Below are 113,855 nucleotides of genomic sequence, written 5' to 3'. Positions count from 1 at the left end.
CGGCCCGTCCCCTCGTGCCCGTCGACACCGTGGACGCCGTCATCGAGGCGGTGCGCGACGGCGCTCCCGCCGTCGTACCGGCCCTGCCGCTCGCCGACACCGTCAAGGAGGTCGAGCCCACGGCCGTCCCCGGGGCGCCCGAGCCGGTCGTGGCCACGCCCGTGCGGGCGCGGCTGCGCGCCGTGCAGACGCCGCAGGGCTTCGACCGCGACACGCTCGTGCGGGCCCACGAGACCGTGACGGACGACGTGACCGACGACGCCAGCATGGTCGAGCAGCTGGGGCTCCAGGTCGTGGTCGTGCCCGGACACGAGGAGGCGTTCAAGGTGACGCGCCCCCTGGACCTCGTCCTCGCCGAGGCGGTTCTCGCGCGACGGAGGCTCAACGATGGGTTCTGAGGCACCCGTGATCCCGCTCGTCGGGATCGGCACCGACATCCACGCCTTCGAGGAGGGCCGCGAGCTGTGGTGCGCGGGCCTGAAGTGGGACGGGGAGGGCCCCGGGCTCGCCGGCCACTCCGACGCCGACGTCGTCGCGCACGCCGCGTGCAACGCGCTGTTCTCGGCGGCCGGGCTCGGTGACCTCGGCGCCCACTTCGGGACCGGGCGGCCCGAGTGGTCCGGCGCCTCGGGCGTCACGCTGCTGACCGAGGCGGCCCGGATCGTCCGCGAGGCGGGCTTCACCGTCGGCAACGTCGCCGTGCAGGTCGTCGGTCCCCGGCCGAAGATCGGCAAGCGCCGCGAGGAGGCGCAGAAGCTGCTGTCGGAGGCCGTCGGGGCGCCCGTGTCGGTCTCCGGTGCCACGACGGACGGTCTCGGCTTCCCCGGCCGCGACGAGGGACTGATGGCGGTCGCCACGGCACTGGTGGTGCGCACCGGCTGAGGCCGGAGGGCGGGGACCCCGGACCAGGGCCGACCTGCCGGGGTGTCACCCTTCGGAGACCCGGGACGGGCCCGACCTGCCCGGGTGTCACCCCTCCATGTCACGAATACGTGCCCCTTGAGCCGGAAGGGTCGCGGGGCACTACCCGGGGGCCACTACCCTGGAGTGGTGACTATTCGCCTGTACGACACCAGCGCCCGGCAGATCCGTGACTTCACCCCGCTCGTGCCGGGTTGCGTCTCGATCTACCTGTGTGGTGCCACCGTGCAGGCAGCGCCGCACATCGGGCACATCCGCTCGGGCCTCAACTTCGACATCATGCGCCGCTGGTTCGAGTACCGGGGCTACGACGTGACGTTCATCAGGAACGTCACGGACATCGACGACAAGATCATCACCAAGTCGGCCGAGCAGGGCCGCCCGTGGTGGTCCATCGGCTACGAGAACGAGCGCGCCTTCAACGACGGCTACGACGCCCTCGGCTGCCTCCCGCCCACCTACGAACCGCGTGCCACCGGCCACATCACCGAGATGGTCGAGATGATGCGCGGTCTCATCGAACGCGGCCACGCCTACGAGGCCGACGGCAACGTCTACTTCGACGTGCGCTCGTTCGAGGGGTATCTGTCGCTGTCCAACCAGGAGCTGGACAACCTGCTCCAGCCGTCCGGCGAGGGCGAGACCGGCAAGCGCGACCCGCGCGACTTCGCCATGTGGAAGGCGGCGAAGCCGGGGGAGCCGAGCTGGGAGACGCCGTGGGGCCGCGGACGCCCCGGCTGGCACCTGGAGTGCTCCGCCATGGCCCACAAGTACCTGGGCTCCGCGTTCGACATCCACGGCGGCGGGATCGACCTGATCTTCCCCCACCACGAGAACGAGATCGCGCAGGCCAAGGCCTTCGGCGACGAGTTCGCCAAGTACTGGGTGCACAACGCCTGGGTCACCATGAGCGGCGAGAAGATGTCGAAGTCGCTCGGCAACTCGGTGCTCGTGAGCGAGATGACCAAGCAGTGGCGGCCCATCGTGCTGCGGTACTACCTGGGCACCCCGCACTACCGCTCGATGATCGAGTACAGCGAAGAGGCCCTGCGCGAGGCCGAGTCGGCGTTCGCGCGCATCGAGGGCTTCGTGCAGCGCGTGATGGAGAAGGCGGGCGGGGTCGTGGCCCCGGCCGACGAGGTGCCGCCCGCGTTCGCCGAGGCCATGGACGACGACCTGGGCGTCCCGCAGGCGCTCGCCGTGGTGCACACCACGGTGCGTCAGGGGAACTCCGCCCTGGCCGCCGACGACAAGGAGGCCGCCGTCGCGCGCCTCGCCGAGGTCAGGGCCATGCTCGGCGTCCTCGGACTCGACCCGCTGGACGCGCAGTGGGCCGGCGAGGGCGACCGGGGCGAGGACCTGCACGGCGTCGTCGACACCCTCGTACGCCTCGTGCTCCAGCAGCGTGAGGCGGCCCGCGGCCGCAAGGACTGGACGACCGCCGACGCGATCCGCGACCAGCTCAACCAGTCGGGTCTCGTCATCGAGGACAGCCCCCAGGGGCCGCGCTGGACGCTCGGACCGCGCTAGCGGCCCGCTCCGTCGACCTTGATCGATTGTGCCGCCCGGGCCTCCGGGCGGCACACTTCATATACGTACATACGCACGCTTCACACAGACAGGTAGGTCATGGCCGCTAACAACCGCCGCATGTCCGGCAAGAAGGGCGCGCAGATCGGCAGTGGCGGTCAGCGGCGCCGTGGCCTGGAGGGCAAGGGCCCGACCCCGCCCGCCGAGATGCGCAAGGGACACAAGAAGAACCGCCTCGCCACCGCCAAGACCAAGCAGGCGCAGCGCCGTCCCGCGCCGCGCGGCCGGGGCGGCAAGGGCACCTCCGAGATGGTCGTCGGCCGCAACCCCGTCGTGGAGGCGCTGCGCGAGGGCGTGCCCGCCACCACGCTGTACGTCCAGCAGTTCATCGACAACGACGAGCGGGTGCGCGAGGCGCTCCAGCTCGCCGGCGAGCGCGGCGGCATCCACCTGATGGAGGCCCCGCGCCCCGAGCTCGACCGCATGACCAACGGGCTCAACCACCAGGGTCTCGTCCTCCAGGTCCCGCCGTACGAGTACGCGCACCCCGAGGACCTCGCCGCCGCCGCGTACGACGAGGGCGCCGACCCGCTGATCGTCGCCCTCGACGGGGTGACCGACCCGCGCAACCTGGGTGCCGTGGTGCGGTCCGTCTCCGCCTTCGGCGGCCACGGTGTCGTGGTGCCCGAGCGGCGCGCGGCCGGCATGACCGCCGGTGCCTGGAAGACGTCCGCGGGCACCGCGGCCCGTACCCCGGTCGCCCGCGCCTCCAACCTGACCCGCGCCCTGGAGGCGTACAAGAAGGCGGGTCTCATGGTCGTCGGCCTGGCCGCGGACGGTGAGGTCGAGCTCGGCGAACTCGAAGCGCTCGGCGGCCCCGTGGTCATCGTCGTCGGCAGCGAGGGCAAGGGACTCTCCCGACTCGTCGGCGAGACCTGCGACTTCCGTGTGCGGATCCCGATGCCGGGTGGCGCCGAGTCGCTGAACGCCGGTGTCGCGGCGGGAGTTGTGCTGTACGAGGCGGCACGGCGGCGCGCCTGAACAAGCGTGCGCGTCGTCACCCCCGCGGGTGGATCCGGACGTTCCGGACGACCTTGACGCGGTCCGGACAGATGGGTGCGGTCAAAGCAGTGTCCTAAACACACATCACTCGGTTAGATGAGTGTGGACACCAGAACACCCCGCACACCCACGGGGGACCGCTCGTCGGGATTCGACGACGCTCCCGCGCTGAGCATGGTGAAGGTGCCGAGCGATCCGGCGCAGGTCATCGTCAATCATGCGAGCTTCCGCGTGCAGCTAGGCGCCCCGGCGCGGAAACAATCCCCGCGCATCGCACGGCACTTGAGCTCCACCGGCGACGCCGCGCGCATCCCTGCCGTCGGCACGGCGGGCAGAGCGGGGTCGGCGGCCGGGGGCCGCCGCCGCGCACCCGTCGTCTGGAGCGGGCGGTCCGCCCCGGACGACACCGGCGCCCACCGGCTGCTCCAGGCCGTACGCGGCTCCAGCGTGGGTCCGGCCGACGCCGGGGCGACCCAGGTCATCCCGCGCGTCGGCGAACACCCCGGCTACGGAGCCGACATGGGCGTCGACACCGTCGAGACGCCCGTCGTCGGCAGCCAGCGCACCCCGGAAGCCGGTGAGACCCGGCTGCTGCCGCGCATGCGCACCGTGGGCAGTGCATACGACGAACCCCCTTACACCGACGACCAGTTCGACGAGTACGAGTACGGGTACGAGTACGAGGACGAACTCGACGAGGCGGACGACGAGGACCAGGACGAGCGGCGCGGCTCCAGGGCGGCGTCGGGAGCCTCCTCGGGGAGCGTCCGGCACGCCTACTTCCCCGGCCGCCGCATGAACCTCGGGGTCGTGCTGCTCCCGCTGCGCGTCTTCCTCGGATTCATCTCCATCTACGCCGGCATGGGCAAGCTCTGCGACCCCGTCTACTTCGACGGCGGCAAACGCGGCTCCATGGTGAAGTGGCTCAACACCCTGCACCCCTGGGAAGTCGCCGAGCCGCTGCGTCAGTTCGCGCTCCAGCACCCGGTCGGTGCCGGTCTCGTCATCGCCTTCTTCCAGGTCATCGTCGGCGTCCTCACGGTGCTCGGGCTGTGGCAGCGGGTCGCCGCCGTCGTCGGCGCGACGCTGTCCGCCGCCCTCATCGTCACCGTGAGCTGGAAGACGGTCCCCGCCTACGACGCGCCGGACATCATCTACCTCGCCGCCTGGTCCCCGCTGATCATCGCCGGGGCCCCCGTCTACTCCGTCGACGGACGTCTGTCCGGCGAGGCCTGGCGCACGCTCGGACCGCGCGCGGAGCTCGGGGAGCTGCGACGGCGCGTGCTGCGCCGCGGCGCGCTCGTGTCGACCGTCGTCGTCGGCCTCACCCTGCTCATCGGCTCCCTCCTCGGCGGTGCCGTCCGCGACGCCGGCCGCGTCGTGGTGCCCGGCCCCGGCGAGGCGCCGCGCAACGAACTGCCCGGCTCCCCGCTCCCCGAGACGCCGGGCGAGCGCCACCACAAGGCGTCCCCGTCGGCCTCCTCCGAGGCGCCCACGCAGGGCAGCTCCTCGTCCCCGTCGGGCGCGGCGGCCACCACGCCGGGCGCGACCCGCGGCAGCGGCACGGTCACCAGCGGGCCCAGCCAGACCCAGGGCACCGGCCAGGCCCCGCCCCAGCAGTCCTCCCCGGTGGACCAGGCCCCGAGCACCAGCGCGGGACCGACGTCCGGTGGCGGCACCGCGAGCGGCGGCACCACCGGAGGTTCGACGGGCGGCGGCTCCGGCAGCGGCGGCGGCAGCTCCTCCGGCGGCCAGCCGGGCCTGGTGGGCGGCCTGCTGGGCTGACCCCACCGGCCGCCGGTCCGACGCCCTGTCACCGGGGTGGACGCCGTCCGGCCAGGACGACGAGGGGCCCCGCACGGAACATCGTGCGGGGCCCCTCGTCGTCGTACGGGGTGTGGCCGGGCGAGGGTCGCTCAGCGCCCCAGAGCCGCGAGCTCCTTGGCCGCCTCGGTCAGGTCCTTCGCCGTGTCGATGGCACGCCAGTAGGCGCCCTGGGGGATCGGGAAGCCGGCCAGGCGGCGTTCGCGGGCCAGGTGCGGGAACGTGGTGCGCTCGTGGTCGCCGCGCTCGGGGAGCAGGTCGGCGAACTCCGGCGAGAAGACGTAGACGCCCGCGTTGATCTCGAACGTGGAGGGCGGGGCCTCGATGAAGTCCGTGATGTGGCCGAACCCGTCGGTCTGCACGGCGCCCCACGGGATGCGCGGCCGGGCCAGCGCGAGGGTCGCGACGGCGTCGCGCTCGGCGTGGAAGTCCGCCATCTCGCGCAGCGAGAAACGGGTCCAGATGTCGCCGTTCGTCGCGTACCAGGGCCTGTCGGGGTGAGGGAGGTGCGCGGCGGCGTACTTGAGGCCGCCGCCGCGGCCGAGCGGCTCGGTCTCGACGACCGTCTTGACGGTGACCGGGAGGTCCGCGGAGTCCAGCCACTTCTGCAGGACGTCGGCGAGATGGCCGCAGGAGATGACGACGTCGGTGACGCCCTCCTCGGCGAGCCAGGTCAGCTGGTGCCCGATGATCGGGGTCCCGGTGCCGGGGATCTCGACCATCGGCTTGGGCCGGTCGTCGGTGTACGGGCGCAGCCGGGATCCCTGGCCGCCGGCCAGGACGACGGCTTGAACGGGGCGCGACGCGGCGTTCGGATCGGTCATGCCCGAACTGTACGTGGCGCCCCGCTCGTGGATTCCGGCGGCAACCGTTCCTCGATCAGCCGTTCCGCGGCGGCCCTGGACGGGCCGTTCCGCGACAGCCGCCGCCCGTCGAGCGGGGGAGCGCCGCGGCTCAGAGACGGGTGGTCGCGACCCCGGAGGCGAACGAGGTGTCGCACACCGGGCGGGCGAAGGACTGGGCGCGCGTCGGGCCGTAGGCGCGGACGGCGGCCCGGCCCAGCGCGCGGGCGATGGAGACGCAGTGCTTCGCCAGCGACGGCCGTCCGTTCACCGCTTCCTGGAGATGGGTGAGGGCGACGCCCGGATCCTTCTCCTGGAGCTCCAGGAGCAGCTTGTCGCGCAGGACGTCCTGGGGGGTGCGGGAGGCGGCCCGGGTGGAGACATCCGCCGACGAGGCTTCGGCCGCGGTGAGCACCGAGTCCGCGGGGTTCCCCGACCAGTTGACTCGGGTGACCGCGAGGGTCCCGGAGAGCACCAGGACGACAGGCAGAACGAGGGCGAGGGTGCGGCCGATCCGGCGGGCGGGGCCACGGCCACGCCGGGTCCGTTGGTTAGTGGTGGAGTGCTTCACGCGAGTGAGGGTAGCGCGGGGTGATGATTTGGCGACATTTAGTCACCGGTTCGGGGGATGGGGAATCGGCATTCTTTGGGTAGTGGGTTGACGCACACGTATCGAAATGCCCGGTCTGCCGGGGTATTTGTCGACAACGAAGAGGGCCCCGCAGCAGGCTGCGGGGCCCTCTTCGTCAACTTGGGTGAATTCCACCCTTGCGGGTGTGGAATCCGCCTCGGCGGTGTCAGTCGGAGAGACGCTCGCCCGTCGAGGTGGAGAACACGTGGGTCTCGCCCGGACGCGGCACGACGTGCAGCGTGGCGCCCTTCTCCGGGACCGCGCGGCCGCTGACGCGGACGACGAGGTCCTTGTGCTCGTCGCCGACCTTGGCGCTGCCGTAGACGTAGCCGTCGGCGCCGAGCTCCTCGACCACGTTCACCGACACGGCGAGGCCGGCCGGGGCGTCCTCGGACTCCTTGGAGAGGGTCTTCGCGGCGCCGCCGTTCTGCTCGACGATGTCGAAGTGCTCGGGGCGGACGCCGACGGTGACCGTGCGGTCGCCCTTGTCGGCGGCGGCCTTGAGGGCCTCGCGGTTGACCGGGACGACGCTGTTGCCGAACTTCACGCCGCCGTCGGTGATCGGGACCTCGACCAGGTTCATGGCCGGAGAGCCGATGAAGCCGGCGACGAAGAGGTTGGCCGGGCGGTCGTACATGTTGCGCGGCGAGTCGACCTGCTGGAGCAGACCGTCCTTGAGCACCGCCACGCGGTCGCCCATCGTCATGGCCTCGACCTGGTCGTGGGTGACGTAGACGGTGGTGATGCCGAGGCGGCGCTGGAGCGACGCGATCTGCGTACGGGTCGAGACGCGGAGCTTGGCGTCGAGGTTCGACAGCGGCTCGTCCATGAGGAAGACCTGGGGCTCACGCACGATGGCGCGGCCCATGGCGACACGCTGGCGCTGACCGCCGGAGAGGGCCTTCGGCTTGCGGCCGAGGTACTCGGTGAGGTCGAGGATCTTCGCCGCGTCCTCGACCTTCTGGCGGATCTCCGCCTTCGGCACGCCGGCGATCTTGAGCGCGAAGCCCATGTTGTCGGCGACCGTCATGTGCGGGTAGAGCGCGTAGTTCTGGAACACCATCGCGATGTCCCGGTCCTTGGGCGGCAGGTGCGTGACGTCGCGGTCGCCGATGCGGATGGCTCCGCCGTTGACGTCCTCGAGCCCCGCGAGCATGCGGAGCGAGGTGGACTTGCCGCAGCCGGACGGACCGACGAGGACGAGGAACTCGCCGTCGGCGATCTCGATGTCCAGGCCGTCGACGGCGGGCTTCTCGGAACCCGGGTAGATCCGGGTCGCCTTGTCGAACGAGACAGTGGCCATGGTGAATGGGCCCCCTTCACCGGCAGGAACGTGCCGGACGATCCGTTGTAAAGGTGGTGGTGTAGTCCACAAGGGTGAACTGGGTCAGGACGCTACCTGGCGTTCACGTGGTCTGTCAGCACCCGGAGCCCTGTGAACTTCGCGGAAATTTTCGACGGGGCCCCGCGGGGAGGTGGGTACACTGCACGGGCACGCCCGCGGTGAGCGCGCGTGCAGGCCTCCTTAGCTCAGCTGGTCAGAGCGCCGCTCTTGTAAAGCGAAGGTCGTCGGTTCGAATCCGACAGGGGGCTCCGTAGTCAGACAGCGCAAACGCCCCGGCCGATGATCGGTCCGGGGCGTTCGACATCCACAGGTGACATCAACCGGGGCGGTCACCCACGGTCGAGGCGGCGCCTGAGCAGGCGGTCCATGTGGCTGATGGCCTCGCGCTGCGTGTCCGATGTCACGTGCGTGTAGACGTCCATTGTGATGCTGATCTGGCTGTGGCCCAAGATCTCCATGACCACGCGGGGCGCGACGCCGGCCGCCGTGAGCAGCGTGGCGCAGCCGTGCCGGGCGTCGTGCAGACGGATACGCCGAAGGCCCGCTGCGGCGGTGATGCGGAAGAACGACCGGTTGATGTTCTGCGGGTCGATCGGGCGGCCGGTGCGGGTGGTGAAGACGTGCACTCGGCCCAGGTCCTGCCATAGGCGAACTTGCGGGCGCGGGCGCCGTCCGGCTGGAGGACGTGGACGGCGCACTGATAGCGGCCGTCCTTGCGCTTGGTGATGGTGTCTGCCCCGTTGGGGTTGCGCTTGCGTTGGCCGGCCATCAGGCAACTCACCGCCCCCTACGGCGACGACCACTGCAACCGGGGCGGGAGCGGCGCGACCGGGCCGACCGGGCCCCAGGGCGACCCCGGTGCAACCGGCCCGCAGGGCATCCCCCGCGCCACCGGACCGTGCCGCGTCGGTCCCCACAGTTGCAGCAGCCCCCCTGGCTCCGCAGCTCCAGGCGGAGTTGATCGAGCCGTAGACAGCTCTACCGGCGGAGCCGGCCGAGAGAAGTCCCCTCGGCCGGCCCGCTCCGGCAGGTCAACCGACAGGCGTCCCCGACTGGTTCACGGTCTACGCCGTAGATGACACCCCTCCGCGGACAGCCCTTAGCTGGGACGAGACCTCCGGAGGAGTCGGTCGAGGTGGTGGCAATGGTCCAAGTCGCAATAAACCCGGAGTTATCGTTGGGTTTTTCCTGGTCGTGTCGAGCCCTGGATTTCAACAGTGTCAGGCTCGACTTCAAGGGCCCCGGCTGGACCGTGTCCAGGACCGCAAGCCCCGCACCGGCGGGGCTCTTCACTTGGGTGGGAGTCCACCGTGGAGCGTCAACAGGCTGTACGGGTCCCGCTCTTGTGCCCTGCCGATCACTGACCGAGGCTCTCCCGAGAAGAGTCCGTGCCCCCTACTCGGCTTCAAGCCGAGTAGGGGGCACGGACGGCGCGGGCGAACACCGCCGCCAACAGACGGGTCGTGCTACTGCGGCGGAGGGTGTTCCGAGGACCATGGCACAGCGGTGTGGCGTGTCTGCGTGTCCCTGACCTGTACGGCTGTAAGGGTTCGGCGAACGATCGTCCATGACGACGGGGTGACTCCGACCGATGAGCGCGATGCCGACTGATGTCTGTGCCGAGCCCGCACAACACGACAGCACACCTCCGGCCGCGCCGGTCGACCTGCACGAGCAGTCGCGCAGGCTGGTACGGCGCTATGGGCCGGCGGTCGGGTGCTACGCGGTACTGAAGCTGGTCGGCTTCGGGGTCTTCATGTGGCTGGTCGACTACTCCGGCTACCACCTCACGAAGCAAGCGCGCCTGGGCGGCGGTGCCCACCCGTGGGACGTGCTCGGTTCCTTTGACGGCTGGTGGTACCAACAGGTCGCGGAGTTCGGGTACAACCCCCAACTGGTGCCGATCATCGGTTCCCCCTGGTACACGTTCCAGGCGAATTCGGCCGCGTTCTTCCCGCTCTACCCGGGCCTGATGCGCATGGTCTCGGAGTTCACCGGTCTCGGCCTGTACGGCGCCGGGATGCTGGTGTCGGTGGTCGCTTCGCTGTGCGCCGCGGCCGGTATCTTCGCCGTCGCGGAGCGGCTCGGCGGGGTCCGGACCGGTGTGATCGCGGCGGGCCTCTGGGCGGTCGTCCCGGGATCCGGCGCGGAGTGGGCGGTCTACTCGGACTCCACCTTCATCGCGCTCGCCGCGTGGTCCTGCTACGCCGTGATGACCCGACGGTGGATCGCTGCCGGACTGCTCGCCCTGGTGGCCGGACTCAACCGGCCGACCTCGGCGACGCTGATCGCAGCGGTGTGCCTGGCGGCGCTCGCCGCACTTCTGCGGCGCACGGACGGAACCAGGCGCCCTCTGGCCGCGATGGCGCTGGCTCCGCTCGGGCTGTTCGGGTATCTGGGCTGGGTGAACTGGCGTATGGGTGACTGGGGCGGCTACTTCAAGCTCCAGAGGGGAGCCTGGCTGCACTACTTCGACTGGGGCCAGCACAATGTCACCGTGATGCGGGGCATCCTGCTCGGCCACGACGATGATCTCTTCGCCGCGCTCATCCCCGATCTGCTGGCGGCGCTGATCATCATGGCGTTGCCGATCCTGATCGTCCTGTTGGTGCGGCTGCGCCCGCCCGCCGTTCTGATGGTCCACACGCTGCTCACCATGGCCACTGTGCTCGGCAGCCACCAGATGTTCTGCAATGTCGCGCGCTTTCTGTTGCCCGCCTTCCCGTTGCTCATCCCGCTGGCGATTGCCCTGAGCAGGCTTCGCGGACCTGCTCTGGCAACTGTCCTCGGCACCTGCGCTCTCGCCTCCGGCTGGTTCGCCGGATTCGCGATGTTCGAATTCGGTGGCGCCCCATAGCAGCGGCCTGCCGCATGCCGCCCGGCGTGCGCGGTGACCTGCTCTCCTGGCTCGGGCGCACGGCGGAGGCGCGCGAGGAGTTCGTCCGGGCCGCGGGCCCCGCGCGCGACGAGCGGAAGGCAGCTGCTGTCCGGCCGCGCGGCCGCATGCGTAACGTGATCACTTTCCCCCGAAACTCTGTTCCCATGCGTCTCGGTGGGTCCTACAGTTGCTCAGCCCCTGTGTGGGGCCTGTGTTCGTGATCCATGGGGGGTCGACAACTTGAGACTGTTCACGCGCCGCCGTGCCGCGGCGCTCGCGACCGCGGCGGCGCTCGCCGCGGTGGGCACCCTGGCGAGCGCTCCGGGCGCCGCCGCGGACGACGCCGGGCCCTGGCCGGGCACCGAGGGCAAGATCCTCACCGACGGCCCGACGCTGGTCGATCCGGCCACCGGAACCGCCACCCAGGTGGGCACCCGCACGGGGAGCTACCCGGCCTGGGCCCCGGACGGCAGCCGGATCGTCTCCGAAGCGGGCCAGCTCGCCAGCGAACGGCCCGACGGCAGCTCGCGCTTCAGCCTGCCCTGGGCGGCGGGGGTGCGCTCCAGCGCCGAGCAGAAGGACATCACCTTCTGGTGGGGTGGCCGGTACGTCGTCTACTCCACCGGCGGCCAGCTCGTCTACGGCCCCTCCGACGCCTCGTGGGCCCCCAAGCCCCTGCTGTCGGCCGCCCAGGAGCCGTCCACCGTGTGCGACGAGGACCCGACGGTCAGCCCGAAGGGCCTGGTGGCCTTCTCCCGCCGCATCAACTACGGCTGCTACGACAACGACGGCGTCTGGGTCTACGACTCGTCCGCGAACACGGTCAAGCGCGTCCTCACCGACGCCGCGCAGCCCGCGTTCTCCCCGGACGGCACCAAGATCGCCTTCGTCCGCAACGTCGACGGCGGGCTCAGCCGGCTCTTCACCGCGAACGCCGACGGCACCGGCGTCAAGCAGATCACCACCGACGGCCGCGGCTACGCGAACCCGTCCTGGTCGCCGACCGGTACCCGGATCATCGCCGACGTCCACACCTCCGGCGACAGCGCCGACGTGCACACCACGGAGTACGTCGACGTGGCCACCGGCGCGACGACCGCGGTCCGCGGCACGCCGAGAGGCAGCAACCCGAGCTGGCAGCCGCTGCGCAAGAACTCCGCCGGCCGCGTCTGGGGCTCCGACGTCTACGGCAGCAACATCGCCTCCTCGCGCTGGACGTGGAACACCTACGGCGGCACCAAGGTCCCGGGCCTGATGGACGCCAAGGCCGCCGTCCTGATCAACCGGGACGACTCGGCGTACTCGCTCACCGCGCCCGCCCTGGCCGGCAAGAAGCACGGCCCGGTCCTCGGCACCACCAAGAGCGGCCTGACGACCGCGGTGAAGAACGAGCTGAAGCGCACCCTGAAGCCGGGCTCGAACGTCTACCTCATCGGTGGCACGTCCATCCTGACCAGCACGGTCTCCTCGCAGGTCACCTCGCTCGGCTTCACCCCGAAGCGGCTGTCCGGCACCGACCGCTACGCCACCTCGGTCGCCGTCGCCAAGTCGGTGACGAGCAGCCCGAAGTACGTCTTCCTGGCCACCGGTACCGACTACCACTCGGCGCTAGCGGCCGCCTCCGCTGCCGGCGCCGACGGCACGAGCAGCGCGGGCGGCGTCGTGCTCAACAACGGCAACTCGCTGACCTCGTCGGTGAAGTCGTACCTGAACAGCCTGAACCCGAAGAACACCATGATCATCACGGTGGGTACCTCGGCGAAGTACGCGCTGACGCACACGTACTTCTCCAACTGGCCGTCGACGTACACGTACTACCCGATCACGGGCTCGACGAACGAGGCCACCTCGGTCGCCGTCGCCAAGTTCTGGTGGACCGCGCCGAGCACGGCGGCGCTCGCCTACACCAACTCCTGGCGCGGCGGGGTCTCCGCGGGCGCGGCCATGAACGTCTTCGGCCCCGTCCTGTGGACCGCCAAGGACAGCCTCTCCAGCGAGGTCAAGAGCTACCTGCTGCGCGAGTCGGCGAGCACGAACTCGGTGTTCGCGTTCGGCGGCACCGGTTCGGTCGCCAAGGCCGCGCTGGACACCGCGGGCGCCGCGATCAGCGCGAGCGCGAGCCAGTTCGTGTACCACCCGTACTACGACGGCGTCGTCACGGCGGCCTCTCAGCAGAGCACCTACGCGGCCCGCACCAACGGCGGCCAGCCCGCCACGGTCGCCCGCACCGGCCCGACCGGCGCGGACCCCCACCTGGACTCGCTCAAGACGGTCCAGCACCAGTAGTGCGGCTGGGCGGGGGCGCCGATCAGCACGGTCGGCGCCCCCGCCACTCGGGCCGGAGGATCAGCGCGTGACGTAGACCGTCGCCTGGGCCTCGGACGCGTCGTGCAGGTCGTCGCCCGGCCAGCTGACCGTGTAGGTCACCTCGCGCCGGGCGCGCGGAATGTCGTCGATGGTGAACGTGCCGTCCGCGGCGACGGGCACCGACGACAGCGTGCCCGTACCGAGCTTGTCGGTCCGTGCGACCTTCAGCACCGCCCGGTCCGGCAGCGCCTTGCCCTGCGCGCTGAAGGTGCCGGGGCGCGGGTGAGGGCGATCCATGTGGTCATGGACACCGGTCGGTGGTGACGGCGGTTGCGCCCACCGACGTGGTCGGCAGGCGCAAGCACTCCGGAGGCGTGCCCGCTGCGTGCCCGCTCCGGCTGCCCTCGCTCCCCTGCGGGAGAGCGAGGGCACCTTCATGTGATCGCGGTGCGAGCGTGAGCTGTCGGGAGTGACGTCCGGGTTATCGGACGTCCACGAAGTCGCCGGTCGCCTTGGCGGCCGGGGTGGTGGAGGTGCCTGCGAAGTTCCAGCGCCAGTAGCCGTCCTCGGACGCGGGGACCGTGGTCGTCAGGTTGCCGATGCTGGAGGTGTACACGGTCTTGACGGTCGTGTAGGTCGTCGTGCCGGCCTTGCGGAACTGGAGCTTGACCGGCTGGTTGGTGTAGCCCAGGTAATCGAGGTTGTCCCAGTCGGCCCGGGTGAGCCTGCCGGTGACGGTGAGGGTCTTTCCCTTGGCAATCGGTTCGGGGCCCGCGTTCACGGTGAGTTTGGAGTCCCGCTGCAGACGGGTCGTGGTGTAGCTCGCCGATTGGGTCCAGCTGTCGTCATTGGCCACCCCCTGGCGTCCACGCCGCCTCGGCGTTCATGGCCGGCGTCGCCGTGACCGCGAATCCCGGCCGCCGCGGCGACAGAAACGTCGGCAAGAACACGACGCCGCACCGCACGCCGGTGACGTGCTGCACGCGGAGCCACCCTCATCCCCTGTTCATTCCCGTGACGTGGGCACAGCCGTCACACAGGCGGCCCCTAGTACCCAGCGCACCTGCATGCTCGAACGTCACATGCGGTACGGGCAGGCGTCGGAGTGGTCGGGTCCGCGTCCCGGCGTCACCGGCGCAGCAGACGCCCGATCTCCAGCTGCACGGCGTCCAGCGGGCGCCCGTCCTCGATCTCCCACAGGCAGTTCTGCAGTACCCGGGCCAGCGTCCAGGCGCGGGCGCGCTCGCGGTCGAGGCCGAGGACGCCGGTCAGCGCGTCGAAGCGCCAGCGCACCTCGCCCGGGTCGTAGCGGTTGTCGAGGGCCGGCAGCAGGTCGAAGCCCGGATCGCCCGCCAGCGGTTTGGGGTCGATGGCCAGCCAGTCGGCGCGGTCGGAGGCGAGGACGTTGTCGAAGTGCAGGTCCCAGTGCAGGAGCCGGTCGCCGGGCTCGGGCAGCACCTCGCGCACCGCGGCGGCGCAGTCCCGGACCAGCCGGCGGTCGGCCGGGCCGGGGACGTGTGCCAGCGCCCACGGGACCTGTTCCAGCATGGCGTGGGCGACGTCCCCCAGTCGGCGCAGTCCGGCGGGAGCGGGTACGGCGGTGAGGCGGGCCAGCAGTCCGGCGATGACGAGGACGGCCTCGCGGGCGTCCGGGAGGCCGGTCAGCAGGCGTGTCTCGTCGAGCCGTTCGAGCAGGAGCGTGCAGGTGGACGCGTCGTGTTCCAGGAGCCGCACCGATCCGTCGCCGTCCCACAGGCGCAGGGCGACGGGCTCGCCGGCGCTCTCCTCGTCGAGGAGCTGCAGCTTGAGCGCGGCCCGTGCCGGACCGCCGCGCTCCTGGCCCGGACGGGACCCGTGGCGTACCACCGGAAGGACCAGTGCGCTCACCCCGTGCATGGCGGGCCCGTCGAGGCTCAGATCCCACAGATCGAGGAAGTGGGCCGCCCGCCGGGGCAGGCCGGCGACGAACGCGCGGCCCGCGGCGCCGTTGAACTTCTCCTGCGCGGCCGCCAGCTCGTCAGGCACGTCGATCACCTTGCCGACCATACTTGCTGGTGTGAACCGGGTCGCGCGCACGAGGAGCCGGGGCCGTGGCGCGGAACGGGGCGGCCCGGTGGGAGCGCGCGTCCACGTCCGCGGTGGCCTGGGAAGAGTGCGCGCCCACGTCCGCACCGGCCTGGCGAGAGCGCGCGTCTACGTCCGCAGCGCCCCGGGGACGTACATCTGGCTGCTGGTCCTGTTCGTCACCACGGTCGCCCTGCACCGCATGTCGCCGGATTTCGAGGAGGACTTCCTGCGGCAGCGCTCGACGAACATCCACGAGCTGTCGAACGATCCGCTGCGGGTGCTGATCTCCAGCGCGATGTGGATCGACAGCGGGCACTGGCTGCCGTACGCCGCCCTCTACACGGTCTTCCACGCACAGGCCGAACGCTGGCTCGGCACCGCGCGCTGGCTCGTCGTGTGCGTCGCCGCGCACGTCCTGGCGACGCTCGCCAGCGAGGGCGCCCTGCTGCGGGCGGTCAACGAGGGGATCGCCCCGTACGCGTCGCTCAACACGCTCGACATCGGGGTGAGTTACGCGCTGGCGGGGGTGATCGCCGTCCTGACGTACCGGATCGCCCCGCCGTGGCGGTACGCGTACGCGGGCGTCGTCCTGCTCGGCTACGCCGCTCCGCTCACGGTCAGCCCCACCTTCACCGATTTCGGGCATTTCATCGCGGTGCTGATCGGTCTGGCGTGCCGTCCGCTGACCCTGGGCCGCGGAAAAGCATGGAATCCGAAGGAGACACTGGCCACGCTCAGGCGTTAACGTCCCGGCCATGAGCAGCGCAGTCAGCGGTGTCGTCAACGGCGGCATCTCCTTCTGGTACGCGGACGACGGCCTCCCCGTGACGCGGGAGCCCCTCCCCGGCGACGCGACCGCCGACGTCGTCATCGTCGGCGGCGGATACACGGGCCTGTGGACCGCGTACTACCTGAAGAAGGCGGCGCCCTTCCTCCGCGTCACCGTGCTGGAGCAGAAGTTCTGCGGGTACGGGGCCTCGGGGCGCAACGGCGGCTGGCTCTACAACGGCATCGCGGGCCGCGACCGGTACGCGAAGCTGCACGGACACGAGGCGGCCGTGCGCCTCCAGCGGGCGATGAACGACACCGTCGCCGAAGTGGTGCGCGTCGCCTCGCAGGAGGGCATCGACGCCGACGTCCACCAGGGCGGCGTCCTCGAAGTGGCCTACACGCCCGCCCAGCTGGCCCGGCTGAAGGCCTTCCACGAGCACGAGCTGTCGTACGGCGAGAAGGACCGCGAACTGTACGGCGCCCGGGAGACCGCCACGCGGGTGCGGGTCGCGGACGCGGTCGGCTCGACATGGACCCCGCACGGGGCCCGGCTGCACCCGGTGAAGCTGGTGAAGGGGCTCGCGGCGGCCGTCGAGGAGCTCGGGGTCACCATCCACGAGCAGACACCCGTGACGGAGATCCGGCCCCAGCACGCGGTGACGCCGTACGGGACCGTCCGCGCCCCGTACGTGCTGCGCTGCACGGAGGGCTTCACCGCGAGCCTCAGGGGCCAGAAGCGCACCTGGCTGCCCATGAACTCCTCGATGATCGCGACGGAGCGCCTGGCGCCGGAGCAGTGGGAGGCCATCGGCTGGGAGGGCCGCGAGACGCTCGGCGACATGGCGCACGCGTACATGTACGCGCAGCGCACCGCCGACGACCGCATCGCGCTGGGCGGGCGCGGGGTCCCGTACCGCTTCGGCTCGCGCACCGACAACGACGGGCGCACCCAGCCGGCGACCGTCGAGGCCCTGCGCGAGATCCTCGTGCGCTTCTTCCCGTCGCTGGCGGGCGTACGGGTGGAGCACGCCTGGTCGGGGGTGCTCGGCGTGCCCCGCGACTGGTGCGCCACCGTGACCCTGGACCGCTCCACGGGCCTCGGCTGGGCCGGCGGCTACGTCGGTTCCGGGGTCGCCACCACCAACCTCGCCGCGCGCACCCTGCGCGACCTGGTGCAGCAGGACTCGGGCCAGTCGGGCGCGACGGATCTGACCGGGCTGCCGTGGGTCGGCCACAAGGTCCGCAAGTGGGAGCCGGAGCCGCTGCGCTGGATCGGTGTGCACGGGATGTACGCGACGTACCGCACGGCGGACCGCCGCGAGCGGACCACGCACAGCGCGCGGTCGTCGCGTCTGGCGCAGGTGGCGGACCGGGTGGCCGGGCGGCACTGACCGGCCGGAGCCGGGCCGCGGCCGCCCCGCCGGGGTGCCGTCACCCCACCGATTCCGGCACCGGCGCGTTCGAGGGCAGGCGTGCCGGGGGCTTCGCGGTGACCATGAGGCCCGCGACCAGCCCGGCCAGGAGCATGATGCCGACGGCCCACCAGATGGCGACGGTGTAGCCGTGCACGATGCCCTCCCGCAGGACCAGTTCCCGGTGTGCGGCATCGCCGAGGTGGGCGGCGACGAACGCCGTGCCGCTGGTGGTGGCGACGGTGTTCAGCAGCGCCGTGCCGATCGAACCGCCGACCTGCTGAGACGTGTTGACCGTCGCGGAGGTCACGCCGGAGTCCCGCGGGGCCACCCCGGCGGTCGCGGTGGCGAAGACCGGCATGAAGATCAGGCCCATGCCGAGGCCCATCAGGACCAGTCCGGGCAGCAGCCGGCTCGCGTACGCGGAGTCGACCGTGATCCGGGTGAAGACGAACATGCCGCCGGCCGCGAGGACCGTGCCGGGGACCATCAGCACGCGGGGCGCCACCCGGGGCAGCAGCCGGGCCGATATCTGCGTCGAGCCGATGATGATCGCGATCGTCAGGGGCAGGAAGGCCAGGCCCGTCCGCACGGGCGAGTAGCCCAGGACGACCTGGAGGTAGTAGGTCAGGAACAGGAACATGCCGAACATGCCGATGACGGCGAGGGTCATCGTCAGGAAGCAGCCGGCGCGGTTGCGGTCCTTGACGACGTGCAGCGGCAGCAGCGGGCTCGGGGCCCTCGTCTGCCAGCGGACGAAGGCGGCCAGCAGAACGACGGCGAGCGCGAACAGCGACAGCACCAGCGGATCCGTCCAGCCGCGCGGTTCCGCCTCGCTGAATCCGTAGACGAGGGAGACCAGTCCGGCGCAGCCCAGCACCGCGCCGAGGACGTCGAGCCGGGCGCCCTTCTGTGCCGGGCTGTCGCGCAGCAGCGTGTACGCGCCGAGGACCGCGGCGACGGCGATCGGGATGTTGACGTACAGGCACCAGCGCCAGTTCAGGTACTCGGTCAGCAGGCCGCCCGCGATGAAGCCGATCGCCGAGCCCGAACCCGCCAGCGCGCCGTAGATGCCGAAGGCCTTCCCGCGTTCCCTCGGGTCGGTGAACGTGGTGGTCAGCAGGCTCAGCGCCGAGGGGGCCAGCACGGCGGCGAAGGCGCCCTGGAGGGCGCGGGCGCCGAAGAGCATGCCGGGGCCGGTGGCGGCGCCGCCCAGCGCGGACGCGCCCGCGAAGCCGATGAGCCCGATGACGAAGGTGCGTTTGCGGCCGGCCAGGTCCGCGATCCGGCCGCCGAGCAGCAGCAGACCGCCGAAGGCCAGGGTGTACGCCGTGATGACCCACTGCCTGTTGCCGTCGGACATGCCCAGGTCGTGCTGAGCGGAGGGGAGCGCGATGTTCACGATGGTGGCGTCCAGCACCACCATCAGCTGTGCGAGGGCGATGATCACCAGGCCCCACCAGCGGTGGGGGTCGGTGCCCGGGGCACCTGCGGGAGCGGCGGATTCACCTGTTCGGGTGCGGCTCACTTGCCCAGAAGACCATGGATCGGTAGGGGTCGCATCTCCGGTCCGGTGCTTGATCACGGCTCCAGCACCACCTTCCCGATCGTGCCCCGGGACTCCAGGGCGCGGTGCGCGGCGGCCGCCTCGGCGAGCGGGAAGCGGGTGACGGCCGGGGCGAGGCGGCCCGCGGCGGCTTCGGCGAGGGCGCGCAGTTCCAGGGTGCGTACGGGGCTGGGACCACCCGCCTTCCGCAGCATCGCCGGGCCGAGGACCTGCTCGGAGACACCGTCGACGAGATAGGCGGAGCCGTCCTTGATGCCTTCGCCGGACCAGCCGAAGACGATGTGCCGGCCGCCGGGGCCGAGGAGGGCGACGGCGGCGCGGGCGACGTCGCCGCCGACCCCGTCGAAGACGACCGTCGCCGTGCGGGTGCCGAGGAAGTCGCGCACCTGCCCGGGCCAGGCGGCGTCCGTGTAGTCGAGGGCCAGGTCGGCGCCGTTCGCACGGACCCGGGCCACCTTCTCGGGCCCGCCGGCGAGGCCGATCACGGTGGCTCCCGCATGCCGCGCGTACTGCACGAGGAGCGTGCCGATGCCGCCCGCCGCCGCGGGCACGACGGCCACGGAACCGGGGCCGAGGTCGGCGAACTGCACGATCCCCATGGCCGTGCGGCCCGTTCCGATCATGGCGACGGCCTGGGCGAAGTCCAGGTTCTGCGGGATCTCGTGGAGGCGGTCGGCGTCCGTGACGGCGAGCTCCGCGTAGCCGCCGGGTGCGAAGCCGAGGTGGGCGACGACGCGCCTGCCCAGCCAGAGCGCGGCGACGCCCTCGCCGATGGACTCGACGGTGCCCGCGACCTCGCGGCCCGGGATCGTCGGCAGCGGGGTGGGCTCGGGGGCAGGGCCCCGCACGCCCTCGCGCAGGGCCGCGTCGAGGAGGTGGACGCCCGCCGCGGCGACGGCGATACGGACCTGGCCGGGGCCCGGCTCGGGGTCCTCGGCCTTCTCGTACGTGAGGTTCTCGGCCGGACCGAAGGCGTGCAGGCGGACGGCGTGCATGGTGGGCTCCTCCCGGGCGCCTCGTCGTCGGGCGCCCCGCGTCGGTTCTGTACGCGCCAGCCTTCAACCTCAAGCATGCTTGAGGTCAAGGCGCTGCCTGATCCGCAGGGCGAGAGCCACGGCTTCGAGGGCACTGTTGAAGGACACCTCCGAGAGCACCCCGGGGGCCGCGACCTGGTCGCCCGCCAGGTACACACCCTCGCCGCGGTCGATGCGCGGCCGGTCGCGCCAGCTGGTCCCGGGCAGGTCCACCGCGCCGGTCCGGCCGTTCGCCACGGCCTCGCGCCGCCACACGAGCCGCTCGCGCCAGCCGTCGAAGGCGAGGTCGAGCAGGTGCTCGGCACGGGCCACGCCGTCGGCCCTCGACTCGTGCGGTGCGATGGGGATCTGCCCCTGGAGCAGCTGCTCCCCGGCCGGGGCGAGAGTGCGGTCCTGCGCGGTGAACCGCTCGATCCAGCCGGGCGCGTCCAGGTCGGAGACCGCGAACGCGTCGCCCCGGCGGGTGCGCAGGGCCAGGTCGACGAGCGCGGTACGACCGCCGGTCCAGGTCAGCGACGGGTCGCCGAGGAGACGCCGCGCCGAGTCGAGGGAGGTGGCGACGACGACCGGACCACGGTTCACGGGGACCTCGTCCACGCGGGACAGCGTCTCCATGCGCACACCGAGGTTCCACGCCCGCGCCGCCATCCGGTCGATGACGCTCGCCCAGCCGCCGCGCGGATAGTGCGCCTCCGGGGGCAGTTTCATGGCGCGGCGCAGCCGTTCCTGCACGAACGCGGCGGACAGCGCTCCGGGGTCGTGGTGGAAGAGGGCCACGGCGGAGTAGTTCGCGGCGGCCCGCGCGCCCTCCTCGCCCGCCTCCGCCGTGGCCCAGGTCATGAAGTCGACGTCCACGGGCGCCTGCCGGGAGGCACGGCGCAGCAGCTTGAGCATCGCGAAGGGCGGGGTGCGCCGCAGGGCGCCCTTGTGGTGCAGCCGCAGCCGCGCGGCCTCCAGGGGCGGGATCGGCGCGAGCGGCCCGATCAGGTCGCGCTGCTTGAGCCAGGTCCAGTGCGGGCCGCCGCTGTAGAGGGCGTGCGGGCCCTCGTTGGTCCGGTACGGGCCCTCGGCGGTGCGTGCCCGGCCGCCGAGCGTGTGATGCGCCTCGTACACGGTGACCCCGGCGCCCGCCTCGGCGGCGGTGATGGCCGCGGTGAGTCCGGCGAAACCGCCGCCGATGACGGTGATGTGCTGCATGACTGGGGTCTCCCTCGCGTCGTCGTCCGCTGCCGGCTGTCCGGTGCTCCACTTCTGCGCATACGACCGATCGAGCACCCCGGAATGTGACATGGGCGGCGTCTTCGCAGGTCAGGGCGATTGTCAGTGGCGCCGTGCAGGATGGGGCCATGGCGAGGAGAGCGACGGGCGGCAAGGGCGGGACCCGGGGGGCCGGAGGGGGTGCCGGGACCGGTGTGAAGGCGGCGCGGCGGCCGGAGGTCCGGCTGCCCCCGCTGGAACCGTTCGGCGGCGCGGAGTTGGAGCCCGACGGGGACTACGACGGGCTGGAGTTCCTCCAGGCGGACTTCGCCGGCCAGGACGGCGGGGGCGCACGTTTCATGGACTGCGCGCTGACGGGCTGCGCGCTGGACGAGACGCGGCTGCACCACGCGCGCGTGCTGGACTCGGTCCTGACGGGCGCCCGGGGCGTGGGCACGGATCTCGCCGAGTCGACGCTGCGCGACGTCGAGTTGGTGGACGCCCGCCTGGGCGGGGTGCAGCTGCACGGCGCCGTCCTGGAGCGGGTCCTGGTGCGCGGCGGCAAGATCGACTATCTGAATCTGCGCACGGCGCGCCTCAAGGACGTCGTCTTCCAGGGCTGCGTGCTGGTCGAACCGGACTTCGGGGGCGCCCGCCTGGAGCGGGTGGAGTTCGTGGACTGCGTCCTGAAGGGGGCGGACCTCACGGGGGCGACCCTCGTGGACGTGGACCTGCGCGCGGCGGCCGAGCTGGACATCGCGCGGGGCGTGGACCGGCTGTCGGGCGCGGTGATCAGCCCGACCCAACTGCTCGATCTGGCACCGGTGCTGGCGGCCGAGAGGGGAATCCGCGTGGACGGAGGGGCGGTGGAGGACTGAGGGCCCGGAGCGGCGGGAGCCGGGGGAGCGGCGCGACGGTGAGCCACGCCTGCGCCTGGTCGGCGCAGGGCGCTGGCTCCCGGGGGCTTCGGGGCTACGAGACGCGGGGGAAGCGGGCCTGGAGCGTCCAGATCGCCGGGTTCTCGGCGAGGTCGTCGTGCAGGTCGGTGAGGTCGGCGATCAGATCGTGCAGGAAGTCACGGGCCTCGCGGCGGAGTTCGGAGTGCGAGAAGGTCAGCGGCTCCTCGTCGCCGGGCATCCAGTCGGCCTCGATGTCCACCCAGCCGAAGCGGCGCTCGAAGAGCATGCGGTCGCTCGACTCGGTGAAGTCCAGTTCGGCCTGCTGGGGGCGGGAGGCCCGGCTGCCGAGCGGGTCCCGGTCGAGCTGCTCCACGATGTCGCACAGCGCCCAGGCGAAGTCCAGGACCGGCACCCAGCCCCAGGCCGTCGACAGCTCCCGGTCGGCCTTGGTGTCGGCGAGGTAGACGTCTCCGCAGAAGAGGTCGTGGCGCAGCGCGTGCACGTCCGCGCCGCGGTAGTCGGTCTGCGGGGGGTCGGGGAAGCGGTTGGAGAGGGCGTAGCCGATGTCGAGCACGTAGCCGATGGTGTCACGCCGCCGACCCGGCCGACGCGCCGCGGTCGCGCACCGCGGGGCCGTCGCGCGGCCACGGTGAGGGCCCGCCCCGCCGACGGCTCGGACCGCGGTGGGCGGGGCCGGCACCGCGCGGGGCCCGCGGCGGGCGGTGGCGCATCGAGCGCGGCGTGTCGCCGGAACCGGGGTCGGCCGGGGGCGCCGGGTGCGGGCAGAGAGTGCGGTGGGGTTCGGGCGATCGCGTCCGGGTGATGTCGTCGGCTCGTAGGATCGTGGATGTGTCCCGATCTTCCGTCGCCGTCCCCTTTGCCCTCGCGTTCGCCCTCGTCCTGGCCGGATGCGGCGGGGGCGGAGTGCACGGGAAGCCCGGAGCTGCCGGTGTCCGCGACCCGTACTTCCCGAAGCTGGGCAACGGCGGATACGACGTCACGCACTACGGCCTGACCCTCGACTACGAGCCCTCCGGCCGGCAGCTGCGGGGGACGGCGGTGATCACGGCCCGGGCCACCTCGGACCTCAGCGCCTTCGACCTCGACCTGAAGGGGCTGGAGGTGCACGGCGTCACCGTCGAGGGCCGGCAGGCCCGCTGGAACCGCGCGGGCCAGGAGCTGACCGTGCACCCGCGGGACGGCCTCGACGCGGGGGAGACCTTCCGCGTGACGGTCCGCTACTCGGGCACCCCCGAGACGATCACCGACGTGGACGGCTCGCGGGAGGGCTGGCTGCGCACCGCGGACGGCTCGCTCGCGCTGGGCGAGCCGACCGGCTCGATGACATGGTTCCCCGGCAACAACCACCCTTCCGACAAGGCGTCGTACGACATCACGGTCACCGTGCCGAAGGGCCTGCACGCGGTCTCCAACGGGGAGTTGACCAGCGAGACGACCAAGGACGGCCGTACGACGTTCGCGTGGCACACCGCCGAGCCGATGGCCAGCTATGTGGCGACGGTCGCGATCGGCAGGTACGACATCTCGCGCTCGGCCACCGGCAAGGGCCTGCCGGTGTACGTCGCCGTCGACCCCACCCAGGCGGAGGCGGGCAGGAAGGTGCCGGACAGGATCGCGGAGATCCTCGACTGGGCGGAGTACAACTTCGGCCCGTACCCCTTCTCCTCCACCGGCGCGATCGTCGACCGCCCCGGCGACGCGGGCTATGCGCTGGAGACCCAGAACCGCCCCTTCTTCCCCGGCACCACCGACACCCGGATCCTCGTCCACGAACTGGCCCACCAGTGGTTCGGCGACTCCGTGACCCCGAAGTCCTGGCGGGACATGTGGCTCAACGAGGGCTTCGCGACCTATGCGGAATGGCTGTGGCAGGAGGACCACGGCGGGGACAGCACCCAGGACGTCTTCGACGCCCTCTACGCGGGCGACTACTACAAGAGCGGCGCGGGCAACGAGGCCCTCTGGGCGTTCCCGCCGGGCGATCCCCCGAGTGCCGCGCGGATCTCCGACCCGCCCGTCTACGACCGCGGCGCCATGGTCCTGCACAAGATCCGGCAGAAGGTCGGCGACGACACCTTCTACGACATCGTCCAGGGCTGGGCCGCCGCCCACCGTCACGGCAACGCGGACACCGACGAGTTCACCGCCTTCGTCGAGAAGAAGGCGCCGGACGAGGACTTCGGCGTCATCTGGAAGGACTGGCTGTACGGCGAGGGCAAGCCCGCGAAGCCGTGACGGGGGTGCCGGACCGCGAAGCCGTGACGGGTGGGGCAGGCCCGCGAAGCCGTGACGGGGAGGGCGGGAGGCCGGTCCGTCAGCGCGGGAGCCGCAGGGACAGCCCGTCGAGGACGACGTCGAGACCGTAGGCGAACTTGTCGTCCCGGATCCGTACGGGGTCGATGTCCTCGGTGCCGGCGGTATAGGCGTCGGCCAGGTGGTCGTGGTCGGCCGCGGCCTGCCGGGCCGCGGGCATGAGCCGGGCGATGAAGCCGGCCTCGGTCTCGCCGGAGCGCGCGACCGTGGTGAGCCAGGCGGCCTCCGTGGTGCTCATGCCGATGACGTACGACAGCACGGTGTCGATCGCGCCGCTCGGCTCGGGGAAGCCGGCGGCCGTGAACAGGGCGGCCAGGCGCTCGGAGAACGACATGAGGTTGGGGCCGAGGTAGGCGAGGCCCGCCTGCCCGAGGACCGAGGACAGCCAGGGGTGCCGCAGGGCCGTGGCACGGAACGAGCCGGCGGCCTCGGTGACGGCCGCCCGCCAGTCCGGGCTGTCGGCGGGCGGGACCACGATCTCCGCCGCGACCGCGTCGACCGCGAGCTCCATCAGCTCGTCCTTGGTCGCCACGTGCCGGTAGAGCGAGGTCGCGCCGGCGTTCAGCCGGGCGCCGAGCTTGCGCATGCTGAGCGCCTCGATGCCCTCGGCGTCCAGCATGGCGACGGCCTCGCCGACGATCGCGGCCTGGCTCAGCGCGGGCTGGGCGGGCTCGCGCTGCTGCCGGGCCCACACGGACGGGATCGGGTTCGACTTCGCCTTGGCGGCCATGGCGCTCCTTGATGCTGCGTCAGTGCGTCCTGCGTACATCGTTCTCATCGAGCGTACAGGAAAGGGGATTGCGCACACTGTTCCGCTGTGCGTACAGTGTTCGCAACGAAGAAACAGTGTGCGCAGCCGAAAGGAAACTCCCATGGAAAGCCGCAATCCACGCCGCTGGTGGATCCTGATCGTGCTGTGCCTCAGCTCGCTGGTCCTGGTGGTCGACAGCATGGCGCTGACCGTCGCGGTGCCCCGGATGACCGAGGACATCGGAGCGAACGCCCAGGACACCCAGTGGATCCTGGACTCCTACATCCTGGTCTTCGCCGGGCTCCTGCTCACCTCCGGCAGCCTCGGCGACCGGTTCGGACGCCGGAAGGTCATGATCATCGGCCTGCTGTTCTTCGGGCTCGCGTCACTGGCCGCGACCGTGTGCACCGACCCCGGCGAGGTCATCGCCGTACGCGTCGCGATGGGGGTCGGCGGAGCGCTGGTCATGCCCTCGACGCTGTCCATCCTCATCACCGTCTTCGACGAGGAGGAGCGCGGCCGGGCGATGGCGGCGTGGAGTTCGGTCTCGATGCTCGGGCTGGTCGGCAGCCCCGTGCTCGGCGGTGTGCTGATCGACCACTTCTCCTGGCACTCGATCTTCCTCATCAATGTGCCGGTCGTCGCGCTGGCGATCGTCGCGGGTCTCACCCTCATGCCGGAGTCCAAGGGGCCCTGGCAGAAGCCCGATCCGCTCGGTGCGGTGCTGTCCGCCGTCGGTATGACCGCCCTGGTCTGGTGGATCATCGAGCTTCCGCAGCACGGCGCCTTCGGCGGGCGCTCCACGGTCACCCTGGCCGTCGCGGTCGTCGCCCTGACCGGGTTCGTGATCTGGGAGAACGTCACCCCCGCACCGATGGTCCCGCTGGTGCTGTTCAAGCACCGCGACTTCAGCGGCGGTTCGCTCTCGCTGTCCCTCGTGCAGATCGGCAACGGCGGCCTGCTGCTGGTCCTCACCCAGTACCTGCAGTTCGTGCTCGGCTATTCGCCGGTCAAGGCGGGCCTCGCCTTCGTGCCCCTCGCCGTCACCGCGCTGATCGGCAACTTCGCCGGAGCGGCGCTCACCGCGAAGCTCGGACACCGTGTCCTGGTCCTCGCCGGAATGCTCGTGATGGTCGCCTGCTTCGCCCTGCTGACCACCGTCTCCGCCGACTCGGGCTTCACGGTCCCCGCGGTCGCGCTCGGTCTGCTCGGTCTCGGCGCCGGTCTCGCGATGCCGGCCGCGGTCGGCGCGCTGATGGGGACCATCCCGCCGGAGAAGGCGGGCGTCGGCTCCGCCCTGAACGACACCATCCAGCAGGCCGGAACCGCACTCGGCATCGCGATCCTCGGCTCGCTCCTGTCGAGCGGCTTCGCCCGGGAGATGCCCGCCGGCGCCCCCGAGGAGGCCAGGCACTCGATCGCCGGAGCGCTGGCCGTCGCCCACGGGGACAGCTCTCTGGTGCGCGCCGCCCGCGAGGCCTTCACCGCCTCGATGGCGACCACCTTCACCGTCAGCGCGATCGGTGTCCTCGCCGCGGCGCTGCTGGCCACCCTGGTCATGCGCGGCGGGCGGGCACAGGCCGCCGCGGCACCGGCCGCCGAGGCCGCGGCCGAGGACGCGGAAGTCGCCGCCTGAGCCGGGCGAGGAGCCGCCCGGACGTGACGAGGAGGAACAGTTGACGGAGCCCCCGGCCCGAATGGGCCGGGGGCTCCGTCAGGTGGTGCGGGAGACGGCGGATCAGACGTTGACGCCGAAGTCCTGGGCGATGCCGACGAGGCCCGAGGCGTACCCCTGGCCCACGGCGCGGAACTTCCACTCGGCGCCGTTGCGGTAGAGCTCGCCGAAGACCATCGCGGTCTCGGTCGCGGCGTCCTCGGAGAGGTCGTAGCGCGCGATCTCGGCGCCGCCGGCCTGGTTGATGATGCGGATGTACGCGTTGCGGACCTGGCCGAAGTTCTGCGTGCGGGTCTCGGCGTCGTAGATCGAGACCGGGAAGACGATCTTGTCGATGTCGGCGGGGAGAGCCGCCAGGTTGACGTTGATCGCCTCGTCGTCGCCCGCGCCCTCGCCCGTGCGGTTGTCGCCGGTGTGGACGATGGTGTTGTCCGGCGTCTGCTTGTTGTTGAAGAAGACGAAGTGGGCGTCCGAGTAGACCTTGCCCTGCGTGTTGACCGCGATGGCCGAGGCGTCGAGGTCGAAGTCGGTACCCGTGGTGGTGCGGACGTCCCAGCCGAGGCCCACGGTGACGGCGGTCAGGCCCGGAGCCTCCTTGGTGAGCGAGACGTTGCCACCCTTGGACAGGCTTACAGCCATTGTTGGGAGTCCCTTCCCTCGTTGCGTACGCGGTGCTTGTGCCTCGTACGTTTGGGCTTCGAACGGCTTCGTACGGTCACGAAGCTACAGCTACCCCTATGAACGCCGAGAGGGGTACGGAAGGTTCCAGCTCTCTTTACTTTCTTTACCTTCGATTCGCTCCGACGGCGCAGGCGAGCGGAAAAACGGGTGACGCGGACCGGACATCCGCGCGACCATGAACCTCATGTCCGGTCCCTATGTCGTGCGCGGCTCCGTCTCCCTTCCCGAGGCCGAGCTCATGTGGCGTTTCTCGCGCTCCGGCGGGCCCGGAGGACAGCACGTGAACACCACCGACTCGCAGGTCGAACTGCGCTTCGACCTGGCCAGGACCGAGGCGCTGCCGCCCGTGTGGAAGGAGCGCGCCCTCGCCAGGCTGGCCGGGCGGCTCGTCGACGGGGTCGTCAGCGTCCGGGCCTCCGAGCACCGGTCCCAGTGGCGCAACCGCGAGGCCGCCGCCGTGCGGCTCGCGTCCCTGCTCGCCGAGGCCACCGCTCCACCGCCCCGGCCCCGCCGCGCCACCCGCATCCCCCGCGGCATCAACGAGCGGCGGCTGCGCGAGAAGAAGCAGCGCTCGGACACCAAGCGCGGACGCTCCGGGCGCGACTGGTCCTGACCCCCGCCGGGTCCCGGACGCGCGGCCGGACGGCCCGCGTCACATTCGCGTCCCGCGATCCGTCATGGCTGTGACGGACCGCGACGAGGAGATGGGACCCATGAGCGAGATGAGCGAAGCCGGCGAGCCGGCCGGGCCGGCCGCCGGAGAAGAAGAGTTCCTCGCCGAGCGGTTCGAGGCGCACCGCGGTCATCTGCGCGCGGTCGCCTACCGCATGCTCGGCTCGCTCACCGAGGCCGACGACGCCGTGCAGGAGGCCTGGCTGAAGCTCAGCCGGGCCGACGCGAGCCACGTCGACAACCTCGGCGGCTGGCTGACGACCGTCGTCGGACGGGTCTGCCTGGACATGCTGCGCTCCCGCCGGGCCCGTGGCGAGGAGCCCCTGGAGGACCGGCCCGGAGTGCGCATGCCGGAGCCGGTGCTCAGTCCCGTCAGCGGCGTCGACCCGGAACAGCAGGCGCTGATCGCCGACTCGGTGGGCATCGCCCTGCTGGTGGTGCTGGAGACGCTGACGCCGGCCGAGCGGCTCGCCTTCGTGCTGCACGACCTCTTCGCGGTGCCGTTCGAGGAGATCGCGCTCCTCGTGGGCCGTACGCCGGCGGCGTCCCGGCAGCTCGCCAGCCGGGCCCGGCGACGGGTGCAGGGCGGGGCACCCGCGCCCGACGCCGATCTCGCGCAGCAGCGGGAGGCCGTCGACGCGTTCCTGGCGGCGGCGCGCGGGGGCGACTTCGACGCGCTCGTCGCGGCGCTCGACCCGGACGTCGTGGCGCGGTCGGAGGGCGGAGTGACAACCGGTGCGGTCGCCGTGGCCTCGGGCGCCATCGGGTTCGCCCACCTCGCGCACTCCGCGCGGCCCGCCCTCGTCAACGGCGCCGCGGGTGTCGTGGGCATCACCGACGGGCACCTGACCAGTGTTCTCGCCTTCACAGTCGTACACGGTCGGATCGTCGTGATCGACATCCTCAACGACCCGGAGCGGCTGGCCGCGCTCGACGTCACCGTCCTGGAGCGCTGACCGTCGCGCGCGTGCGGGGGCGGCGCCGCCCCCGCACGCCGTGCGGGCGCTAACCCAGCTGCCGGTAGCGGCCCTTGAAGTACGTCAGCGGTCCTCCGTCGGCGCTCGGCACCTCGGCCGTGAGGACGCGGCCGATGACGAGGGTGTGGTCCCCGGCGGCCACCCGCTGCTCGGTGCGGCACTCCAGCGTCGCCAGGGCGCCGCCCACCAGCGGCGCTCCGGCCTCCTTGCCGCGCACGTACGGGATGTCCTCGAAGAGCAGCCGGTCGCTGATGCGGCCCTTCATGGCGAAGCGGCCGGCGATGTGGCGCTGGCTCTCGGAGAGCACGGAGACCGCCCACAGGGGCTGTTCGGCGAGCAGGTCGTCCATGCGGGAGCCCTCGCGCAGGCTGACCAGGACCAGGGGCGGGTCCAGCGAGACGGACATGAACGCCGTCGCGGTCATGCCGACGTCCTCGCCGCCCGGCCCGTCCGGGTCCAGTGCGGGCTCGTGGGCGGTCACCAGGACCACGCCCGCCGCCAGCCGGGTCATGGCGGCGCGGAACTCGTCGTTGCTCACCCCCTCAGCATGCCCGGATGCGGAGGGTGGAGCGGCAGGGGAAGTCTTCAGCACGCCGAAACGCTAGTCTCCGCTTCCCGGGCGGCGCATCGGCCCCCGGCCCGAGACAGGTCCTAGGACCGGAGACGGAGATCGCGACCGCACACGTTCGCGTGGCGTTCGGCCACAATCGCTCACAGTGTCCGCACAGCTCCCCACCATGCGTTCAGTAATCGCACGCTGAAAATGCAGAAACCCCACTCAATTGTTCATCTTCAGCTGTGACTTGAGTCACAGGGGCCATATTTTGTTGACCCTGTGTACCGAGTGGGGAGCGCGCTGTGATTCAGTGGCGGGGAAGCTGAGCACGAAGCTACCAAGCAGTACGTGGGAAAGCACCCGGCAGTCCACCGAGCGGTACACCCAGTCGTAAGCGCGAAGGCACGAAGAACACCTGGTACGCCGAGAGAACCCTGGAGTTGCTGCGAGGTCTCGACGAGGGGGGAGGGCGAATGGAGACCGAGTCGGAGCCCTACGTCCGTCTGGCGACCCTGCGGCAGCTGCATCAGGTGATGGCGGACATGAACACCGCCCGCAGCCTGGCCGACACGCTGCAGACCGTCGCGGACGGCGTGGTCACCGGTCTCGGCTTCGAGCTCGCGTGCGTCAACCTCGTGCGCCAGGACGGCGACCTGGTGGTCGCCGCGCTCGCCGGGAACTCCGCCGCCGAGGCCCTGATCACCGGCCGTGTCGGATCCCGCACCTCCTGGGACCGCCGCCTGACCATGGGCGAGGCCTGGGGCGACCTCCGGTTCATACCGCACACCGAGGGCTGGGTCCTGGACGAGGACGACGTCCCGCAGTGGTACACCGACGGACCCGCACCCCGCTTCGAGGACGAGTGGCACCCCTCCGACCGACTCTTCGCGCCGATGTACTCGCCCGGCGCCTCCGGCTCCACCGGCGGCGGCGAACTGATCGGCGTGCTGTCCGTGGACCGGCCGCGCAACGGCCGGCGCCCCGGCGCCTGGGGGCGCGAGGCGCTCCAGATGTACGCCTTCCAGGCCGCCATCGCGATCAGCAACGCCCGGCTGCGGGCGAACATGCAGCGCGCCCTGGTCCGCCTGGAGCGTGAGCAGCAGGCCCTGCGCGCCAGCGAGGAGTCCTTCCGCCAGGCCTTCGAGTACGCGCCCAGCGGCATGGCGATCGCCGAGATGGGCGGCGACCAGCACGGCCGCATCCTGCGCACCAACGACGCGCTGTGCCGTCTGCTGGGCCGCCCGGCCTCCGCGATGCGCCGCTACTCCTTCTCCGACCTCGTGCACCCCGAGGACATCGGCACCCTGCTCAGGACGTCCGCCGAGGGCGGCCGGGCCGAGCTGCGCCTCGGCCGCCGCGACGGCACGTACGTCTGGGTCCACCTGCGCAACTCCGTCGTCGCGGACGCCGCCGACGGCCCCCGCTTCCTGCTCACCCACGTCGAGGACATCGAGGACCGCAAGCGCCGCGAGCTCCAGCTCGCCCACCGCGCCTCGCACGACGCGCTCACCGGCCTGCCCAACTCCGCGGAGCTGCGTTCCCGGCTCGGCGCCCGCCTGTGCCAGCGCCCGCAGTCCCTGCCGCCCGGCGCCGTCGCCTCCCTGGACGCGGCGTACGGGCACGGCCAGTACACGGAGCTGCCGGCCGTCGCGAACGGCGGCTACGACGGCAGCGCCGCCTTCGACGGGCACGCCCACCCCGCCTACGAGGGCAACGGCCACGGTTTCGACTTCCGCTCCGGCCCCGAGGCCTACGACGCCTTCGACCACCATGTGCACACGGTGGCGCCCGAGGGCGAGACCGACGACGGCACCAAGGGGCTCGCGGTGCTCTTCTGCGACCTCGACGGCTTCAAGTCGATCAACGACCGGTTCGGGCACAACGCGGGCGACGCGGTGCTCATCGAGGTGGCGCGGCGGCTCACCAGCGGCGTCCGCGACGGTGACACGGTCGCCCGGCTCGGCGGTGACGAGTTCGTGGTGCTCGCCGACGGGCTCGGCCGGGCGGACGCGCAGGACCTCGCCGTACGGCTGCGGAACGCGATCATCCCGCCGATCCGGATCGACGGGCGGGCCGTCCGTGTGGGCGCCAGTTTCGGCATCGGATGGGCACACTGCGGGATGACGGCGGACGAGGTGTTGAAATCCGCTGACGAACGGATGTACGTCGAGAAACGGTCTCGTCCCAAACAACATCGGCGTGCCGGATAAAACCCAGGTCAGTGGGTTGATGCGGTGAAGACCCCCCGTTTGGTCCAGCGAGAGCGGGTAGGCTCGCCATTCACCGTGTACCGCATCTGCTGAGGAGACCAAGGGATGACGCCCGGCGACAACGGCGCGAGCTCGCCCGAGGACGACGACCCGTTCGGCTACCTGTACGCCGACGGCCAGGCCAACGGAGCCACCCCGCCCACCGGGGGCGGCGGCTACGGCTACCCGGGCTCGGTCAACCGGACGCGATCGGTGGGTCAGCGCCAGTACGGGCAGCAGGCACAGACCGCGCAGTACGGCCAGCAGGCCGCGACCGCGCAGTACGGCCAGGTTCCGCAGCAGCAGGGCTACGGTCAGCCGAACCCGCACTACGCGGCCCCCGAGACCGTCCCCGGCGGCGCGCCCACCACCCGGACGCCGCTGCCCGGCGACGGCGGCGGGCGGGGCCGCGGCCCCAACACCAAGGGCCTGCTCATCGGCGCGATCGCCGTGGTCGCGGCCGTCGTCATCGGCATCGGCATCGCCATGATGGGCGGCGACTCGAACGACGACGCCAAGGACGACGGCGGCGGCGCCCCGGCGGGGTCGTCCTCGCAGGACGCGTCCCCGACGCCGTCGAGCACCAGCTCCGTGCCCGGCACCGGTGAGCTGCCGAAGATCGACGCCAAGGCGCTGCGGCTGGACGGCGGGGCCACGGTCGCCTCGGACTTCAAGGGCGCCAAGTCCGACGGCGGGGTCTACGTCGCCGGATTCAACCAGGTCGGCGCGAAGGTGACCTGGACCGTCAACGGCATCCAGAAGAGCGGCTCCTGCCGCCTGAACGTGCGCTACGGCATCCCGGGTGTGGACGCCAACGCGACGCTCGTCGTGAACGGCAAGGCGAACACCAACCCGCTGAAGATGGCGAACTTCATCGGCGCGCAGGCCCCGAAGGGCGACTGGGAGAAGGGCTGGCAGACGACCTGGGCCCCGGTCAGCCTCAACAAGGGCACCAACGTCATCGAGATCGCCTGCAACCAGGGCAACCAGTGCGATGCCGTCCTGGATCAGCTGTCGCTCGACAAGCTCGACAAGTGACGCCCGTCCTCGGCGCGTGACATGAGGCGGCGGCCGCACCCCGCGGGAGCGGGGCACAGCCGCCGTCCGCCGACGTGGTCAGGTCACTCCACGCGGCCCCACTCAAGGCAACGGCTCGCGGCCCAGGCCTTCTTGCCGTTCCACCGGACCTCGTGCCAGTCCTTCTCGGTCGGCGAGCTGCTGGTGCACTTGTAGGCGCCGCCGTTGTGCGTGCCGCTGCACCCGGCGACCCAGCACTTCACGATCTTGCCCTTCTTGAGCGTGCCCACCTTGCGGGCCGTGGTGCTGGGCTTCTCCCGGATGGTGGTGTCCCGGGTGTTGTTCCAGCCACCGCCCCATTCCTGGGCGGCCGCGGCGCGCGTGGCGCCGTCGCCCGTGTCCGCGGTCGCCGCGGAGCTCATCGAGACGGCGAGGCCCACCGAGGCGGCACCGATGGCCGCGAGGCGGACGAACTTCCTTGCGCTGTGCATGAATTACCCCCATGTGGAAGCGGATCACTGGTCAGGTGATCCGTGGTCGCCGACGATCTTAACGAACACGTGATCGTCTGTGGCGTATGGGGTGATTACGCCGCGCTGACCTCCGGGGTCACCGTGACCCGGCCGAGCAGGTCCTCGAAGACCGCGCGGTCGAAATCGCCCGCCGTGGGCGCCGTCACGGTCGCCGTGGACAGGGCGACGGCCCTGCTCAGCCGGGCCGGCCAGGGCAGGCCCTCGACGAGGCCCGACAGGAGACCGGCGACGGCCGAGTCGCCCGCACCGGTCGGGTTGCCGCGGGCGCGGACGGGCGGGGCCGCCCGCCAGTGGCCGTCCGGGGTGTGGGCGAGCAGTCCGTCCGGGCCGAGGGAGGCGACCACCGCGTGGGCGCCGCGGCGCCGGGCGTCCCGGGTCGCGCGCAACGGCTCGTGGGAGCCGGTGAGTTCGGCGAGCTCGTCCGCGTTGGGCTTGACTATGTCGGGCCGGGCCGCGACCCCGCGCCGCAGCGGTTCGCCACCGGTGTCCAGCAGCACCGGGACCGCCAGCGCGCGTGCGGTGCGGACGAGTTGGGCGTACGCGCCGACGGGCACTCCGGGCGGCAGACTGCCGCACAGGGCCACCGCGGAGGCGGAGCACAGCAGTTGCTCGTACGCCGTCTGGAAGGCCGACCACTCGGCGGGGGTGATCGCCGGGCCGGGTTCGTTGAGCTGGGTCGTGTCGCCGGTGGCGGCATCGACCACGGCTATCGTGCGGCGGGTCGAGCCGGTCACCGGCAGGAGCGCGTCCACCACACCCGCCGTCCGCGAGAGCAGTTCGCGCACCGTGCGGCCGGTGGCGCCGCCGGCGAAGCCCGTCACCGTCACCTCGTGGCCGAGGGCGGCGAGCACCCGCGCGACGTTCAGGCCCTTGCCGCCGGGCCGTTCGGTCACCTCGGTCACCCGGTGCGAGGAGTGCGGTCGCAGGGAGGGCACGCGATAGGTGATGTCGAGAGCGGTGTTCAGCGTGACCGTGAGGATCACCTGGGACGACCTCCCCCGAAGAAATTCATGGAATGGACGCCGACTGAGCGCCTGCCGGTTGTTCCGGCGGTTCGATCATGCCAAAGACCACGGCGGTCGGCCCAGACCCCCGGGCCAACCGCCGTGCGGCAACGAGGTCGTGAATCATCCCAGTTGGGGATCGACCACCCATTCACCCCCGCGCATGACGCCCTTGAGGGCGAAGTCGGAGTCGAGGACGACCAGGTCGGCGTCCTTGCCCGGCTCCAGCGAGCCCACCTTGTCGTACATGCCGAGCAGGCGGGCGGGGTTGGCGGACAGGGCCGCCACGACACCCTCGACGGGCAGCCTGTCGACCGTGACGGCGCGCTGGAAGGCGCGGTCGAGGGTGAGGGTCGAGCCCGCGATCGAGCCGCCCTCCACGAGACGGGCGACACCGTCGGCGACCTCGACCTCCAGCGGGCCGAGCATGTAGCGGCCGTCGCCGAAGCCCGCCGCGTCCATCGCGTCGGTGATGAAGGCGACCCGGTCGGCGCCCGCGTGATGGAACGCCAGCTCCAGGGAGGCGGGGTGCAGGTGCACGCCGTCGTTGATGAGCTCGACCGTGATCCGCTCGTCCTCCAGGAGCGCCGCGATCGGGCCGGGCGAGCGGTGGCCGAGTGCGGGCATCGCGTTGAACAGGTGCGTCGCCACGGTCGCGCCCGCGTCGATGGCGTCCCGCGTCTGCTCGTACGTCGCGTCCGTGTGCCCGATCGCCGCGATCACCCCGTGCTCGGCCAGCAGTCGTACGGAGTCGATGCCGCCCGGGAGTTCGGTGGCGAGGGTGACCATCTTCGCCCGGCCGCGCGCCGCGTCGATCAGCTTGCGGACCTCCGCGGGGTCCGGGTCGCGCAGCAGTTCCTCGGAGTGCGCGCCCTTGCGGCACGGGGAGATGAACGGGCCCTCGAAGTGGATACCGGCGATGTCGCCCTGCTCCGCCAGTTCGGAGAGCATCCCGGCGCGCTGGGCGAGGCCGTGCATGTCACCGGTGACGGTCGAGGCGACGACCGTCGTGGTGCCGTGCAGGCGGTGCGTGTGCACGCCCCGGAGGACCTCCTCGACCGTCCCCGAGGTGAAGGACGCGCCGCCACCGCCGTGGTTGTGGATGTCGACGAAGCCGGGGACCAGCCAGTGACCGGACAGGTCCAGGTGCTCGTGCTGCGGGGGAGCGCTCCCGGCGATCCGCGTGCCGTCCACGATCACGCGGCCGCCGTCCACGATCCCGGTGGGCAGTACCACCCGGGCGCCGGCGAGAACCTTGCTAGGGGCCATCAGGTGGTTACCTCCGAGCGGTCGATGGTGTCGGTCGTGCCGGTGGCGAGGAGATCCCAGGCCAGCAGGCCCGCGCCCAGGCAGCCGGCGGTGTCGCCGAGGGCCGCCGGGACGATGGACGGCAGTTTCTGGAAGGTGACGCGCTGTTCGACGGCGGCACGCAGCGGTGTGAACAAGGTTTCCCCCGCCTCCGCGAGCCCGCCACCGATGATCAGTGTGCGCGGGTCCAGCAGGGTGAGCGCGGTGACGAGGCCGTCGGCGAGCGCGTCGACCGCCTCCTGCCACACGGCGACCGCCCTGGCGTCACCCGCCTCCACGGCCTTCGCGCAGCCGGCCGCGTCCGCGGACGGGTCGTCCGACGCCTCGGCCCAGGCCTGGCTGACGGCCGCCGCGGAGGCGAACCGCTCCAGACAGCCGCGCTGCCCGCAGGGACACGGGGTCCCTCCGGGGCGTACGACGACGTGGCCGATCTCGCCCGCGAAGCCGTGCGCGCCCTCCTCGACGCCGCCGTCGATGCCGATGGCCCCGGCGATGCCGGTGCCCAGCGGGACGAAGAGGAAACGGTCGGCGCCCTGTCCCGCGCCGATGCGTCCCTCCGCGAGTCCGCCGGTGCGCACGTCGTGTCCGAGGGCGACGGGCACGCCGCCGAGGCGGTCGCCGAGCAGACGGCGCAGCGGCACGTCGCGCCAGCCGAGGTTCGCGGAGTAGGCGGCGATGCCGTTGCGGACGTCGACGATGCCGGGGACGGCGACTCCGGCGGCCACCGCGGGTTCGCCGAAGTGCTCCTCGCCGTGGGCGCGCAGTTCGGCGGCGAAGCCGAGGATCGACTCGACGACCGCCTCCGGACCGCGTTCCCGGCCGGTCGCGCGGCGGGCCTGGTGGAGCAGCTCGCCGTCCGCGCCGACGAGGGCGGCCTTCATCCCGGTGCCGCCCACATCGAGGGCGATGACGTGTCTCACGGGGGACAGTGTCGCCCCTTACCCCAGGAGAGGTCTAGTCCACTCACGTGGTGTAGACCTTGTATCCGCATTCCGAGACGGATGCAACGGACGCAGAAGCAAAGCGACGGCCGGAGACGGTTCCGGGGTTGGGGAGAGCAACGCAGTGCAGCGGCGTAGGACAGGACTGATCGCGGTGGCGTCCGCCCTCGGCATGACGGCGACCCTCGCGGGCTGCGGCGGCCCGGGCGGCTCCTCGGACGTCACGCTCAGACTGGTGGCCGCCGACTACGGCGACTCCAAGGCCAACAGTTCCCAGAAGTACTGGAACAAGCTGGTCGACGCGTACGAGGCCGGCCACCCCGGCATCCAGGTGGAGGTCAGCGTCTACCCCTGGACCGACGTCGACCGCAAGGTCAAGGAGATGGTCGCGGCGGGCCACGCACCCGACATGGCGCAGATCGGCGCGTACGCCGACTATGCCGCCAAGGGGCAGCTCTACAAGGTCGACGACGTGCTCTCCATACCCGTCCAGGCCAACTTCGAGTCGCAGCTCACCGACGCGGGCGAGATGGACCGGACCCAGTACGGGATGCCCTTCGCGGCCTCCACGCGTCTGCTCTTCTACAACAAGACGCTGTTCTCGCAGGCCGGCCTCACGCCCCCGGAGACCTGGGACGAGCTCGCGGCCGACGCCAGGGCGCTCAAGGCCAAGGGCGTGAAGTTCCCGTACGCGCTGCCCCTCGGCCCCGAGGAGGCGCAGGCCGAGACGATGCAGTGGCTGCTGAGCGGCGGCGACGGCTACACCGACGACGTCGGCACGTACTCCATCGACTCCCCGCAGAACGTCGGCACGTTCGACTGGATCAAGGACGAACTGGTCGACAAGGAGCTGACCGGACCCGTCGCACCTGCCAAGCTGAACCGCGCGGACGCGTTCGCGGCCTTCACCCGCGGTGAGGTCGGCATGCTCAGCGGGCACCCCACGCTGATGAAGACGGCAGCCGCGAAGGGCGTGAAGTTCGGCATGGTGCCGATGCCCGGCATCGACGGCAGGGCCAAGGCCACCATGGGCGTCGCCGACTGGATGATGGCCTTCAAGAAGAACGGCCACGGCGAGCAGGTCGGCGACTTCCTCGACTACGTCTACGACGACAAGAACGTGCTCGCCTTCTCCCACGAGTACGACCTGCTGCCGGTGACCTCGTCCGCGTCCGACGCCATGGCCGCGGACAAGGACGACGCGGATCTCGCCCCCTTCCTGGAGGAGCTCCCCACCGCCGTGCTCTACCCGGTCGGCAAGACCTCCTGGGCCGGTGTCAGCGCCGACGTGAAGAAGCAGATCGCCAAGGCCGTGAGCCCCGGGGGCAGCCCGGCCGGAATCCTCGGCTCGCTCCAGATCGCCGCGACCACGGCCGACAGCGCGGCGCAGAGCCAGGGCTAGGGGGTTTCCCGGCGCTGTCGGCGCCGGGAGCTACGGTGCTGTGCATGGACGGCATGGATGGGCTCAGCGCCCGCGAGCGGGGAATTCTCGCCATGGAGCGGCGCGGTTTCTCCGGTCCCGGCGCGAAGGAGCGGGCGGTGCGGGAGCAGCTGGGCCTGGCCCCGGTCCGCTACTACCAGCTCCTCAACGCCCTCCTGGACGACCCTCGAGCCCTGGCCCACGACCCGGTCACGGTGAACCGGCTCCGCCGGGTGCGCGATTCCCGCCGCTCGGAGCGCTGAACCCGCGGGCCCGGCCCGGGCAGGACCCCGAGGGCGGGGCCCCTGGTCCGCGGGCGGCCGGGGAGCGGGTACACGACGACCGGGCCCGGCGCGGACGTGTCGCGATCAGCCATGGGTGAGCCCGCCCGTCCGTGGATAGGGTCGTCCCATGGGCAGCCCTACGGAATCCCCGGACTCCTTGCCGACGCCCGCGACCCCCGCGGGACGCGACGGCCTCGACGCCATCCTCGCCCGGCCCGGCCGGGCCGTGATCGCCCTCGACTTCGACGGGACACTCGCCCCGATCGTCCCCGACCCGGACCAGGCCCGCGCCCACCCGGACGCGGTCCCCGCGCTCGCGGCGCTCGCCCCCAAGGTCGCCTCCGTCGCCGTGATCACGGGCCGCCCGGCCGGGGTCGCGGTCCGCAAGGGCGGCTTCACGGACGTGCCGGGCCTGGAGCACCTGGTGGTCCTCGGCCACTACGGCGCGGAGCGCTGGGACGCGGTGAGCGGCACGGTCACCGCCCCCGCGCCGCACCCCGGCGTCGCCGCCGTCCGGGCCGAGCTGCCCGGGGTGCTGGACCGGGTCGGCGCCTGGCAGGGCACCTGGATCGAGGAGAAGGGCCGGGCCGTCGCCGTGCACACCCGGCGGGCGAGCGATCCGCAGGCCGCGTTCGAGGCCCTGCGCGAGCCGCTGACGGACCTGGCGACCCGCCACGGCCTGATCGTCGAACCGGGCCGCCTGGTCCTGGAGTTGCGCCCGCCGGGCATGGACAAGGGGGTCGCGCTCCTGGAGTACGCCCGTGAGATCGGCGCCGAGTCCGTCCTGTACGCGGGTGATGACCTGGGCGACCTGCCGGCGTTCGCCGCGGTCGACAAGCTCCGCTCCGACGGCGTCCCCGGCCTTCTCGTGTGCAGCGGCAGTTCCGAGGTCGCCGAACTGGCCGACCGGTCCGACACGGTGGTGGACGGCCCGGGCGGCGTCGTGCGCCTGCTGGCGGCGCTGGCGGCTCAGCTCGGCTGAGTGCCGCCGAGTGCCTCCAGCGCGTGCAGCTGCTCCAGGAACCAACGTGAGGGCGGCAGCGCGGTCGCCGCGGCGGCGAGCCGCTTGGTGCGCTCCGCCCGCTCGTGGGCCGGCATGGTCAGCGCCTCGTGCAGCGCCCGCGCCGTGCCGGTCACGTCGAAAGGATTGATCTCGATCGCGTCCTCGCGCAGCTCCTCGTAGGCGCCGGCCTCCCGGGACAGCACCAGCGCGCAGCCCTCGTCGGAGACGACGGGGACCTCCTTGGCGACGAGGTTCATGCCGTCACGGATCGGGTTGACGAGGGCCACGTCGGCGAGCCGGTAGGCGGCCAGCGACCGGGCGAAGTCGTCCTTGACGTGCAGCACGACCGGGGTCCATCCCGGCTTCCCGTACCGGGAGTTGATCTCCTCGGCGAGCCGCTGCACCTCGGCGGTGTAGTCGCGGTAGACGGCCAGGTCCTGGCGCGAGGGGTACGCGAAGGCGACGTGCACGACGCGCTCGTGCCACTCGGGGTGGTCGTCGAGCAGCTGCCGGTACGCCAGCAGCCCGCGCACGATGTTCTTCGACAGTTCGGTCCGGTCGACCCGCACGATGGTCCTGCGGCCCTCGCCGATCTGCTCGCGCAGCGCGGCCATCCGCTCGTCGACGTCCGGTTCGTGCGCGCGCCGGCGCAGGAAGTCCGCGTCCGCGCCGAGGCCGTGCACACCGATCTCGGTGGACCGCACCGGTGGGCGGCCGGTCGGGGTGTGGTCGACGGCCCTGCGTGGGTCGCCGCTCGGCCAGCTGGGGAAGATCCGCTCGCCGTCGGTCTGTCCGGCACAGATCATGAAGGCGTGGGCCCAGCGCCAGGTGAGGAAGCCGAGCCGGTCGGCGCCGAGCATGCCCCACACCAGCTGGGCGCGGATGTCGTCCGGCAGCATCCGGAAGTACTCCGGCGGGGCCCAGGGCGTGTGCGAGAAATGGCCGATCCTGAGGTCCGGGCGCAGCTCGCGCAGCATGCCGGGCACCAGGCACAGGTGGTAGTCCTGCACGATCACCACGGCACCCTCGGCCGCGGCGTCGGCCAGGGCCTCGGCGAACGCGCGGTTGTACGTCTCGTAGGCGGCCCACCGGCGCCGGAACTCCGCGTCGAAGACCGGCTCCAGGGGCGTCTGGTAGAGCATGTGGTGCACGAACCAGAGGACCGAGTTCGCGATGCCGTTGTAGGCGTCGGAGTGCACCTCGGCGTCGATGTCGAGCATGCGTACGCCCTCCTCGGCGACCCCGCGGCGCACCGCCTCGCGGTCGCCGTCGCCGAGCGCCGAGCACACCCACAGGGCGCCCGCGTCGGGACCGATCGCGGAGAGGCCGGAGACCAGCCCGCCGCCTCCCCGCCGGGCGTGCAGCGAACCGTCCTCGCGCACCTCGTACGAGACCGGGCCGCGGTTGGACGCGACGAGAATGCGGTGGGCAGCGCCCTGCGCAGAAGCCGTGGAAGCCATACGCCTCAACCTAGCCCGGCCCGGAAACGCTCAAACGTACGGACGACGGTACGAACAGGCCGTATACGACCGGCGGAGTCGGTCACTCCGTGTTTTCGCAGACCGGGGCTATGCCACTCTGCGTGACTGGTATTCGGCGATGTCCGCCATCGGTGGCCGCTCCTCCGTGTCGACGGAGTAGGTGCGCGGCTCGAAGCCGTCCTCGCCCCGCTCGAACTGGGTGAGGGCCGGGCGGACGAGGTGCCCGCGGGCCAGCCGGAGCTGCGCGGTGCGGTAGATGGCGGCGGCCATCCGGCCGAGCGCCTGGCCGTCCTGGTGACGGTGCTTGCGGACGCCGACGTCGACCTGGGCGAGGGCGTCCAGGCCCACCAGGTGCAGCGCGTCGACGAGCATGCCCAGTTCGACGCCGTACCCGACGGGGAACGGCAGCTGTTCGAGCAGGGAGCGGCGGGCCGCGTACTCGCCGCCCAGCGGCTGGACGAACCCCGCGAGCTGCGGCCAGTGCATGTTGAGCAGGGGACGGGCCATGAGCTCGGTGACACGGCCGCCCTGACCGGCCGCCGTCGCGCCGGACGCGGAACCGTCGGACACGGTCAGCGGCCGGTCGTACATGGCCTTGACGAGGTCCACACCCGGTTCGGTGAGCAGCGGGCCCACGATCCCGGCGACGAAGTCCGAGGAGAACTCCTTCAGATCGGCGTCGATGAAGCAGATGATGTCCCCGCTCGTCACGAGCAGCGACCGCCACAGGACCTCGCCCTTGCCGGGCACGGCCGGGATGCGCGGCAGGATGGCGTCGCGGTGCACGACCCGCGCGCCCGCGGCGGCGGCTACCTCGGAGGTGCGGTCCGTGGAGCCCGAGTCGACGACGACGATCTCGTCGACGAGGGGGACCTGTTCCATCAGGTCGTGACGGATGATCGCGACGATGTCGCCGACCGTCTCCTCCTCGTCGAGGGCGGGCAGGACCACACTGACCGTCGAACTGGTGGCGCGTTTCGCGGCCATGAGCTTGTGGAGCGGGCGATCGGACACGGACCAGGAGCGTGTGCCCAGCCAGCGCTCAACTTCTTCCAGCACAGTCTGCGGCTCCTCACTGTTTGATCACATGCTCTCATCGGCATGCCCGCCGTGGCAGCGGCTGATCGGCTAGGGGGTTCGGTTCGGATCAGCCCGGGTCCGCGAGATCCAAACGAAACCCCCTGGGGTCGTCTCGCGGTTCGGACGACTGGTTCAACTGTCCTGGCCGTCGGTTACAGTCTTGAACAACGCGGATGACCATCGCATGTCCTGGATCGTCGGCGCGTAAGCAGTTCAACAGTCAAACAATCAAATACCGCTCATCCAGAGGGGCAGAGGGATACGGCCCGATGAAGCCCCGGCAACCCTCCAGCCGGTCTCGTACCGATCGACATCTCGATCGCACCGCGAGGCTCCCGGCTCGGGAAGGTGCCAAATCCGTCTCACGGCGAGATGCGTCGTGAGGAAGATGAGGAGAAAGGGCCTCGCCTCCATGGCTGCGCAGACAGTTGCAACCACCACGAACTCCGTCGACCTCGGTCCCGCCGCCGCCCTCTCGTGCCGGGAGTGCGGCCACCGCGTGCCCCTCGGCCCGGTCTTCGCCTGCGAGGAGTGTTTCGGCCCGCTGGAGATCGCGTACGACTACTCGGCCTACGACGCCGAGGAACTCCGCAAGCGCATCGAAGCGGGCCCCGCGAACATCTGGCGCTACGCCCCCCTGCTGCCCGTCCCCGCGGACGTCGCCGAGAAGCCGAACATCAACCCCGGCTGGACCAAGCTCGTCAAGGCCGACAACCTCGCCCGCGAACTGGGCGTGACCGGCGGCCTCTACGTGAAGGACGACTCCGGCAACCCGACGCACTCCTTCAAGGACCGCGTCGTCGCGCAGGCCCTGGAGGCCGCCCGCGCCTTCGGCTTCACCACCCTGTCCTGCTCCTCCACCGGCAACCTCGCGGGCGCCGTCGGCGCCGCCGCGGCCCGCGCCGGCTTCCGCTCCTGCGTGTTCATCCCGCACGACCTGGAGCAGGGCAAGGTCGTCATGGCCGCGGTCTACGGCGGCGAACTCGTCGGCATCCAGGGCAACTACGACGACGTGAACCGCTTCTGCTCCGAGCTGATCGGCGACCCGGCCGGCGAGGGCTGGGGCTTCGTCAACGTCAACCTGCGCCCGTACTACGCGGAGGGCTCCAAGACCCTCGCGTACGAGATCTGCGAGCAGCTCGGCTGGAAGCTCCCGGACCAGCTGGTCGTCCCGATCGCCTCCGGCTCCCAGCTGACGAAGATCGACAAGGGTCTCCAGGAGCTGATCAAGCTCGGCCTCGTCGAGGACAGGCCGTACAAGATCTTCGGCGCCCAGGCCGAGGGCTGCTCGCCGGTCTCCGTCGCCTACAAGGCCGGGCAGGACGTCGTCCGCCCGCAGAAGCCGGACACCATCGCCAAGTCGCTGGCCATCGGCAACCCGGCCGACGGTCCGTACGTGCTCGACATCGCGCGGCGCACCGGCGGTGCGGTGGAGGACGTGAACGACGAGCAGATCGTCGACGCGATCAAGCTGCTGGCGCGCACCGAGGGCATCTTCGCGGAGACGGCCGGTGGTGTGACCGTCGGCGTCACCCGCAAGCTGATCGAGAACGGTCTGCTCGACCCGGCCCTGACCACGGTCGTGCTGAACACCGGCGACGGCCTCAAGACCCTGGACGCGGTGGCCTCGGACACCGGCCTGACCGCGACCATCCGCCCGAACCTGGACTCCTTCCGAGAGGCTGGCCTCGCATCATGAGCGTCAACGTCCGCATCCCCACCATCCTGCGCACCTACACCGGCGGCCTGGCCGAGGTGAGCGCCGAGGGCGCGACCCTCGCCGAGGTCATCGCCGACCTGGAGAAGAACCACACGGGCATCTCCGCGCGCGTCCTGGACGACCAGGGCAAGCTGCGCCGCTTCGTCAACGTCTACGTCAACGACGACGACGTGCGGTTCGAGCAGGGGCTCGAGACGGCGACGCCGGACGGTGCGGGCGTCTCGATCATCCCGGCCGTCGCCGGCGGCTGACGCCTGAGCGGTGACGTGCCGGCGGCCGGGCGCGAGGCCCGCGGACGGCCGTCACCGAGGGTGAGATCCTTACCCAGGGTAATGCCCATCACCGAGAGTTCATCGAATTGCCCCCTCCGTGAGAGAAACGGAGGGGGCAATTCTGCATGGTTGAGCACGGTACAGTTGGGGAACCCGCTTGGCATTTCATGCCGGACGCATATGAGTACCTGTGCGGCACCCGACAAGAAGTAGCCAAAGTGCCCCGCCTTTTTGAGCCGTTTATGGCATTTACGGGGCCCGACTTGCCCTGAATCTTCGCACATTCTCCGCATATTCCCGATCGGCCGTGCCCAGAATTCTCGTCCGATTGACCTGTTGCAGACGGCAGTTGGGCAGATACATTCAGCCGCGGTCGACGCGTTCCGGCGCACACCCCCAACCGTTGGGGGGTGAGGTCTGACCCGGATCCGCGAAGTGTGGATCTGTGCAAGGGCCAGTAATAGGGGAGTTAGGCATGGCTCAGGGCACCGTCAAGTGGTTCAACGCGGAGAAGGGGTACGGCTTCATCGCGGTCGACGGTGGTGCGGATGTATTCGTCCACTACAGCGCGATTCAGATGGACGGCTACCGCACCCTTGAAGAGGGCCAGCGGGTCGAGTTCGAGATCTCGCAGGGTCAGAAGGGGCCGCAGGCGGACATGGTCCGTTTGGCTGCCGGCTGAAGCACGCGCCGACTGATTGTTCGACGTGACGAAGGGCTCGTATCCCCATGGGGTACGGGCCCTTCGGTCTGTCCGCGGTCCGGGGTCCGTCCCGCGGTCCGCTCCCGTGCGCCCCTGTGTTCACCTGGGGATCCGCTGGAGCCGCTTGCACTCGACAGGGGCGAGTGCTAATCATTGGCGTTAGCACTCTGAAGGTGAGAGTGACAACGAAGGACCGGGTCGGTGAGGCCCGCAGGCCGGGTGGGGCAAGGAACCACGAGGCATGCAGGCCGTCCGTCGCGGGCGCCAGCGCGGTCCTGTGAGCTTTCCACCCCAGTCCGGGAGGACCACTTCACATGGCCAAGATCATCGCGTTCGACGAGGAGGCACGGCGCGGCCTTGAGCGCGGTATGAACCAGCTCGCCGACGCCGTCAAGGTGACCCTCGGCCCCAAGGGCCGCAACGTCGTCCTTGAGAAGAAGTGGGGCGCCCCCACGATCACCAACGATGGTGTGTCCATCGCCAAGGAGATCGAGCTGGAGGACCCGTACGAGAAGATCGGCGCCGAGCTGGTCAAGGAAGTCGCGAAGAAGACCGACGACGTCGCCGGTGACGGTACGACGACCGCGACCGTCCTCGCCCAGGCCCTGGTCCGCGAGGGCCTGCGCAACGTCGCCGCCGGCGCCAACCCCATGGCCCTCAAGCGCGGCATCGAGAAGGCCGTCGAGGCCGTCTCCGGTGCGCTGCTGGAGCAGGCGAAGGATGTCGAGACCAAGGAGCAGATCGCTTCCACGGCCTCCATCTCCGCCGCCGACACCCAGATCGGCGAGCTCATCGCCGAGGCCATGGACAAGGTCGGCAAGGAAGGCGTCATCACCGTCGAGGAGTCCCAGACCTTCGGTCTGGAGCTGGAGCTCACCGAGGGTATGCGCTTCGACAAGGGCTACATCTCGGCGTACTTCGCCACCGACATGGAGCGTATGGAGGCCGTCCTCGACGACCCGTACATCCTGATCGCCAACTCGAAGATCAGCAACGTCAAGGACCTGCTGCCGCTCCTCGAGAAGGTCATGCAGTCCGGCAAGCCGCTGCTGATCATCGCCGAGGACGTCGAGGGCGAGGCCCTGTCGACCCTGGTCGTCAACAAGATCCGTGGCACCTTCAAGTCCGTCGCCGTCAAGGCTCCGGGCTTCGGTGACCGCCGCAAGGCCATGCTCGGCGACATCGCCATCCTCACGGGCGGCGAGGTCATCTCCGAGGAGGTCGGCCTCAAGCTGGAGAACGCGGGTCTGGACCTGCTGGGCCGCGCCCGCAAGGTCGTCATCACCAAGGACGAGACCACGATCGTCGACGGCGCCGGCTCTGCCGACCAGGTCGCCGGCCGGGTCAACCAGATCCGTGCCGAGATCGAGAACTCCGACTCGGACTACGACCGCGAGAAGCTCCAGGAGCGTCTGGCGAAGCTGGCCGGCGGCGTGGCCGTCATCAAGGCCGGTGCCGCCACCGAGGTCGAGCTCAAGGAGCGCAAGCACCGCATCGAGGACGCCGTCCGCAACGCGAAGGCGGCCGTCGAGGAGGGCATCGTCGCCGGTGGTGGCGTGGCCCTGCTCCAGGCCTCCCAGGTGTTCGAGAAGCTGGAGCTCGACGGTGACGAGGCGACCGGCGCCAACGCCGTGAAGCTCGCGCTGGAGGCCCCGCTCAAGCAGATCGCCGTCAACGGCGGCCTCGAGGGCGGCGTCGTCGTCGAGAAGGTGCGCAACCTGGCCGTCGGCCACGGTCTGAACGCCGCGACCGGCGAGTACGTCGACATGATCGCCGAGGGCATCATCGACCCGGCGAAGGTGACCCGCTCTGCCCTGCAGAACGCCGCCTCCATCGCCGCGCTGTTCCTCACCACCGAGGCCGTCATCGCCGACAAGCCGGAGAAGGCCGCCGCGGCCGCTCCGGGCGGCATGCCGGGCGGTGACATGGACTTCTGATCGACCCCGGTCGATCACCGTCCTTCGTTCCGAGGGCGGCACCCTTTCCAGGGTGCCGCCCTCGGGCGTTTTCGGGTGCGCGGTCCGGCTGTGTCCCCGGTGGGGCGTGGCCGGGATCACAGGTGTCGTGCGGGTGCGGCGGAATGCGGGGCCGGGGTTCGCGGGTTGTCGTGGAGGGGTGGTTGATGCATGTGCACATACCACCCGGAATGTCCCGCTCGGCGTCAGAGTGACGCCTCTCCGACCCCCAAGGAGACCGCTCCGTGAGCGACACCGCCGCCTCCCGCGCCGCAGAGATCCTGTCCCGGCCCGTTTCCCTGAACGGGCTGACCGTCCCCAACCGGATCGTGATGGCCCCGATGACCCGCATGTTCTCCCCCGGTGGAGTCCCGGGCGAGGACGTCATCGGCTACTACGCCCGCCGCGCCGCCGCGGGCGTCGGCCTCATCGTCACCGAGGGCACCTACGTGGGCCACGACTCGGCCGGGCAGAGCGACCGGGTGCCGCGCTTCCACGGCGCGGAGCAGCTGGAGGGCTGGACGAAGGTCGCGGACGCCGTGCACGCGGCGGGCGGCACGATCGTGCCCCAGCTGTGGCACATCGGCATGGTCCGCAACGCGGGCGAGCCGCCGTTCGCCGACGCCCCCGCGGTCGGCCCCTCCGGCCTCACCTCGGCCGGCGCGGACGTCACCGGCAAGGCCATGACCCAGCAGGACCTCGACGACGTCGTCGAGGCGTTCGCCGAGTCCGCCGCCGCCGCGGAGCGCATCGGCTTCGACGGCGTCGAGCTGCACGGCGCCCACGGCTACCTCATAGACCAGTTCCTGTGGGAGGGCACCAACCGCCGCACGGACGCCTACGGCGGCGACCCGGTGGCGCGCACGAAGTTCGCGGCCGAGATCGTGGCCGCCGTCCGCGCGGCCGTCTCGCCGGACTTCCCCGTCCTCTTCCGCTACTCGCAGTGGAAGCAGCAGGCGTACGATGCCCGGCTCGCCGAGACGCCGGAGGAGCTGGACGGGATCCTCACGCCGCTCGCCGCGGCCGGTGTGGACGCCTTCCACGCCTCCACCCGCCGTTACTGGCTCCCGGAGTTCGACGGCTCGGACCTGAACCTGGCCGGCTGGACGAAGAAGCTGACCGGCAAGCCCACCATCACCGTCGGCTCGGTGGGCCTGGACGGCGACTTCATCAAGGCGTTCCAGGGCGAGGGCGCCCCGGTGGCCGGCCTCGACAACCTGCTGGACCGCCTGGAGCGCGACGAGTTCGACCTCGTCGCCGTCGGCCGTGCGCTGCTCCAGGACCCGCAGTGGGCGGCGAAGGTCCTCGACGGGCGGTTCGAGGAGCTCGCGCCGTACGACGCGTCGGCGCTGCGCTCGCTGAGCTGAGTTCCGTTCCGTGGCGGCCCCGGCGTGCGACGCCGGGGCCGCCACGGGCGGTCGGGCCCCGGTGGGTCAGTGGCGCGCCCTCACCTCGCCGACGAAGGCGGCCCAGGCCGGAGCGGGGAAGACGAGCACCGGGCCGCCGGGGTTCTTGGAATCCCGGACCGGTACGAGGGTGGGGTGACCGTCGGCCACCTCCAGGCAGTCGCCGCCGCTGCCGCCGCTATACGTCGACTTGCGCCACCGGGCGACCTCCAGGCAGTCGCCGCCCTCGCCGCCGCTGTAGCTGGACTTGTACCAGGTGGCCGTACTCAGGTCGTCCTCACGGATGCTGTTCTCCATGCTCGTAATCCTGCGCCAGCGTCTCCAGCAGGGCCAGTGAATCCTGGGGTGAAAGTGCTGCCGCTTGGAGGAAGTTGAACGTCAGTCCGTGGCGGGCGACCGTGGCCGGGTCGTCCAGGAGTTTGCCCATGTCGGGGCCTTCCACGAAGGACAGCGGCGGAGCGTCCTCGAACTCCATCAGCTTCAGGGAGCCCTCCATCGCCGCGTGTGCTCCCGCGGTGAACGGGACCACCTGCACGATGATCCTGTGCTTGCGCGTCAGGTCCGCCACGTGCCGCAGAGCCTCCGCCATCACCGCGCCGTCGCCGACCACCCTCCGCAGTGCCGCCTCGTCGAAGACCGCCCACACCAGTGGCGTTGTCGGATCGTCGAGGAGGCGGGCCCGTTCGAGACGGGCGGACACCAGAGCCTCGATCTCGTCGTCCGTAGACGTCGGCCTGTAGGCGCGGAAGACGGCCTCCGCATAGGCCCTGGTCTGCAGCAGGCCAGGGATGAGCAACTGCGCGTACTGCCTGATCGCCGTAGCGATCGCCTCCGCCTCCGCCGCCTCGGCGAAGTGGTCCGGGTACTTGGACTTGGCCAGCGCCCGGCAGTTGCGGGCGAAGAAGCCGTTCGTGCCCAGGATCTCGTCCATCTGGACGGCGTATTCGAGGTGGAGGCGGCGGGTCCCGGCCTCCAGCTGGCCGACGAACGAGCCGCTGACGAAGAGCGGTTCGCCCAGCTCGGCCTGGCTGAGGCCGACGTTCTCGCGGGCGTGCCGCAGCTCCGCGCCGATCATGGCCCGGGGCGACGAGGACGGGTCGAGGTCCTTGGGGCGTCCTGGCATGGCAACTCCCTGTCGAGCAGGAGGGGTTGATGAGGTGCCGTCTTCGGCCAGGTTAGAGAGCGGTCGGCCACGCTGTGTGGTGAACGCCGATACTCGGAGTGAAGGGGAGTGGCGCCGCCGGGCGCGGGCTACAGATTCCCCATCGGCTCGATGTCGACCCGGACGGGGGTGCCCCAGATGCGCAGGACCTCGTAGTCGGTGAACTCGTGGACCAGGCGGTAGGCCATGCCCGGGTGGGGCGTCCTGCGCTCGGCGGCGAGATAGCGCTCGGCCTCGTGGCGGTCGCGGCGCGGGGTGCCGCACAGCTGCCATTCCTGGCCGTTCCACACTTCCGGGAGCCAGCGCTGCTGGGGCTGGGGGCGGTCGCCGCGCACGCCGTAACGCGACGAGGCGCGCTCGGGGGACTCGTCGGGGCCGGGGCGGCGGGCGCGTCCGTACGCGTCGTTGACCTCGGTGCGGCGGGCGGTGCGGCGCCGGGTCTCGCAGAGCAGGCACAGATCGGGGGCGCCCTCGTCCACCGGACCGTTCGGATGCTCGGAGCAGCGCGTCGCGGGCGCCGCGGTCGTCACCGTCTCGTCGAGCAGGTCCAACGCCCGCTTCAGGTCCGCTTTGACCTCGTGCAGCTTCGCGTCGGGCGTGTCGGCGGTGAGCGCGTCGCCGTGCTCGCCGAGCAGGCGAAGGGCCCGGCCGAGGGCGGTCAGCTGTGCGTGGTTCATGGCTCCACCCTCGCACGCGCCACCGACAATCCGGCGAGGCCGTAGAAATAGGTGGCCGCGAAGCCGACGACGTACCCCGTGAGCAGGCCGCCCGCGTAGACCGCCGCGGCGAGGACCGGGCCCCGGCTGCCGTTCAGGAGCGGGAACAGCGCCCACCCCGAGGGGCCGATGGCCGTGGAGCCGACCTTGTCGCCCAGCATCGAGAAGAACCCGACGAAGGCACCGCCCGCGGCTCCTCCCGCGCAGGCCGTGACGAAGGGGCGGCCGAGCGGCAGGGAGACGCCGTAGATGAGGGGTTCGCCGACGCCGAGGAGGCCGGCGGGCAGGGCCGACCTGATCGTCGTGCGCAGCGACGTGTCGTGACGCAGCCGGACGTAGACCGCGAGGGCCGCGCCGACCTGGCCCGCGCCCGCCATCGCCAGGATGGGCAGCAGGATCGTGTAGCCCTGCTGCTCGATGAGGGTGGTGTGGATGGGGATCAGCGCCTGGTGCAGGCCCAGCATCACCAGGGGGAGGAACAGGCCGCCCAGGACCAGGCCCGCGAGGGCTCCCGTGTGGTCGAGCAGCCAGTTCGCCGCCGTGCCGATGGCCGTGGCCAGTTCACCGGCCGCGTACATCAGGCCGTAGAGCGTCACCAGGCCGGTGATCAGGACGGTGAGCGTCGGGGTGACGAGGACGTCCAGCGCGTCCGGGACCCGGCCGCGGATCCACTTCTCCACGTACGTGCCCAGCAGCGCCGCGGCCAGGGCGCCCAGGACGCCGCCCTGGCCGGGGGACAGCGCCGTGCCGGACACCGTCACCTTGGCCACCCCCGCGTACACGACGATCGCCGCCACCGCGCCGCCGAGGACGGGCGTCCCGCCGAACTCCTTCGCCGTGTTGTAGCCGACGAAGACGGGGATCAGCGCCATGAAGCCGGAGGCGATCGCGGTCAGGGCGGGGGTGATGCCCGGGAGCCATCCGAGGTTGACCAGCAGGCCGTTGAGGCCGGCGACCACTCCGCAGCCGATCAGGGCCGGGATCAGCGGGACGAAGATGTCCGCGATCCGGCGCAGCATGATCCGCACGGGTGTGGAGTTGCGCCGGCGCCGGTCGGCCTGCAGCTCCGCGCCCCTCGCCGCCAGCCGTTCGGCGGTGCTGTCCGCCGGGGGGCCGGCCGGTGCGGTGGCCAGGAGGCCGGGTGCGCCGGCCGCCTGCCGCTCCGCGGCGCCGGCCGGCGCCGCGGTCAGCAGGGCCTCGAACTCGGGGGTGACCCGGGCGACCGTCCCCGGGCCCAGGACGATCTGGTACGTGGCGTCGTCGGCGACGACGCCGAGCACGGCGGGCAGCGCCCGCAGCGCCGCCTCCTGGACCAGGCTCCGGTCCCGCAGGCCCAGCCGGAGGCGGGTCATGCAGTGGGCGACGGAGACGACGTTCGCGGGGCCGCCCACGAGGGGGAGGATCGCTTCGGCGGTGATGCTGTCCGGTGTGCGCACTCCCCGAGAGTGCTGGTCAGCCGGCCGCGGCCGCCAGCGCGGCGCGCAGATGGCCGCTGCTCTCCTTCAGAAGGCGGGCGGCCGTGGGAGCGTCCACCTCGCCCAGGATCGTGAGGATCGCGTTCTTCACCTCGCCGTCCGTGGCGGCGAGCGCCCGCTCGATGTCCTCGTCCGGGGCGCCCGTCGCCAGCGCGACGATGCGGCGGGAGCGGGCCCGGAGCTTCTCGTTCGACGCGCGTACGTCGACCATCAGATTCCCGTAGGTCTTGCCCAGGCGGATCATCGTGATCGTCGAGAGCATGTTCAGGACGATCTTCTGGGCCGTGCCCGACTTCAGGCGCGTCGAACCGGTCAGCAGTTCGGGGCCCACCACGACCTCGATGCCGTGGTCCGCGGCCGCCGCGAGCGGGCTGCCCGCGTTGCAGGACAGGCCGACCGTCAGAGCGCCCCGCGCGCGGGCGTGCTCGACCGCGCCGACGGCGTACGGGGTGCGGCCGGAGGCGGAGACGCCGACCACCGTGTCGTCGGGGGTCAGCGACAGTGCCTCCAGGTCGGCCGCGGCCAGCTCCCTGGAGTCCTCCGCGCCCTCGATCGAGGTCACCATGGCGGTCGGTCCGCCCGCGATCAGGCCCACCACCTCGGACGGGTCGGTGTTGAAGGTGGGCGGGCACTCGGAGGCGTCCAGGACGCCGAGGCGCCCCGCGGTGCCCGCGCCCGCGTAGACGAGACGGCCGCCGCGGGACATGCGGTCCGCGATGTCGTCGATGGCGGCGGCGATGAGCGGCAGCTGAGCCGCGACGGCCGTCGGCACCGTCGCGTCCTCGCCGTTCATGATCCGGGCGATCTCCAGCGTGGCCAGCTGGTCGATCTCGGCGAGTTCGGGGCGGAACGCCTCGGTGGTCATCGAGTCCAACTGGTCCCGCAGATCACGGTAGTTGGAGGAGGCGTCGGCGGTTGAGGTCATGGAGGGCGGCTCTTTCCAGTGCGGTACGACGACTTCTGGTGCTGAGTGAAGAAGGGCCCCGTCGGTCAAGAGGTGCGGTCGGGCGGCCGGGCGCCGGTGCGGCCGGCCCTCCCCGGCTAGCGGGATCCGCCGCCGCGAGGGGTGTGGCGGTGCGCCAGCGCCTCGTACGAGGCGGACAGTGCCGGTGCCGCCTTCTCGTACGTCCGCTGTGCGACGCCCACGAACAGGCAGTCCACCACGAGGAGCTGGCTGGTGCGCGACGACATCGCCGCGGGACGCAGTTCGCTCTCGCGGGCGGTGGACGTGGTGAGGATGTGGTCCGCGTACTGCGTGACGGGCCCGCCCGGGCGGCCGGTGACGGCGACCGTCGTCGCCCCGTGCTCGAAGGCGACCCGGAGCGGCTCTATGACGTCGCCGGTGGAGCCGGAGTGCGTGATGGCGATCGCCACGTCCTTGGCCCGCAGTTGCACCGCGTTGGTGACGGCGAGGTGCGGATCGCTGTGCGAGTGGGCTATGAGTCCGATGCGCAGCAGCTTCTGGGCGAGGTCCTGGGCGACCAGGCCGGAGGCGCCGACGCCGTAGATGTCGACGCGGCGGGCCGCGGCGAGCGCGGTGACGGCGGCACCGAGCTGGACGGTGTCGAGTCCGGCGGCGGTGTCGGCGAGGGTCTGCTGCTCGTCGTACGCCAGTTTCGCGACGACGTCGGCGATCGGGTCGTCGACCGCGATGTCGGCGGTGACGGCGGGCGCGCGGCCCGACTGCTGCTGGGCGGCGAGCCCGGCGAGTGCCAGCCGCAGGTCCCGGTACCCGGGGTAGCCCAGGAGACGGGCGGTGCGGACGACGGTGGCCTCGCTGGTGCCGGTGAGCTCGGCGAGGCCCGTGACCGTGAGGGCCGCGCAGCCGGCGGGGTCGCCGGCGACGGCCTCGGCGACGCGCTGCATGGAGCGGGTCATCGAGGGGGCGAGCGTCCGCACCTTGGCCGCGAGGGCGGCGGGGGCGGGCGGCGCCTCTCCTCCCGCGAAAATTTCCTTCACGTCATTGGTCACATGATGAAAGATATTTTCCTTTGGGGCATACGGTCAAGGGTGCGCACAATGGGGACATGGACCCCATCAGCCCCCTGGAGCAGGCCCTGCATGCCGCGCGCTCCCTCGTACTCGCCGACCTGGTCGCAGGTGAGGTCGCCGAGGCGGACGTCGTCAGCCTCGTGGAGGAGTCGGTGGTGCAGCGCCGCTGGTGGGTCGAGCAGTGGCCGGAGGGCGCGGGCTATGTCGCGGGGCTGGTCGCCCAGGACGTGCAGGACGCGCTGCTGGAGAAGTACGGGCGGTGGCCGCTGTGCCCGGTGTGCGGCTCCGGCGATCCGCACGCCCTCGACGTGGAGCCCGAGTTGGGGCCCGACCCGCACTGGGTGTGCCACAAGGTGGGCGTGAAGGTGGCCTCGGTGGGCTCGCTGGGTTCGGCGGCGGGCGGGGGCCCCTCCTCGTGACGGTCTACATCGACCCGCCCACCTGGCCCGGGCACGGTCGATGGTGGTCCCACCTGATCAGCGACGTCTCCTACGACGAACTGCACGCGTTCGCGGCCGGGTTGGGCGCACCCCGGCGGGCCTTCGAGCGCGACCACTACGACATCCCCGAACACCGCTACGCGGACGCCGTCGCGGCCGGTGCGGTGCAGGTCAGCAGCCGCGAGGTGGTGCGTCTGCTGCACGCGGCGGGGCTGCGCCGGCGCAAGCGGCGGACGTGACCGGGGCGTCCGGGGCGGACCGGGCCCGCGGAGCCTCAGTCCGTGAACACCGGGTCGAGGGTGTGCCACCAGCTGGTCAGCGCGGCGGGGTCCGCCCCGGTGACCTGGAACAGGGCCGGGCGGTCGTAGTACGTGCAGAAGATGACGTAGCGGGTGGTGTCGGCGGTGTAGCAGGCCATGTCCCCGGCGGGGGCGGAGGAATCGTTCTCGTGCCACGTGCCGCGGACGTTCATGGTCTGGTCGCAGTTGCCCTCCGGGAGGTTCGCGGCATAACTCCGGTACACCTCCTGGAGCTTGCTCCGCGACGGGTACAGCGCGATGTCCGCCTTCGTGGTGACGGTCCCCGCGGTGGCGTCGTTCGTCGTCACCGTGCACTTCAGCGCGGCCGTCGCGCCCGGTGCCGTCTCGCGCTCGCAGCTCTCGCGCCGCCACTGGTCGCTGTTGAGCGAGTCGCGCAGCGCGCGCTCGGCGGCCGTCAGTCCGCTGCCGTCGTCGGGCGGTGAGACCACCGGCGACGTCGCCGGCGCCGTCGCCGGCTGCGTCACCTCGGACGGGCCGGGGCCGCCGTTCGTGCCGGAGGCGCCCGTGCCCGAACCTCCGCGGGCGGTGTCGTCATGGCCCTGCCGCGCCTGCACCACCAGACCGACGACCGCCAGCAGGGTGCTGACCAGCACGCCGATGATGGTCCACCGCACCCCCGTGCGGGCCAGCAGATGGCCGGGGTCCGGGGGCGCGGGCGGTCCGGGCGGTTGCGGCTGCGGCTGCGGGTCGTGCCGGCTCATCGTGTTCCCCCGATCCACGACAACGGCGCGGCGCGCACGCCGCGGTGAAGGCATTATCCGGAGCGGGCGCGGGTGCGAGGGGTGCGGAACGCCACGGATCCGCCTGAGGTACGCCATCCCGCTGGACGCGGCTGCGCCGATGGACGCAGACCCGGCGGGCGGGTCCGGGCGGCACCGGACCCGGGCAGGGGCCGGCCGTGGGGCCGGGTCAGCTCTCGCGGGCGTAGAGCCGCAAGGAGCGGTCCAGGCCGCGCAGTTCGTACGCGTACTGCTCCACGTCCTCGCTCACCCGCGTGAACCCGGCGCGGGAGATCACGCCCTGGGAGGGGGCGTTGGCCCGGTCGATGGCGGCGAACAGCGTCGTGACGTCGTCGCGGGCCAGAGCCTCGGCGGCCAGGGCACGCAGCGCCTCGGTCGCGTAGCCGTGGCCGCGGGCCTGCTCCGCGAGGTCGTAGCCGACCTCGGCACGGCCGTCCTCGTCGGGTGCCCCGTGGAAGCCCATCCCGCCGACCGCACGGCCGTCCTCCCGGCGCACCAGGACGAACATGCCCCACTCCGGCCGGTGCACCCCGCCCTCGTACGCCTTCACGACCATCCCGGCGGCGTCCCGCGTGCCTTCGAACGGGCCGCCCTCGATCCACGCGAAGCCGCCCGTGCCGCCCGTGCTCAGATCGGCCGCGGCGGCCGGGGTGACCCCCTGGAGGGTGAGCCGCTCGGTGCCGATCACCAGATTGTTGCTCCAGCGCCACTCGGTGACCGGGGCGCGGCCGGGCAGGTCGCCCCGGCCGGTCGCCCACAGCAGGGTGCGCCAGTGGTCGGGGCCGGGCCTGACCTGCGGGAAGATCCGGGTCAGCACGGCCTCGCAGAGCGCGGCCGGGGGCTCGTAGGCGATTCCGAGGCCTTCGGCGATGTCATGGGTGTGCAGGAGGACCTCGGCGACGCCCATCGCGGCGAAGCCCTCGCGGTTCGCGCTGCGGAACGGGTACGGGTGGAACGCGCGCACCTCGCGCGGCGTGGTGCGCACGGCGGCGGCCAGCAGCGCGCCCGTCGTCCCGATCACGTCGACGACACCCGCGTGGTCGGTGCCGTCCTCCATCACGATCTCGAAGGGGACGTACGCCTCGGTGGCCCGCCCGGCCAACTGCCCGGCGTACGCGATCAGATCACCGGCGATGTGCTCCGCCGTCCGCCGGCAGTTCCATGCGAGACGGCCCGCCGGGGTCCCCTCCCAGTCCAGCCCGGCCGCGGCGCGCAGCACGGCCACGCTTCCCTCGACGGCCTCCGCCACCTGATCCCCGCCCATGTCTGCCATGCGGGCGAGGATAGGTCCCCTCACGCCTTCGTACGTACCGAATTGTTCGCCGTGCCGGTCGCGGTCACGACCCGTGAATTCCCGTTCCCCGAGCGGCGGTGCAGGCGCAGCGAGAGCGCGGTCACGCCGATGGCGGCCGCGGCCAGGGCCGCTCCCGCCCACGCCGTCGACGCGTACCCGAACCCCGCGTCGATGACCGTGCCGCCGATCCAGGGACCGCCGGTGTTGCCCAGGTTGAAGGCGGCCGTGGTCGTGGCACCGGCCAGGGTGGGGGCCGCCGTGGCCACGTTGAACATGCGCGCGTTGAGCGCGGGCGCCGTGCAGAAGCAGGCGACGCCGAGGAGGAAGGAGAGCGCGACGGCGGCGACCGCGAACCGCCCGAGGAGGGCGAGCGCGACGAGGATGACCGTGTCGGCCGCGAGGCCGCCGAGCAGCACGCCGAAGAGGTGCGCGTCGGCGAGGCGGCCCCCGATCGCCGTACCGATGAACGCGCCGACCCCGAAGAGGGCCAGCACGGTCGGCACCCAGCCGTCGTCCAGCCCGGCGACATCGGTGAGGAGCGGGGCGAGATAGCTGAACGGGCAGAAGACCGCCGCCGCGGCGAGCGCGATCACGCAGATGGACAACCAGACCTGACGGTCACGGAAGATCCGCAGTTCCCGCCTCGGGCGCGGCCTCTTCTCGGGGAGCGGGATGCGCGGGACGAGGGTGACGACCCCGACGAGGGCGACCGCCGACGCGGCGGCGACGGCCCAGAAGGCGGCCCGCCAGCCCAAACCGCCCCCGAGGAACGCGCCGGCCGGTACGCCCAGCACGTTGGCTATCGACAGCCCGCCGATCATCACGGCGAGCGCACGGGCCCGGCTGTCCGGCGGCACCATCGCGACGGCCACCGCCGCCCCGACCGCCCAGAACCCGGCACAGGCGAGCGCGCTGACGACGCGCGACACGAACAGCGTCGCGTACGTCGGCGCGAGTGCGCCCGCGACCTGGCCCAGTCCGAAGAGCGCGAGGAGACCGACGAGCGTGGTGCGGCGGGGCAGCCGGAGCGTCGCCACCGCGAGCAGCGGCGCCCCCACGACCATGCCGATCGCGAACGCGGAGATCAGCAGGCCCGCCCGCGGGATCGTGACGTGCAGATCGTCCGCGATCGGCGGCAGCAGACCGGAGAGCATGAACTCGCTGGTGCCGAGGGCGAAGACGGAGAGACCGAGGACGTACACGGCCAGCGGCATGCGAGCCCGGCGGGCGGCGGGAGCCGGGCCGGACGCGGGGACGGGAGCGGAGGCGGCGGCCCGCTCGGGGTCCGACGGGCGGGGTATCGGGGGCATGCCCCCTTCGTACGTCGTCCGGGGCTCCCCGTCGAACCGGTTTTCCGCTCCCCCCGCCCGGTCCGGCCGACCGGGCCCGCCGGACCCGGTGGGACGGGCGGTCACGCGCCGAGGCGTTCCAGCTCGGCGCCGATGTTCCGGCGCGCCCGCTCCTCCCACTCGCGTTCCCCGTAGGGCGTCCTGAACAGCTGCGGGAGTGCCAGGAGTTGACGCAGGACGTCGGAGCGGCCCGCGCGGAACGCGTCGTCCGGGACGAAGCCGTACTCCTCGCGCACGGCCGCCGCGTACGCGGCGTACGCCTCCGGCGGTGCGGCCAGGACGGCCAGGTCGGCGTCGCACAGCACGGCGCCGTCGGCGTCGTCGGGCGCGGGGGAGTGGGTGACGGTGAGCCGGACGAGGCGGACGACCTCGTCCGTGCGGGCCGGGCCGACGCCCAGTTCGCGCAGGGCGCGCTCGGCGAGCCGGGCGGACCGCTCCTCGTTCTCCGAGCGGTCGGGGAGGTAGACGGCGTCGTGGAACCAGGCCGCGAGCCGCACGGCGGCCGGGTCCTCGGCGTACTCCTCCAGGACGTCGATGTGGCCGAGGACCGCGACGAGGTGATCGGTGGTGTGATAGCGGCGCTGGGGTTCCGCCCAGCGGGCCAGCAGGTTCGCCGCGTAGGGGTGCGGCGAGGGCGCGGCACCGGCGAGGGGGTCGTGTCCCCCGGTGTCCCGGGCGGCCCGGACCGTCGCCTCCCAGCGCTTCTCCAGGTCCTCGTGGGCCGGGTGCCGCCGCCCGCCGGCCGCCGTCTCGTCCATCGCGTCCAACCCGCCCACTCCTCGGTCCTGTCCGTCACACCGGGCCCCGCCGGTCCCGGCGCGGCCCGTTCGTGTCGTCATTGTCCTCGCCGACGTGCGGGTGCGGTGCCTAGCGTGGAGCCCATGGTTTCTGAAGATGCGTACGACGTGAGGGACCCCGAACTCCCCGGGCGGCTCCTGCTCGCCGAGCGCGACACGCTGCTGCCGCTGCTGCGCGCCCGCCCGGACGCGGACTTCGCGCTGCCGACCGCCGCGTGTCCGGGCTGGAGCGTGCGGGATCTGCTCGCGCACTGCTCGGCCGTACTGATGCGGGTGGTCGAGAGCCGCTTCGAGCCGGGGGTGTTCAGTCCCGAGTCCAACGACCGTGACATCGCCGACCGTGCCGGCTGGTCCACGGGCGAGGTCGTCGACGAACTGGAACGGGGCATGACCGAGGCCGGGCCGGTGATCGCCGAGGCCGGGGGCGTCCTCGACGGCATCGCGCTCGGCGAGTGGGTGCACGCCGGGGACGTGCGCGCGACGTTCGGCGCGCCCGGGGCCTACGGGGGTGCCGGGCTGCCGTACGCGCTGACGCTGCTCGTGCGGATCAGCCGGGAGAAGGAGCGCGTGCCGCTGCACGCCGACCTCGACGACGTCGACGAGCCGCTGCGGCTGGGGAGCGTGCCGGGGGACCGGCCGCCGGCCCGGTATCTCGGCGACTCCGCCACGCTCGTGCGGCTGTGCTCCGGGCGGCCGGTCGACGGGGCGCGGTACGAGCTGGCGGGCGCGAAGGAGGAGGAGCTGAACCTCTTCGGCTGACGCCGGCGGCCCTCGCGGCCGGGCCTGCCGGGGTTCCGGTCCCGGACCGGGCCCCACGGGCTCGGCCCCCGCCGTTCCCGCTGCCCGCCCGGTCCGGGGTTCGGCGGGGGCGGAGGGGACGAGGAACATCGCGGACGCGTACTCTGGGATTGGACTAGACCTGTAGCCGCCTGAGGGAAGAGGTCCGATGAGCGAGCGCAAGAGCGCAGTCCTGGAGGTGATCGCCCTCGGCGTGGAGGACGCGGTCGCCGCCCAGACGGGAGGCGCGGACCGGCTGGAGCTGGTCACCGACATGGCCGCCGACGGACTCACCCCGCCGGTGAAGACCTTCGCCGGCATTCGCGCCTCCGTCGACATCTCGCTGCGCGTGATGCTCCGCCTGGCGGACGGCTTCGCGGCGGGCGACGTCGACACGCTCGTACGCGTCGCCGGTGAGATGCGCTCCGCGGGGGCCGACGAGTTCGTGCTCGGCTTCCTCGACGAGCACGGCGGTGCCGACCTGGCCGCCGTGGAGCGGATCGTCGCCGAACTCGACGGCTGCCGCTGGACCTTCCACCGTGCCATCGACCGCGCCGCCGACCGCGACGCCCTGCGCAAGCAGCTCGCGGACCTGCCGGGCCTGGACGCCTATCTGACCGCCGGTTCCGCGGCGGGCGTGGACGACGGTCTGGCCACCCTCGTCACCGAGGCCGCGCGGAGCGGCGAACCGGGCTACGAGCCGCGGATCATGGTCGGTGGCGGGCTGCGCCTCGACCATGTGCCGCGGCTGCGCGCCGCCGGCATCGACGCCTTCCACATCGGCGGCGCCGCGCGCCCGGGCGGCTGGAGCGGACCCGTCTCGGTGGAAGCGGTCCGGGAGTGGCGGACGGTCCTCGACGCGTAGCGGGCCCCGGCGGGGGTCCTGCTCTCGACGGTCCTCGGAGGGCGTTGCGAGGTCACGGATCCATATCCGCCGCGTAGTTGTTGTGTGCTGAGTGCTCCCCGGCGATCTCCCCGCGGGCCCGTGCGTGCATAGTAAAGACGCCCCGGTCTGATCCGGGTCATGACAATACGTACGTGGGGCGCGCGGCCCGGGCGGGTGTGCGCGCGGCACGACGCACGCAGCAACAGGGGGAAAGGCTCCATGCCATCCATACGCAGCCGCTCGCTCGCGGCCGCCGCAGCCGTGATCGCGGCCATCATGGTCACCACCACGGCCTGTGACAGCAAGAAGGACGACGACGCGGCCGGTTCGCAGCCCACGTCGTCCGCCCAGGCGGACAAGAACGTCGACACCGGTGACGACGACGGGTCCGCCTCGCTCGGCGGCTACAAGCTGCCCGCCGGTATCCCCACCGACCTGAGCGGCGACGCCCTGGACAAGTGGAAGAACGGCGGCTGGAAGGACTTCGGCGACTGGGCCTCCAAGGCCGAGGACTTCGCCAACCCGTACATCAAGGACTTCTGGACGCCGGAGCGGATGGCGCAGGCGAAGGCCAGCATCCCGGTCGCCCAGGCGGGCAGCACCAGTTCCGGTTCCGGCAGCAGCGCCACCTCGTACCTGCCCGACGGCAAGGTGAAGCGGAAGGCCGCCACCAAGGTGAAGGCGACCTACCACCACTACGCCCCGCCGGTCGGCAAGCTGTTCTTCACCTCGCCCCAGGGCAGCATGGTGTGCTCCGCCGCGGTCGTCACCGACCCGGCGCACCCGGGCAAGTCGAACATGGTGTGGACCGCGGGTCACTGCGTGCACGCGGGCAAGGGCGGCGGCTGGTACCGCAACATCGCCTTCGTCCCCTCCTTCAACAACGGCGCGAAGCTGAGCAACCGGCAGATCACCGACCCGCGCGCCAAGTCCGTCTCCCCGTACGGCATCTGGTGGGCGAACTGGGCGACCACGTCCTCCCAGTGGATCGCCGGTGGCGGACACCAGGGCAACGCGGCCGCCGGCTACGACTACGCCGTGCTGCACGTGAAGCCCGAGAACGGCGGCAAGTCCCTCCAGGAGCGCCTCGGTTCGGCGCTGCCGGTGTGGTTCAACGCCCCGGCGGCCAACAAGGTCAAGAACATGAAGGTCCGCGGCTACCCCGCCGAGGCGCCGTACGACGGGTCGAAGATGTACGACTGCCGGGGCGCGACCAAGCGCTTCGTGCTGGCGCGCAACGTCCCCGCCCAGTTCATGATCGGCTGCACGATGAACGGCGGCGCCTCGGGCGGCCCCTGGTTCATGTCGCACAACGGCCGGACCTATCTGGTCTCCAACAACTCGCTGAGCGACCGCAAGTCGTTCATCACCGGGCCGCGCCTCGGCAAGAACGCCAAGCAGGTCTACCTGGCGACCAGCCGCAAGTTCAAGTAGCGGCACCCGCACGGATCCCCGTGGCCCCGGCGCGTCGCGCCGGGGCCCCGGGTGTCTAGGCCAGCTGCTGCGGCAGCGGTGCGGCGTGCGTGACGATCAGGCCCGAGACCGCACGGGTCAGCGCCACGTACAGCCGGCGCAGCCCCGTCCGCTCGTCCGGCTCCCCGTCGACGACGGCCCGCGGCTCGTCCAGCACCACGTAGTCGTACTCCAGGCCCTTGGCCAGCGAGGCCGGCACCAGGGTCAGCCGGGTCTCGGCCGTCGTCTCCTCGCCCGGCCCGATATACGCCAGCCCCGCCGCCGCCAACTCCTCGGCCAGGAAGGGGATCCGGGCGTCGGCGGCGATCAGCCCGATCGAGCCCTCGTGGCCGAGCAGCTCCCGGACGGCCCGGACGACGTCGGAGTCGCCCGCACTCTCCCGCACCTCGAAGAATCCCGGGTTCTCACGCACCGACGCCACCGGCGCCAGCCCGGGCGCGATGTGCGGCAGCAGCCGGGACGCGTAGGTGATGACCTCCGTCGGCACACGGAAGCCCGCCGTCAGCTCCTCGATCACCGCCTCCTGCTTGCCGAGGTGGCGCAGCGCCTCGTCCCAACTCCGCGTCGCCCAAGGGGTCGTGCCCTGCGCGAGGTCTCCGAGCACCGTCGCCGAGCCGGTCGTGCAGCGGCGTCCCACGGCCCGGTACTGCATCGGGGAGAGGTCCTGTGCCTCGTCGAGCACCACATGACCCAGGGAGTGCGTCCGCTCGACGAGGTCGGTGGCCTCGTCGACCAGCACCGCGTCCGCCGGGGACCACTTGGCCGACTTCACGCTCCGCGCCGGCTTCTCCCAGAGGATCTCCTTCTGCTCGGCCTCGTCGAGGAGCCCCTCCGCGTGCGCGGCGAGGAAGTCGGAGTCCGACAGCAGCCGCAGCACCAGCTTGGCCGGGTCGACCGGCGGCCACACCGCCTTGACCGCGGCCTTCACCGCGGTGTTGCGGGCGACCGCGTCCTGCACCCGGTCGTCCGGCGCCTCGCCCGAACGCTCCATCTGGACGAGCACGGCGTGCGCGATCCGCTGCGGAAGGGCGTCCCGCGCGGCGCCGTACCGGATGTCCCGGTCCAGCAACTCCCGGACGATCTCCTCCAGTTCGTACGCGGGCAGGCGCCAGCGCCGGGAGCCGCGCACCACCACGACCGGCTCCGTCGGCAGGGTCACGTGGGAGCGGACGGCCCGGCGCAGCACCTCGGCCATCCGGGCGTCGCCCTTGATCACGGCGGCCGCCGCGCCGTCGCTCCCGCGCACCTCGACATGCGCCACGAGGTCGTCGACCGTCGCCTGCCGCGCCTCCAGCTCGCCCAGGGCCGGCAGGACCTGCTCGATGTAGTGCAGGAAGGACTTGTTCGGCCCGATGACGAGGGTGCCGGTGCGGGCCAGCCGCTCCCGGTGGGCGTACAGCAGGTAGGCGACCCGGTGCAGGCCCACCGCGGTCTTCCCGGTGCCGGGACCTCCCTGCACGCAGACCGACCCGGACAGCCCGCTGCGGACGATCTCGTCCTGCTCGGGCTGGATGGTCGCCACGATGTCGCGCATCGGTCCGACGCGCGGGCGCTCGATCTCCTGCTGGAGCAGCTTGCTGGTGGTCGCGGCCTCGGCAGGGTCGGAGAGGTGCTCGTCCTCGTACGCCGTGAGGTCGCCGGCGGTGTAGCCGAAACGACGGCGCAGGCCGACGTCCATCGGGTCGTTCTTCGAGGCGCGGTAGAACGGCTGCGACACCGGCGCGCGCCAGTCGATCACCATCGGGTCGCCGTCGGCGTCGTGCACGTGCCGTCGCCCGATGTAGAAACGCTCGCCCTCGGCGCCCTCCGCCTGATCGGCGCCCGGGGCGTGCAGGTAGTCGAGCCGCCCGAAGAACAGCGGTGTGTGACTGAGGTCGGCCAGGGCCTTGATGCGTTCGTCGATCTGCCGGTGCAGGACCTCGGCGTTCACCCAGTTCGCGGTGACGTCGCTGATGTCGAGGTTCTCCACGTCCTCGCGCATCGCGCGCAGCGCGGCACGGGACCGGGTCAGGTGGCTTCGCTCGCGGGAGAGGGGGTCGTCGGAGCCGAGTGGATGGTCGGACGGGGTGGACAAGGCGATGCCTCCGGAAACCTGCTGCGTGAGTGGTACCTCGTGGGTGATTCCTGGATGCCGTCCGGTTTCCGGCCGGGCGGCGGCACTCCACGACGGGAGGCGGGCAAGAGCGGAGATTGTAGGCGAGGGGGCGCGGCCTGGGCCAATGCTTTTACGGGGCCCCGCGGGCGCGGCGAGGGGGCCGGTCGGCGCGGTCTCAGGGGCGCCGACCCCGGGACCCTAGGGGTCGGGGTCCGTCGCGAGGCGTACGAGGGGTACCCCGGGGGTGTACCTGGGGGGTGCCCAGGTTCGGTCCATGGGCCGAGGCCATCCGGGGCCCGGGAACCCACCATGGATACATGAGCGCAGCGACCTTCAACCCAGCCTCCGGCCCTCACGGTCCGCACCGCGGCGCGACCGCCCTCTCCTCCGGCGCACACCACCGCCACCGCCTCGGCGACGCCCTGCGCGCCGTGAAGGTGTTCGCGGAGGCCGCGTTCGGAGTGGTGCTCCTCGGCGAGTACGGCGAGGAAGCGGGCGTACGACGGCGGTGACCCGCCACGCGGGCCCGCGCCGCCGCCACGCGGGCCCGTGCCGCCGACGGGTGACCTGCACGCGGGGTCTGCCTGCGGCTGGGTGACCTGCACGGGGCTCGTGCCTGCGGGCTCGTCCCTGCCACCGGGCGGCCCGCCGCGCCGGGCCCTGCCCGCGGCTCGGTGAGCCGCACGCGGGCCCGACGGCCCGGGGTGGCGGGTCGTGTGCCGGCCCCGTTTCTGGTGGGAGCCCCGGGAGGGCTTGGGTCGTCCGGCGCGGTGACTCGGGCGTCGGGCCGGGTGTACCGGCGCGCGTGAGCCGCCCGCCGGGGCCGAGGGTTTCGGCGCGGGGAGCGCTGTGGGGCCGAGCGTCCGGGGTGGCGGGTCGTGTGCCGGCCCCGTTTCCGGTGGGGAGCCCCGTGAGGGCTTGGGCGATCAGGCTCGGGCCCAGTGTCCCGGCACGCGTGAGCCGCCCGCCGGGCAATGGTGTTCCGGCGCGGGGAGCCCCGCGGGGCCGAGCGTCCCGCGCGGTGGGGCGGGTGTCCCGGCGCCTGGGGGGCGCAGGCCGGGGGCCCTGTGCTCGCCGGCTTCGGTGAAGGGGCGGGTGGGCCGATGCGGTGAGCCGTGTGCCGGGGCGGGGACTTCGGCCGACTAGGGTCACTTCGTGCCGCTACGGAAAGTGACCGTCCGACGACCGTTCGGAGCCGCCGCCGCGGACCCCGAGCCCGTACCCACGCACCCGAGCCCCGCTCCCGTGCGTCCCGTCCCCCCGCGCCCGCACCCCGGCGCCGCGCCCGCCCGCCCGTCCGGGGTGCACGGGCAGGGCACCGAGCCCGCTCGCGCGGCCGTGGGCGCCGGGTCCCCGCGGGACGAGCCGCGCGCCCGGCTCGTCCCGCACCTGCCCGCCGGCCTCCTCGCCGCCTGCTCGGTCCTCGCCTTCTGCCTGCTGTGCGTCGGCACGCACGCCCCCATGGCCGACGTGGTGGTCTACCGGGCCGAGGGCGCTGCCGTGCTGGGCGGCCGGGACCTCTACGGGTTCACCGTCACCGAGTGGCGGCTGCCCGCCACCTACCCGCCCTTCGCGGCGCTCCTGTTCGTCCCGGCCGCCCTGCTCCCCGTCGGCGTCCTCAAGGCGGCCTTCGTCGCCGGGAACCTCGTGCTGCTGGCCGTGCTGGTGCGGCTCTCCTGCCGGCTCGCGGGGCTGCCGGCGCGGCTGCCCCTCCTCACCGCGGCCGCCGCGCTCGCCCTGTGGCTGGAACCCGTCTTCCAGACGGTCCTCTTCGGGCAGGTCAACCTCGCCGTCGTCTGCCTGATCCTGTGGGACCTGACACGGCCCCCCGGCGCCCGGGGCAAGGGCATCGCGCTCGGCGTCGCGGCCGGGGTGAAACTGACCCCCGCCGTCTTCGTCGTCCACCTGCTGCTCACCCGCCGCCACCGGGAGGCGGCCACCGCCGCGACGGCCTTCGCCGGCACGGTCCTGCTGGGCGCGCTGGTGCTGCCCGACGCGAGCGTCGGCTTCTGGACCCGGCGCCTGTTCGAGACCGGCCGCGTGGGCAGGGCGTGGATCGTCGACAACCAGTCGCTCCAGGGGATGATCGCCCGCGCGCTCGGGGACCCGGCACCCGGCCCGCTGTGGTTGGTGCCCGCGCTGGCGGTGGCCCTGGCGGGACTGTGGCTGGCCCGCCGGGCGCGTGACGACGGTCGCGGCGTCCTCGTCACCGCGCTCACCGCCCTGCTGATCTGCCCGATCAGCTGGTCGCACCACTGGGTGTGGTGCGTCCCGCTGATCGCCGTGCTGTACGCCGGGCACGGCCCACGTGCGGCGGGCGCGGTCGCCGCCGTCTTCACGGCCCGCACGCTCTGGCTGGTGCCGCACCAGGGGGACCTGGACCTCCGGCTCCCCTGGTGGCAGCAGCCGCTCGCCTCGCCCTACCCGCTGCTCGCTCTGGCCCTGCTGGCCCTGGCGGCGCTCCCGGCGCCGGCTCAGCCCTCCGCGAGCAGTTCGTCCGCGTCGACGATCCGGTAGGCGTACCCCTGCTCCGCCAGGAACCGCTGCCGGTGCGCGGCGAAGTCCTGGTCGATGGTGTCGCGGGCGACGACCGAGTAGAAGTGCGCCTGGTGGCCGTCGGCCTTCGGCCGCAGGACGCGGCCCAGCCGCTGGGCCTCCTCCTGGCGCGACCCGAACGTCCCCGACACCTGGATGGCGACGGTCGCCTCCGGCAGGTCGATGGAGAAGTTCGCGACCTTCGACACGACGAGCACGCTGATCTCGCCCTCACGGAAGGCGTCGAACAGCTTCTCCCGCTGCGCGTTGCTCGTCTCGCCCTTGATGACCGGCGCGTTCAGGTGCTCGCCCAGTTCGTCGAGCTGGTCGATGTACTGGCCGATGACGAGGATCTGCTGCCCGGCGAAGCGGCGCACCAGCGCCTCGGTCACCTTCCGCTTGGTCGCCGTCGTCGCGCAGAAGCGGTACTTCTCCTCGGTCTCGGCGGTGGCGTACGCGAGCCGCTCCGACTCGGTGAGGTTGACCCGCACCTCCACGCAGTCCGCCGGGGCGATGTACCCCTGCGCCTCGATCTCCTTCCACGGCGCGTCGAACCGCTTGGGCCCGATCAGCGAGAAGACGTCCGACTCGCGGCCGTCCTCGCGGACGAGCGTCGCGGTCAGGCCGAGGCGCCGCCGGGCCTGGAGGTCGGCGGTGAACTTGAAGACGGGCGCCGGCAGCAGGTGCACCTCGTCGTAGACGATGAGGCCCCAGTCGCGGGAGTCGAAGAGTTCGAGGTGCGGGTAGACACCCTTCCGCTTCGTCGTCAGCACCTGGTACGTCGCGATGGTGACCGGCCGGATCTCCTTGCGCGTACCGCTGTACTCGCCGATCTCGTCCTCGGTCAGCGAGGTCCGCTTGACCAGTTCGTGCTTCCACTGACGGGCGGAGACCGTGTTGGTCACGAGGATGAGGGTGGTGGCCTTGGCCTGGGCCATGGACCCGGCGCCGACCAGCGTCTTTCCGGCACCACAGGGCAGGACGACCACACCGCTGCCGCCGTGCCAGAAGTTCTCCACGGCCTGCTTCTGGTACGGCCGCAGCGCCCAGCCGTCCTCGGCGAGCTCGATGGGGTGCGCCTCCCCGTCGACGTATCCGGCGAGGTCCTCGGCCGGCCAGCCCAGCTTCAGCAGCGTCTGCTTGATCTGCCCGCGCTCCGAGGGGTGCACGGCGACGGTGTCGGGGTCGATCCGGGCGCCGACGAGGGGGATGATCCGCTTGGACCGCAGGATCTCCTCCAGCACCGGCCGGTCGGTGGTGGTCAGGACGAGACCGTGGGCGGGGTGCTTGCTCAGGGTGAGCCGCCCGTAGCGGTCCATCGTCTCCGCGATGTCCACCAGCAGGGCGTGCGGCACGGGGTAGCGGCTGAACTCCACGAGCGCGTCGACGACCTGCTCGGCGTCGTGCCCGGCGGCGCGTGCGTTCCACAGGCCGAGCGGCGTCACCCGGTAGGTGTGGATGTGCTCGGGCGCGCGCTCCAGCTCGGCGAACGGCGCGATGGCCCGGCGGCAGGCGTCCGCGAGTTCGTGATCGACTTCGAGCAGCAGTGTCTTGTCGCTCTGGACGATGAGGGGTCCGTTCACGCCCGTCCCTTTCTGCGTGCCGGCGTCCCGCGCGGACGACCGGCCAAACGTCCAGTGTGCCGCACCGCCGGGCGATCATGCCGGGCCGTCGCTCAGGCCTCCTCGTCCGCCAGCTCCGCCACGCCCGTCACCCGGTGCAGCGGGTAGGTGCGCACCTCGTCGGCCGTGTGGTCGTACGCCGTCACGAAGCCGCCCTCGACCCGGATCGGGGCGATGACGCGCTGGCTGGCCGCGCCCTCGGCGTTGACGTAGCCGATCCACAGGGACTCGCCGGTCAGGACCGCCGCCTGCATGGTCGCGAGGGTCTCGGCGGAGCCGGTGCGCGGCAGGTCGCCGCCGGGGTGGTCGGCGGCCGGGTCGGTCTGCTTGCGCGGGGTCGTGGACGCCATGTCGCCGGCGCGGATCGCGCGGATCGCGGCGCCGATCAGGGTGGCGTCCGGGACCGGCGGGCCCTCCGGGACGGGCTCGGGCGCGGTACGCGGCGGGGTGCGGTGGGCGTGCGCCCGGGTGATCACGACATCGCCCTCCGCGGACTCGGCGGCGGGCGCGAAACCCATGGACCGCAGGCCTTCGAGGAGCGCCGCGGGATCCGCCTGGGCGGCCAGGACGGTGGGGGCGAGACGGCGCAGCCGCAGCCCCTGCGAGCGCTTGTCGGCGAGGATCTCGCTCAGCAGCGCGTCGTCGTCGCAGCGGACGTACGCCGAGGCCGCGCCGATCCGCAGATGGCCGTGCCGGCGCGCCACGTCGTCGATCAGATAGGCGAGCGGCTGCGGCACCGGTGTCCGGGAGTGGGCGGCGAGGAAGGCGTGCAGGTCCGACGCCGAACGGCCCGCGTCGAGCGCGCGGCGCACCGAGCCGGGCGTGAACCGGTAGACCGTCGCCCCGCCCTTGGACTCCACGTCCGCGAGGACGCCCAGTGTGTCCGCCAGCGGTCGTTGCAGCGGACCCGGCGCGACCGCCGTCAGGTCCGCCTGGAGAAGGACGTGGTCCAGCGGCTCCGGCAGGAGCGGGGCGAGGAGCCGTGCGGCCCGGGAGGCCGCCGCGGCCTGTTCGGCGGGGGAGTGCGGCGCGGCGGGCGCGGGGTGGTGGTGCCGGTGTGCGGGGAGCTTGTCGCCGGGCCCCGCCGGTTCGCGCTGCCCGGCCTGCGGGGAGGGAGACGGCAGTCCGAGCAGTGCCCGTCCGGCCGCGGACAGCGCTCCGCGGCCCGTGACGCCGAGCAGCTCCGCCTCGGACAGGGTCCACCGGGCCAGGCGGACCCGCAGATCGTCCGTGGCGGACTGGCCGCCGCGCAGCGGGCGCTCCCAGCGCAGCCGGCCGAGGAGCGAGTCCGGTGCGGGGGACGCGCCCTCGGGGAGGCCGGCGAGAAGAGCGAGGACCCGGCGGCGGACCTCGGGCGCCGCCGACCGGTCCAGGCCGGGGCCCAGGGCCGACAGCGGGCGGTCCTTCGCGTCCCGCCCGCCGACCAGGCCCGCCGTCCGGGTCGCGGCCAGCCAGGCGGAGACGAGCCCCGCCCAGCGCTCGGCGGCGGGCAGTTCCAGCCACTCGTCGTAGGCGGGCGTCGCCGCGTACCGTTCGTCGGCCTCGCCGTCCGATGCCAACAGGCCCGCCGCGTAGGCGAGTTCCACCCAGAACGCGGCCATCGGCTCGGCCACGTCCAGCGCCACCGCCGTCCGCTTCAGGTCCCGGACGCTCAGCCCGCCGGCCCGCAGCACGGCGGGTCCGCCCTCGTGCCAGTCCTTGAGCAGCTCCTCGACGGTGGCGAGAGCGGTGTACGCCTGGCCGGCCGCCGCCGCGTCCACAACCTGTGGACGGTGTGTCGCCGCGGCCTCGACCGGCGGCGCCACCGGCTCGGCCACCCGGTGCGCGCGGCCCGCCCGCAGGTGCAGGGCGACCTCCCGGGGCAGCACGACCGTGCCGGGCGCCGTGGGCAGCAGCAGTCCGTGGTCCGTCAGCCAGCGCAGATGGCGTGCCGGGGCGGCCGTCACCTGCCCGTAGGGCGGACCCCACACCAGCCGGGACAGCACGTCCACCGACTCGGCGGGGGCCTCGTCCAGGAGCGCCGACATCCGGACCCGGTCGGTGAACAGGCCGGTCAGTGACGCGACCGCCGACACGGAGTCGTGGGTGGTCGCGAGTCCGGACTCCGCCACGATCTCCTGGATGCGCCCCGGCGACATGCCGGCCGTGGCCTCCGCGACGGTCGGGCCCAGGCCTGTCGGCGACGGATGCTGCGGGGACGGCGCGAGCAGCTCCCGCGCCGTGCGCACGAGGCGGAGGCGCTCGTCGGGGCCCCACACGAGCGCCTGTTCGCGCAGCGTGGCGAGCGCGCCCGGGAACGCCGCCGTGACCGCCGGATCGCCGTCGTCCCCCGCCATCAGGCCGAGCAGTTCGTCGTACGTCGCCGGGTCCGCCGCCACGGCGAGGGCCTCCGCGGTCTGGAGCGCGAACCGGTCCAGGCGCTCCAGGGCCCGCACCACCGAGGCTCGGGTGCCCGCGCGGGTCGCCAGCTGGGTCAGGTCCGTGGGGACGGGCGTGATCAGGTCGGGGCGGGCGCGGAGGAGGGCGGAGAGCGAGACGTCGTCCCGCGCGCGCAGGGCTTCCGCCAGGGAACGCGGAGCGGTCGTCTCGGGGCTCATCCTGCCAACGGTAGCGGTTGCTTCCGGCCACAGAGCCGGTTCGCCCCCTCCGCCCGTTGCCCGTCCCTCGTTCCCGGGGCTCCGCCCCGGACCCCGCTCCTCAATCGCCGGAGGGGCTGAACTTTCGCCTGCCGGTGCTGAAGAGTGCCGGCCCGTCCGGCGATTGAGGACGAGGCCGTCCAGGCCGACCGGGGGTCTGGGGGCGGAGCCCCCAGGAGCGAGGCACGGGCAGGGGCGGCGGGGGCGGAAAAACCGGTACCGTCACCACCGGGCATCCAACGCGACCACCCCGGAGGGGACTTCGTGGGGATTGAGAGCGACCAGCTCGTCTTCGACTACCTGAGCCGGGTCGGCGACCTGGCCCAGCAGCGCCAGCTGCCGTCCGCGACCCGGATGCGCCTGGTGTCCGAGCTGCGCAACGAGATCGACCGGCGCCGGTCGAAGGCCACGGTCGACAGCCCCGCCGCCGTACGCCGCATCCTCGACCGTCTCGGCACCCCCGACGAGATCGTCACGGCGGCCGGGCGTGGCGACGGCGCCGGCCCCGCAGCGGAGCCCCGCGCCGCCGTCCCCACGCAGCGCGCCGCCGAACCGGACGAGCGGCCCCGGGGCCGCCTGCGCCGCGTCGTGCCGCGACCCCGCCCCGCGGAACCGGAGCCGGCCGGGGCGGCCGGTCCCGAGGCCGACGCCCCGTCCCCGCCGCACCTCGCGAGCGCGGCGGAACTCGGCGACAGCGCGACGCAGCCCGACTGGTGGCGGGTGGACAGCAGCGTGTTCGGGCCCGGCGAGAGCGTGCCGGGTTTCGTCGGGGGTGTGGAGATCCCGGAGCTGCTCAAGCCGCCGCCCCGGGAGAAGGCCGACGGGGCGGCGAAGCCCGCGGCGGAGGCGGTGCCCGAGGCCCGGGACGCCGGGGAGGCCGAGAAGGCCGCGCAGCCCGTGGAGGAGGAAGAGGCCGGCCGGCGTCGCCTGCTTCCCCGCCTGAGCGGTTACAGCAACCCGCTGCTGCTGCTCGCGGCCGGGCTCCTCGTCGCCGGGGCCGTCCTCGGCAACTGGTTCGCCCTGGCGCTGGGCTGGCTCATCGCCTACGCCTCGCGCCGGCTGACGCCCGCCGAGTCGAAGTGGGCGGTCCTCGTCATGCCCGGCCTGTCGGTCACGGGCGGCCTCGTGTGGCTGTGGGGCCGTACGAACGGCCGCTGGGGCGAGCCCGTCGCCGAGGGGCACATGAAGGACGCGCTCACCGAGACGTGGCCCTGGGTGGTCCGTGGAGCGGCCGTCGCCTCCGCCCTGTACCTGGTGTGGCGGTCCCAGCGCCGACGCTGACCTCCGGCCGCCCGGAGCCGGTGGGCACAATGGCCCATATGACTTCCCCCGCGCCGACCGTCGGCTTCGACCTCGACATGACCCTGATCGACTCCCGTCCCGGTATCCAGGCCTGCTACCGGGCGCTCTCCGCCCGCACGGGCACGTACATCGACTGCGATCTGGTGATCACACGGCTCGGGCCGCCGCTGGAGGAAGAGCTCGCCAACTGGTTCCCCGCCGAGGAGGTCGCGGCCGTCGCGGACCTCTACCGCGAGATGTACCCCACGCACGCCATCACCGGGACACCGGCGATGCCCGGTGCCCGGGAGGCGATCACGGCGGTGCAGGCCGCCGGCGGCCGGGCCCTCGTGGTCACCGCGAAGTGGGAGCCCAGCGCCAAGATGCACCTGGAGCACCTTGGCATCGAGGCGGACGCCGTCGTCGGCAACCTGTGGGCCGAGCAGAAGGCACAGGCGCTGCGCGAGTACGGCGCGAGCGTGTACGTCGGCGACCACACCGGAGACGTACGCGGCGCCCGCACGGCGGACGCGTACTCCGTCGCCGTGACCACGGGGCCGTGCGACGCGGCGGAGCTGCGCGCGGCGGGCGCGGACGTCGTCCTCACCGACCTGACGGAGTTCCCGGCGTGGCTGGAGAGCTACCGCGGGCGGTGACGGGGGCACACCGCCGCCCGGGGTGCCGCCGCGCGGCGCCCCGTCGTCCGGTGTCCTCAGGAACGCGCGGCGCGTGCCCGGCGGCGGCCCGCCGCGATCGACTGGAGCACCCCGGCTCCGGCCAACAGGAATCCGACTCCCATGAGCATGCTCAATCCGAACATGTAGGTCGGAAATGGAGTTGTGCCGAGCAGTAGCGGGGCCACGGTGACCAGTGTGGCCAAGGCTCCGACGAAGAAGACGATGGCACCGACACGGATCAGCCGGTCTCCGGCTTCGGCGGAATTCGATTGGGTTTTGTCACGCACCCGACCAGGGTAGTTCCCAGCGCGAAGGAACAATCCAGCGACGTCTTGTCACCAGCCGTCGGACCATTAGCCTTGGTACCGGCGGGTCCGACGACCCGCTGTAGTGCTATCCAGAGCCGTTTACGGGCAGTTGCACTCGCGACGGCCCGAGCAGTTTCCGAGCAGTTTCCGACGAGTACGAGGACGAGGACAGACGTGCCTACCGGCAAGGTCAAGTGGTTCAACAGCGAGAAGGGCTTCGGCTTTCTCTCCCGCGACGACGGCGGCGACGTCTTCGTTCATTCCTCGGTCCTGCCCGCCGGAGTCGATGCTCTCAAGCCCGGCCAGCGCGTGGAGTTCGGTGTCGTCGCCGGTCAGCGGGGCGATCAGGCGCTCTCGGTGACCCTGCTGGATCCGACCCCCTCGGTCGCGGCGGCGCAGCGCCGCAAGCCGGACGAACTCGCCTCCATCGTCCAGGATCTGACGACCCTCCTGGAGAACATCACGCCGATGCTGGAGAAGGGCCGTTACCCCGACAAGACGTCCGGCAAGAAGATCGCGGGCCTGCTGCGGGCGGTCGCCGACCAGCTCGACGTGTGACCCTTGCGAGCCCCGCCCCGCGGCCGCCCGCGGTCCGTCAGGGGAAGTCCAGCGAGTCCGGTCCGAGGGGCGGCACGAGCCCCTCGGCCGCCGCGCGCGTGAGGAGGCCGCGGACCGCCGCGTAGCCGTCGTCGCCGAGGTCCGCCGTGAACTCGTTGACGTACAGGCCGATGTGCTGGTCCGCGACCTTCGGGTCCATCTCCTGGGCGTGCTCCAGCACATAGGGGCGGGAGGCCTCCGGGTCGTCCCAGGCGGCACGGACCGAGGCGCGCGCCGCCCGGGCCAGGTCCTGGAGCCGTTCGTCGCCCAGCGAGCGCTTGGCGATGATCGCGCCGAGCGGGATGGGCAGCCCGGTGGTCCGCTCCCAGTGCTCGCCCATGTCGGCGAGCTTGTGCAGCCCGTAGTTCTGGTAGGTGAAACGCGCCTCGTGGATGACGAGTCCCGCGTCGACCTTCCCGTCCCGCACGGCCGGCATGATCTCGTGGAACGGCATGACGACGATCTCGCCGACCCCGCCCGCGACGGTGTCCGCGGCCCACAGCCGGAACAGCAGGTACGCGGTCGACCTCTCGCTCGGCACGGCGACGGTGCGGCCGGTGAGGTCGGCGTCGGCCTCGCGGGTCAGCACGAGCGGCCCGCAGCCGCGTCCCAGCGCGCCCCCGCACGGCAGCAGCGCGTACTTGTCCAGGACGTAGGGGAGCACGGCGTACGACACCTTCAGCACGTCGAACTCGCCGCGCTCGGCCATGCCGTTGGTGATGTCGATGTCGGCGAAGGTGACGTCGAGCGCGGGCGCGTCCGGCACCCGGCCGTGGGCCCAGGCGTCGAAGACGAAGGTGTCGTTCGGGCAGGGCGAGTAGGCGATCTGCAGGGACTCAGTCGGTGCGGTCATGATGGTTCCAACTCTCCAGTACGGGCACGAGCTTCCCGAAGCCCTCGGTGAGGGCGGCGAGAGCGTCGCCGATGCGCCAGGCGGCGCGGTCGCGCGGGCCCACCGGGTTGGAGACCGCGCGGACCTCCAGGACGGGCACACCCTGGGCGGCGGCGGCCTCGGCGACCCCGAAGCCCTCCATCGCCTCCGCCAGGGCACGGGGATGGCGGGCGCGCAGTTCCGCGGCGCGGGCGGCGCTGCCGGTCACGGTGGAGACGGTGAGCACCGTCCCGGACCGTCCACCCGTGGCCGCCGTGAGCTCTCGTACGAGTGATTCCGGCGGACGGTGGCTGACCGTGCCGAAGCCGAGGCCGGTGACCGGGACGAAGCCGTCCGCGGTGTCCGCGCCGAGGTCGGCCACGGTGATCTCGTCGGCGACGACGAGCGACCCGACGGGTGCGTCGGGCTGGAAACCGCCGGCGATGCCGGCGCAGACGACGAGGTCGTAGGGGCTGCCGGTGAGGGCCGCCGCGGTCAGCGCGGCGGCGGTGGAGGCGGCGGCGAGGGCGGGGCCGACACCCGCCGCGAGCAGATCGAGGGTGACACCCGCGTCAGCCGGAGGGCCGGCCTCGGGGGACAGCCGCTCCAGGACCGCCCCGGGCAGACGCACCTGGTGCGGCCGGGCCGCGAACGCCCCGGCCACCGCGTCCCGCTCGGCCGGGACCGCGGTGGCCACCAGAACGTGCGGCCCCGTGACGGTGATCAGGCGTCCTTGTCCTTCTTGAGCTTGAAGGACCACAGGCCGGTCACGTCCTTCTCGCCCGCCTTGATGGAGACGAGCGTCGAGTCGCCGCTGGCGCCGTACTGCGCGTTGAAGAACACGCTGCCCGGGATGGTGCGGTACGTCTTCTTGCTGGAGTCGGTCAGCGGCTGACCGTTCATCAGGATCGTCCAGCCCTGGTCCGCGACGTCCGGGTCCACGCCGAACCGGACGGTCTCGTCGGGGTCGACCGTGATGGACTTGATGTCCTTCGACTTCAGGCACTTCGCCAGGTCGGCGGTCTTCACCGCGTTGCCGTCGTTGTAGCAGTCGGTCTCGGAGCTCACCGAGTTCCTGCCGACCGTGACGGTGGTCAGCGGCGACGGCTTGTCGCAGGCGGACAGGACGAGAAGTCCGGCGGAAACGGCGCCGAGAGCGGCGACGGCGCGACGGCGGTGTCCATGGGCGGCTCTGCCGCGGGGCAGGGAGGTCATGGCCGAAGGCTATCGGGCACCCGCACCGCTCTCCCCACCTGGGGTACGGCGTGCCGTCCCCGGCCCCCGCCCGGACCTGCGGCTCACGCCACCGTGGGCCGGGCATGCCCTCCGCGGCGCGCCGCGCTCAGCAGGCCCCGCACCGTGGTGAGCCAGCCCGTGGCGACGATCGCCGCCGCCACCGACAGTCCGAGCGTGCCGTTGAGCGGCAGGGCGATACCGATCCCGCCACCGATCACCCAGGCCATCTGGAGCAGTGTCTCGGAGCGGGCGAAGGCCGAGGTGCGGACGAGTTCCGGCACGTCCCGCTGGATCAGCGCGTCCAGCGACAGCTTGGCGAGTGCCTGCGCGAACCCGGCGACCGCGGCGAGGCACGCCACCAGGAAGGCGCCGAAGAAGATCGCCGCCGTGATCGCGGCGCCCAGCACGAACGCGACGACCGTCACGATGATGATCTCCGGGGCGCGCTGTTTCAGCCAGGCCCCGACCGCGGTCCCGAGCGCGTTGCCGGCGCCGGCCGAGACTCCCACGATCCCCAGCGAGACGGCCGCGCTCTCGCCGGTCAGCGGGTGCTCGCGCAGCAGGAAGGCCAGGAAGAAGATCAGGAAGCCGGAGAGACAGCGCAGCGACGCGTTGGCGGCCAGCGCGTGCGTCACGGCCGTGCCGACGGTCCGCAGGCCGGGGCGCGGCGCCTTCTTCGCGTGCGGCCCGTGCAGATGGTCCGCGTCCGCGGCCAGCAGCGCCTTGTGCTCGCCCTTGGCCGAGTCGACCTTGGGCGGCAGCGAGAACGACAGGAACGTACCCGCGACGAAGATCAGGAAGGCGCCGTAGAGCGGGTAGCGGGGTCCCAGCGCCTGGAGGCCCGCACCGATCGGCGCGGCGATGCCGGTGGCGAGGAGACCACCGAGCGTGACCCGGGAGTTCGCCTTCACCAGGGAGAACTTCGGTGGCAGCAGCCGGGGCACGACCGCGCTGCGCACCACTCCGTACGCCCTCGACGCGACCAGCACCCCGAGCGCGGCCGGGTACAGCTCGATGCCGCCGGTCACGACCGCGCTGGACAGCAGCAGCGCGAGGAGGGCCCGCGCGAGCATGGCGCCCGCCATCGCGGCCCGGCGGCCGTGCGGCAGCCGGTCCAGCAGCGGGCCGATCACGGGGGCGAGCAGCGTGAACGGCGCCATCGTGATCGCGAGATAGAGGGCCACGCGACCGCGGGCCTCGTCCGTCGGTACGGAGAAGAACACCGTGGAGGCGAGGGCGACGGTGATCATGACGTCTCCGGCGCCGTTCACCCCGTGCAGTTCGATCAGCTTGCCGAGCCCCGACTCGCCCGCGCCGTGTGCGTGCGTCGCCTTGCGGATGCCGCGCGCCGTCCCCGTGACCGGGAGGTGCAGGGCACGCCCGACCGCACGGACGGAACCGCTCACCCGGCCCGATCCGCCGCTTCGACTGCTCCCCTTGGTGCCACCGACCCCGGTGGCTCCCTGGGACGACCTTGCGCCTGCCACTCCGTCATAGTGCCCCGAGTCGGCGGATCGTAGCGGGGTTACCGCGCGTATGCCCGCGGAGTGGCGTTCCGGAGGGCCGTGCGAGTGGCGGAAAGGCCCCCGCTGTGCGGCGGCGGGGGCCGTGAGCCGGGGGAGGTGCCGGAGTGCGGGGCGCGGGAGGACGTCTTTGCGCCATGCCGGGCCGCTCCCGCGGTGGTCCCGGCCCGCCCGTGGCGGCGGTCGAGAACGCGCGGCGGGGCGGGTCCGGGACCGGCCGCCGAGCACGAGAACCCGGCGCGGAGCGCCGAAGACGCCCGCCGGTGTGGGCCCAGGGGCCGGGAGAAGGTAGCGTGCGTAGCGCGCCCACGGCGAAAGTTCTCGGCCGCGCGCCTCTCGGCCATCCCGCAGAATGGATGGTGTAGGTGCGCCCGAGCGCGATCGGGCGCGGACGTCGACGCGGTCCTTCGGTCCGCTCCGTCCGCACTCCCGCCGAGGAATGGCGCACCCGTGAGACGGCGTAGGAGAGAAGCGATACCTGTGAGCGCAGCGACAACGCGAAGCCGCACCCCCGACCGCCTGTGCGCCGAGGCCGTCGACCTCGCCCGCTCCGCCGCCGAGGAGGTCGCCGCACCCGGCGTCGTCGGCGAGCACGTGGGGCTGGTCTCCGAGGGGGACCGCGTTGTCACGCACTTCTTCGAGTGCAAGGAACCCGGGTACCGCGGCTGGCGCTGGGCGACGACGGTGGCCCGTGCCTCCCGTGCCAAGGTCGTGACGCTCGACGAGACGGTGCTCCTGCCCGGCCCCGACGCGCTGCTCGCGCCGGAGTGGGTGCCGTGGAGCGAGCGGCTGCGCCCCGGGGACATGGGCCCGGGGGACCTGCTGCCCACGGACGCCGACGACCTGCGGCTGGAGCCCGGGTTCTCGGGCGAGGAGGAGCCCCCGCCGAACTCCGCGGTCTCCGAGGAGATGGCCGAGCTGGTGGAGGCCGAGGACGCGGAGGTCGCCGGCGGGGCGCCGGCCTCGCTGCCGGTCGCACCTCTGCGCGGGTCGATCAGCGCGGTCGCCGAGGAGCTCGGCATGCGGCGCGCCCGGGTGCTGTCCCGCTACGGCCTGCACGTGGCCGCGGACCGCTGGGAAGAGGCGTACGGCCCGAAGACGCCCATGGCGCAGGCCGCACCCGCCACATGCATGAGCTGCGGCTTCCTCAATCCGATCGGCGGCTCGCTCGGGCAGGCGTTCGGTGTCTGCGCCAACGAGTTCTCGCCGGCGGACGGGCGGGTCGTGTCCCTCGCCTACGGCTGCGGCGGCCACTCGGAGGCGGCGGTCATGCCGAAGCCTCCGCGGCCGGCGGCTCCGGTGATCGACGAGACGAAGGTCGAGCCGTTCCCGCTGCGTCCGGCCCCGGATTCCGGTTCGGTGTCGGTGACCGCGGACGAGTCGGCGGCGGAGCTGGGCCACTCCTAGCGGGTTGCCGTCCCGGCCGGGTACGCGGTGGGGCTGTGCCTGGTCCCGGTCCGTGGTGCGCCGCGGGTGCGTCGGGGCTGGTCGCGCAGTTCCCCGCGCCCCTGACGGGGCCCGGCCGAGTGTGCCGGTTCGTGGGTGGGGCTGTGGTTGGTCCGGTGCGTGGTGCGCCGCGGGTGGGTGGGGGCTGGTCGCGCAGTTCCCCGCGCCCCTGACGGGGCCCGGCCGAGCCCGCCCAGGGGCGCGGGGAACTGCGCGCCGAGCCACGACGCACCCGCGCAAGACCACGACGCCTCAGCCACGCACCTCCAGGGGCGCGGGGAACTGCGCGCTCAGCGACGACGTGCCCGCACGGGCCCGCGGGGCCTCAGCCACGTACCTCCAGGGGCGCGAGGAACTGCGCGCCCAGCCCCCACCGACCCGCGCAGGGCGACGGACCCCGGGGGCCTCCTCGGCGCCGCCGCCCCCGGGACGAGGGGACGGCGAGGCCAGGGCCCGCCCCGGCGCGCGGTACCTTCGTGCCGCGACCGGGCGCGGCGCAGCACTCGCGGTCGCGCCAGCCGAGAGGGAGAGTGAACCGTGAGCAAGTTCGTGCGGCCGGCAGCCGAGGGCGCGGACCCGTTCGGGACGGCGCGCCTGCGACGGGGCGTACTGGACGCCTGGGCGACGAGCCCGGCCCGGTTCCGGGAGGACGCCAACGCGGAGGAGGACCTGGTCCTCGGCGGCTACCGCGACCGGCTCGTGGTGGAGCTCGCGCAGAACGCGGCGGACGCGGCGGCCCGGGCGGGCGTACCCGGCCGGCTGCGGCTGACCCTCCGCGACGGCGTGCTCGTCGCCGCCAACACGGGTGCCCCTCTCGACGCGGCGGGTGTGGAGTCGCTGTCGACGCTGCGCGCGTCCGCGAAGCGGGACGCGCCCGACACGGCCGTCGGCCGGTTCGGCGTCGGCTTCGCGGCCGTCCTCGCGGTGACCGACGAGCCCGCCGTGGTGGGCCGGCACGGCGGTGTCCGCTGGGCCCTCGCGGAGGCCCGGGAACTGGCCGCCGACACGGCCCGGCACAGCCCCGGACTGGGTGACGAGATCCGCCGCCGGGACGGCCATGTGCCCTTGCTGCGCCTCCCGTTCGCGGCGGAGGGCACCGCTCCGGACCCGTACGACACGGTCGTGATCCTGCCGCTGCGGGACCCGGCGGCCGAGGCCCTGGCCGAGCGGCTGCTGAAGAACGTCGACGACGCCCTGCTGCTGGCCCTGCCGGGCCTGGAGGAGGTGGTCGTCGAGGCCGGGGCCGAGGAGGTCCGCACCCTGCGGCGCCGCGCCGAGGGCGACGGTGTCGTGGTCGAGGACTCCCGGGACGGCACCAGCCGCTACCGCACCGTCTCCCGCCAGGGCCCGCTGGAGGCGTCGCTGCTCGCCGACCGCCCGGTCGAGGAGCGGCTGCGCCCGCACTGGTCGGTGACCTGGGCGGTGCCGGTCGACGGCGACGGTTCGCCGGCCCGCCCCCGCACCAGCCCGGTCGTGCACGCGCCCACGCCCAGCGACGAGCCGCTGGGGGTTCCCGCGCTGCTGATCGCCTCGCTCCCCCTGGACACGACCCGGCGCCACGCGGCGCCGGGCCCGCTGACCGACTTCCTGGTGCAGCGCGCGGCGGACGCGTACGCGGAGCTGCTGGCGGCCTGGCGGCCGGTGGACACCGGGATCATCGACCTGGTGCCCGGCCCGCTGGGCAAGGGCGAACTGGACGGGGCGCTGCGCCAGGCGATCCTGGACCGGCTGCCGCGCACCGCGTTCCTGCCGCCGGCGGCCCCCCTCGACGAGGCACCCGAGGTTCCGGCCGACTGGCCGGAGGGCGCGGCGGCGGAGAATCCGGCCGCGCTGCGGCCCCGGGACGCCGAGGTGGTCGAGGGCGCGGGCGCGGAGACGGTCCGGGTGCTCGCCGAGGTGCTGCCCAGTCTGCTTCCCGCCGGGCTCGAACGCCGGGTGGAGCTGCGGACCCTGGGCGTCGCCCGGGTGCCGCTGACGGAGGCGGTGGACCGGCTGGCGGGCCTGGAGAAGGACCCGGCGTGGTGGCACCGCCTGTACGACAGCCTCGCGGGCGTGGACCCGGACCGGCTCTCCGGGCTGCCGGTGCCGCTCGCCGACGGCCGGACGACGATCGGACCCCGGCAGATCCTGCTGCCCACGCCCGACGGCACCGGGTCCGCCGCTCCGGAGGCCCTCGCCCGGCTCGGCCTGAAGGTCGCCCACCCGGATGCCGCCCATCCGCTGCTGGAGAAGCTGGGAGCCCTCCCGGCGACGCCGCGTGCCGTGCTCACGACGCCGCAGGTGCGGGCCGCCGTCGCCGCCTCGCTCGACGACGAGGGCGTGGCGTGGGACGAGGACGCGCCGGACGCGGAGGAGCTGGCGGACACCGTGCTCGCGCTGGTCCGCGACGCCGGTCTCGAACCGGGCGACGAGCCCTGGCTGGGCGCGCTCGCCCTCCCGGACGACGAGGGGGAGCCGGCGCCCGCCGGTGAGCTGGTGCTGCCCGGCAGCCCGTTCGCGCAGGTCATGCGTGAGGGTGAAGTCGGCTTCGTGGACGCGGAGTTGGCGGAGCGCTGGGGCGAGCAGCCGCTGGCGGCCTGTGGCGTGCTGGCCGACTTCGCGCTCGTACGTGCCACCGACGTCGTCCTCGACCCGGACGAACTGGAGCCGCGCGACGGGGACTTCGCCGAGCCCGACGACGCGGGGCTGCTGGACGCCGTCGACGTGTGGTGCGAGGACGTCCTCGACCGGCTGCCCGACACGCCCGTGCCGCCGGTGGCCACGGAGATCGTCGCCGTGCGGGACCTGGACCTGGTGGACGACGAGCGGTGGCCGCAGGCACTCGCCCTGCTCTCGCAGCCGCCGCTGCGGGACGCGCTGACCCAGCCGGTGCGCATCCTGCTGCCGGACGGGACGCACGAGATCGTCCGGCCCTACACGGCGTGGTGGCTGCGCGGGCACCCCGTCCTGGACGGACGGCGCCCGGCCGGACTGCGGGCCGCCGGCGGCGATCCGCTGCTGCACGGCCTGTACGACGAGGCCGACGCCACCGGATTCGACGACGAACAGGTGCTGCGGGCGCTGGGCGTCCGTACCTCGGTGGCCGCCCTCCTCGACGAACCCGGCGGCGCCGCGGAGCTGCTCGACCGGCTCGCCGATCCGGACCGCGAGGTCTCGGGCTCACAACTGCACGCGCTGTACGGTGCGTTGGCGGATCTCGATCCCGAACAGGTGACGCTGCCGGACGAGCTGCGGGCCGTCGTGGACGGGGAGGTGCGGGTCGTGGACGCGGCCGACGCCGTGGTCGTCGACTCGCCCGACCTGCTGCCCTTCACGGACGGTGTCCCGCTGCTGCCGGTACGGCCGTCGCGGGCCGCCGATCTCGCCGAGCTGTTCCAGGTGCGGCGGCTCAGCGAGTCGGTGACGGGCGAGGTGACGTCCGAGGGTGCCGAGCACGAGGTGCCGGAGTCCGTGCGGGTCCTGCTGGGGCCGTCGGTGCCCGCCTCGTACGTCGAACACGAGGAACTCGTCGTCGACGGTGTCGAGCTGGACTGGCGGCGGACCCGGGACGGGGTGCTGCACGCCTCCACCCTGGAGGGCGTGGCGGCCGGGCTGGCCTGGGCGGCCGGTCAGTGGCCGCGCCGCTTCGAGGTGGCCGCCCTGCTGGAGGACCCCTCGCGCACGGAGGAGCTCGCGCGGGACCGCTGGTTCGACTGAGCCGACGCGGCCGGGACGGGGAAGCGCCGAGGGGCGTTTCCCCGCGCGTCGCCATGGCGTTGGTAATACGCGCACAAAGTCTTCATCTGCCGTACAACCTTTCGCCGCGGTCGCAGATCTGATCTTCGAGTCAACAGACTCCACGATCACTTGGGCCCCGTGTGAAGACGAGCCGTACGGAACGAAAGCCGTCGGGGCCCCTTTCTCCACTTGGGGAACGCATGCGCATACGAGCCACCGTGGCCGCCGTCTCCGGCGCCCTGGCCCTCACCGCCTTCGCCGTCCCGGGCGCCCACGCCGCCGACTCCGCGCCCTCCTACCGCGCGGGTGTCGCCAAGGCGCAGGAAGCCGCCCGTGCGGACGGCAAGGCCGCGTTCAGCACCTCCGCCGCGGCCGACACCGGCACGCCGTACGCCCTCGACGCCACCTTCTCCAACATCAAGGTGAACGGCGGCAAGGCGATCGCCGTCGGCATCAGCAACCACGTCACCGTCCCCGTCACCTACACCATGACCCACGGTGCCGACGTCGACATCGACGCCGTCGACTTCATGACCGGCCCCTACATCTACAAGGGCTCGTTCGACATGCCGGACAACATGCTGTTCGGCGACGACCCGGCGACCTGCACCGCCACCTCGGCGACCGTCGCCACCTGCAAGGGCGACATCGACATCTACCCGGCCGAGGGTGAACTGCTCAACTCGGACGCGGGCAGCTGGCACGCCGCGGCGCTGGCCGTCGCCTACAACGGCGAGGACTGGACCAGCGACGACATCAACTGGGACAACGTCGGCATCGCCGACCAGGGCGGCTTCACCTCCCCGAACGTCCAGCGCTACTCCAAGCTGACGGTCAACGCCTCGCCGGAGCCGGTCAAGAAGGGCAAGACCATCACGGTCACCGGCAAGCTGTCCCGCGCCAACTGGGAGGACAACCTCTACCACGGCTACACGGGCCAGTCGGTGCAGCTGCAGTTCCGCAAGAAGGGCAGCACCACCTACACCACCGTCAAGACCATCAAGACGGACAGCACGGGCAACCTGAAGACGACCACGACGGCCTCCGTCGACGGTTACTACCGCTACAGCTTCGCGGGCACCTCGACCACCCCGGCCGTCAAGGCCACGGGTGACTACGTCGACGTCCAGTAGTCGCTCGTCCGGTGTCCCCGCGTCCCGTCACGAGGCGCGGGGACACCGCACGTCCGGATCGTGACGTCCCGGCGGCGCCTTGGGGAGCGCCGCCCGCATCCATGGGGGGAACCATGCGCAAGCGCACCACCACCGTCGCCCTGCTCGCGGCGTTCACCGCGGCCGGAGCTGCTCTGGCACCCGCGGCGTTCGCGGACGGCAGCCAGGGTGACACGAAGATCACCAAGGTCGTGGTGAACGGCGGCAAGAGCGTCGTCATCGGCACCACGGCCGTCAAGACGTTCACGGTGTCCGTCACGGCCACCGACAACCAGGGCATCGAGGGCGCCGAGCTCAGCCTGCACGGACCGAACTACGGCCTCCTCACCACGTCCTCGGTCAAGTGCGTGGCGGCCGACGCCACCACGTCGACCTGCTCCGGCAGCTTCACCGTCGACCCGCGGATGTTCGACGTCCTCAACGACCAGGCGGGCACCTGGTACGTCGACGCATGGGTGGACGCCAAGGGCGACGACTCCAACTTCATCTGGAAGGAGAAGGCGGGCAGCTTCAAGGTCCAGCGGGCCTCGCAGCTGACCGTGAACGCCTCTCCGGAGCCGGTGAAGAAGGGCAGGACCGTCACGGTCACGGGCAAGCTGTCCCGCGCCAACTGGGAGACGAGCAAGTACGCCGGGTACACGAACCAGCCGGTGCAGCTCCAGTTCCGCAAGAAGAACAGCAGCACGTACACCACGCTCAAGACGGTCAGGACCGACAGCACGGGCAACCTGAAGACGACCACGACGGCCACGGTGGACGGCTACTACCGCTACAGCTTCGCGGGCACCACCACGACCCCCGCCGTCAACGCCACGGGTGACGGCGTCGACGTGCAGTAGACGGCCCGCGGGACACGCATCCGGATCACGCGGGGAAGCGGCGGTCGACCCACTTCCACAGGAACTCCAGGGCGGCCGCCGCCACCACCGAGATGCCCACCGCGATCCAGGGCATCGTGGCGCCGACCAGTTTCAGCGCGAAGAAGTGCTGCAGCCCCGGCACCATGAGCACCAGCAGGAACGCCCCGCCCATCGCGGCGACGAGGCAGATCCGCCACCAGGTGTAGGGCCGGGCGATGATCGCGAGGACCCACATCGAGATCAGGAAGAGCGTCAGCGTCGCGGCGCTCGTCTCCGCGTCCAGCGAGCCCTCGCCCGTGTAGTAGTGGCGGGCCAGCAGATAGGTGACGAAGGTGGCCACCGCGGCGACCGTGCCGCCCGGGATCGAGTACCGCATCACCCGCCGCACGAAGTTGGGCCTGGCCCGCTCCTTGTTGGGGGCGAGCGCGAGGAAGAACGCCGGGACGCCGATGGTGAGCGTGGACAGCAGGGTCAGGTGGCGGGGCAGGAACGGGTACTCGACCTGCCAGCACACCACCAGCACGGCCAGCAGGACCGAGTAGACCGTCTTCACGAGGAAGAGGGTCGCCACCCTGGTGATGTTGCCGATGACCCGGCGGCCCTCGCCGACCACCGAGGGCAGCGTGGAGAAGCTGTTGTTGAGGAGGACGATCTGGGCGACGGCCCGGGTCGCCTCCGAGCCCGAGCCCATCGACACACCGATGTCGGCGTCCTTGAGCGCGAGGACGTCGTTCACGCCGTCGCCCGTCATCGCGACCGTGTGCCCGCGCGACTGGAGGGCGCCCACCATGTCCCGCTTCTGCTGCGGGGTGACGCGCCCGAACACCGTGCCTTTCTCCAGCGACTTCGCCATCTCCTCCTTCTCGTCGGGGAGGTGGCGTGCGTCGACGACCGAACCGGTCAGGCCGAGCTTTGCGGCCACCGCGCCCACCGACACCGCGTTGTCGCCGGAGATGACCTTGGCCCTGACGTCCTGCTCGGAGAAGTAGTGCAGGGTGTCCGCCGCGTCCGGGCGCAGCCGCTGCTCCAGGACGACCAGGGCGGTGGGCCGGGCGCCGGCCGTGACCTCCGGATCGTCGAGGTCCTTGGTGGCGCGGGCGAGCAGCAGCACCCGCAGCCCCGCCTCGTTGAGCCGCTCCGTCTCGTCGAGTGCCGGGTCCCCTTCGGGCAGCAGGACGTCGGGGGCTCCGAGGAGCCAGGTGCTGGACTCGCCGTTGCCCTCGCTGAAGGAGGCGCCGCTGTACTTGCGGGCCGAGGAGAAGGGCAGCGACTCGGTGCAGCGCCACTCCTCGCTGTCCGGGTAGGCGGCGATGACGGCCTGGAGGGAGGCGTTCGGCCGGGGGTCCGATTCGCCGAGCGCGCCGAGCGCCTTGCGCGCGTACGCCTCGTCGGCGTCCTGGAGGGTCCGCAGCTCGGTGACGTCCATGCCGCCCTCGGTGAGGGTGCCCGTCTTGTCGAGGCAGACGGTGTCGATGCGGGCGAGGCCCTCGATCGCGGGAAGCTCCTGCACGAGGCACTGTTTCCGGCCGAGCCGGATCACGCCGATGGCGAAGGCGACGGAGGTGAGCAGGACCAGGCCCTCGGGGACCATCGGGACGATGCCGCCGACGGTCCGCGCGACGGAGTCCTTGAAGCCGTGCTGCTTGACGACGAGCTGGCTGATGACGAGGCCGATCGCGGTCGGGATCATCATCCACGTCACGTACTTCAGGATCGTGGAGATGCCGCTGCGCAGTTCGGAGTGGACCAGGGTGAAGCGTGAGGCCTCTTCGGCGAGCTGGGCCGCGTAGGCCTCCCGGCCCACCTTCGTGGCGGTGAACGCGCCGCCGCCCGCGACGACGAAGCTGCCCGACATCACCTCGTCGCCGGGGTGCTTGACCACGGGGTCGGCCTCACCGGTGAGCAGCGACTCGTCGATCTCCAGGCCGTCGGCCTCGGCGCACGAGCCGTCGACGACGATCTTGTCGCCCGGCCCGATCTCGATCAGATCCCCGAGCACGATCTCCGACGTGCTGACCTCGGCGGCCACTCCGTCCCTGCGGACGGTGGGTTTCACCTCGCCGATCACCGCGAGCGAGTCCAGGGTCTTCTTGGCCCGCCACTCCTGGATGATGCCGATCCCGGTGTTGGCGATGATCACGTACCCGAACAGGCTGTCCTGGAAGGGAGCCACGACGAGCATGATCAGCCAGAGCGCACCGATGATCGCGTTGAACCGGGTGAAGACGTTGGCGCGGACGATCTCCGTGAGGGAGCGGCTGCTGCGCACGGGGACGTCGTTGACCTCGCCGCGGGCGACCCGCTCGGCCACTTCGGCGGCGGACAGCCCCTCCGCCCGCCCGGAGACGGGTATGGGCACCGGGTGAACGGGGTCGAGTTCGGCGCCCGCGTCGATGTGCGTCATGCATTCGACGGTACGTGCGGATATACGGCTTCACCCGCTGAGCGCACCAAAGATCCGACCAGGGGAGGACGGGGGAGCGGGCGTGTGATGCCGTGGGTGTAGGTGGGGATGCGGGCGGCGGCGCGGCGGAAGGCCGCCGTCACTCCGCGGCGGTGGCGCCCGGTGTCCCGGTCGTCGCGGCCGAGGCGCCCCGGCCGGCGGCGTCCCGCTTGATCGCGGCGTCGCGCTTGCGGACGTACCAGATGCCGATGAGCCCGAGGCCCGCGCCGGCCAGGCACGTCCACAGCCACCAGAGGTGTCCGTGGTCCTCGAACCAGCCGTAGAAGGGCAGCTGCACCAGGAAGAGGACGAACCAGAGGATCGTGCCGCCGGTGATGGTGGCGACGACGGGGCCCTCCAGGGGCTCCGGCGCCTCGTGCTTGGGGGTCCACTTCGCCATGTGCACAGCTTACGAGGCCGTGCCGCGGGCGTCGCCGGAGCCCGGGTGCGGCCTTGCGCGGCAACGGTCTACGCGCGGAGATAGCGATTTCGGACTCATATGTTCATACTGAAACGGTCTGAGTCTGGCTCTTTCTCTTCGTACGAAACACCAACAGAAGCCTCGAAGAAGCTGCTGGTGATCACTGGAGGGCCGGACTCGATCAGGTTCCCAGCCCGGCGCCTCCCCCCAGCTCTCGGCCCCTCCGAGCGCGGGATCCCCCGATCGCCCGGCGCCCGTAAAGGCCACCAAGGCCCCCGTCCTCATGAGGTCACGCATGTCCACCTCGGCCGTCACCAAGGCCCCCACCCCGGAGCAGCCGGAGCCCCGCCCCGCGCAGGGCGCCCTGGACCGCTACTTCAAGATCTCCGAGCGGGGCTCCAGCATCCCGCGCGAGATCCGCGGCGGTTTCGCCACCTTCTTCGCGATGGCCTACATCATCGTGCTGAACCCGATCATCCTGGGCAGCGCGAAGGACATGTACGGGAACCACCTGGACAACGGCCAGCTGGTCACCGCCACGGCTCTCACGGCGGCCTTCACGACGCTCCTCATGGGCGTCATCGGCAACGTCCCGATCGCGCTGGCGGCCGGGCTCGGCGTGAACACCGTCGTCGCCCTCCAGCTCGCCCCCCGGATGTCGTGGCCCGACGCCATGGGCATGGTGGTGCTGGCCGGCTTCGTGGTGATGCTGCTGGTCGCCACCGGCCTGCGCGAGCGCGTCATGAACGCCGTGCCGCTGGGGCTGCGCAAGGGCATCGCGATCGGCATCGGCCTGTTCATCATGCTGATCGGTCTGGTCGACTCCGGCTTCGTCTCGCGCATCCCGGACGCCGCCCAGACCACGGTCCCGCTCCAGCTCGGCGCCGACGGTCACCTCAACGGCTGGCCCGTCCTGGTCTTCATCCTCGGCACGCTGCTCACCCTCGCGCTGATCGTGCGCAAGGTGCCGGGCGCGATCCTGATCTCGATCGTCGCGATGACGGTCGTCGCGGTGATCATCAACTCCGTCGCGACGATCCCGTCCTGGGGGCTGACCACCCCGAAGTGGCCGGGCAACCCGCTCGCCACCCCGGACTTCGGCCTGGTCGGCAAGGTCAGCCTGTTCGGCGGCTTCGAGAAGGTCGGCGTGCTGACCGGCGTGCTCTTCGTCTTCACGGTCCTGCTGTCGTGCTTCTTCGACGCGATGGGCACGATCATGGGCATCAGCGACGAGGCCAAGCTGACCGACGCCCAGGGCAACATGCCCGGCATCAACAAGGTCCTCTTCGTCGACGGCATCGCGGTCGCCGCGGGCGGTGCCACCTCCTCCTCGGCCACGACCTGCTTCGTGGAGTCCACGGCGGGCGTCGGCGAGGGTGCGCGCACCGGCTTCGCGAACGTCGTCACGGGCGCGCTGTTCGCCGTGGCCCTGTTCCTGACGCCCGTCGCCACGATGGTCCCGTCCCAGGCCGCCACGCCCGCGCTCCTCGCGGTCGGCTTCCTGATCATGTCCGGCTCGGTCAAGGAGATCGACTGGGCGGACTACACGATCGCCATCCCGGCCTTCGTGACGATGCTGATGATGCCGTTCACCTACTCGATCACCAACGGCATCGGCATGGGCTTCATCACCTTCGTGGTGCTGCGCCTGGCCGCGGGCCGCGGCCGCGAGGTGCCGGTCGCGATGTACGTGGTCGCGGCGGTCTTCGCCTTCTACTACCTGATGCCGGCGCTGGGCCTGACGTAGGCGTCCGCCGTACGGGGCCCACCGGGCCGCGTACCGCCGTGCGGGGGCTCATGTGACCCCGTAGAACTTCTCCGTCTCCTCGACCGCGGTCTGGAACCGCTCGTCGAAGTCATCGCGAATGAGCGTCCGGACGACATAGTCCTGGACGCTCATTCCGCGTTTGGCGGCGTGATGCCGGAGCCGGTTGAGCAGCTCCCCGTCTATCCGCAGGCTGAGCACGCTGGTCCCCATGCCGTCGAGGGTCGCGGCAGCCGGGCGGGCGACGGGTCACTTTCCGCAGCGGGCTCACTCATATGAGTGATGTCGTGATTCAGTGGCGCGGTTCACGGGCACCCCGGTGGTCCTTAGCGAGAGTAATGAGTTACGCTAAAGAACATGCCTGACCTCACCCATGGCGACGACGAAGCCGCCGTGAACGCCTTGCGCTCCGCAGTGATGCGCCTGTCGCGTCGACTCAAGCACCAGCGGGTCGACGAGTCGCTGAGCCCCACCGAGATGTCGGTGCTCGGCACCCTCGCCCGCTGTGGCACCGCCACGCCCGGCGAGCTCGCCCGCAAGGAGCACGTGCAGCCGCCCTCGATGACCCGCATCGTGGCGCTGCTCGAAGCGAAGGGGCTGGTCAGGCTGGAGCCGCACCCCGAGGACCGGCGCCAGAAGGTCGTGACGCAGACCGACAAGGCGGAGACCATGCTCGAAGAGAGCCGCCGCAAGCGGAACGCGTTCCTGGCCGGGCTGGTCGAGTCCCTCGACGAGGACGAGTGGGCCAAGCTCCGCGAGGCCGCCCCCGTGCTGGAAAAGCTCGCGCACCTGTGACCATCCGCGGCCCTCCTCCGGGAGGGCCGCTCCCGAGAGACCGCCGACGCCCTCCTGTGACGCCGACGTCCACGAATGCCGAGGAGGCGAGCCCTTTTGAGTACGGGATCCGGAGCAGACTCCGCCCCCGCACCAGCCACCCACGACTCCCCGTCCACCCCCCACGACGACGCGTCGGGCCCCCTGGACCCGGCCGCCGCGCAGAACCCGGCCGGCCCGAAGAACCCGCCCGCCGAGCAGCGCCCGTCCGGCGCCCGGCGCCCCTCCGGATCCTCCCGATCCTCCATGTTCAGCTCGCTCAGGATCCGCAACTACCGGCTCTTCTTCCTGGGCCAGGTCGTCTCCAACACCGGCACCTGGATGCAGCGCATCGCCCAGGACTGGCTGGTGCTCAGTCTGACCGGCTCGTCCGCCGCGGTCGGCATCACCACCGCCCTGCAGTTCCTGCCGATGCTGCTGTTCGGGCTGTACGGCGGTGTCCTCGTCGACCGGCTGCCCAAGCGCCCGACGCTCCTCGCCACCCAGACCGCCATGGGCCTCACCGGCCTCGCGCTGGCCTTCCTGACCCTCTCCGGTCACGTCCAGGTCTGGCACGTCTACCTCGCGGCCTTCGCCGTCGGTCTCGCCACGGTCGTCGACAACCCGGCCCGGCAGTCCTTCGTCTCCGAGATGGTCGGCCCGGGCCAGCTCCAGAACGCGGTCAGCCTGAACTCGGCGAACTTCCAGTCGGCCCGCCTGGTCGGCCCCGCCGTCGCGGGCCTGCTGATCACCGGGGTCGGCACGGGCTGGGCGTTCCTCTTCAACGGCCTGTCGTTCGTGGCGCCCATCGCCGGCCTGCTGCTGATGCGGGCTCGCGAACTGCACGTCGTCGAGCGCGCGCCGCGCGGCAAGGGCCAGCTCCGCGAGGGGCTGAACTACGTCGCCAGCCGCCCCGAGCTGATCTGGCCGATCGTCCTCGTCGGCTTCATCGGCACCTTCGGCTTCAACTTCCCGGTGTGGCTCTCGGCGTACGCGGACGACGTCTTCCACGCGGGCGCCGGCGCGTACAGCCTGTTCAACACGCTGATGGCGATCGGCTCGCTGGCCGGAGCGCTGCTCGCCGCCCGCCGCGGCACCGCCCGGCTGCGCGTCCTGATCGCGGCGGCCATCGGCTTCGGAGCCCTGGAGGTGGTCGCGGCGACGGTGCCGTCGCTGTGGCTCTTCGCGCTCCTCATGATCCCGATCGGCATCTTCGGCCTCACCGTGAACGTCACCGCGAACACCTCGGTCCAGATGGCCACCGACCCCGCCATGCGCGGCCGGGTCATGGCGCTGTTCATGATGGTCTTCATGGGCGGCTCACCGCTCGGCGCGCCGCTGGTCGGCTGGGTCACCGACGCCTACGGCCCGCGCGTCGGGTTCGCCCTCGGCGGCCTGGTGTCGGTGGCGGCCGCGACCACGATCGGGCTGATCCTGGCCCGGATCGGCGGCCTGCGCCTCGACCTCGGCTGGCACCACGGCCACCCCCGGGTCCGCTTCGTGCCGAAGGAGCGCACGGAGCAGCGCGAGGAACAACTGGCCACGGCGGCCTGACGCCGCCTCCGTCGCCCTTCCGGGGAGGGTCGCCCGATGATCCGTTCCCTGGGAGGGTGACGCCATGAGACTTTTTGCGGCGGTCCTGCCTCCGGAGCATGTGATCCGCGAACTCGCCGTCGAAGTGGACGAGTTGGAGCGGATGGCCGGGGCGGGCGCCCTGCGCTGGACGGGCCGGCCCGGCTGGCACTTCACCCTCTCGTTCTACGGCGAGGTGGCCGAGGAGACCGTCCCCGACCTGTCGGAGCGGCTGGCGCGGGCGGCCCGCCGCACCGGCCCCTTCCCGCTGTCCCTGCACGGCGGCGGCCACTTCGGCGGGCGCGCCCTGTGGGTGGGTGTGGCGGGCGACCTGCGGACCATGCGGCTGCTGGCCGACCGGTCGGAGGCGGCCGCGCGCAGGTCGGGCATCTCCATGGACGAGCACCGCGCCTACCACCCGCACCTGACGGTGGCCCGCAGCCGCACCTCCGCACGCTTCGCGCCGTACGTCACCGCCCTGGACGGCTTCGCCGGGCGGGAGTGGACGGTGGGTGAGCTGTGTCTCGTCCGCAGCAATCTGCCGACGTCGGGAGTGCCCGGTGAGCAGCCACGCTACGAGACCGTGGCGAGCTGGCGGCTGGGGGTGGGCGACGGGGCCGGGGACGAGGCCGGTTAACCTCGAATGCGTGGACCCGAAGACCCGTAACCGGATCATGGCCGGTGTGCTCGTGCTGATGTTCGTCGTGGTGGCGCTGTCGGCGGCGGTCAGGTAGCCGACCGCCGCCGCGCGCCGCCGTGCCCTCGCGGGCTACCAGGCGAACGCCTCCGGGGACGGCCCCGGCCCCGGGAAGATCTCGTCGAGCGAGGCGAGGACCTCCTCCGACAGTTCCAGCTCGACGGCGCGCAGCGCCGACTCCAGCTGCTCCGCGGTGCGCGGGCCGACGATGGGGCCCGTGACGCCGGGCCGGGTCAGCAGCCATGCCAGCGCCGCCTCGCCGGGCTCCAGGCCGTGCTTGTCGAGCAGATCCTCGTACGCCTGGATCTGCGCGCGCACGCTGGTGTTGGCGAGGGCGTCGGCGGACCGGCCGCTCGCCCGGCGGCCGCCCTCGACCTCCTTCTTGATCACACCGCCCAGCAGGCCGCCGTGCAGCGGCGACCAGGGGATGACCCCGAGCCCGTACTCCTGCGCGGCCGGGATGACCTCCATCTCGGCGCGTCGCTCGGCCAGGTTGTAGAGGCACTGCTCGCTGACGAGGCCGATCGTGCCGCCGCGCCGGGCGGCGGTCTCGTTGGCCTGGGCGATCTTGTATCCGGGGAAGTTGCTGGACCCGGCGTAGAGGATCTTGCCCTGCTGGACCAGCACGTCGATCGCCTGCCAGATCTCCTCGAAGGGAGTGGAGCGGTCGATGTGGTGGAACTGGTAGACGTCGATGTAGTCGGTCTGCAGGCGCTTGAGGCTGGCGTCGACCGCGCGCCGGATGTTGAGCGCGGAGAGCTTGTCGTGGTTGGGCCACACCTCGCCGTCGGCGGCCATGTTCCCGTACACCTTGGTGGCGAGGACGACCTTGTCGCGGCGGTCGCCGCCACGGGCGAACCAGTTCCCGATGATCTCCTCGGTACGGCCCTTGTTCTCGCCCCAGCCGTACACGTTCGCCGTGTCGAAGTAGTTGATCCCCGCGTCCAGCGCCGCGTCCATGATGGCGTGGCTCGCGGTCTCGTCGGTCTGCGGACCGAAGTTCATGGTGCCGAGGACGAGGCGGCTGACCTTGAGTCCCGTGCGTCCGAGCTGCGTGTACTTCATGACCGCCAAGCCAACGGCGTGGAGTGCGCTCTAGGCAAGGGCAGCCCGGCGAAAGGCCCTAGTCGCGCGGGAACTCACCGGTCCTGAGGGTGAGTCCGACGAGGGTGTTCGTCATGTCGACGTCCCCGCCGAAGGCGACGGTCGTCTCGGTGAGGTAGTCGCCGGCCTTGGGCTGGGTGAACAGATGGCACTTGCCCTGGTAGGGGTCGGCGACGAGGTAGACGGGCACCTCGGCGTCCGCGTACGCCGTCCTCTTGGGTCCGTAGTCGTTGGCCGCCGTCCCTTTGGAGACGACCTCGGCCACGAACTCGACGTCCCGGCAGCTCCACAGGCCTTTGGAGTCCTTCTCGGCCGCTTCCGACACGAGGGTCACGTCGGTGGCGAACCCGTTCAGGTGGCCCGGGTAGTCGATGCGCACGTCGGACTTCAAGCGCCTGCGCGGGTACTTGGTGCGCAGTTGCTCGACGATGTCCGCGGTGACGTCCCAGTGGGTGTCCCGCTGCGGCGACATGAAGACGGTCCCCTCGACGATGTCGACCTTGTATCCCTCGGGGGTGGTCCGCTCGAGCGACTCGAACAGGGCGTCCAGCGTCAGCTCGCCGTTGTCGTCGGCCATCTCGATCCTGTCTTCGAGGACGGTCGTCGTGGCGCTCCTCCCCGGCCGGGTGCCGGTCGAGCGCCGCCGCGCGGTTCAACGAACGCACGGTGACCGGGATGCGCCCGGAATCGGTCAGGCGGTTTCCGCCAGGTAGGGGGAGCCCAGGTCCCAGGCCTGGTGCATGGCCTCCGCGAAGGCCTCGGCGATCTTGTGCTCGCCGCTCGCGTTCGGGTGCGTGCCGTCGTAGGTGTCGAGGTGGATGTCGTACGAGGCGGGCGGCGAGGCCAGCAGGAGTGGCGAGCGGGGTTCGTCGAGGTCGGCGACGGCCTTGGCGAGGAGTTCGTTGAAGGCGGCGACGTCGGCGGCGAAGGGCGCGTCGGACTCGGCGCGGACGTTCGGGATGACCGGGAGCAGGGCCATGCGTATGCGGGGGTTGGCGGCGCGGGCCTCGGCGACGAAGGCACGGGCGTTGGCGGCCGTCTGCGCCGCGTTCGTGTAGAAGCCCAGGTCGATCAGGCCCAGCGACACCAGCAGCACGTCGGCCCGGTGCGCACGGACCGCCTCGCGGATCACGGGGGCCATGTGCTGCCAGCCCTCGCCCCAGCCGGCCAGGTGGGCGCGGGGGAAGTCCGGGTCCGCGTACTCGTACGAGTCGGGGGAGCCCGTCGCCTTGTCGTAGAGCGTTTCGCGCGGGCCGACGAGCTGGAACGGGCCCCCGTACGTCGCGCGCAGATGCTGCCACATTCGGTAACGCCATGTGTGTTCGCCCGCGCTACCGATCGTCATGGAGTCGCCGACGGGCATGAACCTGAGCATCCGCTCATCATGGACGATCGACGGGGCCGCCACGGGTCGTGCGGGTGTGAGGCTGGACACGCCGTCCCGGACGCCCGGCGGTGGTGCCGACGGCCCTGAACCGCCCCCCGGGATGGCAGGCTTGGGACCATGCGCCGATCGCTTCCGTTCCTCGCCGGAGCCGCCCTCGTCGTCGTGCTGTCGGCGCCGGCCGTCGCCGACAGCGGTGGCGACGACGGGTTCACGATCAAGGACCCCCGGATCACCGAGTCCAGCGGCCTCGCCGCCTCGCACCTGCACTCGGGCGTCTACTGGACCCACAACGACAGCGACGACGGGGCGTACCTGTACGCGGTCGACAGCAGGACGGGACGGACCGTCGCCACCGTCACCATGACGGGGGTCGGCGCTCCCCGGGACGTCGAGGCGATCTCCATCGGGCCCGACGGCGACCTCTACGTCGGCGACATCGGCGACAACCTCGGCGGCAAGTGGGACCACGTGTGGATCTACCGGCTGCCCGAGCCGAAGGTGCTGAAGGACCAGACGGTCCGCGCCACGCAGTACGTCGTGAAGTACGCGGACGGGCCCCGCAACGCGGAGGCGCTGATGGTGCATCCGAAGACCGGGCGGGTCTACATCGTCGACAAGAACGAGGACGGCGGTCACCTCTACGAGGGCCCCTCCCGGCTCTCCGCGTCCGGCACGAACGTCTTCCGGCCCGTCGCCCCCGTCGACCTGTGGGCCACCGACGCCGCCTTCTCGCCCGACGGCCGGCAGCTCGCCGTACGCGGCTACTTCGGCGGGATCGCGTACGAGTGGAACGGCGGGAAGATCAAGCGTGAGGGCCGGCTGAACGTCCCCCTCCAGGGGCAGGGCGAGTCGGTCACGTACAGCCCGGACGGTTCGAAGCTCATGTACGGCAGCGAGGGCGCGGACAGCGCCGTGCAGCCGGAGGACGCGCCCGGCTCCGCCGGGTCCGATGCCAAGTCCCCGTCGAACGGCGGAGGTTCGTCCACCGACGGGGGTGACGGCGGCGGTTTGAGCGGCGGCTTCAAGGTCGGCGCCCTCGCGGTCGCGGCGGCCTGCGCGGTGCTCTTCGGGTTCAGGCGGCTGCTGCGACGCAGCTGAGCGGCCCGGCGGATCGCCGCCGCCGCCGCATCTATTGACGTGTTCATGGTCTATCCGTTCCATGGAGGGTGCGCGGTGCATGGGAGCGCTCCCATCCTGTTCCGGGGCCGCGCCTCCCCCGAGAGGAACCATCCCTATGTTCCGCAGCCTGCGAAGAGCGCTGTGCGCTGTGACGGCCGCACTGCTGTTACCGCTGGCGGGTGCGCAGACCGCCCGCGCGGCGGACCCCGGCGCCGGGTACTGGCACACCGGCGGCCGGCAGATCCTCGACTCCGCCGACCGGCCCGTCCGGATCGCCGGGATCAACTGGTTCGGCTTCGAGACCGGCAACCACGTCGTCCACGGCCTCTGGTCGCGCGACTACAAGAGCATGATCGACCAGATGAAGTCGCTGGGCTACAACACCATCCGGCTCCCCTACAGCGACGACCTGTTCAAGGGCACCGTGCCCGACAGCATCGACTTCTCCGGCGGCAAGAACACCGACCTCCAGGGGCTCGACTCCCTCCAGGTCATGGACAGGATCGTGACGTACGCCGGCCGGGACGGCCTCAAGGTGATCCTCGACCGGCACCGGCCCGACTCGGGAGGGCAGTCCGCCCTCTGGTACACCCCGACCGTCCCCGAGTCGACGTGGATCGCCGACCTCAAGGCGCTGGCGGCGCGTTACGCGGGCCAGGACACCGTCATCGGGATCGACCTGCACAACGAGCCGCACGACCCGGCCTGCTGGGGCTGCGGCGACACGGCCGTCGACTGGCGGCTGGCCGCACAGCGGGCCGGGAACGCGGTCCTGTCCGTCAACTCACGGCTGCTGGTCTTCGTGGAGGGCGTGCAGACGTACAACGGCGTCTCGGGCTGGTGGGGCGGCAACCTGATGGGGGCCGGGCAGTATCCGGTCCAGCTGGACGTGGCGGACCGGGTCGTCTACTCCGCCCACGACTACGCCACCAGCGTGGCCCAGCAGAGCTGGTTCAGCGATCCGTCCTTCCCGGCCAACATGCCCGGGGTGTGGGACAAGTACTGGGGCTACCTCTTCAAGCAGGACATCGCGCCCGTGTGGGTCGGCGAGTTCGGTACGACGCTCCAGTCGCCGGTGGACCAGAAGTGGCTGGCGGCGCTCGTCTCCTACCTGCGGCCGACCGGCACCTACGGCGCCGACAGCATCTCCTGGACCTTCTGGTCGTGGAACCCCAACTCCGGTGACACGGGCGGCATCCTCAAGGACGACTGGACGACCGTGGACACCGTGAAGGACGGCTACCTCGCGAGCGTCAAGGCACCGGGATTCCCGTCGACCGGGGACGGCGGCGGTGGCGGCACGGCCGCCTGTGCCGCCGTCTACACGGTCAGCAGTGACTGGGGCAGCGGCTTCAACGCCGACGTCGAGGTGACCAACACCGGCACCACCGCCCTCACGTCCTGGAAGGTGACCTGGACATGGAGCGGCGGCCGGCAGGTCACCAGCATGTGGAACGCCACGTACACGCAGAGCGGGGCCACCGTGAGTGCCGTCAACGCGGCGCACAACGGGGCCGTCCCGGTGGGCGGTTCGGCGGGCTTCGGCTTCGGCGGCGCGCCGGGAGGCGGTGGCACGCCCACGGTCACGTGCACGGCGACCTGAAGGCACGGTGGCACCGGTCCGCGGACCCGGGGCACGTCGGCGTGACCGGCGCGACGTCGTGACGGGCGCGACCTCATGACCGCGGACGCAAAGGAGCCCGGCGCGGTCGACCGCGCCGGGCTCCCCGTCGGCTCACGGGCGGGAAGCGGTCAGAGCTTCTCGATGACGTAGTCGACGCACTTCGTCAGCGCCTCGACGTCCGCCGGGTCGATCGCCGGGAACATCGCGATGCGCAGCTGGTTGCGGCCGAGCTTGCGGTAGGGCTCGGTGTCGACGATGCCGTTGGCACGCAGGGCCTTGGCGACGGCGGCGGCGTCGATCTCGTCGGCGAAGTCGATCGTGCCGATGACCTGGGACCGCTTGGCCGCGTCGGTGACGAACGGCGTCGCATACTTGGACTCCTCGGCCCAGCCGTACAGGCGGGTCGACGAGTCCTTGGTGCGGGCCGTGGACCAGGCGAGACCGCCCTGGCCGTTGATCCACTCCAGCTGCTCGTTGAGCAGGAAGAGCGTGGCGAGGGCCGGGGTGTTGTACGTCTGGTTCTTGCGGGAGTTGTCGATCGCCGTGGGCAGCGAGAAGAACTCCGGGACGTGACGGCCGGACGCGTGGATCCGCTCGGCGCGCTCGATCGCGGCCGGGGAGAAGACGCCGATCCACAGGCCGCCGTCGGAGGCGAAGGACTTCTGCGGGGCGAAGTAGTAGACGTCCGTCTCGGCGATGTCGACCGGGAGGCCGCCGGCGCCGGAGGTGGCGTCCACCAGGACGAGGGAGCCCTCGTCGGCGCCCGCGACCCGCTTGACGGGGGCGGCGACACCGGTGGAGGTCTCGTTGTGGGTGAAGGCGTACACGTCGACGCCCGCCTCGGCCTGCGGCTCCGGGTGGGTGCCCGGGTCGCTCGCGATGACGGTCGGCTCGGCCAGCCAGGGCGCGAGCTTGGCGGCCTTGGCGAACTTCGAGCTGAACTCGCCGAAGTTGAGGTGCTGCGACTTGTTCTCGATCAGACCGTGGGTCGCGACGTCCCAGAACGCGGTGGAGCCGCCGTTGCCGAGGACGACCTCGTACCCGTCGGGCAGGGAGAACAGCTCGCGCACGCCTTCGCGCACCTTGCCGACCAGGTTCTTGACCGGGGCCTGGCGGTGGGACGTGCCGAGCAGGGAGCTGCCGGTCGCGGCCAGCGCGTCCAGCGCCTCCGTACGCACCTTGGAGGGGCCCGCGCCGAATCGTCCGTCGGCGGGCTTGATGTCAGCGGGGATCTGGATATCAGCCACGAGCCGGAGCGTATCCCCTCGGAGAAACCGGACGGAAACGTGTCCGTTCGATGAGACGACCCCGTCGGCCCGCGGACTTGTGAGGACCTACGAGAGGTCCCGGCCCCGCACGGTCGTGCGGGGCCGGGACCACGGGGCCTACGGGTTCAGCCGCACCGGCAGCTCGAACAGGTCGTTCTGGGTGACCACCGGCTTGTTGCGCAGGTCGGCGGCGGGGACGGCGAGGTCGAGGGACGGGAAACGGGCGTACAGGGCGGGCAGGGCGACGCCCGCCTCCAGACGGGACAGGGCCGCTCCGGGGCACACGTGCGGGCCGTGGCCGAAGGAGATGTGCCGGTTCTGGACCGTGCGGGTGATGTCGAAGTCGCCCGCCGTCGGACCGTGGGCCTGCTCGTCGCGGCCGAGAGCGCCGTAGGAGACGATCAGCGCGTCCCCGGCGGGGATGACCTTGTCGCCGACCGGGACGTCCTCCGTCGCGAAGCGGATCAGGACGTGGGAGGTCGGGGTGGACCAGCGGAGCGTCTCCTCGACGACCGCCGACCAGTCGGCCTCACCCGAGAGGACGAGGGCGCGCTGCTCCGGGTGGGTGGAGAGGTTGACCACCGCGTTGACGATCAGCGAGATCGTCGTCTCGTGGCCGGCCGCGACCATCAGCTGGAGCGTGGAGACGATCTCCTCGTCGGTGAGGTGGTCGCCGTCCTCGGAGGCGAGGATCAGCGCCGAGGTGAGGTCGTCGCCCGGCTCGGCGCGCTTCGCGGCGACCGTCTCCGCCATGATCCCGGCCAGCTCGGTGAGCGTGGCGATGACCTCCGCGGGCGGGGTCTGCGTCGAGAAGAACTTCTCGAAGAGCTCCTTCAGACGCGGCAGCCGGTCCTCCGCGATGCCCATGAGGTCGGCCACGACGTACATCGGCAGCGGGTAGGCGAAGTCGGCCTTGAGGTCGACGACCTCGCCCTCCAGGCCGTCGAGCAGCCCTTCGGTCAGCTTGGTGATCCGCTCCCGCATCTGCTCCACGCGGCGCGGGGTGAGGGCCTGCGCGACCAGCGTGCGCATCCGCCGGTGGTCGGCGCCGTCCACGGTGAGCATCGAACGGCCCGGGTTGGCGAGCCCGATCAGCGGCCAGTCCGGGGCGATCTCGCCGCGCTGCCAAGCGCCCCAGACATTGATGTCCTTCACCAGCCGGGGATCGGTCAGCAGCTTCTTGGCCTCGGCGTGGTGCGTGACCGCCCACACCGGTACGCCGCCGGGCAGTTCGACGGCGGCGAGCGGGCCCGCGGCGCGCAGCGCGGCGCTCTCGGCCTCCAGGTCGGTGACGAAGGGGTCCAGGGCTATGCGGGTCTCTTCGGTGCCGGTGGTCATGCGGGGGTGCCTCCAGGGGCGGGGTGGGATGCGGTGTGTGCCCGGGGACAGCCCCCGGACCCCGGCCGGAGGGAGCAGGTCGGCCGGGTGCGCGCGAGGTGTCAGCGCGCGGGTACGGGGGTGAACGTCACCGGCAGCCGGGTCAGGCCCCGCAGCCATGGGGAGGGGCGCCTGGTCAGCGACTCGGCGGGTACGGCCAGGTCGATGTCCGGCAGCCGGTCCAGCACGACCTCGATGCCGGTCCGCGCGATGACCTCGGCGACCTCCTGAGCCGGGAATGGGCAGCGGTGCTCGCCGTGGCCGAAGGAGAAGTGGGCGCTGTTGCCGCCGGTGAGGGCGGAGCCGTCGGTGCGGACCTGGGGGTCGGCGTTGGCGCCCTGGAGGCCGAGCAGCAGCAGGTCGCCGGCGCGGACCCGGCGCCCGCCGAGCTGGGTGTCGCGGGAGGTCCAGCGGCCCGCCACGTTCTGGGTCGGGGTGTCCTCCCACAGGACCTCGTTCATGGCCTCGCCGACGCTGTGCCGGCCGCCGAACAGGGAGGCGGCGAAACGTTCGTCCGTGAGCATCAGGCGCAGCGAGTTGCCGATCCAGTCGGCGGTCGGCTGGTGGCCCGCGGCCATCATGACCATGAGGTCCTGGACGATCTCCTCGTCCGTGAAGCCGGACGGGTCGGCGAGCATGCGGGAGACGACGTCGTCCGCGGGCTCTTCCTTCCGGTCGGCCACCAGCCGCGCCATGGACGTGGCCAGGTGCTGCTGTCCGGCGAGTGCGCCCTCACGTCCGTTGACCATGTCGTTGAGGGCGGTGACGAGGCCGGGGCCCTGTTCGTCGGAGAAGCCGTAGAGGCGCGCGAGGACGCGTACGGGCAGCAGGGCCGCGTAGTCCTCGACGATGTCGGTCTCGCCCTTCGTGCACACCGCGTCGATGAGCTCGTCGGCGAACTTCTCCGCGTGGCTGCGCAGTTCGAAGGCGTCGACGGCTTCGAGCGCGTTGCTGATCATCGCGGCGCGCTCGCGGTGTCGCTCGCCGACGGTGTACAGGATGGAGGGCTGCCTGCGGCCGATCATCGGGAGCAGCGGCCAGTCGTCGGGGATGCGGTCCCACTGGTTCCACAGCTCGGAGTCCCGGCTGAACAGCTGCGGGTCGCCGGTGACCTGGTGCAGCTCGCGGTAGCCCAGCACCAGCCAGGCCGGGATGTCGCCGTCGAGCACGACGGGTACGACCGCGCCGTGGTCGCGCCGCATCTCCCGGTACAGCTCGGCCGGTTCGGTCTGGAACCGGGGGCCGCTGAGCGGCACGGGGGCAGGGGTCACAGCGCCGGCTCCGGTGAGTTCGGGGCGCCTTGCGCGGCGGCGCCGTGAGGGGCGTACAGGGAGGCGAGGTGCTCGACCAGGGTGATCAGCACCCGCTTGGCGGACTCCCGGGAGCGGGCGTCGCAGTCGATCAGCGGCACGTGCGGGTCGAGGTCGAGCGCCTCGCGGATCTGCGCGGGGGTGTGCGTGGGCCCGCCGAAGTCGTTGCAGGCCACGATGAACGGGGTGCCGTGGTGCTCCAGCCGGTCGATGGCGTACCAGGAGTCGTCGATGCGCCGGGTGTCGACGAGGACGACCGCGCCGAGCGTGCCGGAGAACAGCCGGTCCCAGAGGAACCAGAAGCGCTCCTGCCCGGGCGCGCCGAACAGGTACAGCACGTTGTGGGTGTCCAGGGTGATGCGGCCGAAGTCGAAGGCGACGGTGGTGGCCGACTTGCCGCGCACCTCGCTGATGTCGTCCACGGCGGCACCGGCCTGCGTCATCGTCTCCTCGGTGTTGAGGGGACGGATCTCGCTGACGGAACGGACCAGGGTCGTCTTGCCGACGCCGAAGCCGCCGACGATCACGATCTTCAGACCGTTGTCGGCCGACGCCTGAAGGGGCGTACGGGCGCTCGCGGGCGCGAGGCCGTCAGAGATTACGGAGTCCAACGAGCACCTGCTCCAGGATGTCGGGATCGGGGAGACCTGAGGGGACCGCCGCGTGCGGATGGCGGGCGCTGACCCGGCCCGCGGCGAGCAGGTCGGCGAGCAGGATCCGGGTGATGGACACCGGCAGCCGCAGCTCGGCGGCGATCTCGACGACCGCCGTCGGCCGCTCGCACAGCCGCAGGATCGCGGCGTGCTCGGACTGCATGCCCGCCACCGGGTCGCACTCGGCGACCACCAGGGTCACGAGGTCGAAGGGTGTGTCGGGCCCGGACCGGCTGCGCCCTCCCGTGAGGGTGTACAGCCGGTCGGGCGCGTCGTCCCTGCCCGGCCGGCTCATGACGTACGGGGCTGCGCGCTCAGGTGTTCGCCGAGTTGCTCCACGAGTTCGCTCATGTTGTGCCCGACCAGACCCGCGTCGGCGTCCTCGGCGGTGACCACGGCGAGGTGTGCGCCGTCGCCCGCCTCCACGATGAACAGGACCCCGCCGTAGAACTCGGCCATCGCCGAGCGCACGCCGCCGCTGCCGTCGCCGAACTCGACGGACGCCCCGTGGGACAGCGACTGGATGCCGGCGGCGATCGCGGCGAGCTGGTCGGCCTGGTCGACCGAGAGCTCGGGGGTGCGGCACAGCTTCAGGCCGTCGCGGGAGAGCACGAGCGCGTGCCGCGCGCCCGGGGTGCGCTCAAGGAGGCCCTCGATGAGCCAGGAGAGCTTCTCGTCGGCGGTGGTGGTGCCGGTCATGGGGTGGTGTCGCCTTCCGGGTGCGCGTGCGGGGTCGAGTGAGTGCTGGGGGACGCCGTCGGCGCGACCGTCTCGTCGCGTGCGGCGTTCTCGGGCCCGTCGGGCGGTACGTCGGCCGCGGGGTCCTCCTGCCGCGCGGCCGCCGCGGCGCCTGCCGCCGCGCCGCGCACCGCCTCGCGGAAGCTGCCGAAGCGGGCGACGGCCCGCGCCTTGGCCTCGTCGGGCGTACGGGGCTTCGGCTCGGCGGCCGGGGGCGTGGCGTGCGAGCGGCTGCGCTCGGCATGCGCGAGGGTCCGGCCGCGGCGGCGCTTGGGCAGGCCGCCGGTCGACGGGGCCGCCGCTTCGTGCCGGGGCGAGTCGTGGGTGGGGACCGGGTCCGGATCGAGGTCCTCGACGGCGCGGGCGGCGGCGTACGACACCTCGGCGGGCGCGGTGACGGCGGGGCGCGGCGCCGGCGCGGGGTCGGCGGGCAGCGGTGCGGACGGCTGGGTCAGCAGGTCCTGGGGGATGAGCACCAGGACGCCGGTGCCGCCGCGCGCGGAGGGCCGGAAGGACACCGTCAGGCCGTGCTTGCGGGCGAGCCGGCCGACCACGGCGAGGCCGAGCCGGGTGCCGGTGAGGCCGCCGAGCTCGGCGACGTCGCCGGACACGGCGCGTTCGGCGCGGCGCAGCTGGACGTCGCCCATGACCAGGCCGCTGTCCTCGACGGAGACGATGACGCCGGCCGGGACCTCCTCGACGTACACGTGGACCTCGGCGGTCGGCGGCGAGAAGTTCGCCGCGTTGTCGAGGAGTTCGGCGAGCGCGTGCATCACGCCCTCGGCGGCGTGGCCGGCGACGGCGGCCTCGCTGGCGGAGTGCACGCGCACCCGCTGGTAGCCGCTGATGCGGCCCATCGCGCCGCGCAGGATCGACTCCATGACGATCGGGCGGGCCCAGCGGCGGCCGGAGCGCGCGCCGGTGAGGACGGCGACCGAGTCGGCGAGCCGGCCCGCCTGCGCGGTGCGGTGGTCGAGGTGGAGGAGGTCGGCGAGGACGTCCTCGTCGGAGTGCCTCTCCTCCATGCCGCGCAGGTCGGCGAGCATGCCGGTGGCCAGCGCCTGCATGCGGCCCGCCGCGTTGGCGGTCGCCGAGATCGCGGCGGCCCGGTCGCCCGAGGCCTGCCGGGCGCGCTGCGCCAGCCGTGCGTTCTCCTCGGTGAGCCGGGCCCGTTCACCGGTGAGCCGGGCCTGCTCGTCGGCCAGTTGCTGTCGCTCCGCGGCGAACTGCTCGGCGAGTTGCTCGCGTTCGGACGCGAACTCCTCGGTCAGCCGGCTGCGTTCGCGGGCGGCGGCCTCGGCGAGCCGGGTCCGCTCGCGGGCGGCGTCGTCGGCGAGCCGGGCCCGTTCCTGGTTGAACTCCTCGGTGAGCCGGGCCCTTTCCTGGAGGAGCCGTCCGGCGTCCTCGGTCACGGTGCCGAGGCGGCGGCGCGCCCGTTTCGCGCTCTGCACGGCGTGCGCGGCCACCGCGACGGCCGCGCAGAGCAGGACCGCGGCGGCGCCCGTGCCCCAGGCGAGCGGTGCGCGCGCCGAGTCGGGCGCGAGGGCGACCGCGCAGACCACCGCGAGGGCGGCCGGGACGGCGGTGATCAGCGGAGCGGGCGCGACGGCGCGGATGGTGGGCCGGTCGCCGTGGGGGAGAGGCGGGGTCATCAATCGGTCCTCGGTGGTCTGGGGCGAGAACGTGTCCTCGGTCGTGTCCTGGGCGAGAAGCGACACCCGGTGCTCAACTTGCGGTCACTATATGAGAGTTCGTGATCGCATTGGGAAGGTTCTGGAAGCGGTTTCAGGATCCGGGCGCAAAACGGGATGCGCGGAGCCCCGGCGGCACCGACGCACGGCGGCATCCTGGGAGGCATGACGGATCTCGGGAAGCAGGGGACACCGGTACCGGCCACCGACGCCCGGGCACTGCGGGAAGGGCTGCGCCGGGCGGTCCGCGGCGAGGTCGACTTCGGTACCACCGCGCGGGCGCTGACCACCATGGACGCGTCCAACTACCGCCGCGTCCCGCTCGGCGTCGTGTCCCCGCGCGACGCCGACGACGTGGCGGCGGCGCTCGCCGTCTGCCGCGCGCACGGCGTGCCCGTCGTGGCCCGCGGCGGTGGCACGTCGATCGCCGGGCAGGCGACGGGCACCGGCGTGGTCCTCGACTTCACCCGGCACATGAACGCGATCGTCTCGCTCGACCCGGACTCCCGGACCGCCGTGGTCCAGCCCGGCGTCGTCCTCGACCGCCTCCAGGAGGCCGCCGCCCCGCACGGCCTGCGCTTCGGCCCCGACCCGTCGACCCACGGCCGCTGCACGCTCGGCGGAATGATCGGCAACAACGCGTGCGGATCGCACTCGGTGGCCTGGGGCACGACCGCGGACAGTGTGCGGGACCTGTCGGTGGTCACCGCGCGGGGCGCGCGCCTGAGGCTCGGCCGGGACTGGGCGGGCGCGCCGGACGGGCTCCGGGACCTGGTGGACGGTGAACTCGCGCGTCTGCGCACCGGCTTCCCGGACCTGCCGCGCCGCATCTCCGGTTACGCGCTCGACGCCCTCCTGCCGGAGCGCGGCGCGGACGTCGCCCGTGCCTTCTGCGGCTCCGAGGGCACCTGGGGGGTGCTGACGGAAGCGGTCGTACGGCTCGTGGAGGACCCGCCCGCGCGGGCGCTGGCCGTGCTCGCCTACCCGGACGAGAGCGCGGCCGCCCAGGCGGCGGCCGGGCTGCTGCCGCACGGGCCGCTGACCGTGGAGGGGATGGCCGCCGATCTGGTGCCGGCCGGGGCCGGGCTGCCGCGCGGCGGGGCCTGGCTGTTCGTGGAGACGGGCGGGGAGTCCGGCGGCGAGGCCCGCGCGCGTGCGGACGCGATCGTGCGGGCCGCCGACGTGACGGACGCCCTCGTGGTCACCGACCCGGCCGGGCAGCGCGCCCTGTGGCGTATCCGCGAGGACGCCAGCGGCACCGCGACCCGGATGCCGGACGGCAGCGAGGCCTGGCCCGGCTGGGAGGACTGCGCGGTGCCGCCCGCCCGGCTCGGGGCGTACCTGCGCGACTTCCGCGCCCTGCTGACGGCGTACGGCCTGCGCGGCACGCCGTACGGGCACTTCGGCGACGGCTGCATCCATGTGCGCATCGACTTCGACCTCGTCAGCACGGCGGGGGTGGCCCGCTTCCGGAGCTTCTCGCAGGACCTGGCCGAGGTGGTCGTCTCGCACGGCGGTTCCCTCTCCGGCGAGCACGGCGACGGTCAGGCGCGGGCGGAGCTGCTGCCCCGGATGTACGGCGCCGGCATGGTCGGCCTCTTCGAGCGGGCGAAGGACCTGTGGGACCCGGACGGCCTGCTCAACCCCGGCATGCTCGTACGGCCGCACCGCCTCGACGAGAACCTGCGGTTCGCGGTGCTGCCGGGCCGGCCCGTTGACGTGGAGTTCGGGTATCAGGCCGACGGCGGGGACTTCTCGGCGGCGGTGCGCCGCTGTGTGGGCGTCGCCAAATGCCGTACGACCGGGGCGTCGGCGACCGGCGTCATGTGCCCCTCCTTCCGGGCGACCGGCGAGGAGGAGCACTCGACGCGCGGGCGCGCCCGGCTGCTGCACGAGATGCTCGCGGGCGAGGTCGTGACCGACGGATGGCGTTCCACGGAGGTCCGTGACGCGCTGGACCTGTGCCTGTCCTGCAAGGGCTGCCGGTCGGACTGCCCGGTCGGCGTCGACATGGCCACGTACAAGGCGGAGTTCCTCCACCACCACTACGCAGGGCGCCGCCGGCCCGCCGCGCACTACGCGATGGGCCGGCTGCCCGTGTGGCTCGCCGCGGTGTCCCGTACGCGTACCGCTCGGCTGGTCAACGGCCTCGCCTCCGTACGCCCGTTGGCCGCCGTCGCCAAGCGGCTGGCCGGGATCGCGCCCGAGCGGGAGATCCCGCGGCTCGCGGCGGAGACGTTCAGCCGCTGGTGGACACGCCGGTTCCGGGACCGGGTGAAGGCGTTCGTGCGCGCGCGGCGGCGGCCGGGGGCGCGACCGGCCTTCCCGGGGTTCGGCGGCACCGTCGTGGTGCTCTGGCCGGACACCTTCACCGAGCATCTGTCGCCGTCCGTGGGGCGGGCGGCCGTCCGGGTCCTGGAGGCGGCCGGGCTGACCGTCCTGCTGCCACCGACGAAGCGGATGACTCCCGGTCCCGCCGGGAGCCGCCGGCCGCGACGGCCGGACGCGAGCGGTCGGACCGGGGGGCTGGGGGCCGGGGAGCCCGGCGGGAGCGACTGGACCGGAGGGTCGGGAACCGCTGAGTCCGGCGGGGGCGACCGGATCGGGTCGGGGACCGGGGAGCCCGGCGGGGGCGACCGGTTCGGAGGGTCGGGGACCGGGGAGCCCGACGGCAGCGGAGGCCGGCCGCGGACCGGGCGCTCCGACGGGAGCGGAGACGGGCTCCGGACCCGTCGGGGGCCGGTCGGCGACGGGGTGACGCGCGGGCCGGCCGTCCTCTCGCTGCTCCTCGCGCGCCGCCGCAGCCGCGTCTGCTGCGGGCTGACGTACGTCTCCACCGGACAGCTCGACCGGGCCCGTGCCGTGATGCGCCGCTCGCTCGACCTGATGGAGCCGTACCTGGAGGCGGAGGGCATCCCGGTCGTCGTCCTGGAGCCCAGCTGCGCCGCCGCCCTGCGCACCGACCTCCCGGAGCTGCTGCACGACGACCCCCGCGCGGCGCGGCTCGCGGCGGCGGTGGTGACGTTCGCCGAGGCACTGGAGCGCCACGCCCCGGACTGGACCCCGCCCCGGCTGGACCGCCCGGTCGCCGGCCAGACCCACTGCCACCAGCACGCGGTGCTCGGCGACGCCGCCGAACGCCGGCTGCGCGAGGCGGCCGGGCTGACCGGCACCCTCGCGGGCGGCTGCTGCGGTCTGGCCGGCAACTTCGGTTTCGAGAAGGGCCACTACGAGGTGTCCAGGACCTGCGCGGAGGAACAGCTCCTTCCGGCGGTGCGCGCGGCCACCGACGACACGCTGCTCCTCGCGGACGGCTTCTCCTGCCGCACCCAGCTGGCACAACTGGCGGACAGCCGGGCACAGCACCTCGCCGAGGCACTGGCGGACGCACTGCCCGAGCCCGGCGGAGACCCCGCGGCCGGCGCCTTTCCTCCAGACCTGGGCGGCCCGGGGGCCGACGCGGGTCGCCCGGGTCGCGACCCGGGCCACCCGTGACCCGACGCGAGCCGTCCCGGAGCAGACGGCGGCCAGGGTGCCGGCAGGCGCGGCCCACGGCCCGGCGCGGGGGCCCGGCGGGCGTCGCCGTCCGCACCGTGGGACAGTTCCGTCATGGGTTCACACGCCTGACCAAGTCCATTACTCTGGACTGACAAGTGCAGCATGATGAACGAATCCCGCGTCGATCCCCTGGAAGGTCCCGTGAACACCCCCAGCGCCGTCCCGTCCTCCCCGGCCTCGGTCGCCCCCGCGATGGCTCCCGCCCCCGCGCCGGGTGTGCCCACGGCGGGCGGACCGGGCCGACGGGGCGCTCTCGGGCCCGTGGGGCTGGTCCTCGCCGGCGGCATCTCCGTGCAGTTCGGCGGCGCCCTCGCGGTGAGTCTGATGCCGCGGGCGGGCGCGCTCGGCGTGGTGACCCTGCGGCTGCTGGTGGCGGCGGTCGTGCTGCTTGCGGTCTGCCGCCCCAGGGTGCGCGGGCACTCGCGCGCCGACTGGGGCACCGTCGTCGTCTTCGGCCTGACGATGGCCGCGATGAACGGCCTCTTCTACCAGGCGGTCGACCGGATCCCGCTGGGCCCCGCCGTCACGCTCGAAGTGCTCGGCCCCCTCGCGCTCTCCGTGCTCGCCTCCCGGCGCGCCGTGAACCTGGTCTGGGCCGGCCTCGCGCTCGGCGGTGTCTTCCTGCTCGGCGGCGGAGGGTTCAGCAGCCTCGACCCGGCCGGTGTGGCCTTCGCGCTCGGCGCCGGCGCCATGTGGGCGGCGTACATCGTCTTCAGTGCCCGTACGGGCAGGCGCTTCCCCCAGGCCGACGGGCTCGCCCTCGCCATGGTGGTCGCGGCGGTGGCCTTCCTGCCGCTGGGGATCGCCGAGTCCGGTTCGAAACTCCTCGTCCCCACCACGGTGGCGCTGGGCGCGGCGGTGGCCGTCCTCTCCTCGGTCCTGCCCTACACCCTCGAACTCCTCGCCCTGCGGCGGCTGCCCGCCTCCACCTTCGCCATCCTCATGAGCCTCGAACCGGCCGTCGCCGCCACCGCGGGCTTCCTCGTCCTCGGTCAGGCCCTGTCGGTCACCCAGGCCCTGGCGATCGCCCTGGTCATCGCGGCGAGCATGGGGGCGGTACGGACGCAGGTGGGCCGCGGGAGGGTCAAGGGGCTGGAGCAGGAGCCGCTGCCGGCGGCCGGGGGATCCGCGGGCTGATCGTCCCGCCGCGCGGCGCGCAGGTTCAGCTCGTGCGCCGCGAAGGACCCGGGCGGCCGTACGGCCGCTCGTGCTCGCCGAACCACAGGTGCGGCGCCCGCGCATGGGCCGACGCGGCCAGTTCGCGTCCCCAGCGGCGGCCGGAGTACGTCGGGATCCCGATCCGGTAGCGGCGCTCGGGCAGTCCGGGGCGCAGCGGCTCGTCCCGCACGACGAGCGGCCGGAGCACGGGGTCGTCGGCGTCGACGTCGCCGTACGGGCACAGTTCGAGGCTCATGACCTTCCGGCCCGCCCGGGCGCTGCCCTTGTGCGCCCAATGGAGCCCGACGCCGGCGAGCGACTGCCACGGCACCGCCGCGTAGCGCTCGGGACCGTGCCACCACCACACGCCGTACGCGTCGAAGGCGAGCAGTGTCCGGCGCCCCGCCCACAGCGCGTAGGACATCAGCGCCCCCAGCCCGCCCCAGAACAGCAGCCACAGCACGGCGAAGACCCACCGTCCGGCGCCCGCCCCGTCCTGCGCCGCGGTGACGGCCAGGGGGAGCGGGGCGAGGCACAGGGCGATCAGCGTGCCGGGCAGTCCGGTCCGCAGCCGCCGCATGCCGAAGCGGTGGACGGTGGCGTCGGGACCGGGACGGGAGGGGGCGGGAAGCATGGCGGCAGAGCCTATCCGGGTGACCTGACCACGACAAACTCCCCTTCATGCCGGATTTCCGCGCGCCCTCCGGCCGTCCGCCCGCCGTGGCCCCGAGAATTAATGCAAGCATGCTTGCTTGTTTCTTTGGTCGCTGACATGCTCCGGGGCACACAACGTCGTGCCCCGAGGGAGCGCATCGTGTCCGACGCGTCGTCAGTGATCGACGATCTGCAGCAGGAGAGCGAGGAACTCGACCGGCTGGTCGGGGAGTTGGAAGCGGACCGGTGGGCGCTCGACACACCCGCCGCGGGGTGGACCGTCGCCCACCAGATCGCCCACCTCGCCTGGACCGATCACTCCGCACTGCTCGCCGTCACGGACGCGGACGCCTTCCACGCCCTGGTCGAGAAGGCGCTCGCGGCCCCCGACTCGTTCGTGGACCAGGGGGCCGAGGACGGCGCCCGGCTCGCGCCCGCCGATCTGCTCGCACGGTGGCGGGACGGGCGGACCGCGCTCGACCGCGCCCTGCGCGAGGCCCCGGCCGGCGCCCGCTTCCCCTGGTACGGGCCGCCCATGTCCACCGCCTCCATGGCCACCGGACGGCTCATGGAGACCTGGGCCCACGGCCAGGACGTCGCCGACGCGCTCGGCGTGGTCCGCGCCCCCACCGACCGGCTGCGGCACGTGGTCCGCATCGGCGTCCGGGCACGGAACTTCGCGTTCGGCGCCCACGGACTCCCCGCACCCGCCGAGGAGTTCCGGGTGGAGGTCACCGCCCCCTCCGGCGCCTTGTGGACCTACGGCCCCGAGGACGCGGCCCAGCGTGTCACCGGATCCGCGCTCGACTTCTGCCTCCTGGTCACCCAGCGCGCCCACCGCGCCGACCTCGCCGTGCGCGCCGACGGCGCCGACGCCGACCGCTGGCTCGACATCGCCCAGGCCTTCGCTGGCCCGCCCGGCACCGGCCGCGCGCCGCGGGAGACGGCCCGGTGAGCGCCCCGGCAGCCCCGCTGCGCATCGGCAACGCCTCCGGCTTCTACGGCGACCGCTTCGACGCCGTGCGCGAGATGCTCACCGGCGGCGAACTGGACGTCCTGACCGGCGACTACCTCGCCGAGCTGACCATGCTCATCCTGGGCAGGGACCGCCTCAAGGACCCGGCCGCCGGCTATGCCCGCACGTTCCTGCGGCAGTTGGAGGACTGTCTCGGCCTCGCCCACGAGCGCGGCGTGCGCATCGTCACCAACGCCGGCGGGCTCAACCCCGCCGGACTCGCGGACGCCGTGCGGAAGCTGGCGGAACGGCTCGGCATCCCGGTGCGCGTCGCCCACGTCGAGGGCGACGACCTCACCGCGGAACATCCCGGCAGTCTGGCCGCGCACGCCTACCTCGGCGGCTTCGGCATCACCGCCTGCCTGCGGGAGGGCGCGGACGTCGTGGTCACCGGGCGGGTGACCGACGCGGCCCTGGTCACCGGGCCCGCCGCCGCCCACTTCGGGTGGGGGCCCGCGGACCACGACCGGCTCGCGGGCGCCGTCGTCGCCGGACACGTGCTGGAGTGCGGGACCCAGGCCACCGGCGGCAACTACGCGTTCTTCCGGGACGGCGACGTGCGGCGGCCCGGCTTCCCGCTGGCGGAACTCCACGAGGACGGCAGTTGCGTCATCACCAAGCACGACGGCACCGGCGGCTTCGTCGACGTCGGCACGGTCACCGCGCAACTGCTCTACGAGACGGGCGGCGCCCGGTACGCGGGACCCGACGTCACGGCCCGGCTGGACACCGTGCGGCTCGCCCCGGAGGGCCCCGACCGCGTCCGGATCGAGGGCGTGCGTGGTGAGGCGCCGCCGCCGACCCTCAAGGTCGGCCTCAACAAGCTCGGCGGTTTTCGCAACGAGGTCGTCTTCGTCCTCACCGGACTCGACGTCGAGGACAAGGCCGCGCTCGTCCGCGAGCAGATGACGGACGCGCTCGCCAAGTCGCCGCCCGCCGAGGTGCGGTGGGAACTGGCCCGCACCGACCGGACCGACGCGGACACCGAGGAGACGGCGAGCGCGCTGCTGCGGCTCGTCGTGCGGGACCCCGACCAGCAGACCGTCGGGCGGGCGCTGAGCGGCGCGGCCATCGAGCTGGCGCTCGCCAGCTACCCCGGCTTCCACGTACTGGCGCCCCCCGGCAAGGGCGCGCCCTACGGCGTCTTCGAGGCCGTGCACGTCCCCCGGGCGGCCGTCGCCCACACGGCGGTCCTGGACGACGGACGCAGGATCCCGGTGCCCGGGGCGCCGGACACCCGCGTCCTCGACGACGTCCCGGACCCCGTCCTGCCCGACCCCCTGCCGCCGGGACCGACGCGCCGCGCGCCGCTCGGCCGGGTCGCCGGCGCCCGCAGCGGGGACAAGGGCGGCGACGCCAACGTGGGCGTGTGGGCGCGCACGGACGACGCCTGGCGCTGGCTGGCCCACGAGCTGACGGCCGACCGGTTCCGGGAGCTGATGCCCGAGAGCGCCCCGCTGACCGTCGTCCGGCACGTCCTGCCCCATCTGCGCGCCCTCAACTTCGTCGTCGAGGGAATCCTCGGCGAGGGCGTCGCCTCCCAGGCCCGCTTCGACCCCCAGGCCAAGGCCCTGGGCGAATGGCTCCGCTCCCGTCACCTGGACATTCCGGAGAGCCTCCTGTGACCGTCCTTCCCACCGCGCTCGACACCAAGAGCCCCGAGTACGCGGCCCACCGCGAGACGATGGCGGCCAAGCTCGCCGAACTGGAGGGCGAGCACGCCAAGGCCCTCGCGGGAGGGGGCGAGAAGTACGTCGCCCGGCACCGCGCGCGCGGCAAGCTGCTCGCACGCGAACGCATCGAACTGCTGCTGGACCCGGACACCCCGTTCCTGGAGCTGTCGCCGCTGGCGGCCTGGGGCAGCGAGTACACGGTCGGCGCCTCCCTCGTCACCGGCATCGGCGTGGTCGAGGGGGTCGAGTGCCTGATCACGGCGAACGACCCGACCGTGCGCGGCGGCGCCAGCAACCCGTGGAGCCTGAAGAAGGCCCTGCGGGCCAACGACATCGCGCTCGCCAACCGGCTGCCCTGCATCAGCCTCGTCGAGTCGGGCGGCGCCGATCTGCCCTCGCAGAAGGAGATCTTCATCCCCGGGGGCGCGATCTTCCGCGACCTCACCCGGCTGTCGGCGGCGGGGATCCCCACCGTGGCGGTCGTCTTCGGCAACTCCACCGCGGGCGGCGCGTACGTCCCCGGCATGTCCGACCACGTGATCATGGTCAAGGAGCGTGCCAAGGTCTTCCTCGGCGGTCCGCCGCTGGTGAAGATGGCCACGGGCGAGGAGAGCGACGACGAGTCCCTCGGCGGCGCCGAGATGCACGCGCGCGTGTCGGGACTCGCGGACTACTTCGCCGTCGACGAGGAGGACGCGCTGCGCCAGGCCCGGCGCGTGGTCGCCCGCCTCAACCACCGCAAGGCGTACGGCGATCCGGGCCCGGCCGCGCCGCCCAAGTACGACGAGGACGAACTGCTCGGGATCGTCCCCGGCGACCTCAAGCACCCCTTCGACCCGCGCGAGGTGATCGCCCGGATCGTCGACGGCTCGGACTTCGACGAGTTCAAGCCCCGCTACGGGACCAGCCTGACGACCGGCTGGGCCGCCCTGCACGGGTACCCCGTCGGCATCCTCGCCAACGCCCAGGGCGTGCTCTTCAGCGCCGAGTCCCAGAAGGCCGCCCAGTTCATCCAGCTCGCCAACCAGCGCGACATCCCGCTGCTGTTCCTGCACAACACCACCGGCTACATGGTCGGCAAGGAGTACGAGCAGGGCGGCATCATCAAGCACGGCGCCATGATGATCAACGCGGTGAGCAACTCCCGGGTCCCGCACCTGTCGGTGCTCATGGGGGCGTCGTACGGAGCCGGGCACTACGGCATGTGCGGGCGCGCCTACGACCCGCGCTTCCTGTTCGCCTGGCCGAGCGCCAAGTCGGCGGTCATGGGTCCGCAGCAGCTCGCGGGCGTCCTGTCCATCGTCGCCCGGCAGTCGGCCGCGGCGAAGGGACGGCCCTACGACGACGAGGCCGACGCCGCGCTGCGCGCCATGGTGGAGCAGCAGATCGAGTCCGAGTCGCTGCCGATGTTCCTGTCCGGCCGGCTGTACGACGACGGGGTCATCGACCCGCGCGACACCCGCACCGTCCTCGGCATGTGCCTGTCCGCGATCCACACGGCGCCCTACG

Annotated in this window: 99 protein-coding genes, 1 tRNA gene, 2 pseudogenes and 1 riboswitch (2 of these 103 running past the window's edge); of the genes and pseudogenes, 50 read left to right on the top strand and 52 right to left on the bottom strand. The window is 72.4% G+C overall.

What is annotated here, in order from left to right:
• The 5 genes from ispD to ACSYGO_RS22550 all read left to right on the top strand — a co-directional run.
• A protein-coding gene (gene ispD, locus ACSYGO_RS22570; RefSeq protein ID WP_426681515.1) for a 2-C-methyl-D-erythritol 4-phosphate cytidylyltransferase crosses the window boundary here: on the top strand, positions 1-398 show its 3' portion. It extends 379 nt beyond the left edge of the window; 398 of the gene's 777 nt are visible here — the last part of the coding sequence; its start codon lies off the left edge, out of view; the stop codon is at positions 396-398.
• Positions 388-882, top strand: a complete 495-nt coding sequence (gene ispF, locus ACSYGO_RS22565) for a 2-C-methyl-D-erythritol 2,4-cyclodiphosphate synthase (protein WP_028805682.1) — start codon at positions 388-390, stop codon at positions 880-882. The genes ispD and ispF overlap by 11 nt, the downstream gene beginning before the upstream one ends.
• A gap of 168 nt (positions 883-1,050) precedes the next feature.
• Positions 1,051-2,451, top strand: coding sequence for a cysteine--tRNA ligase (gene cysS, locus ACSYGO_RS22560; protein ID WP_426681516.1), 1,401 nt, complete (start codon positions 1,051-1,053; stop codon positions 2,449-2,451).
• Between the two features lie 99 nt (positions 2,452-2,550).
• Entirely contained in the window at positions 2,551-3,492 is a 942-nt protein-coding gene (gene rlmB / locus ACSYGO_RS22555) for a 23S rRNA (guanosine(2251)-2'-O)-methyltransferase RlmB (RefSeq protein ID WP_426681517.1), read from the top strand.
• Positions 3,493-3,609: 117 nt separating this feature from the next.
• Entirely contained in the window at positions 3,610-5,298 is a 1,689-nt protein-coding gene (locus tag ACSYGO_RS22550; protein ID WP_432172539.1) for a DoxX family protein, read from the top strand.
• Positions 5,299-5,429: 131 nt separating this feature from the next.
• Here ACSYGO_RS22550 and ACSYGO_RS22545 read toward each other — a convergent pair whose 3' ends face one another.
• The 3 genes from ACSYGO_RS22545 to ACSYGO_RS22535 all read right to left on the bottom strand — a co-directional run bounded on the left by ACSYGO_RS22545 (position 5,430) and on the right by ACSYGO_RS22535 (position 8,113).
• The gene (locus ACSYGO_RS22545; protein WP_028805686.1) at positions 5,430-6,161 is read right to left on the bottom strand and encodes a nucleotidyltransferase family protein; all 732 of its coding nucleotides are present in this window, start codon (positions 6,159-6,161) and stop codon (positions 5,430-5,432) included.
• Between the two features lie 130 nt (positions 6,162-6,291).
• Entirely contained in the window at positions 6,292-6,750 is a 459-nt protein-coding gene (locus ACSYGO_RS22540) for a hypothetical protein (protein WP_095935143.1), read from the bottom strand.
• A gap of 226 nt (positions 6,751-6,976) precedes the next feature.
• Positions 6,977-8,113: an ABC transporter ATP-binding protein gene (locus tag ACSYGO_RS22535; RefSeq protein ID WP_426681519.1), complete on the bottom strand. Its 1,137-nt coding sequence runs from the start codon at positions 8,111-8,113 to the stop codon at positions 6,977-6,979.
• A 216-nt stretch (positions 8,114-8,329) separates the two neighbouring features.
• On the opposite strand from ACSYGO_RS22535, the gene ACSYGO_RS22530 reads away from it, so the two are divergent.
• Positions 8,330-8,403 (top strand) — tRNA-Thr (locus ACSYGO_RS22530).
• A gap of 81 nt (positions 8,404-8,484) precedes the next feature.
• Here ACSYGO_RS22530 and ACSYGO_RS22525 read toward each other — a convergent pair.
• Positions 8,485-8,778 (bottom strand): annotated as a pseudogene (locus tag ACSYGO_RS22525) (tyrosine-type recombinase/integrase); the annotation flags it as partial.
• 977 nt (positions 8,779-9,755) lie between these two features.
• Here ACSYGO_RS22525 and ACSYGO_RS22520 point away from each other — a divergent pair.
• Positions 9,756-11,012 carry a hypothetical protein gene (locus ACSYGO_RS22520; protein ID WP_426681520.1) on the top strand — a complete coding sequence of 419 codons (1,257 nt, stop codon included), beginning with the start codon at positions 9,756-9,758 and terminating at the stop codon, positions 11,010-11,012.
• A gap of 261 nt (positions 11,013-11,273) precedes the next feature.
• Positions 11,274-13,319 (top strand): cell wall-binding repeat-containing protein, encoded by a 2,046-nt coding sequence (locus ACSYGO_RS22515; protein ID WP_432172541.1) that lies wholly within the window; start codon positions 11,274-11,276, stop codon positions 13,317-13,319.
• 60 nt (positions 13,320-13,379) lie between these two features.
• On the opposite strand, the gene ACSYGO_RS22510 is transcribed toward ACSYGO_RS22515, so the two are convergent.
• From ACSYGO_RS22510 to ACSYGO_RS22500, 3 genes and pseudogenes are all read right to left on the bottom strand, one after another.
• On the bottom strand, positions 13,380-13,637 hold the full coding sequence (locus tag ACSYGO_RS22510; RefSeq protein ID WP_460387406.1) for a hypothetical protein: 258 nt from the start codon (positions 13,635-13,637) through the stop codon (positions 13,380-13,382).
• Positions 13,638-13,821: 184 nt separating this feature from the next.
• Positions 13,822-14,199: pseudogene (locus ACSYGO_RS22505) on the bottom strand (calcium-binding protein); the annotation flags it as partial.
• 269 nt (positions 14,200-14,468) lie between these two features.
• Positions 14,469-15,386 carry an aminoglycoside phosphotransferase family protein gene (locus ACSYGO_RS22500; protein WP_460387404.1) on the bottom strand — a complete coding sequence of 306 codons (918 nt, stop codon included), beginning with the start codon at positions 15,384-15,386 and terminating at the stop codon, positions 14,469-14,471.
• A 106-nt stretch (positions 15,387-15,492) separates the two neighbouring features.
• Here ACSYGO_RS22500 and ACSYGO_RS22495 point away from each other — a divergent pair, with 106 nt between their 5' ends.
• Together ACSYGO_RS22495 and ACSYGO_RS22490 are read left to right on the top strand one after the other, a co-directional pair.
• Positions 15,493-16,152: a rhomboid-like protein gene (locus ACSYGO_RS22495; RefSeq protein WP_460387402.1), complete on the top strand. Its 660-nt coding sequence runs from the start codon at positions 15,493-15,495 to the stop codon at positions 16,150-16,152.
• A 10-nt stretch (positions 16,153-16,162) separates the two neighbouring features.
• Positions 16,163-17,569 (top strand): NAD(P)/FAD-dependent oxidoreductase, encoded by a 1,407-nt coding sequence (locus tag ACSYGO_RS22490; RefSeq protein WP_460387400.1) that lies wholly within the window; start codon positions 16,163-16,165, stop codon positions 17,567-17,569.
• Between the two features lie 40 nt (positions 17,570-17,609).
• On the opposite strand, the gene ACSYGO_RS22485 is transcribed toward ACSYGO_RS22490, so the two are convergent.
• The 3 genes from ACSYGO_RS22485 to ACSYGO_RS22475 form a co-directional block, all read right to left on the bottom strand.
• Complete coding sequence (locus ACSYGO_RS22485; RefSeq protein ID WP_426681524.1) at positions 17,610-19,118, bottom strand: MFS transporter; 1,509 nt, start codon at positions 19,116-19,118, stop codon at positions 17,610-17,612.
• Positions 19,119-19,171: 53 nt separating this feature from the next.
• Positions 19,172-20,152, bottom strand: coding sequence for a zinc-binding dehydrogenase (locus tag ACSYGO_RS22480; RefSeq protein ID WP_426681525.1), 981 nt, complete (start codon positions 20,150-20,152; stop codon positions 19,172-19,174).
• A 69-nt stretch (positions 20,153-20,221) separates the two neighbouring features.
• On the bottom strand, positions 20,222-21,388 hold the full coding sequence (locus ACSYGO_RS22475; protein WP_432172545.1) for an NAD(P)-binding protein: 1,167 nt from the start codon (positions 21,386-21,388) through the stop codon (positions 20,222-20,224).
• Positions 21,389-21,537: 149 nt separating this feature from the next.
• Between ACSYGO_RS22475 and ACSYGO_RS22470 the strand changes: the two genes are divergently transcribed.
• Entirely contained in the window at positions 21,538-22,266 is a 729-nt protein-coding gene (locus ACSYGO_RS22470) for a pentapeptide repeat-containing protein (RefSeq protein ID WP_460387397.1), read from the top strand.
• A 94-nt stretch (positions 22,267-22,360) separates the two neighbouring features.
• On the opposite strand, the gene ACSYGO_RS22465 is transcribed toward ACSYGO_RS22470, so the two are convergent.
• Positions 22,361-22,861, bottom strand: coding sequence for a hypothetical protein (locus ACSYGO_RS22465; RefSeq protein WP_359488676.1), 501 nt, complete (start codon positions 22,859-22,861; stop codon positions 22,361-22,363).
• 275 nt (positions 22,862-23,136) lie between these two features.
• Here ACSYGO_RS22465 and ACSYGO_RS22460 point away from each other — a divergent pair, with 275 nt between their 5' ends.
• On the top strand, positions 23,137-24,543 hold the full coding sequence (locus tag ACSYGO_RS22460; protein WP_426681528.1) for a M1 family metallopeptidase: 1,407 nt from the start codon (positions 23,137-23,139) through the stop codon (positions 24,541-24,543).
• A 79-nt stretch (positions 24,544-24,622) separates the two neighbouring features.
• Here ACSYGO_RS22460 and ACSYGO_RS22455 read toward each other — a convergent pair whose 3' ends face one another.
• On the bottom strand, positions 24,623-25,351 hold the full coding sequence (locus tag ACSYGO_RS22455) for a TetR/AcrR family transcriptional regulator (protein WP_426681529.1): 729 nt from the start codon (positions 25,349-25,351) through the stop codon (positions 24,623-24,625).
• A gap of 142 nt (positions 25,352-25,493) precedes the next feature.
• Between ACSYGO_RS22455 and ACSYGO_RS22450 the strand changes: the two genes are divergently transcribed.
• Positions 25,494-27,008, top strand: coding sequence for an MFS transporter (locus tag ACSYGO_RS22450; RefSeq protein WP_435225985.1), 1,515 nt, complete (start codon positions 25,494-25,496; stop codon positions 27,006-27,008).
• A 102-nt stretch (positions 27,009-27,110) separates the two neighbouring features.
• Here the strand turns inward: ACSYGO_RS22450 and ACSYGO_RS22445 are convergent, their stop codons facing one another.
• The gene (locus ACSYGO_RS22445; RefSeq protein ID WP_095935127.1) at positions 27,111-27,686 is read right to left on the bottom strand and encodes a TerD family protein; all 576 of its coding nucleotides are present in this window, start codon (positions 27,684-27,686) and stop codon (positions 27,111-27,113) included.
• A gap of 217 nt (positions 27,687-27,903) precedes the next feature.
• Here ACSYGO_RS22445 and arfB point away from each other — a divergent pair, with 217 nt between their 5' ends.
• Both arfB and ACSYGO_RS22435 read left to right on the top strand, forming a co-directional pair.
• Positions 27,904-28,341 (top strand): alternative ribosome rescue aminoacyl-tRNA hydrolase ArfB, encoded by a 438-nt coding sequence (gene arfB / locus ACSYGO_RS22440; RefSeq protein WP_435225987.1) that lies wholly within the window; start codon positions 27,904-27,906, stop codon positions 28,339-28,341.
• Between the two features lie 109 nt (positions 28,342-28,450).
• Entirely contained in the window at positions 28,451-29,356 is a 906-nt protein-coding gene (locus tag ACSYGO_RS22435; protein WP_432189407.1) for a sigma-70 family RNA polymerase sigma factor, read from the top strand.
• A 49-nt stretch (positions 29,357-29,405) separates the two neighbouring features.
• Here ACSYGO_RS22435 and ACSYGO_RS22430 read toward each other — a convergent pair whose 3' ends face one another.
• The gene (locus ACSYGO_RS22430) at positions 29,406-29,888 is read right to left on the bottom strand and encodes a flavin reductase family protein (protein WP_345647026.1); all 483 of its coding nucleotides are present in this window, start codon (positions 29,886-29,888) and stop codon (positions 29,406-29,408) included.
• Positions 29,889-30,406: 518 nt separating this feature from the next.
• Between ACSYGO_RS22430 and cdgB the strand changes: the two genes are divergently transcribed.
• Positions 30,407-32,143 (top strand): diguanylate cyclase CdgB, encoded by a 1,737-nt coding sequence (gene cdgB, locus ACSYGO_RS22425; protein ID WP_426681533.1) that lies wholly within the window; start codon positions 30,407-30,409, stop codon positions 32,141-32,143.
• Positions 32,144-32,248: 105 nt separating this feature from the next.
• Entirely contained in the window at positions 32,249-33,220 is a 972-nt protein-coding gene (locus ACSYGO_RS22420) for a carbohydrate-binding protein (RefSeq protein WP_460387393.1), read from the top strand.
• An 83-nt stretch (positions 33,221-33,303) separates the two neighbouring features.
• Here the strand turns inward: ACSYGO_RS22420 and ACSYGO_RS22415 are convergent, their stop codons facing one another.
• The 4 genes from ACSYGO_RS22415 to ACSYGO_RS22400 form a co-directional block, all read right to left on the bottom strand.
• On the bottom strand, positions 33,304-33,690 hold the full coding sequence (locus ACSYGO_RS22415; protein ID WP_426681535.1) for an SH3 domain-containing protein: 387 nt from the start codon (positions 33,688-33,690) through the stop codon (positions 33,304-33,306).
• A gap of 95 nt (positions 33,691-33,785) precedes the next feature.
• Entirely contained in the window at positions 33,786-34,715 is a 930-nt protein-coding gene (locus ACSYGO_RS22410) for a 1-phosphofructokinase family hexose kinase (protein WP_432172548.1), read from the bottom strand.
• A gap of 144 nt (positions 34,716-34,859) precedes the next feature.
• A complete protein-coding gene (gene nagA / locus ACSYGO_RS22405) occupies positions 34,860-36,005 on the bottom strand; it encodes an N-acetylglucosamine-6-phosphate deacetylase (protein ID WP_460387391.1) in 1,146 nt (381 codons plus the stop codon).
• On the bottom strand, positions 36,005-36,964 hold the full coding sequence (locus tag ACSYGO_RS22400; protein ID WP_426681538.1) for an ROK family protein: 960 nt from the start codon (positions 36,962-36,964) through the stop codon (positions 36,005-36,007). The genes nagA and ACSYGO_RS22400 overlap by 1 nt, the downstream gene beginning before the upstream one ends.
• 145 nt (positions 36,965-37,109) lie before the next feature.
• On the opposite strand from ACSYGO_RS22400, the gene ACSYGO_RS22395 reads away from it, so the two are divergent.
• The 3 genes from ACSYGO_RS22395 (at position 37,110) to otsB (ending at position 39,671) form a co-directional block, all read left to right on the top strand.
• Positions 37,110-38,387 (top strand): ABC transporter substrate-binding protein, encoded by a 1,278-nt coding sequence (locus ACSYGO_RS22395; RefSeq protein WP_460387389.1) that lies wholly within the window; start codon positions 37,110-37,112, stop codon positions 38,385-38,387.
• Positions 38,388-38,431: 44 nt separating this feature from the next.
• Positions 38,432-38,668, top strand: coding sequence for a DUF3263 domain-containing protein (locus ACSYGO_RS22390; RefSeq protein ID WP_426681539.1), 237 nt, complete (start codon positions 38,432-38,434; stop codon positions 38,666-38,668).
• A 148-nt stretch (positions 38,669-38,816) separates the two neighbouring features.
• Positions 38,817-39,671, top strand: a complete 855-nt coding sequence (gene otsB / locus ACSYGO_RS22385; RefSeq protein ID WP_426681540.1) for a trehalose-phosphatase — start codon at positions 38,817-38,819, stop codon at positions 39,669-39,671.
• Here otsB and ACSYGO_RS22380 read toward each other — a convergent pair.
• Positions 39,659-41,152 carry an alpha,alpha-trehalose-phosphate synthase (UDP-forming) gene (locus tag ACSYGO_RS22380; RefSeq protein ID WP_435225997.1) on the bottom strand — a complete coding sequence of 498 codons (1,494 nt, stop codon included), beginning with the start codon at positions 41,150-41,152 and terminating at the stop codon, positions 39,659-39,661. The genes otsB and ACSYGO_RS22380 overlap by 13 nt on opposite strands.
• A 108-nt stretch (positions 41,153-41,260) precedes the next feature.
• Complete coding sequence (locus tag ACSYGO_RS22375) at positions 41,261-42,232, bottom strand: glucosyl-3-phosphoglycerate synthase (protein ID WP_460387386.1); 972 nt, start codon at positions 42,230-42,232, stop codon at positions 41,261-41,263.
• A 257-nt stretch (positions 42,233-42,489) separates the two neighbouring features.
• A riboswitch (SAM riboswitch) is annotated at positions 42,490-42,648 on the top strand.
• Between the two features lie 17 nt (positions 42,649-42,665).
• On the opposite strand from ACSYGO_RS22375, the gene thrC reads away from it, so the two are divergent.
• From thrC to ACSYGO_RS22350, 5 genes are all read left to right on the top strand, one after another.
• Positions 42,666-43,952 (top strand): threonine synthase, encoded by a 1,287-nt coding sequence (gene thrC / locus ACSYGO_RS22370; protein ID WP_435226000.1) that lies wholly within the window; start codon positions 42,666-42,668, stop codon positions 43,950-43,952.
• Entirely contained in the window at positions 43,949-44,224 is a 276-nt protein-coding gene (locus ACSYGO_RS22365; RefSeq protein ID WP_095935114.1) for a MoaD/ThiS family protein, read from the top strand. Before thrC ends, ACSYGO_RS22365 begins: the two co-directional genes overlap by 4 nt.
• 496 nt (positions 44,225-44,720) lie before the next feature.
• The gene (locus ACSYGO_RS22360) at positions 44,721-44,927 is read left to right on the top strand and encodes a cold-shock protein (protein WP_005486335.1); all 207 of its coding nucleotides are present in this window, start codon (positions 44,721-44,723) and stop codon (positions 44,925-44,927) included.
• Between the two features lie 335 nt (positions 44,928-45,262).
• The gene (gene groL / locus ACSYGO_RS22355; protein WP_345646612.1) at positions 45,263-46,885 is read left to right on the top strand and encodes a chaperonin GroEL; all 1,623 of its coding nucleotides are present in this window, start codon (positions 45,263-45,265) and stop codon (positions 46,883-46,885) included.
• Positions 46,886-47,148: 263 nt separating this feature from the next.
• Positions 47,149-48,270 carry an NADH:flavin oxidoreductase gene (locus tag ACSYGO_RS22350; protein ID WP_426681544.1) on the top strand — a complete coding sequence of 374 codons (1,122 nt, stop codon included), beginning with the start codon at positions 47,149-47,151 and terminating at the stop codon, positions 48,268-48,270.
• 66 nt (positions 48,271-48,336) lie between these two features.
• Here the strand turns inward: ACSYGO_RS22350 and ACSYGO_RS22345 are convergent, their stop codons facing one another.
• From ACSYGO_RS22345 to ACSYGO_RS22320, 6 genes are all read right to left on the bottom strand, one after another.
• Positions 48,337-48,606, bottom strand: coding sequence for a DUF397 domain-containing protein (locus ACSYGO_RS22345; RefSeq protein WP_460387383.1), 270 nt, complete (start codon positions 48,604-48,606; stop codon positions 48,337-48,339).
• Positions 48,587-49,432, bottom strand: coding sequence for a helix-turn-helix domain-containing protein (locus ACSYGO_RS22340; RefSeq protein WP_460387381.1), 846 nt, complete (start codon positions 49,430-49,432; stop codon positions 48,587-48,589). Before ACSYGO_RS22340 ends, ACSYGO_RS22345 begins: the two co-directional genes overlap by 20 nt.
• 128 nt (positions 49,433-49,560) lie before the next feature.
• Positions 49,561-50,148: a hypothetical protein gene (locus tag ACSYGO_RS22335; protein WP_426681547.1), complete on the bottom strand. Its 588-nt coding sequence runs from the start codon at positions 50,146-50,148 to the stop codon at positions 49,561-49,563.
• Positions 50,145-51,623, bottom strand: coding sequence for a PTS transporter subunit EIIC (locus ACSYGO_RS22330; protein WP_426681548.1), 1,479 nt, complete (start codon positions 51,621-51,623; stop codon positions 50,145-50,147). Before ACSYGO_RS22330 ends, ACSYGO_RS22335 begins: the two co-directional genes overlap by 4 nt.
• Positions 51,624-51,639: 16 nt before the next feature.
• A complete protein-coding gene (murQ, locus tag ACSYGO_RS22325; RefSeq protein WP_426681549.1) occupies positions 51,640-52,587 on the bottom strand; it encodes an N-acetylmuramic acid 6-phosphate etherase in 948 nt (315 codons plus the stop codon).
• A gap of 116 nt (positions 52,588-52,703) precedes the next feature.
• On the bottom strand, positions 52,704-53,633 hold the full coding sequence (locus ACSYGO_RS22320; protein ID WP_432189388.1) for a MurR/RpiR family transcriptional regulator: 930 nt from the start codon (positions 53,631-53,633) through the stop codon (positions 52,704-52,706).
• 56 nt (positions 53,634-53,689) lie between these two features.
• Here ACSYGO_RS22320 and ACSYGO_RS22315 point away from each other — a divergent pair, with 56 nt between their 5' ends.
• Both ACSYGO_RS22315 and ACSYGO_RS22310 read left to right on the top strand, forming a co-directional pair.
• Complete coding sequence (locus ACSYGO_RS22315) at positions 53,690-54,073, top strand: hypothetical protein (RefSeq protein ID WP_435226012.1); 384 nt, start codon at positions 53,690-53,692, stop codon at positions 54,071-54,073.
• Positions 54,070-54,333 (top strand): DUF4031 domain-containing protein, encoded by a 264-nt coding sequence (locus ACSYGO_RS22310; protein WP_426681551.1) that lies wholly within the window; start codon positions 54,070-54,072, stop codon positions 54,331-54,333. Before ACSYGO_RS22315 ends, ACSYGO_RS22310 begins: the two co-directional genes overlap by 4 nt.
• A 35-nt stretch (positions 54,334-54,368) precedes the next feature.
• On the opposite strand, the gene ACSYGO_RS22305 is transcribed toward ACSYGO_RS22310, so the two are convergent.
• The 4 genes from ACSYGO_RS22305 to ACSYGO_RS22290 form a co-directional block, all read right to left on the bottom strand.
• Positions 54,369-55,115 carry a hypothetical protein gene (locus tag ACSYGO_RS22305; protein WP_432172554.1) on the bottom strand — a complete coding sequence of 249 codons (747 nt, stop codon included), beginning with the start codon at positions 55,113-55,115 and terminating at the stop codon, positions 54,369-54,371.
• 208 nt (positions 55,116-55,323) lie between these two features.
• Entirely contained in the window at positions 55,324-56,427 is a 1,104-nt protein-coding gene (locus ACSYGO_RS22300; RefSeq protein ID WP_426681553.1) for a GNAT family N-acetyltransferase, read from the bottom strand.
• A gap of 20 nt (positions 56,428-56,447) precedes the next feature.
• Positions 56,448-57,662, bottom strand: a complete 1,215-nt coding sequence (locus ACSYGO_RS22295) for a Cmx/CmrA family chloramphenicol efflux MFS transporter (RefSeq protein ID WP_426681566.1) — start codon at positions 57,660-57,662, stop codon at positions 56,448-56,450.
• A 197-nt stretch (positions 57,663-57,859) separates the two neighbouring features.
• Positions 57,860-58,555, bottom strand: coding sequence for an HD domain-containing protein (locus ACSYGO_RS22290; protein ID WP_432189404.1), 696 nt, complete (start codon positions 58,553-58,555; stop codon positions 57,860-57,862).
• Between the two features lie 123 nt (positions 58,556-58,678).
• Here ACSYGO_RS22290 and ACSYGO_RS22285 point away from each other — a divergent pair, with 123 nt between their 5' ends.
• The 3 genes from ACSYGO_RS22285 to ACSYGO_RS22275 all read left to right on the top strand — a co-directional run bounded on the left by ACSYGO_RS22285 (position 58,679) and on the right by ACSYGO_RS22275 (position 61,691).
• A complete protein-coding gene (locus tag ACSYGO_RS22285; protein WP_426681554.1) occupies positions 58,679-59,353 on the top strand; it encodes a maleylpyruvate isomerase family mycothiol-dependent enzyme in 675 nt (224 codons plus the stop codon).
• Positions 59,354-59,540: 187 nt separating this feature from the next.
• Positions 59,541-60,236, top strand: coding sequence for a copper homeostasis protein CutC (locus ACSYGO_RS22280; protein WP_426681555.1), 696 nt, complete (start codon positions 59,541-59,543; stop codon positions 60,234-60,236).
• 240 nt (positions 60,237-60,476) lie between these two features.
• A complete protein-coding gene (locus tag ACSYGO_RS22275; RefSeq protein ID WP_426681556.1) occupies positions 60,477-61,691 on the top strand; it encodes a trypsin-like serine peptidase in 1,215 nt (404 codons plus the stop codon).
• A 55-nt stretch (positions 61,692-61,746) separates the two neighbouring features.
• Here ACSYGO_RS22275 and ACSYGO_RS22270 read toward each other — a convergent pair whose 3' ends face one another.
• A complete protein-coding gene (locus tag ACSYGO_RS22270) occupies positions 61,747-63,804 on the bottom strand; it encodes a HelD family protein (RefSeq protein ID WP_460387376.1) in 2,058 nt (685 codons plus the stop codon).
• A 338-nt stretch (positions 63,805-64,142) separates the two neighbouring features.
• On the opposite strand from ACSYGO_RS22270, the gene ACSYGO_RS22265 reads away from it, so the two are divergent.
• Entirely contained in the window at positions 64,143-64,337 is a 195-nt protein-coding gene (locus ACSYGO_RS22265) for a hypothetical protein (RefSeq protein WP_028802859.1), read from the top strand.
• 949 nt (positions 64,338-65,286) lie between these two features.
• Positions 65,287-66,342, top strand: coding sequence for a glycosyltransferase 87 family protein (locus ACSYGO_RS22260; RefSeq protein WP_460389748.1), 1,056 nt, complete (start codon positions 65,287-65,289; stop codon positions 66,340-66,342).
• On the opposite strand, the gene ACSYGO_RS22255 is transcribed toward ACSYGO_RS22260, so the two are convergent.
• Together ACSYGO_RS22255 and ACSYGO_RS22250 are read right to left on the bottom strand one after the other, a co-directional pair.
• Positions 66,300-67,943, bottom strand: coding sequence for a DNA repair helicase XPB (locus tag ACSYGO_RS22255; RefSeq protein ID WP_095935095.1), 1,644 nt, complete (start codon positions 67,941-67,943; stop codon positions 66,300-66,302). The genes ACSYGO_RS22260 and ACSYGO_RS22255 overlap by 43 nt on opposite strands.
• A gap of 92 nt (positions 67,944-68,035) precedes the next feature.
• Positions 68,036-70,579 carry a helicase-associated domain-containing protein gene (locus ACSYGO_RS22250; protein WP_460387373.1) on the bottom strand — a complete coding sequence of 848 codons (2,544 nt, stop codon included), beginning with the start codon at positions 70,577-70,579 and terminating at the stop codon, positions 68,036-68,038.
• A gap of 303 nt (positions 70,580-70,882) precedes the next feature.
• Between ACSYGO_RS22250 and ACSYGO_RS22245 the strand changes: the two genes are divergently transcribed.
• A complete protein-coding gene (locus ACSYGO_RS22245) occupies positions 70,883-71,899 on the top strand; it encodes a hypothetical protein (RefSeq protein WP_432186132.1) in 1,017 nt (338 codons plus the stop codon).
• Between the two features lie 29 nt (positions 71,900-71,928).
• Complete coding sequence (locus ACSYGO_RS22240; RefSeq protein WP_426681560.1) at positions 71,929-72,555, top strand: HAD family hydrolase; 627 nt, start codon at positions 71,929-71,931, stop codon at positions 72,553-72,555.
• A 56-nt stretch (positions 72,556-72,611) separates the two neighbouring features.
• On the opposite strand, the gene ACSYGO_RS22235 is transcribed toward ACSYGO_RS22240, so the two are convergent.
• On the bottom strand, positions 72,612-72,863 hold the full coding sequence (locus ACSYGO_RS22235; protein WP_426681561.1) for a hypothetical protein: 252 nt from the start codon (positions 72,861-72,863) through the stop codon (positions 72,612-72,614).
• Positions 72,864-73,058: 195 nt separating this feature from the next.
• Here ACSYGO_RS22235 and ACSYGO_RS22230 point away from each other — a divergent pair, with 195 nt between their 5' ends.
• Positions 73,059-73,442 carry a cold-shock protein gene (locus tag ACSYGO_RS22230; protein WP_028802852.1) on the top strand — a complete coding sequence of 128 codons (384 nt, stop codon included), beginning with the start codon at positions 73,059-73,061 and terminating at the stop codon, positions 73,440-73,442.
• A 37-nt stretch (positions 73,443-73,479) separates the two neighbouring features.
• Here the strand turns inward: ACSYGO_RS22230 and ACSYGO_RS22225 are convergent, their stop codons facing one another.
• From ACSYGO_RS22225 to ACSYGO_RS22210, 4 genes are all read right to left on the bottom strand, one after another.
• The gene (locus ACSYGO_RS22225; RefSeq protein ID WP_345646550.1) at positions 73,480-74,334 is read right to left on the bottom strand and encodes a 1,4-dihydroxy-6-naphthoate synthase; all 855 of its coding nucleotides are present in this window, start codon (positions 74,332-74,334) and stop codon (positions 73,480-73,482) included.
• Complete coding sequence (locus ACSYGO_RS22220; RefSeq protein ID WP_460387370.1) at positions 74,318-75,112, bottom strand: futalosine hydrolase; 795 nt, start codon at positions 75,110-75,112, stop codon at positions 74,318-74,320. The genes ACSYGO_RS22225 and ACSYGO_RS22220 overlap by 17 nt, the downstream gene beginning before the upstream one ends.
• On the bottom strand, positions 75,076-75,567 hold the full coding sequence (locus tag ACSYGO_RS22215; protein WP_426681562.1) for a DUF2771 domain-containing protein: 492 nt from the start codon (positions 75,565-75,567) through the stop codon (positions 75,076-75,078). Before ACSYGO_RS22215 ends, ACSYGO_RS22220 begins: the two co-directional genes overlap by 37 nt.
• A gap of 83 nt (positions 75,568-75,650) precedes the next feature.
• On the bottom strand, positions 75,651-77,075 hold the full coding sequence (locus tag ACSYGO_RS22210; RefSeq protein WP_426681563.1) for an MFS transporter: 1,425 nt from the start codon (positions 77,073-77,075) through the stop codon (positions 75,651-75,653).
• A gap of 516 nt (positions 77,076-77,591) precedes the next feature.
• Between ACSYGO_RS22210 and ACSYGO_RS22205 the strand changes: the two genes are divergently transcribed.
• The 4 genes from ACSYGO_RS22205 (at position 77,592) to ACSYGO_RS22190 (ending at position 84,285) form a co-directional block, all read left to right on the top strand.
• A complete protein-coding gene (locus ACSYGO_RS22205) occupies positions 77,592-78,518 on the top strand; it encodes a DUF3027 domain-containing protein (protein WP_426681564.1) in 927 nt (308 codons plus the stop codon).
• Positions 78,519-79,094: 576 nt separating this feature from the next.
• A complete protein-coding gene (locus ACSYGO_RS22200; RefSeq protein WP_426677510.1) occupies positions 79,095-82,253 on the top strand; it encodes a sacsin N-terminal ATP-binding-like domain-containing protein in 3,159 nt (1,052 codons plus the stop codon).
• Positions 82,254-82,474: 221 nt separating this feature from the next.
• The gene (locus ACSYGO_RS22195) at positions 82,475-83,407 is read left to right on the top strand and encodes a hypothetical protein (RefSeq protein ID WP_426677511.1); all 933 of its coding nucleotides are present in this window, start codon (positions 82,475-82,477) and stop codon (positions 83,405-83,407) included.
• 113 nt (positions 83,408-83,520) lie between these two features.
• Entirely contained in the window at positions 83,521-84,285 is a 765-nt protein-coding gene (locus ACSYGO_RS22190; protein ID WP_095935083.1) for a calcium-binding protein, read from the top strand.
• A 25-nt stretch (positions 84,286-84,310) separates the two neighbouring features.
• Here ACSYGO_RS22190 and ACSYGO_RS22185 read toward each other — a convergent pair whose 3' ends face one another.
• Together ACSYGO_RS22185 and ACSYGO_RS22180 are read right to left on the bottom strand one after the other, a co-directional pair.
• The gene (locus tag ACSYGO_RS22185; protein ID WP_432186134.1) at positions 84,311-86,710 is read right to left on the bottom strand and encodes a cation-translocating P-type ATPase; all 2,400 of its coding nucleotides are present in this window, start codon (positions 86,708-86,710) and stop codon (positions 84,311-84,313) included.
• A gap of 139 nt (positions 86,711-86,849) precedes the next feature.
• Complete coding sequence (locus tag ACSYGO_RS22180; RefSeq protein WP_426677513.1) at positions 86,850-87,149, bottom strand: DUF2530 domain-containing protein; 300 nt, start codon at positions 87,147-87,149, stop codon at positions 86,850-86,852.
• 316 nt (positions 87,150-87,465) lie between these two features.
• Here ACSYGO_RS22180 and ACSYGO_RS22175 point away from each other — a divergent pair, with 316 nt between their 5' ends.
• Positions 87,466-88,917: an NCS2 family permease gene (locus ACSYGO_RS22175; RefSeq protein WP_426677514.1), complete on the top strand. Its 1,452-nt coding sequence runs from the start codon at positions 87,466-87,468 to the stop codon at positions 88,915-88,917.
• Between the two features lie 48 nt (positions 88,918-88,965).
• On the opposite strand, the gene ACSYGO_RS22170 is transcribed toward ACSYGO_RS22175, so the two are convergent.
• Entirely contained in the window at positions 88,966-89,148 is a 183-nt protein-coding gene (locus ACSYGO_RS22170) for a hypothetical protein (protein WP_028802841.1), read from the bottom strand.
• Between the two features lie 144 nt (positions 89,149-89,292).
• Here ACSYGO_RS22170 and ACSYGO_RS22165 point away from each other — a divergent pair, with 144 nt between their 5' ends.
• From ACSYGO_RS22165 to thpR, 3 genes are all read left to right on the top strand, one after another.
• Positions 89,293-89,730: a MarR family winged helix-turn-helix transcriptional regulator gene (locus ACSYGO_RS22165; protein ID WP_095935079.1), complete on the top strand. Its 438-nt coding sequence runs from the start codon at positions 89,293-89,295 to the stop codon at positions 89,728-89,730.
• A 96-nt stretch (positions 89,731-89,826) separates the two neighbouring features.
• Entirely contained in the window at positions 89,827-91,302 is a 1,476-nt protein-coding gene (locus tag ACSYGO_RS22160) for an MFS transporter (protein ID WP_426677515.1), read from the top strand.
• 64 nt (positions 91,303-91,366) lie between these two features.
• Entirely contained in the window at positions 91,367-91,957 is a 591-nt protein-coding gene (gene thpR / locus ACSYGO_RS22155) for an RNA 2',3'-cyclic phosphodiesterase (RefSeq protein ID WP_460387365.1), read from the top strand.
• A gap of 132 nt (positions 91,958-92,089) precedes the next feature.
• On the opposite strand, the gene ACSYGO_RS22150 is transcribed toward thpR, so the two are convergent.
• The 3 genes from ACSYGO_RS22150 to ACSYGO_RS22140 form a co-directional block, all read right to left on the bottom strand.
• A complete protein-coding gene (locus ACSYGO_RS22150; RefSeq protein ID WP_426677517.1) occupies positions 92,090-93,082 on the bottom strand; it encodes an aldo/keto reductase in 993 nt (330 codons plus the stop codon).
• Positions 93,083-93,140: 58 nt separating this feature from the next.
• On the bottom strand, positions 93,141-93,698 hold the full coding sequence (locus ACSYGO_RS22145) for a Uma2 family endonuclease (RefSeq protein ID WP_460387363.1): 558 nt from the start codon (positions 93,696-93,698) through the stop codon (positions 93,141-93,143).
• A 114-nt stretch (positions 93,699-93,812) separates the two neighbouring features.
• Entirely contained in the window at positions 93,813-94,496 is a 684-nt protein-coding gene (locus ACSYGO_RS22140) for a GDSL-type esterase/lipase family protein (protein WP_426677519.1), read from the bottom strand.
• A gap of 129 nt (positions 94,497-94,625) precedes the next feature.
• On the opposite strand from ACSYGO_RS22140, the gene ACSYGO_RS22135 reads away from it, so the two are divergent.
• A complete protein-coding gene (locus ACSYGO_RS22135) occupies positions 94,626-95,606 on the top strand; it encodes a WD40 repeat domain-containing protein (RefSeq protein ID WP_460387361.1) in 981 nt (326 codons plus the stop codon).
• A 136-nt stretch (positions 95,607-95,742) separates the two neighbouring features.
• On the top strand, positions 95,743-97,230 hold the full coding sequence (locus tag ACSYGO_RS22130; RefSeq protein ID WP_460387359.1) for a cellulase family glycosylhydrolase: 1,488 nt from the start codon (positions 95,743-95,745) through the stop codon (positions 97,228-97,230).
• A gap of 149 nt (positions 97,231-97,379) precedes the next feature.
• On the opposite strand, the gene serC is transcribed toward ACSYGO_RS22130, so the two are convergent.
• The 7 genes from serC to ACSYGO_RS22095 form a co-directional block, all read right to left on the bottom strand.
• Positions 97,380-98,498 (bottom strand): phosphoserine transaminase, encoded by a 1,119-nt coding sequence (gene serC / locus ACSYGO_RS22125; protein WP_426677522.1) that lies wholly within the window; start codon positions 98,496-98,498, stop codon positions 97,380-97,382.
• A 138-nt stretch (positions 98,499-98,636) separates the two neighbouring features.
• Positions 98,637-99,857, bottom strand: coding sequence for a cytochrome P450 family protein (locus ACSYGO_RS22120; protein WP_095935070.1), 1,221 nt, complete (start codon positions 99,855-99,857; stop codon positions 98,637-98,639).
• A 101-nt stretch (positions 99,858-99,958) separates the two neighbouring features.
• Entirely contained in the window at positions 99,959-101,167 is a 1,209-nt protein-coding gene (locus ACSYGO_RS22115; protein ID WP_426677524.1) for a cytochrome P450, read from the bottom strand.
• Positions 101,164-101,817 (bottom strand): GTP-binding protein, encoded by a 654-nt coding sequence (locus ACSYGO_RS22110; protein ID WP_426677525.1) that lies wholly within the window; start codon positions 101,815-101,817, stop codon positions 101,164-101,166. The genes ACSYGO_RS22115 and ACSYGO_RS22110 overlap by 4 nt, the downstream gene beginning before the upstream one ends.
• Complete coding sequence (locus tag ACSYGO_RS22105; RefSeq protein ID WP_028802893.1) at positions 101,798-102,154, bottom strand: DUF742 domain-containing protein; 357 nt, start codon at positions 102,152-102,154, stop codon at positions 101,798-101,800. Before ACSYGO_RS22105 ends, ACSYGO_RS22110 begins: the two co-directional genes overlap by 20 nt.
• The gene (locus ACSYGO_RS22100; protein WP_028802828.1) at positions 102,151-102,558 is read right to left on the bottom strand and encodes a roadblock/LC7 domain-containing protein; all 408 of its coding nucleotides are present in this window, start codon (positions 102,556-102,558) and stop codon (positions 102,151-102,153) included. Before ACSYGO_RS22100 ends, ACSYGO_RS22105 begins: the two co-directional genes overlap by 4 nt.
• Positions 102,555-104,249, bottom strand: coding sequence for a sensor histidine kinase (locus ACSYGO_RS22095; RefSeq protein ID WP_432172569.1), 1,695 nt, complete (start codon positions 104,247-104,249; stop codon positions 102,555-102,557). The genes ACSYGO_RS22100 and ACSYGO_RS22095 overlap by 4 nt, the downstream gene beginning before the upstream one ends.
• A 204-nt stretch (positions 104,250-104,453) precedes the next feature.
• On the opposite strand from ACSYGO_RS22095, the gene ACSYGO_RS22090 reads away from it, so the two are divergent.
• A complete protein-coding gene (locus tag ACSYGO_RS22090) occupies positions 104,454-107,783 on the top strand; it encodes an FAD-binding and (Fe-S)-binding domain-containing protein (protein ID WP_460387355.1) in 3,330 nt (1,109 codons plus the stop codon).
• Between the two features lie 204 nt (positions 107,784-107,987).
• Complete coding sequence (locus ACSYGO_RS22085; RefSeq protein ID WP_460389747.1) at positions 107,988-108,983, top strand: EamA family transporter; 996 nt, start codon at positions 107,988-107,990, stop codon at positions 108,981-108,983.
• A 25-nt stretch (positions 108,984-109,008) separates the two neighbouring features.
• Here the strand turns inward: ACSYGO_RS22085 and ACSYGO_RS22080 are convergent, their stop codons facing one another.
• Positions 109,009-109,638, bottom strand: a complete 630-nt coding sequence (locus ACSYGO_RS22080; RefSeq protein ID WP_460387354.1) for a hypothetical protein — start codon at positions 109,636-109,638, stop codon at positions 109,009-109,011.
• 180 nt (positions 109,639-109,818) lie between these two features.
• Here ACSYGO_RS22080 and ACSYGO_RS22075 point away from each other — a divergent pair, with 180 nt between their 5' ends.
• The 3 genes in view from ACSYGO_RS22075 to ACSYGO_RS22065 are tightly spaced (each overlapping or abutting the next) and all read left to right on the top strand, a layout consistent with a single transcriptional unit that may run on beyond the window.
• Positions 109,819-110,613, top strand: coding sequence for a TIGR03084 family metal-binding protein (locus tag ACSYGO_RS22075; protein WP_432172572.1), 795 nt, complete (start codon positions 109,819-109,821; stop codon positions 110,611-110,613).
• Positions 110,610-112,298 (top strand): acyclic terpene utilization AtuA family protein, encoded by a 1,689-nt coding sequence (locus tag ACSYGO_RS22070; RefSeq protein WP_432186143.1) that lies wholly within the window; start codon positions 110,610-110,612, stop codon positions 112,296-112,298. Before ACSYGO_RS22075 ends, ACSYGO_RS22070 begins: the two co-directional genes overlap by 4 nt.
• Positions 112,295-113,855 carry the 5' portion of an acyl-CoA carboxylase subunit beta gene (locus ACSYGO_RS22065; RefSeq protein ID WP_095935063.1) on the top strand. It continues 38 nt past the right edge of the window, so 1,561 of the gene's 1,599 nt are visible here — the first part of the coding sequence; its start codon is at positions 112,295-112,297; its stop codon lies beyond the right edge, outside the window. The genes ACSYGO_RS22070 and ACSYGO_RS22065 overlap by 4 nt, the downstream gene beginning before the upstream one ends.

This window comes from Streptomyces krungchingensis, assembly GCF_054729265.1.
Note: the sequence above shows the minus strand (reverse complement) of the source record. Positions and strands in the feature narration are given on the sequence as shown.

Excerpts from the sequence above, each read along its gene's own strand:
- ACSYGO_RS22340 (WP_460387381.1), bottom strand. The coding sequence starts at position 49,432 with ATGCCAGGACGCCCCAAGGACCTCGACCCGTCCTCGTCGCCCCGGGCC.
- ACSYGO_RS22240 (WP_426681560.1), top strand. The coding sequence starts at position 71,929 with ATGGCCCATATGACTTCCCCCGCGCCGACCGTCGGCTTCGACCTCGAC.
- ACSYGO_RS22305 (WP_432172554.1), bottom strand. The coding sequence starts at position 55,115 with ATGAGCCGGCACGACCCGCAGCCGCAGCCGCAACCGCCCGGACCGCCC.
- otsB (WP_426681540.1), top strand. The coding sequence starts at position 38,817 with ATGGGCAGCCCTACGGAATCCCCGGACTCCTTGCCGACGCCCGCGACC.
- ACSYGO_RS22445 (WP_095935127.1), bottom strand. The coding sequence starts at position 27,686 with ATGGCTGTAAGCCTGTCCAAGGGTGGCAACGTCTCGCTCACCAAGGAG.
- ACSYGO_RS22390 (WP_426681539.1), top strand. The coding sequence starts at position 38,432 with ATGGACGGCATGGATGGGCTCAGCGCCCGCGAGCGGGGAATTCTCGCC.
- ACSYGO_RS22550 (WP_432172539.1), top strand. The coding sequence starts at position 3,610 with ATGAGTGTGGACACCAGAACACCCCGCACACCCACGGGGGACCGCTCG.
- ACSYGO_RS22140 (WP_426677519.1), bottom strand. The coding sequence starts at position 94,496 with ATGCTCAGGTTCATGCCCGTCGGCGACTCCATGACGATCGGTAGCGCG.
- ACSYGO_RS22090 (WP_460387355.1), top strand. The coding sequence starts at position 104,454 with ATGACGGATCTCGGGAAGCAGGGGACACCGGTACCGGCCACCGACGCC.
- nagA (WP_460387391.1), bottom strand. The coding sequence starts at position 36,005 with ATGGCCCCTAGCAAGGTTCTCGCCGGCGCCCGGGTGGTACTGCCCACC.
- ACSYGO_RS22250 (WP_460387373.1), bottom strand. The coding sequence starts at position 70,579 with ATGAGCCCCGAGACGACCGCTCCGCGTTCCCTGGCGGAAGCCCTGCGC.
- ACSYGO_RS22455 (WP_426681529.1), bottom strand. The coding sequence starts at position 25,351 with ATGGCCGCCAAGGCGAAGTCGAACCCGATCCCGTCCGTGTGGGCCCGG.
- ACSYGO_RS22510 (WP_460387406.1), bottom strand. The coding sequence starts at position 13,637 with ATGGATCGCCCTCACCCGCGCCCCGGCACCTTCAGCGCGCAGGGCAAG.
- ACSYGO_RS22080 (WP_460387354.1), bottom strand. The coding sequence starts at position 109,638 with ATGCTTCCCGCCCCCTCCCGTCCCGGTCCCGACGCCACCGTCCACCGC.
- ACSYGO_RS22145 (WP_460387363.1), bottom strand. The coding sequence starts at position 93,698 with ATGGCCGACGACAACGGCGAGCTGACGCTGGACGCCCTGTTCGAGTCG.
- ACSYGO_RS22435 (WP_432189407.1), top strand. The coding sequence starts at position 28,451 with ATGAGCGAAGCCGGCGAGCCGGCCGGGCCGGCCGCCGGAGAAGAAGAG.
- ACSYGO_RS22315 (WP_435226012.1), top strand. The coding sequence starts at position 53,690 with ATGGACCCCATCAGCCCCCTGGAGCAGGCCCTGCATGCCGCGCGCTCC.
- ACSYGO_RS22275 (WP_426681556.1), top strand. The coding sequence starts at position 60,477 with ATGCCATCCATACGCAGCCGCTCGCTCGCGGCCGCCGCAGCCGTGATC.
- ACSYGO_RS22185 (WP_432186134.1), bottom strand. The coding sequence starts at position 86,710 with ATGACGCACATCGACGCGGGCGCCGAACTCGACCCCGTTCACCCGGTG.
- arfB (WP_435225987.1), top strand. The coding sequence starts at position 27,904 with ATGAACCTCATGTCCGGTCCCTATGTCGTGCGCGGCTCCGTCTCCCTT.
- murQ (WP_426681549.1), bottom strand. The coding sequence starts at position 52,587 with ATGACCTCAACCGCCGACGCCTCCTCCAACTACCGTGATCTGCGGGAC.
- ACSYGO_RS22180 (WP_426677513.1), bottom strand. The coding sequence starts at position 87,149 with ATGGCGAAGTGGACCCCCAAGCACGAGGCGCCGGAGCCCCTGGAGGGC.
- ACSYGO_RS22450 (WP_435225985.1), top strand. The coding sequence starts at position 25,494 with ATGGAAAGCCGCAATCCACGCCGCTGGTGGATCCTGATCGTGCTGTGC.
- ACSYGO_RS22265 (WP_028802859.1), top strand. The coding sequence starts at position 64,143 with ATGAGCGCAGCGACCTTCAACCCAGCCTCCGGCCCTCACGGTCCGCAC.
- ACSYGO_RS22215 (WP_426681562.1), bottom strand. The coding sequence starts at position 75,567 with ATGACCTCCCTGCCCCGCGGCAGAGCCGCCCATGGACACCGCCGTCGC.
- ACSYGO_RS22365 (WP_095935114.1), top strand. The coding sequence starts at position 43,949 with ATGAGCGTCAACGTCCGCATCCCCACCATCCTGCGCACCTACACCGGC.
- ACSYGO_RS22345 (WP_460387383.1), bottom strand. The coding sequence starts at position 48,606 with ATGGAGAACAGCATCCGTGAGGACGACCTGAGTACGGCCACCTGGTAC.
- thpR (WP_460387365.1), top strand. The coding sequence starts at position 91,367 with ATGAGACTTTTTGCGGCGGTCCTGCCTCCGGAGCATGTGATCCGCGAA.
- ACSYGO_RS22290 (WP_432189404.1), bottom strand. The coding sequence starts at position 58,555 with ATGGACGAGACGGCGGCCGGCGGGCGGCGGCACCCGGCCCACGAGGAC.
- ispF (WP_028805682.1), top strand. The coding sequence starts at position 388 with ATGGGTTCTGAGGCACCCGTGATCCCGCTCGTCGGGATCGGCACCGAC.
- ACSYGO_RS22105 (WP_028802893.1), bottom strand. The coding sequence starts at position 102,154 with ATGAGCCGGCCGGGCAGGGACGACGCGCCCGACCGGCTGTACACCCTC.
- ACSYGO_RS22170 (WP_028802841.1), bottom strand. The coding sequence starts at position 89,148 with ATGGGGACCAGCGTGCTCAGCCTGCGGATAGACGGGGAGCTGCTCAAC.
- ACSYGO_RS22165 (WP_095935079.1), top strand. The coding sequence starts at position 89,293 with ATGCCTGACCTCACCCATGGCGACGACGAAGCCGCCGTGAACGCCTTG.
- ACSYGO_RS22335 (WP_426681547.1), bottom strand. The coding sequence starts at position 50,148 with ATGAACCACGCACAGCTGACCGCCCTCGGCCGGGCCCTTCGCCTGCTC.
- ACSYGO_RS22360 (WP_005486335.1), top strand. The coding sequence starts at position 44,721 with ATGGCTCAGGGCACCGTCAAGTGGTTCAACGCGGAGAAGGGGTACGGC.
- ACSYGO_RS22520 (WP_426681520.1), top strand. The coding sequence starts at position 9,756 with ATGCCGACTGATGTCTGTGCCGAGCCCGCACAACACGACAGCACACCT.
- ACSYGO_RS22500 (WP_460387404.1), bottom strand. The coding sequence starts at position 15,386 with ATGGTCGGCAAGGTGATCGACGTGCCTGACGAGCTGGCGGCCGCGCAG.
- ACSYGO_RS22420 (WP_460387393.1), top strand. The coding sequence starts at position 32,249 with ATGACGCCCGGCGACAACGGCGCGAGCTCGCCCGAGGACGACGACCCG.
- ACSYGO_RS22415 (WP_426681535.1), bottom strand. The coding sequence starts at position 33,690 with ATGCACAGCGCAAGGAAGTTCGTCCGCCTCGCGGCCATCGGTGCCGCC.
- ACSYGO_RS22175 (WP_426677514.1), top strand. The coding sequence starts at position 87,466 with ATGTCCACCTCGGCCGTCACCAAGGCCCCCACCCCGGAGCAGCCGGAG.
- ACSYGO_RS22150 (WP_426677517.1), bottom strand. The coding sequence starts at position 93,082 with ATGAAGTACACGCAGCTCGGACGCACGGGACTCAAGGTCAGCCGCCTC.
- ACSYGO_RS22380 (WP_435225997.1), bottom strand. The coding sequence starts at position 41,152 with ATGGCTTCCACGGCTTCTGCGCAGGGCGCTGCCCACCGCATTCTCGTC.
- ACSYGO_RS22100 (WP_028802828.1), bottom strand. The coding sequence starts at position 102,558 with ATGACCGGCACCACCACCGCCGACGAGAAGCTCTCCTGGCTCATCGAG.
- ACSYGO_RS22470 (WP_460387397.1), top strand. The coding sequence starts at position 21,538 with ATGGCGAGGAGAGCGACGGGCGGCAAGGGCGGGACCCGGGGGGCCGGA.
- ACSYGO_RS22095 (WP_432172569.1), bottom strand. The coding sequence starts at position 104,249 with ATGACCCCGCCTCTCCCCCACGGCGACCGGCCCACCATCCGCGCCGTC.
- ACSYGO_RS22480 (WP_426681525.1), bottom strand. The coding sequence starts at position 20,152 with ATGCACGCCGTCCGCCTGCACGCCTTCGGTCCGGCCGAGAACCTCACG.
- cdgB (WP_426681533.1), top strand. The coding sequence starts at position 30,407 with ATGGAGACCGAGTCGGAGCCCTACGTCCGTCTGGCGACCCTGCGGCAG.
- ACSYGO_RS22225 (WP_345646550.1), bottom strand. The coding sequence starts at position 74,334 with ATGACCGCACCGACTGAGTCCCTGCAGATCGCCTACTCGCCCTGCCCG.
- ACSYGO_RS22295 (WP_426681566.1), bottom strand. The coding sequence starts at position 57,662 with ATGCCGCTGGCCGTGTACGTCCTCGGTCTCTCCGTCTTCGCCCTCGGC.
- ACSYGO_RS22535 (WP_426681519.1), bottom strand. The coding sequence starts at position 8,113 with ATGGCCACTGTCTCGTTCGACAAGGCGACCCGGATCTACCCGGGTTCC.
- ACSYGO_RS22120 (WP_095935070.1), bottom strand. The coding sequence starts at position 99,857 with ATGACCACCGGCACCGAAGAGACCCGCATAGCCCTGGACCCCTTCGTC.
- groL (WP_345646612.1), top strand. The coding sequence starts at position 45,263 with ATGGCCAAGATCATCGCGTTCGACGAGGAGGCACGGCGCGGCCTTGAG.
- ACSYGO_RS22195 (WP_426677511.1), top strand. The coding sequence starts at position 82,475 with ATGCGCATACGAGCCACCGTGGCCGCCGTCTCCGGCGCCCTGGCCCTC.
- ACSYGO_RS22490 (WP_460387400.1), top strand. The coding sequence starts at position 16,163 with ATGAGCAGCGCAGTCAGCGGTGTCGTCAACGGCGGCATCTCCTTCTGG.
- ACSYGO_RS22135 (WP_460387361.1), top strand. The coding sequence starts at position 94,626 with ATGCGCCGATCGCTTCCGTTCCTCGCCGGAGCCGCCCTCGTCGTCGTG.
- thrC (WP_435226000.1), top strand. The coding sequence starts at position 42,666 with ATGGCTGCGCAGACAGTTGCAACCACCACGAACTCCGTCGACCTCGGT.
- ACSYGO_RS22545 (WP_028805686.1), bottom strand. The coding sequence starts at position 6,161 with ATGACCGATCCGAACGCCGCGTCGCGCCCCGTTCAAGCCGTCGTCCTG.
- ACSYGO_RS22130 (WP_460387359.1), top strand. The coding sequence starts at position 95,743 with ATGTTCCGCAGCCTGCGAAGAGCGCTGTGCGCTGTGACGGCCGCACTG.
- ACSYGO_RS22430 (WP_345647026.1), bottom strand. The coding sequence starts at position 29,888 with ATGACCCGGCTGGCGGCGGGCGTGGTCCTGGTGACCGCCCACGAGCCC.
- rlmB (WP_426681517.1), top strand. The coding sequence starts at position 2,551 with ATGGCCGCTAACAACCGCCGCATGTCCGGCAAGAAGGGCGCGCAGATC.
- ACSYGO_RS22280 (WP_426681555.1), top strand. The coding sequence starts at position 59,541 with ATGAGCGAGCGCAAGAGCGCAGTCCTGGAGGTGATCGCCCTCGGCGTG.
- ACSYGO_RS22475 (WP_432172545.1), bottom strand. The coding sequence starts at position 21,388 with ATGCAGCACATCACCGTCATCGGCGGCGGTTTCGCCGGACTCACCGCG.
- ACSYGO_RS22300 (WP_426681553.1), bottom strand. The coding sequence starts at position 56,427 with ATGGCAGACATGGGCGGGGATCAGGTGGCGGAGGCCGTCGAGGGAAGC.
- ACSYGO_RS22285 (WP_426681554.1), top strand. The coding sequence starts at position 58,679 with ATGGTTTCTGAAGATGCGTACGACGTGAGGGACCCCGAACTCCCCGGG.
- ACSYGO_RS22260 (WP_460389748.1), top strand. The coding sequence starts at position 65,287 with ATGGCCGACGTGGTGGTCTACCGGGCCGAGGGCGCTGCCGTGCTGGGC.
- ACSYGO_RS22190 (WP_095935083.1), top strand. The coding sequence starts at position 83,521 with ATGCGCAAGCGCACCACCACCGTCGCCCTGCTCGCGGCGTTCACCGCG.